Consider the following 115,343-nt stretch of genomic DNA (forward strand, 5'->3'; position numbering starts at 1 on the left):
TTCAGACCCGTTCCCTCGGAAACCGCTTTCTTCCAGACTTCGCTGCGTCCGACCCATTCCTCAGCAAAGATCTGGACGTCATTTTGCGAAACCGCTTGTTCAAGCGTCACCGAGTTGCCGGGAATGGTGTCAGTCTTGCATTCATAACCCTTGGAAAGGATCGTCTCGATCACGCGTGTGATGAAATCACCGCTCTCCCAGGCAAGGCCTGCGAAGGTGACGGTTTTCCCGTCGCCACAATAGGATGCATGTGCCGTGCCCATTGAGCCGCCCATAAGGAGCGCGGAGGTAATAAGCGCAAGTCGCAATTTAGTATTCAACATTGGTATTCCCCTATTTGTTTGATTACTGCACTCACATTGCGAAAACTTACATGAGCTTTCGCAAAACCTGTTGGAACGCGTGATTGATCTCCTCGTCGCGTTCATGCCTGCGATCGCGGATCACCCATTGACCGGCAACCATGACGTCGCGCACGGTTTCGGGTCCCAGGGCGAAAAGCCAGCGGTCAAGAATCTGGTCGCCAATAGCGGTCGAGATGAAGGGAGACGCCCCGTCGAGAACGATAAGATCAGCCTGTGCGCCCACACGAATGCCAACTGTCTCGACACCAGAGGCGCGAGCACCGCCAGAAAGGCTGGCGTCGAAAATCGTTCGACCGACGGATGCACCTGCGCCAGACACGAGCCTGTTTCTTTGGCGATCGCGCAGACGCTGGCTGTATTCGAGGAGCCGCAGCTCTTCTGAAACGCTGGTGGCGATGTGGCTATCGGTGCCGATACCGACCATGCCGCCGGCTGCCAGAAAATCGGTGCCGGGAAAAATGCCGTCGCCGAGATTGGCTTCGGTCGCAGGGCAAAGGCCTGCTACAGCTCCCGTGCGCGCCAGGCGCACTGTTTCCTCGTGCGTCATCTGTGTGGCGTGTATCGCGCACCATTGATTATTGACAGGCATCTCGTCCAGCAACCATTCGACAGGTCTGCGGCCACTCCAGGCGATGCAGTCATCGACTTCCTTTTGCTGTTCGGCGACATGGATGTGAAGCGGGCCTTGGCCCAGTCCGGCGTCCAGAAGGATGCGCATTTCTTCGGGGGTCGCGGCGCGCAGAGAATGTATGGCTGCCCCCAGAACGGCGCCGGCTTCATTAAACGGGCGCCTGAGCCGGTCGTGAAGGGCCAGGAACGCCTCTGTGGTGTGGATGAATGGACGCTGGCCCTCGGTGGGCTCGGCGCCGCCAAATCCGCTATGGGCGTAGAAGACCGGCAGATGCGTGAGGCCGATTCCCGTGGTTTTCGCGGCCTGAAGAATGCGAAGCGAATTCTCACCTGGATCCGAGTAGGGGGTCCCGTTTTCGCTATGGTGAAGATAATGAAACTCCACCACACGCCCGAAACCGCCCTTGAGAAGTTCACTATACAACTTAGTGGCAACAGTCTCGATATCTTCGGGCGATAGCTTGGAAACGACACGGTACATCAAAGTCCGCCACGTCCAGAAACTATCGTTTGACGATCCGGCGACCTCCGCGAGGCCGGCCATGGCGCGCTGGAACGCATGGGAGTGAAGATTGGAAAGGGCGGGTAAAACCGGGCCAAAAGCCCTCTCTTCATTCGCAATTGGCGATGAATTGCATTCAACGGCTGTTATCTTGCCGTCGCTGTCAGTGGTTATGCGGACATTGTCGCTCCAGCCGTGCGGTAGAAGCGCGCGCTCGCAGAATATTGATTTCCACATCGCCATCGTCTCTCAAGTTGTATATGTAAGTTTGCATAATTGTAGGAGACAAGCAAGAGGAAAGGTGATAATTTTGGCCTCGAGATGATGTCGTCTATTTTTTGAGCAGGAGAACGTTTTTTGGTCGTTTCAACGTTGTCTGAGATTGATAGCAGCCTAGCCCTGCCCACAGGGCGCCTGCCAGAGATGCCTCTCTATGAACGGGTGAAGGGGCAGATAAAGGCGAAGGTTGCCAATGGCGAATGGCCGCCTCACCACAGGATTCCTTCTGAAAACGAAATCGTTGATTTGCTGGGTGTAAGCAGGATGACTGCCAACCGGGCATTGCGCGAACTCGCCACCGAAGGCGTGATCGTGCGGGTTCAGGGACGCGGTTCTTTTGTCGCTCCGCATAAAAGAAGTGCCGGGACGATGGGTGTTCGCAACATCGCCGATGAAATCAGGGAGCGTGGCGCTAACCATCATGCTGTGCTCATTCTGGCTCAACAGGAAGTGTGCGGTCCCGATCTGGCCGGAGCTCTTGATATCGAGGTCGGTTCGCCGATATTTCACTCGATTATAGTGCATCATGAAGATGAGCTGCCAATTCAGTTGGAGGATCGTTTCGTCAATCCAAACGTGGCGCCGGATTATCTGGCGCTGGATTTCAATGTATTCACGCCGAACGCCTATCTGACCGCGCTGGCGCCGATTTCCAGGAGAGAGCAGTTTATTGAAGCTGTCTCTCCGCAGCCCTGGGAGTGCAAACTTCTTGCGGTCGGGCGCAGCGAACCGTGCCTTCTGGTGCGTCGGCGAACATGGTCGGCAACGCAGGCTGTAACAGCGGTGCGCCTGCTTTACCCTGGCACGCGCTACAGGCTGGAGACGCAAGAGTGATCCGGATGCCTGATTGCAGCGATGGTACTCCCGTGGCGGAAAGGCTGGATACAGTGCCCGGGAGGTTTGATCTGCTCCAGTGCAGGATCTCACGGTTACATTCGATCTTAGAGAAATAATGATAGTTACGCGGACAGATTGATGGCACGCCGACATTTGCCGCCTCTGATGACACTACGCGCATTCGAGGCTGCGGCACGACTGGAAAACTTCAAGCATGCGGCTGAAGAACTCAATGTGACCCAATCGGCCATCAGCCACCAGATCGCTTCGCTTGAACGCGATCTGGGCGGGCTGTTGTTTGACCGCATGCCTGGCAGGGTTGTCCTTAACGAAAAGGGGCGCCACTATTTCCTTGCGGTGAAGGACGCGATTGATCGAATTGCGAGCGCGACAGACGCGATTCGATGCGTCGAGCCGCGAATGGAACTGACGATTCAGGTCTATGTTACCGTCGCGGTGCGCTGGCTTATTCCCCGCCTTCAGGCATTCAAGGCGCAGGCGCCTGCCACGCATGTCAGTCTTAACGCCGGTCTTCTCGATTGGGATTTCAATCCTGATCATGCCGATGTCGGCCTCGTTTATGTGCCCAAGGCCAAAAAAATCAACGTCTTCTATCAACCTTGGCGTCAAGAAAGGCTCGTTTCCGTCTGCTGCCCGGCGATGGCAACGCGGATGAAAACGGCAGACGATATTCGCCACGCCACTTTTCTTTCGATCGACGGTACTCAGGACGATGTGTCTTCGTGGACGCACAATAATGGGTGGTTTGACGGGATGCAGGGCAAGATCTTGCATTTCGATAGTTACCTGTTGGCAATCGAGGCCGCGGTCAACGGCCAGGGAATTGCGATTGTCCCGGAATTTCTTGTTGAGAATGACATTCGGCAACAGCGTCTTGTCATGACGAACACCCATTCCAGCGTTCAGCCCGGGCAATGGTTCATAGCCTGTCTCAAGGCGCGTAAAGACGAGCCGGCAATCAAACAGTTCTCAACATGGCTTGTCGGTCTTGAGAAATGATGGGGTGGCCCCAGCAGCTGGCTGGGGCCATGGCCAGGCGCATCTCACCTTACCGAAATGCCTTCAGGAATTCGGTGCCGGCCGCAATGTCGGGCGTCATTGATCGATCAGCATTCAGGAATGGTATCGTTTCGCGAACTTTGTCGTGAAAACGTTTTGTCGTTTCGGAGAGCTTGCGTGTCGGTTGTTCCTGCAGCCGCAGGTCGGCTGCCTGTGCGGCGTGCAGCAGTTCCATCGCCAGGATCGAAAAATTGTCGTCAATTTGCTGGCGGACCCTTTCAACCACAAAGGGGGCATTTGTTCCAACATCCTCGACCCCACCCGCAATTGGGCGGGAATCAAAGGATGTAGGCTGTGCGAGAGCACGCGCCTCCGTGGCCAGCGCCATCAACGGTGCTTCAACAACCAGGAACGCGTGGTGCGTGTTCTCGGTCCCCAGATATCTCGGCAGTTTGGTATGAACCGGATTGTTAAGTTTCAACACCCGTTCGGACGAGGTAGTGGCGTTATGGGCCAGCACGACGGCCATTTCTTCGAAGGATATAACCCATGTGAGAGGCTCGAAATTCGCCGTGGGCAAAACAGCGCCCCCTTTCACATATCCCCGCGTCGCTTGGTACAAATCGGACTTCGGCGTCACGTTGACGGCCACTCCCGGGTTGTCATCGGAAGAATTGATTTGGATATGCAATAGAGCTTTGGTTCTCTGAATGCTGTCGGTAAAGCTGCCAAGAAGATAGGGTGCCGTCCGGTAGCTTAGTGGATCCTGAAGAATCCGCTTCTCATCTTTCTCCCACAGATAGCTCCCTTTGAGAATGGATCGAAGGTCGCTGGCTGAGCGTACATAACTTGGGAAAGGCCTCAGTGCCGTGACGTCCTCAAGAAGAGGAGAGACGTTGCCATTCAGGCCTTCGAGGCTTAGCGCGTAAACGAGTTGCGAGACTCGCAACAGCTGCTCTGCGTCGTGTACCGCAAAAGCGCCAAGCGCCGCCGCGTAAGCATTCGAGCTCAGAATGGCCAGGCCATCTTTTCCAAATGGCTTCAGAGGTTCGATGCCTGCTTTGGAAAAGGCTTCGGACGCTGGTTGCCGCTGCCCTTGATAAATTACGTCCCCTTCACCCAGCATCGCGAGTCCGATATGGCTAAGCAATGTCATATCCGCCTGGCCAACGGAGCCTCTTGACGGCATGATGGGAGTGATCCCGTTGTTCAGAAAAGACACCAACATTTCCGCAACATGGGGCTGTACACCCGGTCCGCCGGTCAGAATGTTATTCAGTCGCACAGCCATCGCTGCACGAACGATCCTGGGCTCGGCATCAGGTCCGACGCCAACGGAATGCGCGCGCAAAAGACCTTCATTGAACTCGCGCGATGCTTCCATTAATTCGGGTGTCAGCTCCCCTGAAGCATCGACCATTTTGCGGTCTTTATTCCAGCCAACCCCTACTGTCAGGCCGTATATTTCTTGTCCCTCTTTCGCCGCCTGCAGTAAAACCGCGTAGGACTGGGCAACGCGCTGGAGGTCATCTGGACATACCTTCACCTCTTCACCGTCGGCGATCCGCACAATCATTTCAGGCGTCGTATCGTGCCCGGTAAGATTGATCTCCGCATGCGCCACGTTTGCGAGCAGAAATGAGATGCTGGCTACTTTCAATAAAATAGTGGATTTGAACATGAGGCTCTCCGTCACATAATATGCGGCGAGTATCGATGAACGCGCAGATATCGCAAATGATCGCTGCTCATGCCAGATGAATACTACTCACGCTTTTCTTCTCAAGCATGCGTGAGAAAATCCCGGACTTTTCCCGCGCATCACCATCCGTGAAAAGAGCCGCGCCAACCACCGCCAGATCGACGCCCAGTTGGTCCAGCCTCTCGAAGTGTTCGGGCACGATCTTCCCGTCAACGATGGTGTAAAGCCCGGTCGGGCGCTGGGAGAGGCGCTCGAAGGCCCTGTCGTCGAAGGAGCCGCCGCCGGCCGGCGCCGTCAAAAGAAGGCAGCCATCCACGTGCTCTGCGACCTTTTCGAGCTCCGATATGGGTGTCGAATGCCTCAGCGCCGCGAATGCGCCGGAACCGTTTGCTCTTGCGATACGGGAGAGTTCCACGAAGTCTTCTTCGGCTTCGAGATGTATCGCAATCGACCTGACACCCAGCTCGGAAAAGCGGATGACGGCATCTCTCGGGCGTGCCACCATCAGGTGAACATCCAGCGGTTTGGATGCGCATTCGCTGAGATTGCGGATGACCCTTGCGGTCAGACCATATTCCGGGGCGAAGACGCCATCCATCACGTCGAGATGCAGGGATTCGACGTTCGGCAGCACCGCTTCGATGTCTTCCGCCAAGCGGAATGGATCGGCGGCGTAGACGGAGGCTGATAGCGCGGTCATGCCGCGGGCGCCCATGCGGCTTCGCGAAGCTTGCCCAGCGACCATTCTTCCACCGGCTTCGGCGCGGTTGTGCAGAAGCCGTGCTGGAAGATCGCGATGCGGTCACAGATTTCCACCAGCTCTTCCTCTTCCGAGGAGACGACGACGATGCAGCGGCCTTCATCGGCCAGACGCCGGATGATGTCGTATATGTCCGATTTCGCGCCTATGTCGACGCCCTTGGTCGGTTCGTCGAGAAGGATGAGATCGGCATCCTGTTCGATGATGCGGCCGAGCAGCACCTTTTGCTGGTTGCCGCCCGACAGCGATTTGGTCGGAGCGTCGAGCCGTCCGCGTGTGCCGATCGAGGCGAGTGTTTTCTGCGCCGAGGCCCTTGCCGCGTTGAGGTCAACGATCCCGTTGTTGCGGTAGCGCGTCAGCGTCGAGAGAACGACATTCTGGAACGAGGACATCAGGGGGATGAAGCCATCCTGCTTTCGTTCTTCGGTCAGGAAGGCGATACCGTTCTGGATGGCGAGCTTGGGGCTCGATGGGGTGTAGCGCTTTCCGGAGATTTCGACCGTACCGGAGGATATGGGTTCCATGCCATAGAGCGTGCGCAGGAACCGGGTGCGGCCGGAGCCGATAAGACCGTAAAGGCCGAGAACCTCGCCGCGCCGGGCAATGATATCGGCACCCTTCAGCCTCTTGCCGGCCAGGCCTTCAACCTTGAGGAATATTTCGCCGGCAGCCCGCGCCTCGCGCCGGCTGGCAACATGCTTGCCATGGGCGTCGCCGACGATGGCGTCGACAATCGCCTGCTTGCTGACGTCCTCACCGGCGGCATGGTAGACGACCCGCCCGCCAGAAAGCACGGTCGCTTCGTCGCAGACCGCCAGAACCTCATCGAGCTTGTGGGAGACCAGCACGACGCCGATATTGCGCTCAAGCGCGATGCGGCGGACGTGGGCCAGCAGTTCCGTGGACTGATTGCCGTCGAGTGCGGTGGTCGGTTCGTCGAGGAAGAGATAGCGGACCTTGCCTTCGAGGTTGGCGATCACTTCGAGGAGCTGTTTCTCCGGATGGGAAAGCCCTTTTACGGTCCGCGTCACGTCGACGTGCAGGCCATAGCTCGCGAGCAGGGTCTTGCAATAGGCGTTCATTTCGGCGGTTTTCTTCAGGCCATGCAGCGTCACTTCCCTGCCGAGAAAGAGATTTTCCGCAACCGTGAGGTTCGGGATGAGACGCAGTTCCTGATAAACGCAGCCAATGCCCTTGCCGAGCGCCTCTCTGGGCGAGGTCAGGGTGACGGTTTCGCCATCGACGCTGAGCGTGCCATTGTCCTGCGGCTGGGCGCCGGCGAGGATTTTCAGCAAGGTCGATTTGCCCGCGCCATTGTGGCCGAAGAGACCATGGATCGTTCCCGGCTTCACTTCGAAGCCGATGCCATGCAGGACCCCGACGCCCCCGAAGGACTTGGTGATGTCTGTCGCCTTATAGCTCGACATATCGCGTACCTCACATCTACTGACCGGAAGTCGGGCGCGCGAATTTCCGCGCGCCCGGAGAGTCATGGAGCCTTGTCGCATTTCCGGGTGGAAAACGGCGCTCCACGTTCCTGGCAATGCCCTTAGTAGGCCTTGTCGACGGTTTCGCCGGCATTGTCCTTGTTGACGAGCAACGGCGGGCTGTCGATCACAGGGTCGAGCTTCCCGCCGTCAAGGAATTTCTTGATGTTCTCGACCTGGATCTGGGCAAGCTTGGCGGGCTCCTGAATCGCCCCGGCCTTCAGGATCGTGTTGTCCTCGATGTGCTTCACGCCGAGCTTGTCGACAAAGGCGTAGAGCGTCACATCATTGCGGCCGAGCTGTTCGATTGCGGCGATTGCGCCGAGCGCGGACGGTTCGGTGTCGGAATAGACGACGGTGATTTCAGGGTTGCCCTGAAGCATTTCCGTCGTGACCTTCAGCGAGGTGGTTTCCTCGACCTTGCCGTTGACGAGCGCGACGAACTTGACGTTGGGGTTGGACGCCAGGGCTTCCTTGAAGCCTTCGTCACGGGCATTTGCCGCCACGGAGGTCGGCTCGCCGACGATGCCGATGACGGCCTTGCCGTCCGCGCCGATGTCCTTCAGCAGCTGCTTGCCGATATAGACGCCGCCGGCCTTCTGGTCGGTCTGCACGGCCTGTTCGACCTTCAGATTTTCAGCCTTCAGACCCGCCGGATCGGGCAGGAGGTTGATCGTGAAGACCGGGATCTTTGCCTGATTGAGTTCGGAAACGGAGGCGACGCAGGGGCCGGACGAGACGCAGTTCAATGCGACCGCACTGACGCTTTGCTGGGCAAGCGTCTGGACCTGCGAAAGCTGCTTGGCGTCGTCATTGTCGGCGATCAGCACGCGAACGTCGAAGCCCTGCTTGGCGCCGTTTTCCTCGAAGCTCTTCTTCATCGCCACGTAATAGGGGTTTGTCAGGTTCGGCAGGGCAACGCCCAGAACCTTCTTGTCCTGTGCATGGACAGCTGCAGCGGACAGCGCAAGCGACATGCCAAACGCCGCCAATACGGAATTCTTCACGAGTTTCTTCATCGTTCTCCTCCTATTGGATGATGAATTCGATTGCCGGATCGGCCGGCGCCGTCTCTGGTCCGCGCGCTCAGGCGCTGGCCGAAAACTTCTTCTTCAGCAGGGCGACCCAGGGCAGGGAGAGCCGGCTGGATGAACGCATCGTGTCAAAGGTCACGCCGACAAGGATGATCACGCCGATCACCAGGGGCTGCCAGTAGGCGCTGACGTTCAGGACGTTCATGAGATTGGAGATGGTAGCGATCAGGGTGGCGCCGATCATCGCGCCCCAGATCGATCCGATGCCGCCGAACAGGCTGACGCCGCCGACCACTGCACCTGCAATCGAAAAGAACAGCTCGTCGCCGCGACCGGCGGTCGGATAGCCCGTCATCAGGCGCGATCCGTAGATCAGGCCGCCGCAGGCGCCGCAGAAGCCGGAGATCGCATAGACGAGAATGGTGATGCGGGAGGTATTGACGCCTGCCAGACGGGCCGCCTCGACATTGCCGCCAACCGCGAAAATATGCGTGCCGGTCACGGTCCGCTTGATGAAGAGGGCAGCCAGCACGACGGCGACAGCAAGGGCGATGACCGGGAAGGGAATTCCGAACAGCTTATATTGCCCGATGAAACGGTAACCAAAATCCATGACACGGATCGATTCCGCACCCGTGATGATCTGCGGCACGGAGGCTGCGACGCCCATCATGGCGAAGGTCACGATGAAGGGCGGGACGCCGGTTTTATCGATGATAATGCCGTTCAATGCGCCGGCGAGAGCGCCTGACGCGAGCACAAGCACCGCTGCGACCGGCCAGGGCAGGCCGACATATTCGATGAAGACGGCGGCAAGAACGCAGGTCATCGCGACAATCGATCCGCAGGAAAGGTCGATACCGCCTGTGAACAGGACAAACGATTGCCCGAGGCAGAGGAAGCCGATGACCGCGCCGTTGAGAAGCAGCACGAAAATGTTCGACAGCGTGAGGAAATTCGGAGACGCGATGGCGCCGGCGATCATCACGACGAGAAGAACGAAGGCGATGCCTGCTTCGGCGGGGATGCGAATTCCCTTGCCGTCATAGGGTTGGGTCTGTGTCATGTCCGTCATTCCTTCCTCCACTTTGCGAGGGGCAGCGCGGCCCTGTAGGCTTCGCGCACATCCTCGCTCCGCGCGGCATCCTGCGCGCGCGGCTCCGCCACGATTTCGTATCGGGGCTCCCATTGTTCGGCGATTTTCGCTGTATGCTGTCCGGTGACCGCCGCGGCTGCCTGAACTGCCGCGCCCGCGGCTGCGGCTTCCGGAAGGTTGCAGGTCCAGACCTGCTGTCCGGTGAGGTCGGCAAGGATCTGTCGATAGGCTTTCGAGCGGGACGCGCCGCCCGTCACGATCAGCCGGCCGTTACGCTCCAGCCCGAGAGATGCGAGGTAATCGCCGCCCTCCAGCAGACCGCAGATGACGCCCTCCACGGCGGCGCGGGCGATCTGCCCCGGTTCGACGTCGCTGCGAATGCCTGTCAGCATGCCCGTGGCGTCAGGCAGATCGGGGGTCCGTTCGCCATCGAGATAGGGGACGAGGACAAGTCCGCGTGCGCCCGGTTCGGTCGCAAGGGCGAGCGTATCGAACTCCTCGGTGGTCGCCCGGAGGATACGACGGAATGCGTCCGTGACTTTCGCGGAATTCAGTGTGGTGATCATCGGCAGGAAGGCGTCGGCAGCATCCGCATAGCCGTTGATGGAGCCGGCCGCATCCTTGATGCCGATTGTCGTGCGTCCGTAAAGGGTTCCGCTGGTGCCGAAAGAAATGATCACGTCACCGGCACGGATGCCCATGCCGAGCGCCGCCGTCATGTTGTCACCGGAGCCGGCGCCGACGATTGCGCCCTGAAGCGCCTCAAGCCCATCGATCCGCTGAGCCACGCCTGCGGCCTCGCTGGAGCCGATGATGTCAGGCAGCACGCTTTCCCAGTCGATTCCGGGTGCGGCCAGTTCCGCAAGCGCGTGGTCCCATTGATTGGTGAAGGGGTTGAAATATCCCGTTCCCGAGGAGACGCCGCGCTCGGTGGCGGCCCGTCCGCTCAGCCGGTAGAGAAGATAATCGGACGGCAGCATGATCTTGCGCGCCCGGGCGATCGTGCCGGGATGCATGCGTTCGGTCCATGCGAGCTTGCTCACGGTCAAGGCTGCGGCCGGCACCGATCCGGTTCGCCCGGCCCAGTCCTTGAGCGGCAGTTTCTGCCGAAGAATGTCCGCGTCGCGCGCGGATTCGGTGTCGTTCCAGAGCTTGGCGTCCCGCAGCGGCAGGCCGTCGTCACCGAGCATGACAAGGCCATGGCCTTGGCCGCCCACGGAAATGCCGGCGATGCGCGGGAGATAGGTCGTCAGTTCACCGAAGGCGGAAACGAGCGCCTGCCACCACGCCTCGGGCGCCTGTTCGCTGCGCGGCGGCGTGGTTGGCGGGTGCGGCTTGCGGGCTTCGGCAATGACGGCGCCGTCTTCCAGACGCCGAAGCACGATCGTGCAGGATTGCGTAGAGGAATCGACGCCGGCGACGAGATCGCGTTGCATCTGATCAGCCCCCGGCGTTTTGCAGTCGCTTCAAGCTGTCTTCGGCATCACGGCCGACGGCGCCGGAAGGATGGGTGAAAAGGAGCCTGTCCCATCCGTAACCGCGCGCGACGCGGCAGACTTCGACGAGCGCGTCGGTAACGGCGGCGGTCGCAAGAGAGCTGCCGGTGGCAACGACGGCGCCGAGATCGCTGTTGGCGGGAAGCGTCAGCGTGATCACCTCATCCGACATCTGCGCCAGCGGCGACTTCGGATCGGCGGTGATCGAGATCAGGCCGGCGCAGAGCGTCCTGGCGCGTGCGCAAAAGTCGTTGAGCTCATCCGAGCTGCCACCCTTCGAAAGGGCAAGAACGAGGTCCTCCTTCTGAAGGACGCCGAGGCCGCCATGCAGGCCATCGGCCGGCGGCAGGTAGAAGGCGGGCGTGCCGCCGACGGAAAGAAGATGCGCCGCGCGGCTGGCGATTGCGCCGGAGGTGCCGCTGCCGGTGACCAGGATTTTGCCCTTGCACGCGATAAATTTCCCGGCAACGGCCAGAAAGGTCTCGTCGACCCCATCAAGCGTTCCAAGAATGGCCGCAGCATCCGCACGGATGACCTCTTTGGCGCGACCGACCCACTCATGTTCTGACTGCATAGAATGCCTCCCTGATGAGGCAGTCATATGACAGACACGCAAATTCGTCAAGTGAGTATATACGCGCTCATTTGAGCGTTATTAACTTTTAGGTCGCCATCAGCTTTCTTGCCACCCCAGCGTCGGTTATCAGCGTTGTCACCCAGTTCCCTTTCAGCGTGGCCCGTATGGCATCTGCCTTTTCGATGCCGCCGCCGATGCCGATGCGCTCGGGAATGCGCCGAAGCTGGTCTGTGCTCAGGCAGAGTCCGGTCTGGTCGAGCGGGCTCGCGACAGCCTCTCCATCCTCGTCGATCAGGGTGGCGCACACGTCAGCACATACGTTTTTCTTCAATGCATCACGCCGCCAGTCTTCCGGGAAGCCCGAGCACAGGCACGATTCCGCCGGCCGCCAGGAGCCTATGCCGACCGCAAGCACGTCGATCTTGTCGTAACGCGACATGGCGCTTGCGATGGATGTCTCGTTGCGAAGCCTTGCAATCAGGTCGGGATCATCCACCCACATGGGGCCGAACAGTGGATAGGCCGCACCGCCGCTGGCACGCGCGACGCGATGAACCAGTTCGGTCGGGTTCTGGGAAAGGTCGAGCCCCGCAGGGCTTCCGCCAGCCTGCACGACATCCACGCGCGGCAAACGGCCAAGCGCCTTGCCCGTGGCGGAAAGGGTGCGGCCCCAGGACAGGCCGAGCAATTGGCCATCAATCAGCGATTCCTCGAGATAGTCGGCTGCGAGCAGGCCAAGCGGCTCGAACAGCTCGTTCGAATGAAGGTCCGGGCCGTCCAGAACAAGGGCGGCCTTGAGGCCGTATTTCTGCCTGAGCTTCTCGGCCAGCTCCGTGTTCATGTCGCCCTGGTCGTTGATCTCGATCTTGACGATGCCATCGGCAAGGGCGGTGTCGAGAAGGCGGGCGACCTTGAATCTGGAAATGCCCAGTTCATCGGCGATCTGGGATTTGGTCTTCTGCTCGATGTAGAAACGGCGAGCGACGAGGGAAGCCTGAAGTTTTTGAAGTGGGCGTCGAGGCATTTGAGAAGATTTTCGCTCATTTGTTGCAATTGATCTAACCTTTTGACAGATTGCGCGCTGATGGGCAACGACGCCGAATTCGGCCGTGCCCTTTCGTCAGCCATTCAACAGCCAGAAGAACAAATCATGTTGCCGTCCAATCCGATCCAGTCCCAATTCTTTGATGCATTCCTGTTCGACATGGACGGGACGATTCTCGACTCCAGCGCTGCGTCGGAGCGCGTCTGGGGAGGATGGGCCAGGGAAAACGGAATTCCGACGCCACCCTATCATGGTCGCCGGGTGGAGGACACGATGGCAGACCTGAAAAGCGCAGGAATTGATCCCGCGAAGGCCGCGGCTGAAATCACCGAACGGGAGCTCTCGGATCTCGACGGCGTGGTTCCTATCCCGGGAGCGATCGAATTTCTGGGATCGCTTCCAAGCGAGAAATGGGCGGTGGTGACCTCTGCTCCGAAGGAACTCGCCCTGAGACGTATCGCGGCGGCCGGATTGCCCCGACCGATGGCAATCATTGCGGCAGAAGATGTAAAGCAGGGAAAACCGAAGCCCGATCCGTTTCTTGCGGGCGCGGGGCTTCTTTCCGTTGATCCCACGCGATGCCTCGTGTTCGAGGATGCGGATGCGGGAATTTATGCGGCAGAGGCTGCCGGCGCCTCCGTTGTTGTGATCACGCATACCAACAGTGCGACCATCAGGGATAGGCCGGCCGTGGCTGATTATCGGGATCTGCGTGCCCTGGTGGTTGGAGCGTCTCTTTCGGTTGAGCTGGTTCAACGCAGTTAGGAATTGCTGTGTGTGAAGGGTTTTCCTGGCAGGCGGCTGGAAAGGTCGCCGCCGGCATGTGAGTTGCCTTATCCGTGGATGTCATGCATGGAGGTGAGCGACCACGCCGCTTTTCGTCTGATTCATCCGAGATTGGGGAAAGCCCGCATGAAAGGTGGATGAGGACATGTCGCTAAGCCTTCTCCTGAGTAATGCTTCGCTCAGAGCTGCGAGCTTCATCGTCACGATTTACGGCGATGTCGTCGAGCCGAGGGGTGGCGCGATCTGGGTCGGCAACCTCATCGAAACCTGCGCGGAAGTTGGCATCAGCGAGACTTTGGTGCGCACCGCAGCATCCAGGCTGGTTTCCGCCGGCCAGTTGACCGGCGAGCGGCAGGGACGTCGCAGCTATTATAGTCTTACCGAGGCAGCCCAGACTGATTTCGCGGCGGCCGCGCGTCTGCTTTTCGGCACTGCCGATGAGCCGGTCTGGCGTTTTGTTTACCTCGGCGGACCTGCCTTCGAGGCCGATGCGCGAGCCCTGGAGTTGGCTGGATACACCCGGCTTGGTTCTCGCCTGTCAATTGGCGTGCGGCCACTTCCACCCCTGTCTGCCGCAGCCGTCACCTTTAATGCCGAGGTTGCCGGTGGCGGCGCCGGCCTCAAGGAACTGGCGGCGGAACAATGGGGTCTGCAGAGTTACGATGCGGCCTATCGGGAATTCCTTGAACGATACGGCAAATTCTCCGAGGCGCTGGAAGCGGGAGCACAGCTCAGCCCGATAGAACATCTGGCCGCCCGTCTTCTTCTTGTCCATCAATACCGGATGATCGTCCTGCATGACCCGCGGCTTCCCGCCGGTGCGCTGCCCGATGATTGGCCTCATGCCGAAGTACGGCGCCTTTTTGCCCGGCTCTATGTTCGTTTGTCAAAAAAGGCGGACGACTTCATTGCGCGGAAATTTCTGACGGAGGACGGGCCTCTGCCGGCCGAAACGGCTGCCACCAGGCATCGAATAGACGGGCTCCTCGCCATCTTGTGAATTCATGTTTCTGCGAACGCAAAAATGCGGATGAAAGCGCAGAATTTCAAATGTCACAAGAATCGTCAAAAATTGTGTTGAACTGTGACATAAGGAATGGTATTAACTAACCGATCGGTCGGCTAATTGCCGGCCGGGCTGAGGAGGACGAGGAGGAATTAGTGCCTGAAGCATTTATCTGCGACGCTGTTCGCACTCCGATTGGACGATATGCGGGTTTATTGGCATCTGTACGTGCCGATGATCTCGCCGCTGTTCCGCTCGCGGCACTGATGGCGCGTAATCCGCAGGTTGACTGGTCGAAGGTCGATGACCTGATTTATGGATGTGCCAATCAGGCCGGCGAAGACAATCGCAATGTTGCGCGCATGGCGGCCCTTCTATCGGGCATGCCGGTCTCCGTCCCCGGCACGACCGTAAACCGCCTCTGTGGTTCCGGCATGGATGCCGTTGGCATGGCCGCCCGGGCAATTCGCGCCGGTGACTGCGATTTCGTCATCGCCGGTGGCACCGAAAGCATGAGCCGCGCTCCATTTGTCATGCCCAAGGCGGAGAGCGCCTTTTCGCGTGCCAATGCCGTATATGACACGACAATCGGATGGCGCTTCATCAATCCGAAGATGAAAAAGGCTTTTGGCGTCGATTCCATGCCGGAAACGGCCGACAATGTCGCCGCCGATTATGGGGTTAGCCGTGAGGATCAGGATGCTTTTGCTGCGCGCAGCCAGGCACGGTGGGCCGCAGCATACGAGGCCGGTGTCTTTGCCGATGAGATAGCCCCCGTTTCCGTACCGCAGAAGAAGGGTGATCCGATTATCGTTGATCGGGACGAGCATCCGCGACCCGGAACGACGGCCGAGCAGCTGGCCAAACTCAAGGGTGTCAACGGACCGGACCTTTCCGTCACCGCCGGCAATGCTTCAGGTGTCAATGATGGCGCTGCCGCGCTGTTGGTCGCGAGCGAGATGACGGCCAGGGCGCAGGGGCTGACGCCGAAGGCCCGCATCGTGGCCATGGCCGCCGCCGGCGTCGAGCCCCGCATTATGGGCATTGGCCCTGCGCCTGCCGCGCGCCGCGTGCTGGAACGTGCTAAACTGTCCATCGGCCAGATGGATGTCATCGAACTGAACGAGGCCTTTGCCTCGCAGGCGCTCGCCACGTTGCGTGACCTCGGTCTGCCCGACGATGCTGCGCATGTGAACCCGAATGGTGGCGCGATCGCCATGGGCCATCCGCTCGGCATGAGCGGCGCTCGCCTTGTCACCACCGCCGCCTACCAGCTTCATCGTCAGGGCGGCCGCTATGCGCTGTGTACGATGTGCATCGGTGTCGGCCAGGGCATCGCACTCATTCTTGAACGTGTCTGACGCGATAAAACAGGAGGAATGGCCATGTATGCACAGATGGTGAAAACCGACGCCGCCCACGTCCGCAGCCTCGAGGAAATGGACCCGGTCGAGCGCGCCTTCCAGGAGCGCATCGACGCAGGCCAGAAGATCGAACCGAAGGAATGGATGCCGGAAGGTTACCGCAAGACGCTGGTGCGCCAGATAAGCCAGCATGCCCATTCCGAGATCGTCGGCCAGCTGCCGGAAGGCAACTGGATCACCCGCGCACCGACACTGGAGCGCAAGGCGATCCTGCTGGCCAAGGTGCAGGACGAAGCCGGTCACGGTCTCTATCTCTATTGCGCCGCCGAAACCCTCGGTATCAGCCGCGACGAAATGTACGAGCAGCTGCATTCCGGCAAGGCCAAATATTCCTCTATCTTCAACTATCCGACGCTGAGCTGGGCCGATATCGGCGCGGTCGGCTGGCTGGTTGATGGCGCGGCGATCATGAATCAGGTGCCGCTGCAACGCTGTTCCTACGGGCCTTATGCCCGCGCGATGGTTCGCATCTGCAAGGAAGAAAGCTTCCATCAGCGCCAGGGTTTTGACATCCTGATGAAAATGGTGAAGGGCACCCCGGCACAGAAGGCACTGGTTCAGGATGCGCTGAACCGCTGGTGGTGGCCGTCGCTGATGATGTTTGGTCCTTCCGACGACGCCTCCGTGCATTCGGCCCAGTCGATGGCGTGGAAGATCAAGCAGAATTCGAATGACGAGCTGCGCCAGAAATTTGTCGATCAGACCGTGCCGCAGGCAACCTATCTCGGCCTGACCGTTCCCGACCCGGATCTTAAGTGGAATGAGGAAAAGGGTGGTTACGATTTCGGTGAGCCGGACTGGAGTGAATTCTTCGCGGTGATCGCCGGCAATGGCCCCTGCAATGCCGAGCGTCTCAATGCCCGCAAAAAGGCCTGGGACGATGGCGAGTGGTTCCGTGACGGTCTCGTCGCCCATGCCGAAAAGGTGCAGTCGCGCCGGCAGGCCGCCCGCATCGCCGCCGAATAGGTGTGTTCAGGATCGCGCTTGCGGTCCCTTGGTCCCAATCGCAGTCAATACGCTCTCACCGCGGCCCGCCGCTGACGAGCGCGAATAAGGGAGAGAAATCATGTCCAGCGAATGGCCCCTCTGGGAGGTCTTCATCCGCGGCCAGCACGGCCTCAATCATCGCCATGTCGGCAGCCTGCATGCGCCGGATGCGGAAATGGCCGTCAACAATGCCCGCGACGTCTATACCCGCCGCAATGAGGGTGTCAGCATCTGGGTGGTCCGCTCCAGCGACATCACCGCCAGTGCGCCGTCGGAAAAGGGACCGCTGTTCGAGCCGTCCAATTCCAAGGTTTACCGTCATCCGACCTTCTTCGACGTGCCGGAAGAAGTGGGGCATATGTGATGGGCGCGGCTCAAGAGACTGCCACCGTCGACAATGCCGCCCTTTTCGAGTTCCTGCTGCGGATGGGCGACAATACCCTCATTCTCGGTCATCGCGTCTCGGAATGGTGTGGTCACTCGCCGGCGCTCGAAGAGGATATCGCGCTGTCCAACACCGCGCTCGACCTGATCGGCCAGACGCAGCTCTGGCTTGGCCTTGCCGGCGAAGTGGAGGGGAAGGGGCGTTCCGCCGACGATCTCGCCTATCTGCGTGACGGGCTGGATTTCCGTAACGTGCTGCTTGTCGAGCGCCCGAACGGCGATTTCGGCAAGACGCTGATGCGACAGTTCCTGTTCGATGCGTGGCACTACGTTCTGCTGAAGTGGCTCAAAAGCTCCAGCGACCAGCGCATCGCCGAAATTGCCGAAAAATCCCTGAAGGAAGTGTCCTATCATCTCGATCGCAGCCGCGATCTGGTGATCCGGCTTGGCGACGGCACGGTGGAGAGCCATCGCCGCATGCAGGCGGCACTCGACGATCTCTGGCCCTTTACCGGCGAGTTGTTCATCGGCGATGCCTCGGATACGGCCGTTGCCGCCGCCGGCGTGGCGCCGGAGCCCGCATCGCTGAAGGCATCCTGGGATGAACTCGTGGCCGAGACGCTGGAGGAGGCGACGCTGAACACGCCGGCCGATGGTTATATGCAGAAGGGTGGCAAGCGCGGCATCCACACCGAACATCTCGGCTTCATTCTCTCTGATCTGCAGTTTCTGCAACGCGCCTATCCCGGCGGAACCTGGTAGGAGGCGCAGATGATGGCGGCCGAGCATCACCCTTCTGCGCGGCAGGTCTGGACCTGGCTTGCAGACGTTCCGGACCCGGAAATACCTGTCATATCGCTGGTCGATCTCGGCATTATCCGCGATGTCGCCTGGGAAGAAGAGGGGCTGGTCGTGACCGTCACGCCGACCTATTCCGGCTGTCCGGCAACGACGATTATCAACCTCGATATCGAGCGTGCGCTGAACGAGCGGGGTATCGAAAAGGTCAGGCTGAAGCGCCAGCTTTCGCCCGCCTGGACGACCGACTGGATCAGCGCGGAAGGCCGCGAGAAGCTCAGGGCCTACGGTATCGCGCCGCCGATTGACGGAACCGCCGCCGACGGCGTGCTGATGAAGCGCATCGACCGGCTTTCGGGCCGCTCCAACCTGACGATCGCCTGTCCGCGCTGCGGGTCGGCCAATACTGAAAAGATCAGCCAGTTCGGCTCGACGCCATGCAAGGCCAGCTATCGCTGTACCGACTGCCTGGAACCCTTCGATTATTTCAAGTGCATCTGACCTGACGCAAAGGATGAGGGCCGCCCATGGCACGTTTCCATTCCCTGAATGTTACTGAAGTGCGCCGCGAAACCCGCGATGCTGTTGTCGTGACGCTGGTTCCCGCCGAGGAAGACCGCGCCGCCTTCGATTTCACCCAGGGCCAGTACCTGACCTTCCGCCGCAAGTTCGATGGTGAGGAACTGCGCCGCTCCTATTCGATCTGCGCGGGGCGCGATGAAGGTGTGTTGCGCGTCGGCATCAAGCGGGTGGATGGCGGCTGCTTCTCCAGCTGGGCCAATGAGGGGCTGAAAGCCGGCGATACGCTGGAGGCCATGCCGCCGATGGGGGCCTTCTTCACCGATATCGAACCCGAAGTGTCCAAGCATTACCTCGGCTTTGCCGGCGGCAGCGGCATTACGCCCGTCCTGTCGATCATCAAGACGACGCTCAAGCGCGAGCCGCGCTCCAGCTTCACGCTTGTCTATGCCAACCGCCAGATTTCCTCGATCATGTTTCGTGAGGAACTGGAGGACCTGAAGAACAGCTATCTCGGCCGTTTTTCCGTCCTGCATGTGCTCGAAAGCGAGGCGCAGGACATCGACCTCTTCACCGGCCGCGTCAATGCGGAAAAATGTGCGGCGCTGTTCAAGAGCTGGATCGACCTGACCTCGGTGACGACAGCCTTCATCTGCGGTCCCGAGCCGATGATGCTGGCGATTGCCGGCGCGCTGCGCGAGCACGGGCTGCGCGACGACCAGATCAAGTTCGAGCTTTTCGCCTCTTCGCAGCCAGGCCGCGCACGGGCGAGGGCACAGAATGCCCATGGCACGGATGCGAATGCCAGCTGTCAGGCAACGGTGACGCTCGATGGCGCCACCCGTATCTTCAACATGCCCAAACAGGGCCAGAGCCTGCTCGACGCCGCGCTCGAGAACAATATCGACGCGCCCTATGCCTGCAAGGCCGGCGTCTGCTCCACCTGTCGCGCCAAGGTCATCGAGGGCGAGACTGAGATGGAGGTCAATCACGCGCTTGAAGATTACGAGGTTCGGCAGGGTTACGTGTTGACCTGCCAGTGTTACCCGCTGAGCGACAAGGTCGTCGTCAGCTACGACCAGTAAGAGCGGAGGACGACCGCATGACCCACACCGAAACGATGCCGATCGAAGACTATCTCGCACAGGGCGGTGTCCTCACCTCCCCGGACAATGTGCCGGCGCGCTATCGCGGCGAATTGCTGCGCCTGATGGCAAGCTTCGTCGACAGCGAACTGGCGGGTTCCGCCGGTTTTGCCGATATCATCAACGACGCGCCGGGTATCCAGGAGCGTATCTGTGCCGCCCGCATCGTGCTCGAAAAGACCGATCATGCCGGCCAGATCCTGAAGGTGATGGAAAGCTTCGGTGCCGATGGCGGACGTTACGCCGTCCACCACCCATGGGCCGAGCGCCTTCCCCGCGACGCCGATATCGGGGCTGCCCGCCAGAAAGGCGATATGCGTCTTTCGGTCTTCCATTATCCGCTTGGCGGCTGGGTCGACGCCGTCGTCATGAATGTGCTGATGGGCAAGGCGGGGGTCATTCAGCTGCGCGAGCTTTCACATGTCTCCTACCAGCCGCTGGCCGAGGTTTTCCGCCGCATCCTGCCGCGTGAGGCGCGCCATCTCGAACTTGGCATCGCCGGTCTTGAGCGCATCGCGGCAAATCCGGCCGAACGTGATACGGCCATGGCCTCCATCACCTATTGGCGCCCGCGGGTTGCGGCGAGCTTCGGGCTTTCCGGCTCGGCGCGCTTTGGCACGCTGGCACGGTTCGGCCTTCGCCATACTCCCAATGAAACACTCCTTGCCGAATGGCAGGCGGACGTCGAAGCGCAATTGTCTGCGCTGAAACTGATCTGACAGGAAGGAAATGACTATGAACGTTCTGGCGTCCCGGCCTCGCCGGCTCGAAAGCTATGTCTGTGGCAGCTGGACCGCGGGGGCCAGGGAAGGGGTTCCGCTTCTTGACGCCTCGACCGGTGCGCCCGTCGCCTTCATCGATTCGAGTGGCATCGATTTTGCCAGTACCCTTGCCTATGGTCGGGAAAAGGCCGGTCCGGCGTTGCGTCGCATGTCCTTCCATGAACGGGCCGCGATGCTGAAGGCGCTTGGCCTGGCGCTGATGGACCGCAAGGAAGAATTTTATGCGCTTTCCGCCGCCACCGGCGCCACCCGTGCCGACAGCTGGGTCGACATTGACGGCGGCATCGGCACGTTGCTTTCCTACGCCTCCAAGGGCCGGCGCGAACTGCCCAATACGCGTGTGCTGCTCGATGGCGATGCCGAGGCTTTGTCGAAGGACGGCACCTTCTCCGCCCAGCATATTCTAAGCCCGCTTCAAGGCGTGGCAGTGCACATCAACGCCTTCAATTTTCCCTGCTGGGGCATGCTGGAAAAGCTTGCCCCGACGCTGCTTGCCGGCATGCCGGCAATCGTCAAACCCGCTAGCCAGACGGCCTATCTGACGGAACTGATGGTGCGCCGGATGATTGAGACAGGGCTTCTGCCGGAAGGTGCGGTGCAGCTTATTGCTGGCTCGGTCGGCGATCTACTGGATCATGTCGAGGGTCAGGACGTCGTCACCTTCACCGGATCGGCCTCCACCGGCCGTAAACTAAAGAGCCATCCTGCCGTCATCGGCAATTCCGTCCGCTTCACCATGGAAGCCGATAGCCTGAACGCTTCCGTGCTCGGCATCGATGCCGGTCCCGGAACCGAGGAATTCGATCTCTTCGTCAAGGAAGTTGCCCGTGAAATGACGTCGAAAGCCGGGCAGAAATGCACGGCTATCCGCCGTGTCATCGCGCCGCGCGCCCATTGTGATGCGCTGGTCGCGGCTTTGGGCGACCGGCTGAGCAAGACGGTGCTCGGCAATCCCACCGACGAAAACGTCCGCATGGGCCCGCTCGCCAGCCTCGACCAGCGCGACGAAGTGCGCGCCCGCATCCGCGATCTGCTCGGCGATGCGGAAATCGTTGCCGGTGATCCCGATATGCCGCGCATCGTTTCCGGTGACGCCGAGGCCGGCGCCTTTCTCAATCCGGTGCTGCTTTATTGCGACCGGCCATGGGAGGCGAAGGCCGTGCATGACGTGGAGGCTTTCGGCCCGGTCAGCACCGTCATGCCCTATGACAGTGCCGAGGAGGCCGTTGATCTCGCGCGTCGTGGCAAGGGCAGTCTCGTCGCCTCGGTCTTCACCAATGATCCGGCCTTTGCGGAAGAGGTCGTGCTTGGCATGGCGCCGTTCCATGGCCGGGTGATGATCGGCAACCGCGTCAGCGCCAAGTCTTCCACTGGCCACGGTTCGCCCTTGCCCGGCCTCGTCCATGGCGGTCCCGGCCGCGCCGGTGGCGGTGAGGAGCTTGGCGGCATGCGCGGCGTCAAACATTACATGCAGCGCACTGCCATACAGGGCTCGCCGACACTTCTTTCAGCGGTCACCGGCCGCTGGGTTGCCGGTGCGCAGACCCAAACGGACGGCGAGCATCCATTCCGAAAATCGCTGGCGGAGCTTCGCATCGGCGATCAGCTCGTCACCGCCACCCGTCGGGTGACGCTGGAGGATATCGAACATTTCGCCAATTTTACCGGCGACACATTCTACGCGCATATGGACGAGGAAGCGGCCAGGGCCAATCCGTTCTTCGAAGGACGCGTTGCCCACGGTTACCTGATCGTCTCCTTCGCGGCAGGCCTTTTCGTCGATCCGGCACCGGGTCCGGTGCTTGCCAATTACGGTGTCGACAATCTGCGCTTCCTCACGCTGGTCAATCCGGGGGACACGTTGCAGGTGCAGCTGACCTGCAAGGAAATCAATCCGCGCGTCGATGCCGAGCACGGGGAGGTGCGCTGGGACTGCAGGGTCACCAACCAGAATGATGTTGCCGTCGCCCAGTATGACGTTCTGACCATGGTGGCGAAAACGAGAAGCTGAACCTTCGGGCACGCCGAGGAGGCCTGATCTTGAGTGCGAGATCGGGCCTGTCGGATCACGGGAGATGTGGGGAAGGGCGTCTTGAGTCGTTCGTTCTCGAAAAGAGCGATGGTGCGCGTCAGCGCACGGCCTTGACGCCTTCGAGGATGAGCGTGGTTGCTATATCCGCATATTCGTCGCGCGTGACCGGGCCGTTCGGCCTGAACCACATATAGACCCAGTTCATCATGCCAAAGAGCGACATGGTCACTGGCATCAGCAATGGCCGGTCCCGGTTAAGGTCGGGGTTGACCTGCTGTATCACGCCGGAGAAGCGCTTAACGATCCGTCTTTCGATCGCCTGCAGCTCTGCAAGCTGTTCCTGCGACAGCGCGCTGGTGCCGTTGAGCTGCACCTTGTGTTCGTTATCGCGGCCTTCGTAGTTCTTCATGACGGCCTTCACGAGAAGGCGCAGGCGCTCCTGCGGCGCCACATCGCTACGATCCGCCGCTTCGATCGCGCCGTCGAGTTCCGTCAGGTGCGTGCGGACGATGTCGAAGATCAACGCGTCCTTGCCGGGATAATAGTGATAGAGCAGGGCCTTGGAGACATTGCTGTGCGAGGCGATCATCGACATGGAAGCCTTCTCCATGCCCACCTCGGCAAACACCGCCGCAGCACTCGTCAGAATGCCACGCTGTTTTTCCTCGAAATCAACTGCCCGCGTCCGTGCCATGGTCTTCCTGTTTCTGCTCATTCCCGGGCGATTGCCGTGGGAGGGTTGCCGCTCCTCCCTTTACACAGTCAACCCGGTGCCGGACTATTCCGGCTTTTCCTTCATTCATTCTTTCGGGCGGTTGTCCACCACCCGCTTCGCCTTGCCTTCCGAGCGCGCCACGCCTCCGGGCTCATGCACCGAAATCTTCGTGGAAACGCCAACCACGCTCTTGATGTGGTGGGCAAGCTCTTTCGCAGATCCGGTGCGTGCGCCCTCGTCGGTCGCGTCCAGCGTACATTCGACGTGAACCGTCATGTTGTCCATACGGCCCGAACGGCTGAGCTCGATCTGGAAATGAGGGGCAAGGCCGCGACATTTCAGGATCTGTTCCTCGATCTGCGTGGGGAAAACATTGACGCCGCGCAGGATCATCATGTCGTCGGAACGTCCGGTTATCTTCTCCATGCGGCGCATGGATCGCGCCGTGCCGGGGAGAAGCCGTGTCAGGTCCCGCGTGCGGTAGCGCACGATCGGTAGGCCTTCCTTGGTCAGTGTCGTGAAGACCAGTTCGCCAAGTTCGCCATCCGGCAGCACGTCACCGGTCACCGGATCGATGATTTCGGGGTAGAAATGATCCTCCCAGATGTGCAGGCCGTCCTTCGTCTCGACGCATTCGTTGGCGACGCCCGGCCCCATCACTTCCGAAAGACCGTAGATATCGACGGCGTGCATGTCGAAGGCCTGCTCGATCTCCTGCCGCATCGAATTGGTCCATGGTTCGGCGCCGAAAATACCGACGGCGAGGGAGCTTTCGCGCGGGTCGATCCCATGACGGCGGAACTCGTCGAGGATGGAGAGCATATAGGAAGGCGTGACCATGATGATGCGCGGCTTGAAATCCTGCATCAAGGTTACCTGGCGTTCTGTCATGCCGCCGGAGATCGGCACGACCGTGCAGCCGAGTTTCTCTGCGCCGTAATGCGCGCCGAGGCCACCGGTGAACAGGCCATAACCATAGGCGACATGGACGATATCGCCGGCACGGCCGCCCGAGGCGCGGATCGAGCGGGCGACGACGGTTGCCCAGGTGTCGATGTCCTTTGCGGTGTAGCCAACGACGGTCGGCTTGCCGGTGGTGCCGGAGGAGGCGTGGATGCGGGCGAGCTTTTCGCGCGGCACGGCGAACATCCCGAACGGATAGGTGTCGCGCAGGTCCTTCTTGGTGGTGAAGGGGAATTTTGCGAGATCCGACAATGTCTTCAGGTCTGAGGGGTGAACGCCGACCTCATCGAAGCGCTGGCGGTAAAAGGGGGAATTCTCGTAGGCGTGGGTCAGCGACCACTTCATGCGCTCAAGCTGCAGCGCGGAAATCTCGTCGCGCGACGCCGTCTCGATCGTGTCGAGGTCGCCGGGGCGGGGGGAAAGGTCTTCCATTAAAATCTCCTCCGAGAATGCGATGGTACCGGCGTCGGCTTTATTCCGGCAGATGGGTACCCTTGACTGTTCGCGAGTGGCCGCGGAATTCCGCGACGTGCTCGCCCTCCTGATTGGTGATGCGGATATCGTAGATCCCGGCCCGTCCGCGGCGTGACACCTCCCGTGCCGTCGCCGTCAGCCGGTCGCCCTTGAAGGCCGGCGCGATATAGGTCACCGAACAGTGCTGGGCGACGGTGCGCTGGTTATAGGTGTTGCAGGCAAAGGCGAAGGCCGAATCCGCCAGTGTGAAGATGTAACCGCCATGGCAGGTGCCATGGCCATTCGTCATGGTTTCGGCAATCGTCATCGTGATCGTCGCCTCGCCGGGCGCGATCGCAAGAAGCTCCATGCCAATATGGCGGGTGGCGTTGTCATCGTCCCACATGGCTTTGGCGCAGGCTTCGGCCATCGCCTGCGGGGAAAGGCTGGCGGCGCTCATTTGCCTTTGAACTCCGGTTTGCGCTTTTCGAGGAAGGCGGCAACGCCTTCGGCATAATCGGCGCTGCGCCCGGCCTCGCGCTGCAAGTCGCGTTCGAGGTCGAGCTGCTGATCCAGCGAGTTCGTCGCAGCCGCCTGTATGGCGCGCTTCGTCATGCCAAGCCCTTTCGTTGGGCCTGCGGCGAGGCGTTTGGCGAGCGCGGATGCCTCTTCCAGCAACTTGTCGTCATCGACGGAGCGCCAGATCAGCCCCCAGTCGGCGGCGGTTTCGGCTGCAAGCGGTTCTGCTGTAAGCGTGAGCGCCTTGGCACGGGCCTCGCCAATCAGACGCGGCAGGCTCCAGGTGCCGCCGGAATCCGGCACGAGGCCGATCTTGGCAAAGGCCTGGATGAAGCGGGCGGAGCGGGCGGCGAGGGTGATATCGCAGGCAAAGGCGATATTGGCGCCAGCGCCGGCGGCGACGCCGTTCACGGCACAGATGACCGGCTTTTCCAGGCTGCGGATCAGGCGCAGCAACGGATTATAGAAGGTCTCGATGGTGTGGCCGAGGTCCGGCACGCCCTTCTTAGGGTCACGATCGCCAAGGTCTTGCCCCGCGCAGAAACCGCGGCCGGCACCTGTCAACAGGACGGCGCGGACATCCGCATCCGCATGGGCGCGCTCGAAACCGGCGCGTAGTGCAAGATGCATTTCTTCATTGAAGGCATTGAGCCTGTCCGGGCGGTTCAGCGTCAGGCTGAGAACGCCATCGGCAAACGCAGACAGAATAGTGTCTGAATCCGACATGTTTCCTCCCTGTCGCCCTTCCCAGCGGCGACCGTAAAAAAGTTCTTGCATAAACCGGCCGGTCAGTCAATTATAAAACAACAGACTGGGAGGAGTGGGACATGACCGGACTATTCGAGCGCCATTATCCGACGCTGCAAGCGGCGACAGATGCTGCGGTCAAGCGCGATTACTGGTCTGCTTATCCGGAAGTTCCAAGCGGCAAGATCTATGGCGAAACCGCCAAGGATGATGGTCTAGCCTCTTACAAAGCACGCCTCGCGCAGCCCTTCGATCTGCCCGGACACCCGGCAGATAAAAGTCCTGTCGGTGTGGAAATCTCTCCTTTCGGCCCGGCGCTCGGCATTACCTATCCCGCCGCATCCCCCGATCTGCTGATTTCGGCGTCTCGCGCCGCCGCGGCGCAATGGGCATCCGCATCGCCGGAGGTGCGCACCGGCATCTGTCTCGAAATCCTGGCGCGACTGAATGCCAGAAGCTTCGAAATGGCGAATGCCGTCATGCACACGACGGGCCAGGCTTTTGCCATGGCCTTTCAGGCCGGTGGCCCGCATGCCCAGGATCGTGGTCTTGAGGCGGTCGCTTATGCCTATGCCGAGATGACCCGCACGCCTTTGCAGGCGATCTGGACGAAGCCGCAGGGCAGGGGCGAGCCGATTGTCATGGAAAAACACTGGCGCATTTTTCCGCGCGGTATTTCACTGGTCATCGGCTGCAACACGTTTCCCACCTGGAACAGCTATCCCGGCCTTTTCGCCAGCCTTGCCACCGGCAATACGGTCATCGTCAAGCCGCACCCGGCCGCGATCCTGCCGCTCGCCCTTACCGTCGAGATAGCCCGTCAGGTGCTGGTGGAAGAGGGGTTTGCGGCCGACATCGTGCTGCTCGCCGCCGACGCGCCTGGCGCCGAGACTACGAAGGATCTCGTGCGGCATCCCGCCATCGCTATCATCGACTATACCGGTTCGAACAGTTTCGGCAGCTGGGTGCGCGAAAACGCCGGCAGCGCCGATGTCTATACCGAAGAGGCGGGCGTCAATTCCATCGTCATCGGCGCCACCGACAATTTCGCCGGCATGTGCAGCAATATCGCCTTTTCGCTGTCGCTTTATTCCGGCCAGATGTGCACCGCGCCACAGGATATTTTCGTGCCGCGCGGCGGCATTGAAACGGATGAGGGTCACAAGAACTTCGATGAGGTCGCGTCCGGTATCACCGCTGCCGTCGATGCCCTGCTTGCTGACCCGGCGCGTGCTGCCGGTATCTGCGGAGCGATCGCCAATCCCGACACGCTTGCCCGCATTGCGGCAGCCCGGTCGACCGGCCGCGTATTGCGCGAGTCCATGCCGGTCGAGGGACTTGAGGAGGCGCGCACCGCGACACCTCTGATCCTTGCCGTCGATGCGGCCGATACGGATGCTTATGGTGAGGAGCGCTTCGGCCCGATTGCCTTTGTCGTTGCTGTCGATGACGTTACCGAGGGCGTCAACCGCGCTGCTGAACTTGCCGAGCGCAAGGGGGCGATTACGGCCGCACTCTACGAAACAGACGAGGCACGAATTCTCGGCGCAGCCGACGGTTTCGCTGCCGCGGGCGTCAATCTTTCGGTCAATCTGACCGGCGGCATCTATGTCAACCAGAGCGCCGCTTTCAGCGATTTCCACGTTACCGGTGCCAATCCTGCGGGCAATGCCAGCCTGACGGATGCGGCTTTTGTTGCAAACCGGTTCCGCGTGGTGATGTGGCGCCGCCCTGTGGCGGCGTGAGAGGAATTTCGACTTAAACTTTTTTCTTTGGGAGGAGAAATCAACATGAAATTTTTGACGACGACTGCGCTTGCAGCTTCGCTGGCCTTTGCCCTCGGCTTTGCCGCGCCCGCTTTGGCCGACATCAAGATCGGCGCCACCGTTTCCGAAACCGGCCCAGCATCGTTTCTGGGCGACCCGGAAGCCAAGACGCTGAAGATGCTCGTGGAAGAGATCAATGCGGCCGGTGGCGTCAATGGCGAGAAGCTGCAGCTTGTCATCTATGATGATGGCGGCGACCCGAACAAGGCCCGCACCTTTGCGACCCGCCTCGTCGAGGATGATGAAGTCGTTGCGGTCATCGGTGGCACCACGACCGGCACATCCATGGCCGTCATCCCGGTCCTTTCTGATGCCGAAGTGCCGTTCATCTCGCTTGCCGGCGCAATCGAGATCATCGATCCGGTCAAGCCCTTCGTCTTCAAGACGCCGCATACGGATCGCATGGCCTGCGCCAAGATTTTCGAGGACATGAAGAAGGCCGGCATCGCCAAGATCGGCCTGATCTCCGGCTCGGACGGTTTCGGCGCTTCCATGCGCAAGCAGTGCCTGGCGATCATCGGCGAATATGCCATCGAGGTTCTGGCCGACGAGACCTATGGCCCGACCGATGCCGACATGACGCCGCAGCTGACCAACATCAAGGGCAAGAATGGCATTCAGGCCGTGCTCAATCCGGGCTTCGGCCAGGGTCCGGCGATCGTCACGCGCAATTATGCGCAGCTTGCCGTCGGCCTGCCGCTCTACCAGTCGCACGGCGTCGCCTCGGACGGCTTTATCGAGCTTGCAGGTGCGCAGGCGGCGGAAGGTGTGCGCCTGCCAGGCACGGCGCTGCTTGTCGCCGGGCTGCTTCCGGAAAGCGACCCGCAGCGCGCCGTGGTCGTCGCCTACAAACAAGCCTATGAGAAAGCGACCGGAAAGCCGGTCTCGACCTTCGGTGGCTATGCTCATGACGCCCTGCGCATTCTCGTTGATGCGATCAAGCGGGCTGGTAGCGCCGAGCCGTCGGCAATCCGTGATGCCATTGAAGGCACATCGGGTCTTGTCGGAACGACCGGTACGGTGACGATGTCGGCAACGGATCACCTTGGCCTCGATCTCTCAGCCTTTCGCATGCTGAAGATCGAAAACGGCGGTTGGAAAATCGTCGAATAACCGGACCGTGCCGCCGGTCTGCGCCATCAAGGCGCTGACCGGCGGGAACCGTCGCGCCAAGCGGAGGCCCCCATGCCCGAACTGCTGCAATTCCTTTTGTCCGGGATAACGGTCGGCGCCGTCTATGCGCTGGTCGCTCTCGGTTTCACGATCATCTACAATGCCTCCGACGTCGTGAATTTCGCCCAGGGTGAGTTCGTCATGCTGGGCGGCATGATCACGTTCTTCGCGCATGCCGCAGGCGTGCCGCTGCCGCTGGCCGCGCTCATCGCCATCGTGACGACGGCGGCGATTGGCGTTGCGCTCAACAAGCTGGCGATAGAGCCGGCGCGCGGCGCGCCGGTCGTTTCGCTGATCATCATCACCATCGGCGCTTCGATCTTTATCAGAGGCGCCACGCAGCTCGTCTTCGACAAGCAGCTTCACCGTTTCCCGGCTTTTTCAGGCGACCAGCCGATTGCCATCGGCGGCGCGACCATCTTGCCGCAGAGCCTCTGGGTCATTGCCGGTGCCCTGGCCGTCTTCTTCTGTCTCTGGCTGTTCTTCACCCGCACGCTGATCGGCCGTGCGGTGCTGGCAAACGCCAATAACCGCGTCGCCGCGCAGCTTGTCGGCATCAACACCAATTACGTGATGACGCTCTCCTTCGCCATGTCCGCCGCCATCGGGGCGCTGGCCGGCGTGCTGGTGACGCCGATTACGCTGACGGGCTATGATGTCGGCCTTGCGCTGGCGCTGAAAGGTTTTGCCGCAGCCATGCTGGGCGGCATGGGCAACCCGAAGGGCGCGCTGGTCGGTGGCCTGCTGCTCGGTATTCTGGAAGCAATGACGGCTGGTTACATCAGCTCGCAATATAAGGATGCGGCTGCGTTCATCATCATCCTCGCTGTGCTTTTCGTCTTGCCACAGGGGCTGTTTGGCCACAAGTCGACGGATCGGGTGTGACAATGCGGTTATCGAACAAGGCAACCACACTTCTCATCCTCGCAGCAGTCATCGCGATTGCGCCGGTCTTCTTTCCGTCGTCCTATTATTTCCGTGTCGGCTCGCTGATTTTCGTCAACGGTCTTGCCGTGACGGGCCTCGTCATCCTCATCGGTTATGCCGGCCAGATCAGCCTCGGCCATGCGGGCTTTGCGGGTATCGGCGCCTATGCCTGCGCGCTTGCGCCTGTCCATCTCGGCCTGCACCCGGCGCTTGCCGCCGTTCTCGGCGCGCTTGTCTCTGCTGCGATCGCCTATCTTGTCGGTAGGCCGATCCTGCGACTCAAGGGGTATTATCTTGCCGTCGCCAGCCTCGGCTTTGGCATCCTTGTCTCGATGGTGCTTTCGAACGAGGCCAAATTGACCGGCGGGCCGGATGGCATGGCGGTGCCGGAACTGGGGCTGCGCGCCATGCTGAAGGCAATCGGCATTGACCTGTCCAACACCGAGTTCTGGTATGCTTTTTCCGGCGTCGTGCTGGTGATCGGCGCCTGGCTGGCGCTCAATCTTTACCACAGCCCGACCGGCCGGGCGCTGCGGGCATTGCATGGCTCGGAAGTCGCCGCCCGCACGGTTGGCGTCGATGTTGCGCACCATAAGCTGGTCGCGTTCGTCATCTCGGCTGTCTATGCCTCGGTTTCGGGCTCTCTGCTGGCGCTGCAGAACAAGTTCATCACGCCGGATGTCGCGGGTTTCATGCATTCCATCGAAATGGTGACCATGACGGTGCTCGGTGGGGCCGGTTCGGTGCCGGGCGCCATTCTGGGTGCTGCGATCCTTACCACGCTGCCGCAGGTGCTGACGATCTTTCAGGAATATGAACAGCTCATGCTCGGCCTCGTGATGATGCTGGTGATGATCTTCATGCGCGAGGGCCTGCTGCCGTCCATCGCGCGCCGTCTCAGAGGGAGGGGAGAATGAGCCTGCTTCAGATAGAGGGTCTCGGCATCGATTTCGGCGGATTGCGCGCCGTCCAGGATGTCGGGTTTTCCCTGAAACCCGGTGAGATCGTCTCCGTCATCGGCCCGAACGGTGCCGGCAAGACGACCCTCTTCAACATGATCTCCGGCGTCTATGCCCCGACGCGCGGCCGTGTCCTGCTGGACGGTGAGGACGTTACCCGCATGTCGCCGCACCTGCTCGCCCGCCGCGGCCTGTCGCGGACCTTTCAGAATTTGCAGATATTCCAGTCGATGAGCGTGCTCGAAAACGCCATTGTTGGCCATCATCTGCATGAGCGCGGTTCGGTCTTTGCCGATCTCTTCTCGCTGCCTGCAACGCGTCGCCGCAGTCGGGCGTCGGAGGAAAGTGCGCGGGCCCTGCTCGACCGGGTCGGTCTCGGCCGGGCCGCCGAACAGGAGGCGGGCTCGCTCTCCTATGGCGCGTTGAAGCGTTTGGAGATTGCCCGCGCGCTGGCGCTGAAACCCCGTGCGCTGCTGCTCGATGAACCGGCCGCCGGCTGCAACGCCGTCGAGACGGAGGAGATCGATCACCTTATCGCGCAGGTCGCGGCCGAGGGCGTGTCGATCCTGCTGGTGGAGCACGACATGAAGATGGTCATGCGCATTTCCAACCACATCGTCGTACTCGACCATGGCGAAAAGATCGCCGAAGGCGAACCGGCGGCGATTTCGCGCGATCCGCGTGTCATCGAAGCCTATCTCGGCACCCAGGCAGCGGAGGTCCAGAATGCTGACGGTTGAGGGGCTGCGCTCCCGTTATGGCCGCATCGAGGTGTTGCACGGTATCGATCTCGACGTGGCGTCCGGGGAAATCGTCACCGTGGTCGGCGCTAATGGCGCCGGCAAGACGACGCTTTTGAAGTGCCTTTCCGGCATCCAGCCGGTCTCGGCAGGCTCGATACTGTTTCGCGGTGAAGCGCTGACAACCGTTCCGGCGCATACCCGTGTGAAACGCGGTCTCGCCCAATCGCCGGAAGGCCGCCAGATTTTCACCAACCTCACGGTGGAGGAAAATCTTCGGCTTGGCGCCTATCTCTTCGCCGACGACAAGGTGGAGCGCGACATGCAGGATGCCTTCGTAATGTTTCCGATTCTCAAGGAGAAGCGGAACCTTGCGGCGGGCGGCCTTTCCGGCGGCCAGCAGCAGATGCTGGCGATTGCCCGGGCGCTGATGGCACGCCCCTCCTGTCTGCTTCTGGACGAACCGAGCATGGGCCTTGCGCCCATCCTCGTCGCGCAAATCTTCGACGTGGTGAAGAGCATGAAGGCGCTGGGCGTCACCGTGCTTCTTGTCGAGCAGAACGCCTTTGGCGCGCTCTCCGTCGCCGATCGCGGTTATGTCATGGAGACTGGGCGTATAACCATGTCCGGCCCTGCCGCAGACCTGATTGCGGACGAACGCATCCGCGCCGCTTACCTGGGAATATGAGACAATGACCGTTACCATCGCCCGCGAAGACGCCATTGCAATCGTCACAGTCGACAATCCGCCCGTCAATGCGCTGTCGCAGGCGCTTCGCCAGGCGCTTGTCGACACGGTGGCGGAGCTGGACGCGGATGCGAGGGTGAAGGCCGTCGTGTTGCTCTGCGCCGGCCGCACCTTCATCGCCGGCGCCGATGTCAGCGAGTTCGGAAAGCCGCCGTTGCCGCCGCATCTGCCGGATGTGGTGGCGAGTATCGAAAACGCGAAAAAGCCCTGGGTCGCGGCGATTCACGGTAGCGCGCTTGGCGGCGGTCTCGAAGTGGCTCTCGGCTGTGCCTATCGGGTGGCGCTTTCCAACGCCAGTCTCGGTCTGCCGGAGGTCAAGCTTGGCATCATTCCCGGCGCTGGTGGGACGGTGCGCCTGCCGCGCCTGATCGGTGCTGCTGCCGCTGTCGATATGGTGACGAGCGGCAGCCCGGTCGGGGCGAAGAAAGCAAAGGACCTGGGTCTCATCGATGCCGTGATCGACGGCGAGCTTCGTGCAGGTGCAATTGCGTTTGCGAAGCGTGTCGCTGGAGACCCCCTTCCGCAGCCTATCTCCAGCCGTGCCGTGCCGGCCGTCGAAACCGGCTTTTGGGAAAGCGCTGAAAAAGCCGTGGCCTCCAAAGCCAGACGCGAGGTTGCCCCACTGCGCGCACTCGCCTCCATCCGCAAGGCGAGCGAGGCCGAATTCGCCGACGCCATGGTCTTCGAGCGGGAGACTTTCCTGGAACTGCGCGGTTCTCCCCAGGCAGTCGCACTGCGCCACGTCTTCTTCGCCGAGCGGGCTGCGCCACGTCCGCCTGAACTATCCGGCATTACGCCGCATGATATTGGCTCCGCAGCCGTCATCGGCGGTGGCACCATGGGTGCTGGCATTGCCGCAGCGTTGCTTGATGCGGGCCTGCCCGTCACCCTCATCGAGCGCGATACGGCGGCGGTCGAGCGCGGGCTTGCGAATATCCGTGCTATTTTTGAGAGCTCGGTGAAACGCGGCCGTATCACACAGGACGTTGCGGACCAGCGCATGGCCGGTGTCACCGGCAGCGATGATTATTGCCTGCTTGCCGATACCGACCTCGTTGTCGAGGCCGTATTCGAGGACCTTGCCGTCAAGCGCGCTGTGTTTGAAAAACTTTCCGATGTCTGCCGGCCGGATGCGGTGCTGGCGACAAACACCTCCTATCTCGATCCCACCGTCATCAGCGAAGGCGTGAGGCACCCCGAACGTTTCCTCGGCCTGCATTTCTTCAGCCCCGCCCACATCATGAAGCTGCTGGAGATCGTGCCGACAGCGGCAACCGCGCCGGAGGTTCTGGCCACCGGCTTCGCGCTTGCCCGCCTGCTGGGTAAAATCCCGGTTCGCGCCGGCATTTGCGATGGTTTCATCGGCAACCGCATTCTGAAGGTGACGCGTGTGCAGGCCGAACGGTTGCTGCTTTCCGGTGCAACGCCTTCGGCGGTCGATGCCGCCATGCGCGCCTTCGGCCTGCCCATGGGGCCTTTCGAGGCGCAGGATCTCGGCGGTCTCGACATTGCCGCCTTCCAGCGCAAGGCAGCGCGGGAGCGGGGTGAAACGCCGTTTGCGCCGGTGGCGGACCGGCTTTGCGCCATTGAGCGCTTTGGCCAGAAATCCGGCGGTGGCTGGTACGATTACCAGCCGGGCGATCGCGCAGCAAAACCGTCGGAAACCGTGGCTGCGATAATCACCGAGGAGGCAGCCGGTCAGGTACAGCGGGTTTGGGACGACGCCTCGATTGCCGATGCGATCATTCTACCGATGGTCAACGAGGCGATGCGTATTCTGGAGGAGCATATCGCCCTGCGCTCCGCCGACATCGATCTCGTCAAGATCCATGGCTATGGCTTCCCGCGATGGCGCGGCGGGCCGATGCACTATGCCGTGGAGCGCGGTCTTGGCGAGGTCGTGGCGGTCCTCGACCGCCTGTCAGCCGAGGGCCTTGCGGAGCCCCCATGCGATGGCCTGCGCCGAGCAGGCATCCAGTCAGCGATCTAGAGCCTGAACGTCTGCCACGGCAGGCAATGATGGCCGGCCGGCAATGGGGCCGGACATTTGGACGCGCTTGCGTCTAGGACTGCTCGTTGTCCGCGCGGGTAAGCCCGTCTCTCAGCGATTGAACCTTCTCGTTCAGATCGATCATCTGGGGTATGGTAAACCCGGAGCGGCGCAGCAGCGCATCCGTGAGGCAGCCGGTTTTCGGATGCAGTTCCGTTCCCTTCGGGGTCAGGAATACCTCGACCAGACGCTCGTCGGTCGTGCTACGCCGGCGTAAGAGGAAGCCGGCGGTCTCCAGCCGTTTCACCGCCGGTGTGATCGTGCTCGGCTCCAGGCCGAGCCTATCGGCTATGGCGGATATCGTCAGGCCATCGCGTTCCCATAGGGCGCTGAGGGCAAGATATTGGGTATAGGTGACGCCGAGTGCATCGAGCATGGGTTTATAGGCCCGGTTGATCGCAATCGCGGCGGAATAGATCGAGAAGCACAATTGGCTGTCCAGCGGTAGGGTCGGGGCGTCGGTCACGTTTCATCTCCAAAATTTTCTGCGAGTGTTTTCATTACATTATCACAGAAATCGTTATCGCGATAATAAAAATATGGACAGATAAAATTTAATGGCATACAAGATAATTATCGCGATAATTATTATTGCGAAATAAACAAAACAGGAGTTACGCACATGCTCAAGAATGTCCTGCTTGCCGCCGCCTCCATCGTTGTGGCCGCCACCGGCGCCTCCATCGCATCGGCGCAGAATGACGCCGCCGTCAAAAACATCGTCCTTGTCCACGGTGGTTTCGCTGATGGTTCCGGCTGGAAGGGCGTCTATGATATCCTGAAGAAGGATGGTTACACCGTCAGTATCGTCCAGAACCCGACCACCTCCCTTGCCGATGACGTTGCCGTCACCAAGCGCGCCATCGACCAGCTGAATGGCCCTGTCGTGCTCGTCGGCCATTCCTATGGCGGTGTTGTCATCAGCGAAGCCGGCACCCATGAGAAGGTCCAGTCGGTCGTCTACATCGCCGCTTTTGCCCCGGATAAGGGGGAGTCGGTTTCATCGCTGATCGCCAATCCGCCGGAAGGTGCTCCCGTTCCGCCGATCCTGCCTCCGGTGGATGGCTTCCTGTTCCTCGACAAGGCAAAATTTGCGGCTTCCTTTGCCGCCGACGTTGACCCGCAAACCGCTGCTTTCATGGCGGATTCCCAGGTTCCGTGGGGTGTTGAAGCCCTGGCTGGCGCCGTGACCGAGCCGGCCTGGAAGGCAAAGCCGAGCTTCTATCTGGTCGCTTCCGACGACCGCATGATCCCGCCGCCAGCCCAGCGCCTGATGGCAAAGCGCGCCGGCGCCGACGTCACGGAAGTTCCCGGCAGCCATGCCGTCTATGTCTCCAACCCGCAAGCTGTTGCCGACATTATCGAAAAGGCGGCAAAAGCCAGGGACTGAGACGCGCAAAAGTGAAATTGAAACGATAACCGGGGAAATGATCCCCGGTTTTCAGGCTGACGCCCCAAAGGAACCAGTCGCCAGCGGTGGTTTCAGGGTTAAGCCCCAAACCTCCCCCCAGAGTACAAAGCGAAGGCTTCGTGCACCCACACATTCCCGGTCAGCTATTCGATTTACTGCCGAGAGGCAGACACAGTGGCGTGCCATCGGCGGGATGCGGAATGACCATCGCCTCGACCCCGAAAATGGCGTTGATGAGGTGTGGGGTCAGCAGGGCGGAGGGGCTGCCTGTGGCGAGTATGCCGCCATCTGCAAGGGCTACCAGGTGGTCGGCATATTGCGCAGCGTGGTTGAGGTCATGCACAACCATGACGATCGTTCGGCCTTCGTCTGTGTTCAGCTTTCTCAGGAGGTCGAGAATTTCCAGCTGATGGGCGATGTCGAGATAGGTCGTCGGCTCATCGAGCAGGAGGAGCGGAGTCTCCTGCGCCAGCGCCATGGCAATCCAGGCGCGCTGCCTTTGACCACCCGACAGCCGATCGAGCTCGCGCTCGGCAAGGTCAAGAAGGCCGGTGGAGGCCAGGGCCTGTTCGACAATCTCTTCGTCGTGCCGGCTCGGGCGAGACAGGATGCCTTTGTGCGGATGGCGACCGAAACGGCAGAGTTGTCTGACGGTCAGCCCATCCGGAGATACCGGGCTCTGCGGCAACAGGGCAAGCGATTGTGCAACCGTTCTTGCGGCCATCGTTCTGATTGGTTTGCCATCAAGATAGACCGTGCCGGAGGAGGGGTGAATGACACGCGCGAGCGTGCGCAGCAGTGTCGACTTGCCACTGCCGTTTGCGCCGATCAGGGCCGTGATTTTCCCATCCGGTATGGCGAGATCGACATCGTTCAATACAGGGGCGGCGGCATAGCCGACGGTGATTTTTTCGCAGTGAAGGCGTGTCGGGTGGGCATCAGCCATGGCGACCTGTCTCCTTGATCAATAGAAAGACAAGATAGGGACCGCCGATCACAGCGGCGACGATGCCGGCGGGAATTTCATTCGGCAGGGCGATTATCCGGCCGATCAGATCTGCCGAAGAAAGGGCAAGGGCGCCGATAAGGGCGCTTGCCGGCACAAGATGGCGTGCGCGGCTGCCGACGAGAATGCGTGCGGCATGCGGTGCGATGAGCCCCAGAAACCCCATGCTTCCCACAGCCGCGACGCCACCGGCGCACAGGAGAACGGATATGAGGATCAGGCCGCCACGCAGGGCAGGTGGTGAAATTCCGATGCTGATCAGCGTATCGTCACCGAAGCCGCCGGCATCCAGCCGTAGCGCAGAGTAGATAACGGCCGGAAGGCAGGCGAGGAGCCAGAGCGAAAGGAAGAGCCCATCGCGTGCCGTGCTGCCATAGACGCTTCCCGCAAGCCAGACCATGGACTGGTCGGCGCGGGAAGGGTGGAGCACCATGATGTATTGCATCAGCGCCTGGGCAAGCATTCCGAGAGCGACGCCCGTCAGCGCGAGCGAGGCAACGCCAGCGAAGCGCCGACCGATGAAAAGGAGCGCGGCCGCACCGAACAGGGCGCCAGCGATCACGCCGAGCGGCACCGACCAGCTCACCCAGGCCGGTGGTGTCGCGAGCCCGGCGAGAAAAGCCCCTAGCCCCGCCCATTTGGTGATGCCGACGACATCCGGAGAGGCGAGTGGATTACGCAGCGCACCCTGCAGGAAAACACCGGCGAGGCCGAAAGAGAGACCTGCAAGAAGGGAGACGGCGATCCGCGGCAGACGGTATTGCATCACGATGAAGGCGTTTTTACCGCCGCCGAGCGCGTCGAGAACCTCGCGAAAACCGAGCGTGACGGCACCCGCCATGATGCCCAGAAGAGCGATGGCCGCAAGCAGCAGAAAAAGGATGCCGCAGACGCCGATGGCACGCGCGTCTGCCTGTCGCTCCAGCGCGCGGCTCATGCACCCCTCCGGCGGTTGAGCAGCAGAAGAAAGGCTGGAGCGCCGATCAGGGCCGTCACGATGCCGACCGGCAGTTCAGACGGAAAAGCGGCGATGCGGCCGAGAAGATCGGCGGTGTTGAGCAGGAGTGGGCCACAGAGCAGGGAGAGGGCAAGGACGGTTGCCTGGTCGCTGCCGACGAGACGCCGGACGATATGCGGCACCAGAAGGCCGATGAAACCTATGGGGCCACTGACGGCAACAGCCGAGCCGGCCAGGACGACGATGAGAACCGCAGCCAGTCCGCCAACGCGCCGCGCATTCTGCCCGAGTGACACGCCGGTGCTTTCATCGAGCGACAGAACGCCGAAATGCCGCCCGGCGACAAGCGCCAATCCACCACCCACCAGCGAGAACGGCAGGATCGTCCAGACCTTGGGCCACTGCGCGCCGTTGACCGAGCCGGCGAGCCAGTAGACGATGTCCTGCGCCGCATTGTTGGCGATCAATATTGCCTGGACGAGGGCGGAGAGCACGAGCTGGATCGAGATGCCGGCAAGGGCGAGTTTCATATCGTTCATTGCCCCGGATACCGAGAGCGCCCACATCGCAAAGCCCACGATGGCAGCGCCCACGAAGGCCGGCCAGACTGTGCCTGCTCCCCGAAGCGCCGGAAAGGCGATCAGGCAGACGACGATGGCAAGCGACGCGCCGGCATTGATGCCGAAGGTCTGCGGCGATGCCAGCGGGTTGCGTGTCAGGGTCTGGATCAGGACACCGGCCACTGCCAGATTGGCGCCGACCAGAACGGCAAGAAGGACGCGCGGCAGGCGGATGTCCCAGACAAGCGCGTTTTCTGGCGATCCGTCGGGAGCCATCAGAAGCCGCAGGGCCGTCATTGGCGACAATTGCGATACACCGAAGGCAATCCCGGCGATCAGGCTTGCGGCCAGAAGCACGAAGAGAAAAGCTGCGACGAGAAGTGGCCGCCGTGTTTTGTTGTCCGGGCCTTTGGAGGCCATCGCCGTCACGATCCCTATCCTGCCCTGTAGACCTTGGCCAGCAGCTCCCGGGCGATCATTTCGGCAGTTCGCAATCCGCGGAACCGGGCGAACTGGTTGCGATCGACTTCGAAGACCATGTTGCTTCGGATCGCCGCGATGTTGGCCCAGGCGGCATTGCCCTTCCATTGGTCAAGCGCGGTGCCGCCCGGGTCGGTAGCGACAAGCAGGATGTCGGGATTGACCGCGATCAGCCGCTCAAGGCTGGCCCCGCTCTCCACCGGATCGGAGGAGCGGAGGGCGGGCACGAGGCCGAGAGCCTCAAAAACCGAGCCGGTGAAGGATGACGAAGTATGAAGGCTCATCGAATCCGGTGTCGCCACCGCAAGCAGAATGCGACGCTGTTCACCGGACGGGATGCGTGCGACCAGTGCGGCGATGGTCTCATCGTGCGCTGCAAGCACCTGCTGGCCCCTGTCGTGTTCGCCGAGGGCGTCGGCAATGGTGGCCACGCTCTCCTTGATGGTCCTGTAGTCACCTTCCCAGCTATTCAGAACGATGGTTGGCGCAATGGCACTCAGCTGGCCATATATGGCGGCGTGCCGCACCTCATCCGCGATGATCAGGTCCGGCGCAAGGGTGCTGACGAGTTCGAGATTGGGTTCAAGCCTTGTGCCGACCGAGGCGTAATCGATGCTCTTGCCCAGCAGCAGCTCGATGCGCTGGCGCTGGTTGTCGTCGGCTATGCCTGCGGGAACGACGCCAAGAGCATCGAGAGCCTGCACGAAGGAGAATTCCAGTGCCACGATGCGGCGTGGTCTGCCGACGATTTCCGTCGAGCCAAGCTGGTGGGCGATGCTTCTTGGCGCGTCCTCGGCGATGCCGGTTCGGGAAAACATGGCCGACGTGATCGTCGAAAGAAGCAGGATGCCTGTTGTTCTGCGAGTAAAGGTAATCATCGATGGTTCCGGAGAGTGCGGCAGGCCGGTACTATACCCGCCCGCAAATTTTACGCGATCAGAAAGCAACCGAGGCACTGACAAAGAAAGTGCGTGGCTGGCCGACGAACTTGCCGCCGTTGTTGTCAGTTGAGCGTGTGAAATATTCGTTGTCGAAGAGGTTTTTCACGCCGAGTGCGAATTTGGGTGCGTTCTTGTTGTTTTCCGGCTGATACGCCAAGCGCAGGTTGACGGTGCCATAGCCCGGTATGTCGCCAAGGCGTCCGGTAGAGTCTTCTTCCGTGACATAGGTCGTGCCGCTTCCGGGGGAGCGCTGCTTCGACTGCGCCGTGACATCCGCATTGATGACCCAGTCTTCATATCGGTAGCTTGCACCGACGGTGCCGAAGTGGCGAGAATAAAAGGGAAGATCTTTCCCCCTGAAATCTCCTGCCTCGTAAACGGCTTCCGTATAGGTGTAGTTCGCATAGACAGAGAGCCCGTCCAGCGATGGGGTGAGGCTGCCGAGATCGTAACGCCCTGCCGCCTCTATACCCTGGTGGGTGGTTGCGCCGAGATTTGTCCACACGCCTTCACCGACGATGTTGCGGCTGAGCAGCAGTTCCTTGTCGAAATCGATGTAGAAGGCCGTCAATTCCCCGCTCAAGGCATCGCCCTGATAATGCGTGCCGATTTCATATGTCTTTGCTTTTTCAGGATTAAGGCCATCCGTGGTCGAGGCAAGATGGCTATATTGCTGAGGCCCGAAGGAAACGCCGGCATTTCCAAAGACGCTCCAGGCATCGTTGATCTGGTAGGCGACAGAGAGCGTGGGCAGCAGTTCGTTCGCGTCGAATTGCGGCGAGCGCGATGCGGTCACGACACCACCGGTGACGTCATTGACGGTGTTATTGGTGCTGATCATCTCGTAGCGGACGCCCGGCGTGACGGTCCAGTTGCCGAACTGGATCTTGTCGTCGATATAGATGGCGTGTGCCTTGGTGCCGCCCTCGCTGGTCTGGTAGGTGACCATCGGACGCGTATGGGGATTATAGCCGGGAACGCGGTCGTAATATGCGGTGCGCGCTGCCACCTCGGAGCTTTCCTCCCAGAGATAACGATAGCCGACAGTCACCTCATGCGTGGTGTCGCCGATGTCGAATAGGCGCGAGTAGCGTGGTTCGATGCCGAAATATTCATAGTCGCGCGGTGCCGAAGTCAGGCGATAGCGGTTTGCGCTTGCCCCTGTTCCCTGCTGTTCGACGAAGCTGCCGCGGAACGAATTCACATAATAGCCGAGGATCTCGAAGTTGTTTTCGCCGTCATTGTGCTGATAGCGCAGCGAGATATCATTACGTCGTCCATTGAACTCATCGTATTGCCGTGTCGACTGGAATGGGTCTGCCGCATATTCACCCGTTGTCAGGCCCCCTGGCATTTGCCCTTCGCCGCTGTAGTGGTGATATTGCAGGCTCAGCGTATCCGTATCCGAAAATTCATATTTGCCCTTGAAGATCAGGTCGTCGATATCCGTGCGGTCGTTGCTGTCACGATAGCCGGTGCCATGAATGCCCGAATAGAGAAGTGCGGCCCCAAGCCCGTCATCATTGGTCCCGCCGATCAGGAAACTTGGTGTTGCCTTGGTGCCGCCGCCGAATTCAGCGGAGGAAGACATGCGAACGGTGACGTCATCCGGGATCGGGTGTGTCACGAAATTTATGATTCCGCCGACATTCTGCGGTCCATAGCGTACGGAGCCTGCCCCGCGCACCACATCCACGGTATCGACATTGCCCAGCACGAGAGGGAATAGCGACAATTGCGGCTGGCCATAGGGAGCGTAGGACAGCGGTATGCCGTCCATCAACACGGTGGAGCGTGGTGACAGGCGCGAGGTGAGGCCTCGAACACCGAGGTTTAGAGAGACATCGCTGCCGCCGGTGCCGGCACTTTCCTGCACCTGGACGCCGGGAATCTGGTTGAGGGCGTCACGAATGTCGACAGCGCCGCGCTCTTCCAGCTCCGTTTTGTCCATGATGGTGCGAGCGCCGGGGTGCTTCAGCACCTTTTCCTTGTTGGGCTGCTCCAGCCAGTTGCCGGTAATGGTGATGGCTTCAAGGACGGTTTCGCCGCCATTGGCGCTATCCTGCGCGAAAACGCTGGCGGGTGCGAAGGCGACCGAAGCGAGGAGAACGGAATTTGCTAATCTACGGTAGGAAATCATCAGGGCCCCAGACTGAAAACAGGACAATAAAATTCCTTCCGTGCCGGTACGGCGCGGTAAGGGGATCATCGGTTTGAAATGGCGTGTGGGAGCGGTTGCTTGCGCGCTTCCGCTAGAAAATGATTTTTCGACTATATTTCATGAGTGCCCCTCGACGGAAAATACGGGATCGGCCGCTGTCGCCCGCGGTTATGTCGTCGTCACTACATTATTGAAGTGCGGATATCAATAAAACATTACTGATATCCTCATCTTTTTGAATGGCGCCTTTCGGGATGCGCTATTGCGGTATCTGTTCGCGCAGCCGCGCGAGGCGCTTTCGGCTCTTGAGCGCTCGGTCCTGATTACGCGTGGCAATGCCGTAGGCAAGAATATCGGAGGTGACGACGGCGCCGAGCGTCCAGCTTGCAAGTCCCGCCGCGGATCCGACGCATGTCAGCACTGCGGAAACCCTGTCGCGATAAAGCTCCGTCAGCTGGACGCCGCATACCAGGATGACACGACAGCCGATGTCGCTGACCTGATTGACGATGAGCCGCAATTCGGCCGTGTCGCGGGCGACGTGGAACAGAATGACGACGTCCTCCTGCCGCAGATCAACCAACTCGTTGGCGAGCGAAAAGCCGGACGATCCGGAATGACGGGTTCTCAGCCCGACGCGGCTGAGTGCTGTCGCGCAATGCCTTGCTTCCACCTCGGATCGTCCCATGCCCAGGCACCACACGGTATCGGCGGCATCGAGCAACTGGATCGCATTCGCAAGCGAATCGATCTCCAGTTTTTCTTCACATGAGGTCATGATCTCATGGGCTGTGGAGAAGATGCGTTTTTTGATCCTGCCAAGATCGTCGCCGGTGGCGCGGAACCGCTGCGACAGCCGTTCCGTTGTTGGAACGCTTTTCGCCATGTTGCGGCTGGAGAGCCGCTTGAGTTCCGGCAGGCCGGTGAAGCCGAGCCGTCGCGCCGCACGAATGACCGTTGCGTCGCTCGTACCGCTCTTGGCGGCTATATCTTCCGCGCTTTCGAAGATCAGGATGTCGATCGGCGTTGCCAGTAAATATTCGGCAACAGCCAGTTCCGAACGGCTGAGTTTCGATTTGTGCTGCTGAAAGCGGTCCCGCAACAGCATATTATTGTCGTCGCTCATGCCATTCCCGTTTTGAAAATGAAGTACTCACGACAAACTAGATAGCTGACAAGCCTTTCCATCGAAACAGGAAATCCGCTCACCGATGAGAATGAGCAGCGAAGGGATGAGCGGGCGCCCGCTTCGATCGTGGCGCCCGGCGATTTTCACATCAGTAATCCGAGGCGAAGTTCAGGCGGAAACGCGCAGTCTGAACCGGGCGAGGATATTGCCTTCACACCACATCGGAAAATTGGTGCCCCACTTGTTATTGTGCAAATTGAAGCGGATGCCTTCGGCAAAGCTCGGTCGTTCCCGGCAGAATGTCATGAAATCCCAGCTTGCGGGCGCGACGAGTGGCGTGTCCAGGGGCTCGATCGTGTATTGCAGCCCGTCCGACAATGCTGCGCGAGCAGCGGTGACCGCCTGGAGCTGAGCGCCGCCACTCTCGGCGGTGTTCTCCGCCTTGTGCCAGAGGTCCATCTTCTTGAGATTCCAGGCGATATCACCCTTCGGGGTGAAGGACAGGAAACTTGCCTCGGGCATGCGGTTGGCAGGTTTTTCATGCAGGACGAATGTCAGCAGCAATGTATCCTGATCCTGTGCCAGCCGCAGCGAGACGGTCGGCGGCGCGCCATATTCGGCCGTTGCAAGCGTCGGCAGGGAAAGGAGCAGGCTGTCGCCTTCCGCGGCCAGCAGCTTTGGCAGGAAGGTCTTTGACAGGCCGGTGCCGGAGGCGGCAAGGCCGGGCTTGTCATGGTCGAGAACCGCCCATTCCTGCCGGTGCGTAAGATAGGTATCCATATGACGGGCCACGTCTTTGGCGTCGTAGCTTTCATAACGATAGCTGATAAGCGACCCGTCGCCGCCTTCAATGCGATGGCCTGATGGTGCGATGATGGTGACGATATCCCCTGTCGCAGGATCGATCTCGGCCGACCACGCGCCGGCCTTCAGATTGCCTTCGACGGCTTGTGGCGAGGGCATTGCAGGCGGCGTCACGGCAGCAATGGCTGCCTTCGCCTCGGCATGGTCTTTTTCATCCAGCGCCGACATTGCCTGATCGAGATAGTTTCGCTGCTCCTGCCATGAGGCTTCGGAATAGGTAAAGCGGTGGTCGCTGAGGCGCGCAGCATCGAAATCCTTGCGCGACCAGGCCTTGTCGTCACGCAGATAGGACTTGATGTCGACGCCGCAGGTATGCTCGGCCACCATGGCAAGACCGCGGCCGAAGGCGAGGCGCGAAGTGGTGAGGCCATCGGCGGCGAAACGATCATAGACGCCTTGCAGGGCGAGGAATCGGGATATTTTCTGCGGATCGGTGGCGCTGCCATGAATCCAGCTGTCCGCCAGTTCGAGATCGATGACAGGGAAGCGTTCGCGCTCCTGCCACATCAGCGCACCATAATCCTCAAGGGTGGCTGCCTGGATTGTCGCCTCGGGTTCGCGATGGCGCATTTCACGATAGGTTTCCGCCGTCTGCGGCACGCTCTGCGGGCCGATATTATCGCTGGTATGGGCAAAGCCGAGACCATCCATCATGCCCTCGGGGAAACAGGTTTCGCCATAGGAGCGCTGGTACATGACGACGATTTCCTCGCCGCCCGGCGCGCGCCAGCGGAAAATGTCGGGAACTTCCGGCGGGGGTGAGGCTGTGTTGACGCCAAGATGCAGGAAACGAATGCCGGCTTCGGCAAGCAGCGGCACCATGCCGAGCGTGTGGCCGGGAACGTCGGTCATCTTTGCTGCGATTGTTTTGGTTGCGAAGCGGCGGTCAAGTTCCTGCGAATAGGAGAGCCCGGCGCGGAAGAGATGGGGCGACATCAGTTCCGTATGGGTGGTGAAGGGCAGGCCGTGCCAGCGGATCAGGCCGCGCTCGATCGCTTCTTCAAGCTTTGCGACATCCGAGGCGGGGCGGGTATTGAGATAGTCCCAGATCAGCCACGCGCCAGTCGTCCAGATGAACTTTGGCGCCTCGGGATTTTCTGCATAAAAATGCGCCCCGGTCTCGATGGCCTGCGGGATGAAACGTTCGTGATATTGCTTGCGGACCTTTTCCGCGTGGTCGGTGAAACCAATGTCGAGATGGGTCTTGAAGACCAGATGCACGCGCTTTTTTGTCATATCTTTTCCGTTTAGCCCACGGTACCGCGCACGACGAGACGCGTGCCGAGCGTTTCGACCATGGGGTCTGCGTCGGGGGTTTTGAGCCGCCTCAGGATAAGGCGGACGAGGGCCCGGACGCGATCTTCGAGATCGATCCGGACTGTGGTGAGGTTGTAGCTCTTCCAGTGGGCTTGCGGGATGTCGTCGAAGCCGACCACCTTCACGTCGCCCGGAACGGAAAGGCCGAGATCATGGCGCAGCGCATCGATCGCGCCGAAGGCGCCAACGTCATTGGCAGCAAAGATGGCATCTGCGCCGTCACCGACGCGGAAGAGGTCAAGTGTCGCGCGGTAGGCGGTATCATAGGTATAGTCACCGGCAACGACGATCGGTGGCTCCATGCCCCGTTCGGCGAGAATTTCGGTGATCATGCGCTCGCGCTCGTTGTTTGCGAGCGATTGTTGCTTGCCACCCAGATAGGCAACACGGCGTGCGCCATAACCCTGCAACAATGCAACCGCCTGCTCGATGCCTTCTCTCTGGCGCACCAGAAGACGGTCGTAGATGCTGGAGGTAGGCTTGCCGGAAAACTCCGTGGCATCGTCATAGATAACGTAGATCGGCACCGCGCGGTCGAGAAAGCCGGTCAGCACGTCAGGCGCGATATTTTCCGTGAACGCGATTACCGAATCCGGGTTGAAACCGCGCATATAGGTCAGCAGGGTCTGATCCATGCTGAAATCGGCCTTGGCCTTGAAAAGCAATGTGGCAAAGCCCTCTGCCTGCAATGCCGTCGTCAGTGCGTCAATTTCCTGGCTTTCCCATGGGCTGCACACATCAGGCACAATCATGCCGACAAGGTGCGAGCGGCGCGTGACCAGCGACCGCGCGGCCATGTCGGGCGTGTAATTCAATTCGCGCGCCACCTGCAGGATGCGGTCGCGCTTCTCCGGCTTCAGCGAGGCATTCGGGTTGAATGCACGCGATACAGCGACCCGGGAAACATTGGCTTCGCGCGCCACGAGGTCGGCGGTCGCACGGGCTGCTTTTTTGCTGTTCAGTTCATCCATAGATCGCACTCGGCGCCAAAATGAAAACGTGTTCATTGATGAATTGCCTTTTTGGAGATGTCCGTCAAGCTTGATGTGGTGAAATTACGATAAATCTGGTCAAATTCTTCGTTTTTATGGTTCGTATTCAGGTTTGTAATTTTTTCTGATGAACGCCCTGTTGACAAAAATGAAAGCGTGTTCATTCTTGGTGGCGGGATGAGGCGGGGACCGGAGGAGTTCTAGTTTGCCGGATCCTCGAAAAGCGCGCGCCGTCGCGCCGAACTATTTTTTGGGAGGACTTTCAATGCGCAGGAGCATCAAAACTCTGTTGTTGGGTGCCACAGCAGCAATCGCGCTGTCGGGCCCGGTCTTGGCCGCGACGGAGCTCAACATTACCTGCCGCTGCGTGATCGGCGGTGTTAATTCCGGCATGGCGGAATGGATTCAGAAGGCCGTTATTCCCGCCTTCACGGAAAAAATGAAGGCCGATGGCAAGGATGTCACGGTCAAGCTGACCCAGTTTGGCGGCGAGGACGAGCAGCTGACGCAGCAGCTCGCGCTTGATTTCTCCACTGGTGCAGGCCCGGATATTTCCAATTTCGACGGCTTCATGATCCCGAGCTTTGTGCAGGGCGGCCTATTGAAGTCGCTCGAAGAGATTGCCGGCCCCGCGGCGGCATCCTGGGAGGGCTGGAAGCATATCTCGGAAGGTTCTCAGGCCCTGATGAGCTACCAGGGCAAGCCCTATGGCATCGCGCTTGGCACCGATGCGCGCATGATTTTCGTGCGCAAGGACGTATTCAAGAAGGCTGGCATCGATGCCGACGGCTGGCAGCCGAAGTCCTGGGACGAACTCCTCGAAGCCGCCCGCAAGATCAAGGCTGCCGATCCTGAAAGCTTCCCGCTGCAGCTGAATGCCGGCGTCTCAATGGGCGAAGCCACGACGATGCAGGGCTACTGGATGGCGCTGCTCGGCACCGGTGAGCAAGTTACCGATGAAAACGGCAAATACATCGTTTCCAGCCAGGGCATCCTCGATACGCTGAAGCTCTATAAGACAATCTATCTGGACGAGAAGCTTGGAGACCAGCGGGCTCAGCTGCTGGCCGATGGCCGTAACCGCAGCTTTGCCAATTTCCGCAATGGCAAAACCGCCATGCTGGTCGAAGGCGACTGGTTCTATCGCTCCGTCACCAAGCCGGGCGCCGAATTCGAAGTCGCTGACCGTGACAATGTCATGACCTGGAAAAAGATGCCTTCCGAAAAGCCCGGCCGTGGCCTGCGTGGTCAGGATTTTGTCACCATGTCTGGCGGCACCGGTTTTGTCATCAATCCCAATACGGATACGCCGCAGGAAGCCTGGGAACTGCTCTCTTTCATGAACAGCAAGGAACAGCTTGATGCCTTTCAGGCGATCCAGCCTGCGATCCGCATCCGAAATGACGTACCGATCCCGAATTCACCCTTCCTGACGGAAACCGCCAAGACATTGCTGCCGATCACCACCGCGCGCCCAAATGACGCGAACTACAACAAGGTTTCCGCTGAAATTCAGCGCATGACCGAACGCGTGGTTTCCGGCGAGCTCTCGCCGGAGGATGCAATGGCTCAGTTCAAGACCGCCGTGATCGGTATCGTCGGTGCAGAAAATACGGTTAGCCGCCTCTGAGGCATAACGGACTGCGTCTGACCGATTACCGGTCAGACGCAATTTGCGACGGATCGATGCGATCCGCCATGAGGTAAAAAAGCATGAAAAACTTCTCGCTGCTTTCCACGCGGGCAGGCGCTGTCTTTTTGGCTCCTGCCGCCGCGCTGGTCGGCATTTTTGTTATGGTCCCGTTTTTCTGGGTGATCTTCGTTTCTTTCACGAACCGAACGCTCATCGGGCGCACGGCAGTCGATCCGGATTTCGTCGGTCTGCAAAATTATTTCACGCTGTTTAATCCGGATACGTTCTTCACCCGCGGCCAGTTCGGTTTTTCCTTCATCCTGACGCTGCAATTCGTGCTGCTTTCCGCGCTTGCAGGCCAGGCGCTGATCGGCCTGTTGCTCGCCTGGCTCAGCCAGGCCGTATCGCCGGCATTGAAGTCCTTCCTGCAGACGGCGGTCATTGCCGCATGGATATTGCCGGAAGTGGTCATCGGTTTCGCGTGGTTCGCCTTTCTCGACTATGACAATGGCACGCTGAACATGATCATGCGCGGCCTCGGTCTGCCACCCGGCGACTGGCTTCTGCAGCAGCCTTTCTGGGTGATCGTGTTTTTCAACACCTGGCGCGGCGCAGCCTTCTCGATGATGCTGTTTAATTCCGCCTTTCAGTCCATCCCGCCGAGCTATTTCCAGGCAGCGGACGTGGCGGGTGCGACCTCATGGCAGAAGCTTCGCGACATTGCGTTGCCGCTCATCCGCGGCCATGTCGTCACCGACCTCATCCTCATCACAATGTGGACTTTCAACGTGTTTACGCCATTCCTGCTCACCAATGGCGGGCCGTCCTACCGAACGGAACTGCTGTCGATCTATACCTATCGTATCGCATTCAAGGATTTCGAGTTCGGCAAGGGTGCGGCGGTCGGCGTCATCATCATGCTCGTCAACCTCGCCTTTGCGCTTGTCTATTTGCGTATCGCGCGCAAGAAAACGGCGGAGGCTGAATGATGCAGATCTCCGGAAACGTCTTTAAACGCCGCATTCTCTTTTCCGTGGCAGCATCCCTGCTCGGCGTGGCCTTCGCCCTGCCGCTCGTCTGGTTCATCTTCGCACCGTTCAACGCCCGCGCCGAACTCGGACTCGCAATTCCCGAAGCGTTCACTCTCTCGAACTTCATGACGGTGTTCGAGAACACCTTTGCAATGCGGGCCCTTTTGAACAGCCTGATCCAGTCTTTCGGCGGGGTCATTCTGATCGGCGCGGCAGCGACGCTTGCTGCTTATGCGCTGTCTCGCTCGTCAATTCCCGGTAAAGGGGCCGTCACCTATACGCTTCTGCTGTTTTCTTCCGTTGTGTCGGGTTCCGCGGCGATGGTGCCGATCTTCCTGATCATTTCTGCGGCCGGTCTCATCAATACCCATATCGCCGTCATTCTCGTTTTTGCGGGCGGGCTGCTGCCGACGGCAATGTTCATTCTCCGCGATTTCATCGATGCCATCCCGCGTTCCTACGAGGAAAGCGCCATGGTGGCCGGTGCCTCACCGCTGCAGGCTTTCTTCGACGTGGCATTGCCGGTCATCCGGCCGGGCATCGTGGTCGTCGTGGTCTGGGCATTCGTCAATATCTGGGGTTCATTCCTCATCCCCTTCATCCTGCTGCGCAGCGATAGCCTGATGCCGGCCTCGGTCGCGATCTATTCCTTCTATTCGGAGGCGGGCACACCGATCGTTACGCTGCTCGCTGCCTATTCGCTCATCTATTCGCTCCCCGTCATTGTGCTTTACCTCTTCGTGAACTGGAAGTTTGGTTTCCGGTTCTTTGGTGGCATCAAGTCGTAATCGGAAATCAGTTTCATGGCCTCTGTCGAATTCCAGAATGTCTCCAAGAGCTTCGGTCACTTTCATGCGGTGCCCGACATCAGCTTTCAAATATCGGACGGCGAGTTCGTCTGCCTGCTCGGCCCCTCCGGCTGCGGCAAGACGACGAGCCTGCGCATGATCGCCGGCCTCGAAACGCCGACCTCGGGCAAGGTGCTGATCGGCGGCAAGGACGTCACCTATCTGCACCCCAAGGACCGGCAGATATCGATGGTCTTTCAGGACTATGCGCTTTATCCGCACATGAACCTTGCCGACAACATCGCCTATCCGCTCAAAGTGCGCGGCGAGAGCGAGGAAAAGCGCCACGCGCGCGCCAAGCAGGTGGCCGACGTGCTTAAGATCGGTGATCTGATGAAGCGCCTGCCGAGCCAGATTTCCGGCGGACAGCAGCAGCGTACATCGCTGGCACGTGCGCTTGTTTATCCCAGCCAGGTCTATCTGTTCGACGAGCCGCTTTCCAACCTCGATGCCAAGCTACGTCTTGAAGCGCGCGGCTTCCTCAACCACCTGCAGCGCGACATGGGCATGACGGCGGTCTATGTCACCCACGACCAGGCGGAGGCCATGGCGCTTGCGACCCGCATCGCAGTCATGGACAAGGGCCGCATCGTTCAGTTCGCACCGCCCATCGAGATTTACCGGCGTCCGGCCACCACCTTCGTTGCCAATTTCGTGGGCAACCCGCCAATGAACCTCGTGTCGGCCGATGCCATGGTTGCCTATGGCAAGCTGCAACTGCGCGCCGATGGCCTGACACTGCCGGGCCTGCCTGTCTCCGACGCCATTGCGGCGGCCGCGGGCCGCGGCCGGATGACGCTTGGCGTCCGGCCCGAACATTTGCGGATTGCCCAGGCCGGTGATGAAAACACCATCACGGGCAAGCTTTTCGCCAATGAGAACATGGGCCCGGAAAGCCTTGTCACGATGGAGCGCGAGGATGCCGGCCGGGTGACCGCCCGCATTTTCACGGATGATGAGATTCGGGTGAACGACGTCGTGACGCTCGCCTTCGATATCCGCCACGTCACATTGTTCGATGGCGCCGGCATACGCATTCCGGATGTCGGTGAGTAAGACGGGAAGTGTGATGACCGAAATCAGGGTTCACGTCAGTCGCGCCGACCAGTCGGCCGATCCTTACTTCTATGTTCCTTTCGATGTTCTGAAGGGTGTAACGCGCATCGACGTGACGATGGCCTATCGGAAGGACGAGGATTGCGTCATCGATCTCGGCGTGCTCGACGCTACGGCGACGGACTACCCTTCAGTCGCCGGTTTCCGTGGCTGGAGCGGTGGCGCACGCGATTGCTTCTTTGTTGCGACCGATGATGCAACGCCCGGCTATATCCACGGCGAGATGCCGGCCGGCACATGGAAAGTCATGCTCGGCCTGCATAAATTGCCGGAAAACGGAGCCGATGTCGTCGTGACTATCCGTTGCGACAGCGCGCCGCGCAAACTCGAGCCGCAGCCGGAACGCCGCTTTCCGCGGCGGGAAGGGGCGGGCTGGTATCGGGGCGACCTGCATTGCCACACTTTCCATTCCGATGCATTGGGCTCTCCGGAGCTGCTGCATCAGGCTGCCTCCCAGGCCGGTCTCGATTTTCTTGCCATTGCCGATCACAACACCATCACGCAGCGCCGCTATTTTCATCCGCAATCCTCGCCGGACCTTGTCTTCATCCGGGCGATGGAGATAACGACGGCGACTGGCCACGCCAATGTCTATGGTGTCGATGAGTGGATCGATTTCCGCATGACCAAGCCGGAACATGCCCATACGCTCTCCCGGCTGGTGCATGAGCGCGGCGGGCTTTTGTCCATCAATCACGACAAGCCCACCATTCAATGGGACTACGAACTGCCCGAGATCGACTGCATGGAGGTCTGGCAGTCACACTGGATGGCGTGGAACTGGGTGTCGCTCGGCCGCTATCAGCAGCGACTGGCTTCGGGTCTGAAGATCTCCGCCATCGGAGGCAGCGATTTTCATCAGCCTGCGCAACTCATGCCCGAGGGGCCGCTGGTGCTTGCCCGCCCGACGACGGTGTTCTGGCTGGAGGAGTTGTCGGAAGATGCTATCCTCGCTGCGATGAAGGCGGGTCGCGGTTATGTGACGGAAAGCCCGACGGGGCCGCATCTTGCGCTGACGGTGAACGGCCAGCCGATGGGTTCGACGGTTTCCGGACCGGTCATCGCAGAGGCCGATGTGAGGGGTGCGGATGGCGATCTGCTCGTCTGGATCGATGCAAGTGGCATTCTCACCACGCAGACCATTGAAACAGATGCTTGGACGGGCAGTTTCTCCGGCGAGGCAAAGACGTTTCTTCGTACCGAAATCATCGCTGCGAATAGCCGCGAAAGGCTGGTTGCCGATTTCATGGCGGCACAGGAGGGGCGCTCGCTTCCCTGGCAGCTTCAGGGCGCCCATATGCAGGATCAGCCGATCCGCCGGGCAGTGAGCAACCCGGTTTACATCCAGCCCTAGTTTCCCGGACAGATGACAGGTGGGGCGGGCGGACTTCTCCGCTCGCTCGTGCACTTGCGATATTACGGGCGCGGCAAAGCCCGCACGCCGTCGCGGCCGGTTCTGCCGCATCCTTGGTTAAAGACTATCAGGTGGTCCGGTCGTTTCTCCGCCATGGCACAGGTTTCGGCAACGATGTTATGATGCGTCCGAGAGTGACGTGTATATACAAATGGATGCCGCTGAGGTCATTCGGCCTCCCAGCGCGATCTCCAGATTTCAGGGCAGTTCCGGCGCGCAGATCGCCTGATTTACCGATGTGAGCGTCAGTCGATAAAAGTGCTTCAAGCGGTATTGCATTCGTATGCATTTATGCTACTTTGCATACGAATGCAAAAACTGACGCGACGTCGTTATGAGAAATTTGGGAGGAGCCAAATTATGATTTCGAGGCGTAACTTCACGCAACTGGGTTTGGCGGCGTCGATGGCGGCCACCTTCGGTGTTTCGCCGCGCCGGGCCTCGGCTGCTCTTCTTGAGGGCAAGCCTTTCGCCGGCCAGGCTATCAATATCATGCTGCCGCAATCGAGCCAGTTTCGCGCCCATGAAAAGCGGCTTGCGCAATTTGAAGAACTGACGGGCATCAAGGCTGTTTATACCTATGTTCCCTATGGTCAGGTGCGCGACAAGATCACGACCGAAGCGGTGGCGGGCAGCTCTGAATATGATGTCGTCTGTTATCAGGACAATTGGGGTCCGTCCCTGTCGATTTATCTGCACCCGCTCGACGAATTGCTCAAGCGCGATGGGCTCGACATCAACCGTTACCCGCAAGCCTACAAGCTCGGCGGCCAGATCGGCGGCGTGACCTACGGTCTTCCGGTGCGCGGCCATCCCCAGATGCTGTTTTATCGCAAGGACCTTTTCGATGCCGCGGGCCTCAAGCCGCCGACGACCTGGGACGAGGTTGCTGCTGCGGGTGCCGCCATACAGTCGGCCAATCCCGATGTGTCGGGCGTGGCGATGTATTACGGCAAGGGCAATGGCCAGCAGAACCTCTTCCTCTGGCTCAATCATTTGTGGGGCAAGGGCGGCGACATCTTTTCACCCGACTTCAAGGAAACCCGCTTCACCGATCCGGCTGCCATCGAAGCCACGCAGATGTATCTGGACCTTTTGCTGAAGCATAAGGTGGCTGCGCCCGGTTCCGTGCAGTTCGTCGAAGGGGACGCCGTCAATTCCGTGGCGCAGGGCAAGTCGGCCATGGTCATGGTCTGGTGGTGGGTCTATTCGGTTCTGACTGGCGAAAAATCCTCTCTGAAGCCGGAACAGGTCGGCTTTGCGCCCATGCCGCAGTTCGACAGCGGTGCCCCCGTATCCTATGCACTGTCTTTGCCCTTCGCGGTCAGCGCGCTTTCGAAAAAGAAGGATGCGGCATGGGAATTCATGAAATGGGTTTCGACGCCGGAACTCGAGATCGAATGTGCGATCGACAAATCCGACCCCAAGACGTCCGATATCGTGGTCACCAACACGAAGAGCTTCCTCGACGAAAAGGTGAATGCGGCAAATCACGGCCTTCATAAGGTCGCTGCGAAGAGCCTTGAGGGTTCGCGGATCATGCCGCAGCTCAAGGAATGGCCGCAGATTGCCGTCACACTCGAAAACACCATCTCGGAACTTGCCACCGGTTCAAGGCCGGTAAAGGATGGGCTGGATCAGGCGGCTCAGGACATCGATCGTATCCTGCGGCGTGCAGGTTATCGCAAGGGCTGAGTGAACCGCCTTCACCGTGAATGAAGGCATATGCCGGGTGGAGCAGGCGCTTCCCCTGGCAGGCCTTCCTTGTCGTCAAGGGATTTTCCGTGAAAGACAAACATCTGAAATACTGGCTGATTACACCAGCCTTCGTCGTCATCGCAGCGACGCTTCTCTACCCATTGGGCGCCGCTCTCTGGTACTCGGTGCATGAGTGGAACCTGGCGCAGCAGCCGACGCTCGGGCCTTTCGTCGGCATGGAGAACTATACCCGCGTCATCACGGACGATCCGGATTTCTGGCACAGCATCCGGGTGACGTCGGTCTTCACGGTCTTCTCCGTCTTCTTCACGATGATCCTCGCCATGGGGCTGGCTTTGCTTCTAGCCGGTGCCGATATGATGCGGGTAAGTGTGCGCACGCTGCTCGTGATACCTTTCGCCATGTCGCCTGCATTGCTCGGCATATCCTGGCGCTTCCTGTTCAATCCGGAGTTCGGCGCATTTGCCGCCGTGGTCGGCGCCGTCGTTCCGTCGTTGAAAGGCGTTCCGATCCTTGCTGATCCGACACTTGCGATGGCAACGTTGATAGCTTCGGACGTCTGGCACTGGTCGCCTTATTTCATGCTCCTCTTCATTGGCGCGCTTGCCGCTCTTCCGCAGGAAACGGTTGAGGCAGCCCAGGTCGATGGGGCTTCCAAGACGCGGGTGTTCTTTGAAATCGTGTTGCCGCAGCTGCGGCCGGTGCTTGCCATCGCCCTTCTGCTCAAGGCGATCTTCTCGCTCAAGGTCCTCGATCAGGTCGTCACGCTCACCAATGGCGGGCCGGGGACGGCGACGGAAACGCTGGCGCATTTCGTGTTCCAGACCGCCTTCCGCTGGTACGACCTCGGTTATGCGGCGGCAGTTGCCTATCTGCTCGCGGCTGTCATGGCGGTGCTTGCAGCAATTTATTCACGGTTCGTCATGGAGCGCCAGTGACATGCAGATGAAAACCAGAAACCGGATTTCAAGCCTCGCGCGCGGACTTGCCATCGCGCTCATTCTCCTCGTTTTCATCGGCCCGATCGTGTGGATCGTGGCGACGGCATTCAAGGACCCGCGTGACGTCTACGCGCTGAGGTTCTTCTTCACACCCACGCTTGAAAACATCCGCACTGCGTTCGAAGCGCCGTTTCTCGTCGGCGAGCGCACCTGGAACAGCATCGTCGTGACGATGGGAACGCTGCTGCTGTCGTTGCCGATCGCCACTGCCGCGGCCTATGCCTTTTCGCGCTTCCGGTTCCCCGGTGGCAGCATCTGGCCAATCGGCGTGCTGGCGACCCAGTTCATCCCGCCCGTCATCGTCATCATCCCGCTCTTCATTGCCTTTCGCCAGGGTGGTCTGCTCGACACGCGCATCGCGCTCATCATCGCCAACATGTCTTTCGTGGTTCCCTATGCGATCTGGATGATCAAGGGGTTCATCGACTCCATACCGGTGGACATGGAGGAAGCAGCACAGATCGACGGCGCCTCACGTCTGAGGGCAATCTGGGATGTCGTCGTGCCGATGGCGCTTCCGGGCATCGCCACCGCCGGCATCTTCTGTTTCGTCGTCGCATGGAACGAGTTCTTTTATGCGCTGGTGCTGACGCGGGAAAACGCAACGACCATCCAGGTAGCGCTGATGAGCGCCAGGACGGAACGCGGCGACGCGTGGGAAATCATGGCCGCCATCGGTCTCGTGATCATCCTGCCGATGCTTGTTCTGTCCCGATACGTCCAGAAATATTTCGTCAAAGGCCTTGTTTCGGGCTCGGTAAGATAGGGAGAAGACAATGAACGATGTATCAACCGCAAAGCGTGACTTGCGCGCAGGCGTGACAACGGTGCGGCAGCGCTCCGTGGAGGAACTGCTTGCACCCAAGGAACGCAATGGCTTTCCCCTGTCGGGCTTCGACGATGCATTCGGCGATATCGTCGACTATATCTTCAAGATAACGCACTGGATCTGGGCTGAAAAATCGGTCGGCAAGATCTACGATTATTACGATCATGCCTGCATGGTTTATACCGCCTTCGATATTACCCGCTCCGTCGAGGAGGTCGTCAACGGCACCGTTTCGATGATGCAGGCCTTTCCCGACCGGGAGAGCCGTTTCCTCAACGTGGCCTGGAGCGGCGATGACAAGGAGGGCTATTACACAAGCCATCTCGGCTTCAGCCAGATGACCAATATCGGTCCGAGCGCTTATGGCGAAGCGACCGGGCGGCGGGTGAACATCCATACCGTGGCCGACTGTGTCTCCAGGGATAACAAGATTTTCCGTGAATGGCTGGTGCGGGACAACGGCGCGATGGTGCGCCAGCTGGGTTTTGACATTCATGAGGTTGCGCGCAGCCTCGCGGATCGGGATGCCGCTGCCGGCCGTGAACCCTGGTTCATCGGCCAGCCCGAGCGCTCCGCAGGCCAGGCGCTGCCTTTGCCCCTCGACCGGCCGAAGAAGACGATCGAAGACAGGCTTGCCCATATGCTGCACGAGGCATGGAACCGCCGGCGGTTCGACGCGCTTCGGGAAGTTTACGATCCTGCCGTCAATGTCCATATGGCCGGCGGCCGCGAAATTACCGGTATCGAAGGCCTCGTCTATCATTTCATCCAGATTGTCGCGGCTTTCCCGAACGCGGTGTTTTCCTTCGATAATTATTGCCACGCGGACGAAGCGGACGGCACGATTGCGGCGGTACGCTGGTCCATCCGCGGACATCATCGCGGTAACGGTCTGTTCGGCGCGCCAAGCGGCAAACCGGTCTATATTCTCGGCATGTCGCATTTCCGCTTCAACGACGACAAGATCATCGAAGAGTGGACCCTGTATGACGAACTTGCCATCCTCCGGCAGATATATGCCCACGGGCCGGTTCGGCAGGAGGATTGAGACGTGGCGTCAGTAAACCTCACCGATATCGAAAAACGTTTCGGGTCCTTCGTTGCCCTGCCCAAGCTCAATTTGTCCATCGCCGACGGCGAGTTTCTGGTGCTGCTGGGACCATCTGGCTGCGGCAAGACGACGACGATGCGTATCGTGGCCGGACTGGAAGAGGCGAGCGCGGGCGAATTGCGGATCGGAGACAAGGTCGTCAACAACATGTTGCCCAAGGACCGCGACGTGGCGATGGTCTTTCAGAACTACGGTCTCTATCCGCATATGACGGTGGCAGGCAACATCACCTATCCGCTTAAGGTGCGTGGCGTTCCCAAGGCGGAGCGGGAACGTCAGGTTCAGGCCGCAGCCGAGAAAGTCGAGCTTGGGCCGCTTCTCGGGCGCAAGCCCCGCGAACTGTCGGGCGGCCAGCGTCAGCGCGTTGCGCTGGCACGCGCCATCGTGCGCACGCCCAAAGTGTTCCTGATGGACGAACCGCTCTCCAATCTAGATGCGAAACTGCGGGTCACCATGCGCGCGGAAATCAAGCATCTGCAGCATCAGCTCGGTGTGACAACCATCTACGTTACGCACGATCAGATCGAGGCAATGACATTGGCTGATCGGGTTGCCGTCATGAACAAGGGCGTCATTCAGCAACTTGCGCCACCGGAGGAAATATACGACCGGCCCGCAAACCTGTTCGTCGCCGGTTTTATCGGCTCGCCCCCGATGAATCTCATTTCCGGCGAGACTACCGATGGCGTCTTCTGTTCGGACGCCCTTTCGCTGGGCCGGCAGAAGCTGCCTGGAAAGGGCAAAATGGTTCTCGGTATCCGCCCCGAAGACATGTCGGTCGCCGAGGGCACGACGGGCGATTTCACCGGCAGCATCTATGCCATCGAGCTCACCGGCGAATCCAACTACATCACCGTCCAGCTGGGCAAGGATCGGATCATCGTAAGAGCGCCGCGGTCATGGCGCGGAAAACCGGGGGATACGGTTGCGATCGACTTGAACGCATCCCGTCTGCATCTCTTTGACGCTGCCACGGGAGAACGCATTGACTTGCCCTCCATGGAGCACTCGCTTGGGGCAAATATCAGCCGTCCGCAATTGCAGGGGTAACGACCTTTTCAAATTGCTCTGGATGATAGCAGAGCCTATTGAATACGTATGCATTTGCCGGTAACTACTAGTAGCAGTGCTACTGGAAGGGAAGGCGATTGAAGTTTCCGAGCGGCATTGCGTTTTCGCATGCTGAAACGCCAAGGGAAGAAACACATGACAGTCACCTATCTCAAGCGCGGAAAGCCAGAGGCGCAACGGTCTGAAGACGATGCGAAGGTTCGTACGATCGTGGAGTCGACGCTGAAGGACATCGAGACGCATGGCGACGCTGCCGTGCGCGCGCTCTCGGAGAAATTCGACAAATTTTCACCGCCATCCTTCAAGCTCAGCCCGTCCGAGATTGAGGCCGCGATGTCCAGGGTCTCGGCGCGCGATATGGCCGATATCGATTTTGCCCAGGCGCAGATCCGCCGGTTCGCACAGGCCCAACGCGCCTCGATGACCGATATCGAGGTGGAAACGCTGCCTGGTGTGATCCTTGGTCACCGCAACATTCCGGTTCAGTCGGTTGGCTGCTATGTGCCCGGCGGCAAGTTTCCGATGGTCGCCTCTGCCCATATGTCGGTGCTGACGGCGTCCGTAGCCGGCGTTCCGCGCATCGTCGCATCCGCTCCGCCGCAAAAGGGCGAGCCGCATCCTGCGATCGTTGCGGCTATGCACAAGGCCGGCGCCCACGAGATTTACGTGCTGGGCGGCATGCAGGCCGTTGGCGCAATGGCTCTGGGCACGGAGACGATCAAGCCTGTCGATATGCTGGTCGGTCCCGGCAACGCCTTCGTAGCCGAGGCCAAACGCCAGCTTTATGGCCGCGTCGGCATCGATCTCTTTGCGGGTCCAACCGAGACGATGGTGATTGCCGATGAGACGGTGGATGCCGAGATGTGCGCCACCGACCTGATCGGTCAGGCGGAACATGGCTATAATTCGCCATCCGTCCTCTTGACCAATTCCGAGAGGCTGGCAAGGCAGACGCTGGCCGAAGTCGAGCGCCTGCTGGCGATCATTCCGACCACGGAAACAGCAAGCGCCTCCTGGCGCGATTATGGCGAGGTCATCGTCTGCGACACCTATGAGGAGATGCTGGCAGTTGCCAACGATATCGCCTCCGAACACGTTCAGGTGATGACCGACCGTGACGATTGGTTCCTGGAGAACATGCACTCCTACGGCGCGTTGTTCCTCGGCCCGCGAACCAATGTTGCCAATGGCGACAAGGTGATCGGCACCAACCATACGCTGCCGACCAGGAAGGCCGGCCGGTATACCGGCGGTCTCTGGGTCGGCAAGTTTCTGAAGACGCACTCCTACCAGAGGGTGTTGACTGACGAGGCCGCGGCCGAAGTCGGTGCCTATTGCTCGCGTCTCTGCCTGCTGGAAGGCTTCGTCGGCCATGCCGAGCAGGCCAATGTCCGGGTTCGCCGTTACGGTGGCCGCAATATTCCTTACGGAGAGGCGGCCGCCTGATGAATATCCCCCGCACGCCCTCCTTCCGCCTTGCCGGCAAACGCGCTCTCGTCGCCGGTGCATCGTCCGGCATCGGCTTCGGCTGCGCGGTCGCGTTGGCGGAGGCGGGCGCGCATGTGGTGCTTGCCGCCAGATCGGCGGAAAAACTCGATGAGGCGGTGGAGGCTATCCGGTCCGAAGGTTTCTCGGCTGAAGCAATGGTGCTGGATATTGCCGATGTCGAGGCGACGCAGGCTCAGGTTGATGACCAAGGACCGTTCCAGGTGCTCGTCAACAGCGCGGGTAGCGCCCGGCATGGGCCGGCGCTTGAAACGACCCCTGTTGACTTCGATGCCGTCTTCTCTTTGAACGTGCGCGGTGCCTATTTCCTGACCCGCGCGGTGGCCAGAGGGCTGATTGACGCCGGCCAGCCGGGTTCCCTGATCAATATTTCGTCTCAGATGGCCCATGTCGGCGGCATCGACCGGGCGGTTTACAGCGCCACGAAACATGCCGTCGAGGGGTTTACGAAGTCGATGGCGATCGAATGGGGCTCGAAAGGTATCCGGGTCAATACGATCTGCCCGACTTTCATCGAGACGCCGCTGACCGAGCAAACCTTTTCTCAACCGGAACGGGTTCAGTGGATAAAGGAGAAAATCAAGCTTGGCCGCATCGGTCGTGTTGAAGACATTATGGCCGCGGTCACCTATCTTGCCGGCGACGCGGCGGCGATGGTGACAGGAACCGCGCTGATGGTCGATGGGGGTTGGACGGCAGACTGATGGCAAACGATAAGATCACTTCGAACGATGTTGCGCGCCTGGCGGGCGTAAGCCAATCGGCAGTCTCGCGGTACTTCACGCCGGGAACCTCGGTTTCCAAGAAGACATCCGAGAAGATCAGGGATGCAGCCGAACAGCTCGGTTACCGGCCGAACGTTCTCGCCCGCTCGCTGATTACCGGGCGCAGCCGCATCATCGGTCTCGTCGTCGCCTATCTGGAAAACTACTTCTACCCGGAGGTTGTCGAGCGGCTGTCGAAAGCGCTTCAGGATCAGGGCTACCATGTTCTGGTCTTCATCTCCTCGATCGCCTCCGAAAACGTCGACCAGATCACCCAGGAAATTCTGGACTATCAGGTGGATGGCATCGTTCTGGCATCGGCGAACATGTCGTCCGAACTTGCGGCGCGCTGCCATGCCTCTGGCGTGCCGATCGTACTGTTCAACCGGTCGCAGGATGATATGCGGCTCTCGGCCGTCACTTCGGACAACCGCGCCGGCGGGCGCCAACTGGCCGATCTGTTCGTGTCGCTTGGTCACACGCGTTGCGGCTATATCGCTGGCTTTGAAGGCGCCTCGACGCAGCGTGACCGCGAACAGGGTTTTCGGGAAGGGCTGGAAGCGGCGGGGCTCACGCTCTTTGCCCGTGAAGTCGGCAATTTCCGTTATGAAGAGGCGCAGGCGGCGGCGCGGCGGATGTTCGCCGGGCCGGATCGCCCCGATGCCGTCTTCGTCTGCAACGACCACATGGCATTTGCCGTCATGGACGTGCTGCGCTTTGAATTGAAGTTGAGCATTCCCGGCGACGTTTCGGTCGTCGGCTTCGACGATGTGCCGCCGGCGCGCTGGCCGGCATACAATCTCACGACCATCCGCCAGAATGTCGACGACATGGTCGGCGAGACGGTTGCGACGCTGATGCAGAGCATCAAGCAGGGCGATGGCGCCGCGCGCCGTGTCGTCCTTGATGGTGCCCTGGTCCTGCGTGGCTCGACCCTCCAAACAGCTCCTACAGAAGTGAGACGCTAAGCCTCCCCATCCCAGAAGGGATGGAGAAGCACTGACCGCAACCCATTTTGCATACGTATGAAAGGCTGAAAATGCAGATCTCCCAGGAAGAAATGGAAAGACGGATCGTTCGTTATGGCGAGTTGAAGCCATGCCGCACTGCCTTCATCGACGCCCATACGCCGGGCTCGAACAGCAAGGAGAACTTCACGATCATCGGTGGTGGCGTCTCGGAAAGTGCTGATCAGCACGTTCACATCAAGGACACGCCCGGCTTCAATATCGGGGCCGCAGGCCAGCCGCCCAAATGCCGCAACTCGCTGCATTCGCACCGCACGGCAGAGGTGTTCTTCGTCCTCAAGGGGCGTTGGCGCTTCTTTTGGGGCCGCTGGGGCAATGCCGGTGAAGTGGTGCTTGAGGAAGGAGATATCTTCAATATCCCGACCGGCATCTTCCGCGGTTTCGAAAATATCGGAACCGACTATGGGATGATCATGGCGATCCTCGGCGGCGACGATGCCGGCGGCGGCGTGATCTGGGCGCCGCAGGTGATCGAGGATGCCAGGGACCACGGGCTGGTTCTTGGGGAAAACGGTAAGCTCTATGACAGCAAAAAGGGCCACACGCTGCCCGATGGTATCAAGCCGATGCCGCTGCTGACGGACGAGGAACTGAAGGGCTTCCCCGAAACGCCAGTCACCGACGTGGTGCGTGACTATGTCGCCCGTTACTGGGACCTGATGGCGCTTGCCCAGAAGGCTCCGGCCAAGGTGATCGGTGAAAATGCATTGCTGCGGGACAAGCCGGGCTTTGAGGTCGAGCTTCTGACGCGCGGGTCCATTCCGGAAGCCGCCTATGTCAACGAGCGCCATGAGGTGCTGATGGTCATGCGCGGCCATTGGAAGCTTGACTGGGACGGTGGCACCGCCGTGCTGGCGCCGGGCGATACCTGCGCCGTTCCCCCGGGCCTGAAACACAGCCTCGTGCCTTCGATGACCGGCGAGGCCAGTCTTTATCGCGTCGTTGCCACTGGCGAAAAGGCAGGCCTTACCTGGCGCGGCTGAAATCGGATGCAACGCGGCGGCATACCTGCCGCCGCGGTTCCAGACAAAAGCAGGTATCGGACGAGACGTCTGATTTAACCTGACGCATCGGAGGATGACACTTGGACGACACTCTCCTGGCCCTGCTGCGCAAGGTCGATACACCAACCGTCTGCAATGCGATCGAGGTGGCGCAGGGCAAACGCGGGTTCAATGCATTCACCCGAGGTACGGTGATCTCTTCGGCCCCCGCGGCTGCACCCGCCGTCGGTTATGCCCGCACGGCGAAGATCGCTGCGGCTGTTCCTTCAAGCGAAGATCCCGCCACTATCAAGGCCCGGCGTCGGGACTATTACCGGCACATGGCAGGTGGCGATGCGCCGTCCATAGCCGTCGTCGAGGACCTGGACTTTCCCCATTGCGTCGGCGCCTTCTGGGGCGAGATCAATGCAACGGTACACCGGGGACTGGGTCTATCCGGGGTGCTGACCAATGGCGTCATGCGTGACCTCGGCGATGTTCCTGACGATTTTCCGATGATTGCCGGTTCGGTCGGGCCAAGTCATGCTTTCGTCCGTGTCGAGGCAATCGGCACGCCCGTCACGGTCTTCGGAATGACAGTTGCGCCGGGCGATCTCGTCCATACGGATCGTCATGGAGCCGTCGTCATCCCGCCCGACATCATCCCCGTCCTCGCTGCTGCGATTGATAAGCTGCAGGCGACGGAGCGGCTTATTCTGGAACCCGCTCGGCGGAAAGATTTCGATCTTGCGAAATTCGAAGAGGCCTGGGCCTCATTCGAGGCCGCGCGCACTTGACCGGACAAAACGGCGGGGGACTTGCGTTGGAGAAAGGTCCAAAACACGCAGCAGATGGGCGGCCTCCGCTCCTCCTTCTTCCCGGAACCGCCTGCGACCGGCGCATCTTCCAGCCCCTGATCGATCGGTTAGGAGATTATCCCGTTATTGTGGGCGACACGACGGGTAGCCGGACAATGCCGGATCTTGCCCGAAGCGTGCTTGCGGCCGCGCCACCCGTGTTCCTGCTCGCTGGATTTTCGCTCGGAGGCATCTGCGCGCTCGAGATGGTCGCGCAGATGCCTCATCGCGTGGCAAAACTGGCCCTGATCGATTCCACTGCGCGACCAGACCCGCCCGCAAACGCGGAAATTCGGCGTCGGGCAGTCGAGCGCGCGAGAACAATGGGCATGGACACGTTCATCCTCGATGGGTGGGAACGGCTCGTCGCTCCGGTTAACATCGGCAATGTCGGCCTGCGTGAAGAAATTGTGGCGATGGCGCGCGACTGTGGGCCGGACAATCTTGAAACGCAGGCGGAAGCCGCCATTCACCGGGCAGACAGCAGGCCGCGGCTGGCTGCAATCGGCACACCAACGCTGGTGCTGGCCGGCGAGCATGAGCAGATATGCCCGATCGAGGCGCAGTATGAAATAGCGAACGGTATTGCGGGCGCAAATCTGCAATTGATCGCCAATGCCGGTCATTTCGCTCCGCTTGAAAATGCCGAGGCGGTGGCGTTGCATATCGATCGCTGGCTGAAAGGCGCATAGGGGGCATACTTCGTCAGACGGGCCCCGGCACCGCGTTGATCGCTGGCGCAGGAGTGCCGATTGCTGTGAGATGCACGCCACCCAGAACGAAAGATCCGTTGCACTGTTCGCACTATCTCTGCGTCGCCATTTGCGTCTCCTTGGCTGTCGCACCAGCCGGCAGAATTCCTGGCGACGGATGCCATCCGGGACGGCTTGCTCAAGACCGTCCTGAACGAATACCTCGCCGCCCCGGGTCAGTTTTCGATCGTCTGGCCGTCGGCTCGGTTCATGCGCCGCGGCTGCGCGCCTTCATTGATTTTGCAGTCGAAAAGCTGTTTGTCGAAGCCTGGGCGAAAAAGGCCGCAGAGGCGAAGCCTGTTGGCCCATGTCGACACTTCATGCATTTTGCGATGCCGCAATTGTCGTCGGTTACGTCTCCCAGGTAACACTTCATTTAGTGCTTTTGTGAAATCTAAAATACGCAGGTTCCAAGGTTTCATCGGCGGAGCCGGTAGAGCAAGTGGACCCATCTCGGAAAGCCCTGCGGCGACCCGTACTGGACATCCGCTTGTCGCCCTATGAGGAGGGGCACAGCTACCCGCAATGTTTCTTTATATGTTTCTTTGGCTTCCCGCACCGGCCGGGCAGCTGGAGAGCGCTTGCCCCGAGGCCATTCATGTCTTTCCTGAAGAATACCAAAATTAAAACGAAGGTCGTTTTCGTCATTTCGCTAATGAGCTTGATGTCGATCTCAGGCATCAGCTACGTCAGCTTGCAATATAAAAAAACCGACGATGTCTACAGCGATTTCATTGCCAATGAGGCACTTGCCGCGGTGCTGAACGCCCGAACCAGCGGAAATCTCAATGCGCTCGGCATGCAGATGCTGCGCGCGTCTCTCAATGACCCTGCCAGCAGCGATTTCGAATCCGCAGTCAAGACCTTCAAAGCCGATCGCAAGCAGCTGGAAGAGCGGCAGAACAAGATCATCGAGCTGGTTCCAGCCCGCACGGAAGCCGCTCGCGATATCCTCAAGGGTGTTGTCGAAGTCGAGGAAATGGGTAACCAGGTCATTGCCCTGATGCAGGCAGGACAACGTGCGGAAGCACAGCAGATGGCGCTCAATCTGCTTCGGAAAATGACCGAGGTTTCGCCGAAGATCAGCGCGGGCAACGAGCAGCTGATCCAGGTGATGAACGATGGCAGAGAACGCCTCACGGCCAGCACCAACACGACGATCTGGACGGCTCTGGTCAGCATAGCGCTTGTGTCGCTGGCATTGATCGCCCTCGGCCTGTTCATCTCTTCCCGTGGCATAACAACCCCGATCGCACGGCTTCGCGAGCGAATGGGATCGCTGGCGGCAGGTGACACCGCCACGGAAATTGCCGGTATGGACCGCAAGGATGAAGTGGGCCAGATGGCCGCCGCGGTTCAGGCGTTTCGTGAGAACGCCATCGAGCGCGTTCGGCTTGAGAATGAGACGGAGGCCAACCGCTCATCTTCGGAGAAGGACCGGATCGAACGCGAAAAACAAAAGGCGAATGAGGCTGCCGACGTGCAGTTTGCCGTCGACAACCTTGCGACTGCCCTTTCGAAAATCTCCCAGGGTGACGTTACCTACAGGATCGTTCAACCCTTCGTATCCAGCCTTGATGGCATTCGCGGTGACTTCAACAGGGCGGCGGAGCAGCTGCAATCGACGCTGAGCCAGGTGGCGCAGAATGCGCGCGGCATTGATGCGGGTGCGAATGAGATCCGCTCGGCTGCCGACGATCTGGCAAAGCGTACCGAGCAGCAGGCTGCGGCTGTCGAGGAGACAGCGGCTGCCCTGGAAGAGATCACCACGACGGTGAAGGACTCGACGAAACGGGCGCAGGAAGCGGGTCATCTTGTCGGTCGCGCGAAAATTGGTGCCGAACAGTCGGGAGAAGTGGTCCAGAAAGCTGTCGCCGCGATGGAGCAGATTGCAGGATCAGCGAACGAGATTTCCAACATCATCGGCGTGATCGATGAGATCGCCTTCCAGACGAACCTTCTGGCGTTGAATGCGGGCGTGGAAGCAGCCCGTGCCGGCGAGGCGGGCAAGGGGTTTGCCGTCGTCGCTCAGGAAGTTCGTGAGCTGGCACAGCGTTCCGCCGGTGCCGCCAAGGAGATCAAGAACCTCATCACGACATCGAACAGCCAGGTTCAGCAGGGTGTGCAACTGGTCGGCCAGACCGGCAAGGCGCTCGAGTTGATCGTCACGGAAGTGCAGGAAATCAACCGGCACGTGGCGGCGATCGCAGAATCGGCGCAGGAGCAGTCCTCCGGTCTTCAGCAGATCAATACCGCCGTGAACCAGATGGATCAGGACACGCAGAAAAACGCTGCCATGGTGGAGGAAAGCACGGCGGCGAGCCACGGGCTGGCCCGCGAGGCAGCGTCGCTTAACCAGCTTCTCGCCCAGTTCAAATTGTCGGAAGGCGGTTACAGCGCGGCGTCTGCGCCGGTTCGTGCAGCCTCGCCCGTCGACAGGCCTGCGGCTTCACCCGCTCGCGCGCTTGGCGGAAAGATCAGGGCTGCATTCTCGGGCAATGCCGCACTGAGCACATCCGCTGATAACTGGGAGGAATTTTGATAGTCTCCGCTCTTTCACGCCCCGCGTGAGGATGAGAGTTCTTTCATAAGAACTGCACCGGAGGTCGGGGATTTTCGCCTCCGATCTCCGGTGCCGGTGAGCCGTTCTTTAGATTCTAGTCGCCAGGCTTGTTTGGTACGGCATAGGCCACCCAGCCTCTGAAACTGAATGCCGTATAGAAATTGGTGATCCCGTCGAAACCGCTATCGCGGAGAAGTGCCTCTTCCTTCTCAGGATGTAGAATGGACAGCCTCTCGCGCATCGCGGCCCGTCCGCCCTGAAGTTTCGCAGGATCGGTTCCTTCCATCGCACCATAGCTTATGTGCCGATCTATCCAGATCGAACGTTCCGGCTCGTTCTGGGGGAAACTGACATGGGCAAGCACGAAGGGTGCGCCGGGCCTGAGGCGTTGTCGCACGCCATTCAGCGTTTTGATGCGTTCCTCCAAAAGGAGATGATGAAACACGAGAAGGCACGCCGCGCCATCAAAGGGTTCGTCCGGTGCGGCTGATATATCCCCCTCGTGCAGGTTAATTCGCGTGGCGTAATCTGTGGTCGTTTCGCGAGCGAGGGTCAGCATGTCGGGCGAGGGGTCGACCCCGTCGAAAATCCACCCTTTATTGGCTTTGGCAAGAGCCTTGAGTTCGAGCCCGCCGCCAGCACCAACGACCAGAATCCGGCCTTTGTCGGGAGCTTTCTCGCCGAGCAGCATCGACGTCATTCGATGCAAGCTTTCAAGGCCGGGGACCTGGCGCGTTGCTCCTTCGATATAGCCAACCTGTCGTCCCTTGAAATCAGTCATGGGATTTCCTTCTTTCTAGATGGAGGCGACTTGATTGAGAAACGACAGGATGAGGCTTGTCACCTCACTCGGTCGCTCCTGCTGGAGCCAGTGTCCCGCGCCGGGAATGATGTGGGATCCGAGCAGATGCGGCACCAGGTCGGGCATGGAGGCGATGATCTGATCCATGCCGGGAATGGCCAGGCCGGTGTCACGTTCGCCGATGATAAACAGCGCCGGGACATTGACATGTTTACCGCTCACTGCCTGCTGCAGTTCCCAGTTGCGATCGAGGTTTCGATAATAATTCAGGCCGCCGGTAAACCCCGACGTCTTGAAATCATTGACGAGCCTGTCGAAGTCGCGGGGAGGCAGCCAGTCGGGCATGCGCGCGGGGAGGGGCAATTCTGCGAGAAGGCCCTTGTTGCGGCTGACCATGCCAAAAGGGTTTGGCGTGCCGTCGCCCGGCCGCCGTGCGCCCGCTTCTCCGCTTGCGGCGTAGATAATCTTGCTGAGCGTCTGGCTGACATCCCGGTTGAACTCCTCTTCCGCGACGCCCGCCTGCTGGAAATAGAGCGTGTAGAACAGCGATTGCCCGTCTTGCGGAAATATCCTTGAGGGCGGGAAGGGAGGCTGGTCCATCATGGGCACACTCAATGCGACGACGGCCCTGAACCTGTCGGGACGAAGGAGCGCGGCCTGCCAGGCGATGGTCGCGCCCCAGTCGTGGCCGACGATGACCGCTTCGCTTTCACCAAGGGCATCCATGAGGGCGACAAGATCGCCAACGCCGTGGAAGACCGTATATTGATCCACCTGTTCGGGAATATCTGTCCTGCCAAAGCCGCGCATGTCGGGCGCAACGGCGCGAAAACCCGCTGCAGCCAGCGACAGGATCTGGTGCCGCCAGGCATGTTTGGTTTCCGGAAATCCATGGCAGAGCAGAACCAGGGGGCCCGTTCCCTGATCAAGGATGCTCATGTCGATCGTGCGCGTCTTGATGATTGTTTCAATCATTTTCTCACCCCGGATTTTCTCAATCAGTTGCCACCGCAAGCCAGGGTTCGGAACATCCCGGGCCGAAGTGACCAGGAGAAGCCTGCGACGCAGCGCATTGCGCTTCCCTATTTGTGTAACTATAGATGTTGCGGAAAAGCGCTTGCGTCAAGATAGTGTAACAATTTTTGTTGCGGAAAGGGTCGTGATGAAAACCGACGGCAGGCTTGCCCGAATGCTGCATGTGCTTGTGCATATGGGGCTGCTTGGCGGCAGGGAAACATCAGAACGGATCGCACAGATGCTCAACACCAATCCGGTGGTCGTTCGCCGTACGCTTGGTGGGTTGCGCGACCACGGTATCGTCGCATCGGAAGGCGGCCGGGGTGGTGGCTGGAAACTGGTCAAGCCGCTGGAAGAGGTGACCGTTCTGGACGTTCAGCGCGCCTTGAATGCCGGTCTTATCCTACCTGCCCCCATATCGCATGACCATCCATCCTGCCCCGTGGAGAAAGCCTCCAACGCGATTATCGCAGCGGCCCATGCCGCGGCCGAAAATGAGCTCGTGGCGCGTTATGCCGCGACGACGCTGGCGCAGATAGCCGGGATGGCATTGCAGGAAAGCCGAAAATCGTCTCCGGCCGGGTGACTTCCGTTTAAGCCGGGCATGTCGCCGTTGTAACGACAGGTCACCACCGGCCGAAACTCAGGCCGGCGGCGGCGGGCCGGGTTTAGAATTCAATGACCTGCCGCACGGCGCTGCCATCGTGCAGCCGGTCGAAACCTTCATTAATGTCCTCGAGCCTGAGCCTTCCGCTGAGCAGGCGATTGACCGGCAATCTTCCGTCCCGGTAAAGGTCGATGAAACGCGGAATATCCCGGACGGGTACGCAAGTCCCGATGTAACTGCCCTTGAGCGTTCTTTCTTCGCCAACGAGCTGCACGACATTGACCGGCAGGGCAGCGCCGGGCGGTGGCAGGCCCGCGGTCACGGTTGTGCCGCCGCGCTTGGTCATTCTGAAAGCGTTTTCCAGCGCCCGAACCGACCCGGCCATCTCGAAGGCATAATCCGCACCGCCCGAGGTCGCGTCGCGAACCTGTTCGACAGCGTCTTCATCGCGCCCGTTCACGACGGTGGTTGCGCCAAGTTCGCTCGCAAGGGCCAGTTTTTCCGCAGAAAGGTCGACCGCGACGATCTTGCTGGCGCCCGCAGCCCGCGCACCAAGGACGGCGGCAAGGCCAACACCACCAAGCCCGATGACGACGGCAGTCGAGCCGGCCTTGACCTCAGCCGTATTCACAACGGCGCCCACGCCGGTCAGGACCGCACAGCCGAAAAGCGCAGCCTCCACGAAGGGGAGATCCCGGTCGATCTTGACCAGCGAATTGCGGGACACGACGGCATATTCGGCAAATGCCGACACGCCGAGATGATGATGGACGGCCTTGCCGCGATAGTTCAGCCTGGTTGCGCCGCCAAGCAGCGTTCCCGCTGCGTTTGCCGCCGCACCCGGCTCGCATAATGCGGGCCTGCCTTCCGCGCAGGGCAGGCAATGCCCGCAGCTCGGCATGAAGACCATCACGACATGGTCGCCGGGTTGAAGATCGCGAACACCGTCTCCCAACGCCTCGACAATGCCTGCCGCCTCATGGCCCAGCGCCATCGGCATCGGACGAGGCCTGTCGCCGTTGATGACCGAGAGGTCGGAATGACACAGACCGGCCGCACGAATGCGGACAAGGACTTCGCCGGCCCCGGGTGGCGCAAGCTCTATGTCCTCGATAACGAGCGGCTTGTTGACAGCATAAGGATGAGAGGCACCCGTTCCCTGCAATAGTGCGGCTTTGACCTGCATTATTCCCTCCTTCGTGGACTTGCTTCAGCTGCGCGGCAATGGGCCGATCCGGCATGGCAATGCTATATTTGCAGCACGGCGCCGCTCGATGATGGTTTTACGGGAGTGGCTCGGATTTTCCTCTTTCACTGAGGTGTTCCGCCAGGAAGTCGATAAACGCGCGAATGCGCGCCGCAAGATGCTCATGTCCAGCGAAGACGGCATGAATCTGTTCGAGGTCCTCGGGATTATATGCCTCGAGCAACGGAATGAGCCTGCCTGCGTCGATATCCGGCTGTACATGGAATTGCCCCACCCTGCCCAGTCCAATGCCGGCGAGGCAAAGCTGGCGCATGATCATGCCGCTATTGACCGCGGTGTTTCCCGTTACGGGAAGGCGATAAATGTCCGATGCTCCCGGGTTCCGGAACGGCCATTCGTTGAGAGTGCGGCGGAAGTTGAAGCTGAAACAATTGTGGTCGGCCAGATCCTGTGGCGTTTGCGGTGCGCCCTTTGCTTCGAGATAAACAGGGGACGCTACAATAACTCGCCGGCTTTCGAGAAGCTTGCGCGCCTTCAGGGACGAATCGTCCATGGTTCCAGATCGAATGGCTATGTCGGTTCGTTCCTCGATCAGGCCGATGATGCCGTCGGTTAGCGAGATGTCGAGCTGAACTTCGGGATAGAGTTCGAGGAAAGCCGGGATCAGTGGAAGCAGATGCCGTTCCCCAAAGCCCACGGACGCGTTGATGCGAAGCAGCCCGCGCGGGACCATTTTGCCTCCGCCAGCCACGATCTGCTCGGTCTCGGTAATATCGGCCAGGATACGCCGGGCGCGGGAGAGATACACCTCGCCTTCCGGTGTCAGTATCATCGACCGGGTCGAGCGTACCAGCAGGCGTGTTCCGAGACGATCCTCGATGCGCGTCACCAGCTTGCTGACGGCCGATGGAGACATTTTGAGCCGTCGTCCGGCGGCAGAAAAACTCTGCAATTCCGCCGCCAGGACGAAGACTTCCATTTCGCCCGTCCGGTTGTCCATCGTTTCCGCCTATGAATGAAATTCACAGGTATTTATCCAATACTCCCGATTATCATTCAAGCCCTCTCCGCTCATATTCCGTCACAGCAATCGTTCAACCAGCAACTCTGCTGTCTCAGCACCCCTCACGTGCATTGTGGGGCGGAAAGGAATTTATCATGCCCTTGGCTATATTTGCTTTGACGATCGCAGCTTACGCGATCGGAACCACGGAGTTCGTCATTGTCGGCCTGTTGCCGACCGTCGCAAACGATCTTCACATCACCCTGCCGCTTGCCGGTCTTATCGTCAGTGTCTATGCGCTTGGCGTTACGTTCGGCGCGCCGATCCTGACCGCGCTTACCGGCAAAATAGAACGGAAGCCGCTGCTGCTCGGCCTCATGGCCCTGTTCATCGTCGGTAACACTGCCGCGGCGCTGTCACCGAGCTACGAGATTCTGCTCATTGCCCGCGTGATTGCCGCTTTCGCTCATGGCGTGTTCTTCTCCGTTGGCGCGACGATCGCTGCCGATCTCGTGCCCGAAAACCGCCGTGGCTCGGCGATTGCCATGATGTTCATGGGATTGACCGTCGCCATCGTCTCCGGCGTTCCTATCGGTACCTATATCGGTCAGGTCTTTGGCTGGCGTGCAACCTTCTGGGCCGTTGGCGCTCTCGGTGTCGTTGCCTTTGTCGCCATTGCCGCCCTTCTGCCGAACACGCTCAAGAAGGCGCCGCCGGCAAGCATTCTTGATCAGGTCCGCGTGCTCGGTTCCGGTCGCCTGCTCATCGTCTTCGCCATGACCGCGCTCGGTTACGGCGGCACCTTCGTCGCCTTCACCTTCCTTGCGCCGATCCTGCAGGACGTCACCGGCTTCTCCGAATCCAGCGTCAGCCTGATCCTCGTGCTCTACGGCATCGCCATCGCTGCCGGTAACATCGGTGGCGGCAAGATTGCCAACAGCAATCCCGTCAAGGCATTGATCGGTCTCTTCCTGGCACAGGCCATCGTATTGCTGGTGTTTTCGTTCACCGCCGTCTCGCCGGTCCTGACCCTGATCACGCTGGTGGCGCTTGGCTTCCTGTCCTTCGCCAATGTCCCGGGCCTGCAGCTCTACGTCGTGCAGCTGGCCAAGGAACACCGCCCCGGCGCCGTTGATGTTGCATCCGCACTCAACATCGCCGCCTTCAACCTCGGCATCGCCATTGGCGCCTGGCTGGGTGGTGTGGTGGTGGAATCGCCGATGGGTCTTGCTGCAACCCCATGGGTCGGCGCCATCCTCGTTGCCGTCGCCCTGCTTCTCACGCTCTGGAGCAGCGCGCTCGACCGCCGCGCCGCCGTGTCCCTGAAGACTGCATAACCGCCGACAGGCCCGGTACATGAAGGGCCGGGCCTGTCTGCTCAAACTCATTCCGGAGAATTCTCATGTCCTCGGCATTGAAATCCACGACATCCAAAGTCCAATCGGGTGCGCTCGATCTTATCCGCAAGCCCCAGGGCGGCCTCACGCTTGGCATTGAGCTTCCGCTCGACAACGACTGGGCGCCAGCGCGCGAAGCTGAACGTGTCGCGCAAGGCCGTCCCTTCGGTGTACCGGATCTCACACACTATCCCGATCTCGTCCGCCAGGTCGATCGTTCCGGTTTCGCCGCCGTCTGGACGCGCGACGTTCCGGTCTTCGATCCCAATAATTTTGGCGATGCGGGCTCGGTCTACGATCCCTTCGTCAATCTCGGTTTCCTTGCCGGCATCACAAAGAATGTGGCGCTCGGCACCGCGGCGATCGTGCTGCCGCTGCGTCATCCAATGATGGTGGCGAAGGCTGCGGCTTCCGTCGATCAGCTGTCCGGCGGCCGTCTCATTCTCGGCGTCGCCTCCGGCGACCGTCCGGTCGAATATCCGCTGCTTGGCCTTGATTTCGAACAGCGCGGTGAAGCCTTCCGGGACGCGGTCGGTTATCTGCGCGATGCCTGGAAGACCGAAGGCCTGCCGCTTGGCGACGGGCGCATCGAAGCCAGCCTCGACCTGCTGCCAAAGCCAATGCGGGCGCAGGTGCCGATGGTTATTGCCGGGCAAGGCCGGCAGTCGCCAGACTGGATCGCCGCCAACATGGAAGGCCGCTTCGTTTATCCGAACGGGCTTGAGCGGCTCACCTCCCAGGCAAGAGGCTGGGCCGCCGCGCGCACCGCTCTCGGGCTGGATCGTGGTGTCTTCATAAGCGCTTTCCATCTCGATCTGGCCGACGATCCGGATGAACAGCCGACACCGCGCCGCTTTGGCGCGCGCGTCGGACGCAATGCCTTCATCGACCATCTGCATGCCCTCGAAAACGCCGGGGTCGATCATCTCGCGCTTCTGCTGCGGCCATCGCGACGGCCCCTCAGCGAAGTGATCGATGAATTGTCGCACGATGTTCTGCCTGTAATCGGCAATATCTCTCCCGCCGTCAGAAATGCCGCGGAATAACCAAGGAGAAAGACCAATGCATACTGTAACCGCCAACGGCTCCACCATTCCCGCTCTCGGCTTTGGCACCTTCCGTATCCCCGGCCCGGATGTTCTGCGGATCGTCCCGCACGCCCTGAAGCTCGGCTTTCGCCATGTGGATACCGCGCAGATCTATGGCAACGAGGCGGAAGTCGGCGAGGCGATCGCCGGTTCCGGCGTGGCCCGCGGTGACATATTCCTGACCACAAAAGTCTGGGTCGATAACTACAGGCATGATGCCTTCGTCGCTTCCGTTGAGGAAAGCCTGAAGAAGCTGAAGACCGACTATATCGATCTGCTGCTGCTACACTGGCCGAATGAAGCGGTTTCGCTCGCCGAGCAGATCGATGCGCTGAACGAGGTCAAGCAGGCCGGCAAGGTTCGCCATATCGGTGTTTCGAACTTCAATACGGCGCTGATGGCCGAAGCGGTCAGTCTTTCCAAGGCGCCGATTGTTACCAACCAGATCGAGTACCATCCCTATATCGATCAGACGGTGGTGATCGAGGCTGCCAGGAAGGCGGGCATGGCCGTGACCGGCTATTACGGCATGGCCGATGGCAAGGTATTTACCGATCCGGTCCTGAAGGAGATTGCCGCAAGCCACGGCAAGTCGGTGGCGCAGGTGGTTCTGCGCTGGCTGGTGCAGCAGGATGGTATCATCGCCCTGTCGAAGACCGTCGGTGAGGCACGTGCCGCCGAGAACCTGGCCATCTTCGACTTTGCCCTTTCAGCTGATGAAATGGCTGCCATGCATGGCCTTTCCAGCCCTGCTGGCCGGATCGTCTCGCCCGATGGCCTCGCTCCCCTGTGGGACAAGGCTGCCTGAGACGCAAAGGGGAGGGGTGCAAACCCCTCCCGAGGCTGCACGACAAAACCAGGAATGGATTTCTTACGCCCGCCGGCTGTTCATGTGCTCCACTATGCCGGCGGGCGCGTCTTGCGAAAACATATCTGCAAAGCCCGAGGCGGCATCTTCGGCAATGCTGGCCGCGCGGTTCTGCATCATCGTTTCAAATCGCTCGACGGCCAGAGGCCAATCGGATGCCGAAACCAGAGCCTCGGCCAGATCGGCCGCATCGAGCATGGCAAGATTTACGCCGACGCCGACGGGCGGCATAACGTGAGCGGCATCACCAACAAGCGTAAGACCTGGCCGGTGCGCCCAGCGCAAGCCAGCGGGAAGCGCGATGATCGGGCGGATCGCCGTTATGGCGTCGGCGTTTAAAATCATCTTCAGAAGCTTCTCAGACCAGCCGGAGAACCGCTTCAGGAGCTCGTTTCGGGTGATGCCGGCCAGCGCCATATCCGGTCGCTTGCCTTCTGCGGGGGCGACTGGGATAGCGGCATAGACCCGAACATGCCCATTGCCGTTTCGCTGGGCAATCAGGCCCATTTCTGCATGCAGGGCAAATATGCTGCCGCGGCCGATCATCCCTGCGATGGATGGATGACGTTCATCGATTGCATCAATCCGCAGTTCAACAAAAGTGGTGCCGGTGTAAACGGGCTGCACATCGGTCAGGGCCGGACGTACACGGGACCAGGCGCCATCTGCGCCGATAACGAGGTCGAAACATTCGGTTCTGCCGTTCTCAAAATGGAGAGAATGTTTGCCATCTGAATGGCTTGTTACCGTCTTCAGCCGGTGATCCCATTGCACGGTTTCATGTGCAATCGAGGAAAGGAGAAGTTCGCGCAGGGCGTGACGATCAATCTCCGGCCTTTGGCCTTCGCCCGGAGCTGGCAGATCTTCCGCAAGAATTGTCGCCGACCGATAATCGAGCACACGGGTCTCTTGATCTTCGTGGCGGGCGATGCGGTTAAAGCAGGGTAGGAGGCCCGTCTTTTCAAGCGCGAGCTGACCCGTATCGGCGTGCAAATCCAATGTGCCACCCTGATCACGTGCCTGTGCCGAGGTGTCCGCTTCAAAAACGACGGTTTTCCAATTGTGCCTTTGAAGGATCGATGCTGCCGTGAGCCCTGCCGGACCTGCGCCGACAATGGCGACGATAGGATGTTGTAACATGGGAGACTCTCGCATAATAAAGATAGGTTCCTATGTTATTTATATAGGTACCTATTTAAATGCAAGCCCCGGGGATGGCTCAAGCAATGAATGAAGAAGCCGAATGGCGACCACAGGAAATGCCGGCGCTGATTATCGGGCGGATTGCACGGATGCTGGCAAGACTTGACGACGAGGGACTTCGGGAAATCGGCATCAGTGTCGCCCAGCTTCCCGTTCTGGTCGCCCTGAAGAACGGCGAAATGCGAACCCAGAAGGAACTGGCCGTCATTGCGGGGGTGGAGCAACCCAGCATGGCGCAGCTTCTGGCCAGAATGGAGCGGGATGGGTTGATCCGGCGTAGCCAGGATCCCAACGACAAACGCAGCAGCCTGATATGCCTGGAGCCGGAGGCGTATCGCAGGCTGGAACCGGGACGCGATGTCCTGCGTGGCACCAATGAACGTGCACTCGCCGGACTTGCGCCCGACGAGGTCCGAACGCTGACGGAGATGCTCCATCGAATTCACGCGAACTTGGCAGGTTGCTGACGGTGGTTGTTCCGATCAAAGGACGCTGCGCAACCTCCGGCCGATGCCAATAAAACGCGACTAGCTGGCCGCCTTGGCGCCCCTTACTTTCGGGAGATTGCTCAAGAGGGACTCACAGGCTTTTGTGATGTGGGTGACAAGCAGATCGGTCGCGAGATTAACGTCTCGCTGCCGGCACGCGGCCAGGATCTGGCGATGTTCCCGGTCATCGACGCCGGTGCCGCCTGATAGTGTCAGCTGAATGCGAAGATACCGTTCGATCCGGTCGTTCACCGACCGTATTAGATTGAGCAGGAATGGTTTGTTGGCATCCTCGTAAAGGCAGGAGTGAAACTGCCAATTGAGTTCCGCCCATCGCGCCACGTCGGTCTCGCGTGCGAATTCATTGCAATAATCTTCCGCGCGCTGGAAGGTGTGCTCGGTCATTCTCGGGATCGAGAGTTTCAGGGCGTTGGCTTCCAGCATGGCCCTCACTTCAAAAATTTCAGCGATCTCTGGTTCGGTAATGCTTGTTACCACCGCGCCACGGTTGCGTTGGAATTCCACAAGGCCTTCTGCTTCCAGGCGCTTCAAAGCTTCGCGGACCGGGATTTTGCTGACGCCAAAAAGCTTTGCGATGTCATCCTGACGGATCGGTTCGTCTTCGTCGAGGACGCCCGTTATGATCGCCTCTCGTATGTGTTTTGCGATAATATCCGACGTCGGCGGGGTGTTGCCAAGAGAGGGTAGGTTTTGAGCTTTTAGCGGCATTTTTACTCCATGGTCAGAACCCGACGCGCAGCGGCAAGATCAAATAACGTAGCTTATATACGATCGGTACTTGCCTGTCCTGCCTCATTATCGTATACGATATCTTATGAGGAAGAGGCAAGACGGATTCCCGAGCCATGCGCGAGCAAAAAATCCCGAACTTGATCGGTTACGTTACGCCACTGAGCGCTGCGCCGGGCGGGGCTTTGGAATTCAAGATTTCTTCGCGTGGCAATCGAGACGTCAGCGCACGGGCAATTCGCATAATTTGCTGCGATCCCAATCCGCAAGGACCAGGCGTTAAAGTGGCTACGGCAAATTTCGGTCTCGCTGCAGAATATACCGCCGTTGAGCAGCCGGCCTATCTCGGTTCCTGTGCGTTCGGTCCCGTTCCCATTTTGGGTGACCGCTCCGCAATCAAGGTCGATCTGACGGTGATGCCCACCTTGTCATCCGAGGCTGCTCAGACGCTTTTCGCGCTGCAGAATATCGATGCGACCCTGGGATTGGCGATTGTCACCCGTGACGACAGATTGTTTCTCCAGCAACTTGATACGAATGCCTGCCATGACACAGGCATCGAGCTCTCGGGAAACTGCTGGTCGCGGATCGAGGTAATCCTTGGTTTGGAGGGTTTCTCGGTGACTGTCCGGCAGCATTTGCCGATGAAGCAGGAGAAGACAAAAAGCGCGAACTTCCCGCACCTGACGCGCCGCGTACTTGTGGAAATCGATCATATTTGTTTCGCCGCCGTCTGGCGGGGGCATCCTGAACAGACCTTCAACGGCTCCATCGAAAATCCATCCCTGAGTTCAACGCGTTCGGAACCAGTCCCGGTAGCGACGTGGGAGGTTATCGCCGAGTGGAATTTCGGCGGGGATGCGCGCGATATCTGGATAGAGGACGAAAAGGACCGTGCGAGACGGTTATACTTGATCAACATGCCGATGCGCGCGGTCAGATCGTCTGCCTGGTCCGGCCGACATCAGGATTGGAAGCAGGTGCCACCGGAATATGCGGCGATCAGATTTCATTCTGACGATCTTAGTGATTGCGGCTGGGAAACGACTATCCGGATCGATGTGCCAGAGGATATGCGCTCCGGCGTATATGGGCTTGAGGTCGACAATGGCGTCGGAAAGGACACGATCCCATTCTATGTCATTCCGGGAGAAAGAACGAAACGCCGGCGGATCGTGTTTCTGGCTCCGACATTCACCTATATGGCCTATGCCAATTTCGCCCGTGGCAACTTTGCGGGCGAACTTGCCGACAGGGTTGGCGCGTGGAACGCATATCCGCACAATCCAGACGAAGTCGGTGCTTACGGCTATTCCACCTACAGTCGCCATCCCGACGGCTCGGGCATAAACCTGTCGTCACGGCTGCGCCCGATCCTGACGATGCGCCCGGAATACCTTATCTATTTCGATCCGATGGGATCAGGAATGCGGCATTTCCCGGCGGATTCACATCTCACCGACTGGCTCGAGACTAAGGGATTCGAGTTTGACGTCATCACGGACGAGGATCTTGACCGGGATGGCGTTACCGCCCTGTCGCCTTATGACGTGGTTCTGACGGGAACGCATCCCGAATACCACACCCGACGCACGATGGAGGCGCTGATCGCCTACCGGGAAGCCGGCGGAAACCTGATGTATCTCGGCGGTAACGGTTTTTATTGGAAGATCGGCCGTAACGACGACATGCCCCATATGATCGAGGTGCGCCGCGCCGAAGGGGGCATGCGAGTATGGGCGAGCCAGCCCGGCGAATATTACCATCAGCTCGATGGAGAATATGGCGGCCTCTGGCGTCGCAACGGAATTCCGCCTCAGACCGTCGCCGGCGTCGGCTTTACGGCCGAAGGGGCATTCGAGGGCTCGTATTATGTCCGCACAGATGCCTCCTATGAAGAGGAATTGGCATTTCTCTTTGAAGGCATAGCCGCCAATGAACGCATCGGCGATTTCGGATTGTCCGGAGGAGGTGCTGCCGGTTTCGAGATTGATCAGGCGGCCATCGATCTCGGTACGCCGGAATATGCATCGGTCATTGCCTTCTCTGAAGGTCACGGTCCGTCTTTCCACACGACATTCGAAGAGCTTCTTCTGCCTGGCGTGTTTGATGGCAAGCCGCGTCCGCATGGCGGCATAAGCGCCAACATCGTCTATGGCAAATCCGAAACGGGCGGAGGTCTCTTTGCTGTCGGGTCAATCACCTTTTGCGGGAGCCTGTCGCACAATAATTACGACAACAATGTTTCGCGGCTCCTGGAAAATTGCCTGAGGAGGTTCCTGGGCGATGGTTGAAAAGAGCGATGCGCGGGACGAGCTTATCGGTTTTCGTGAACTGAAAACGCTTCTTGAGACGATTTTCGTCAACGCCGGCACCGCCGGGGACACAGCCGGGATTCTTGCGGAAAACTGTGCGGGATGCGAGAGGGACGGTGCCCTCAGTCACGGTATTTTCCGCATGCCCGGCTATGTCGGCTCCCTCAGGTCAGGTTGGGTGGATGGGCTGGCGGTGCCTGATGTCACGGATCTTGGGCCGTCCTTCATTCGGGTCGACGCGCGTAACGGTTTTGCACAGCGGGCGCTTTCTGCCGCGCATCCACTTATCAAAGCTGCTGTCGAGAAAACGGGCGTCGCCATTGTCGCGATCCGCAACTCCCATCATTTCAGCGCATTGTGGCCGGACATCGAACCTTTCGCGCTTTCCGGCCATATGGCGATAACCGCGGTAAACGGACTTGCGAACGTTGTTCCCCATGGCGGCCGACAGGCGGTTTACGGGACCAATCCTATCGCCTTCGCCGTGCCGGTGGAGAATGCCGCGCCATTGATCGTCGACCAGGCCACCAGCGTGATGGCGAATGGCGAGGTGCGCCTGCACGCACTCGCCGGCAAATCAGTTCCTGATGGAACCGGCGTCGACCGCGACGGCAATCCCACCATGGATCCGCACATGATCCTGTCCGGCGGAGCGTTGAACACCTTCGGCGGCTACAAAGGCTCCTCAATTGCCCTGTTCGTCGAAATTCTCGCTGGCGCCATTACCGGTGGGCAATTCTCCTTTGAAAACGACTTTGCCGGTTTCGCTGGCGCGGAAACCCCGAAGGCGGGGCAGTTCCTCATGGTGATCGATCCGAATTGGGGCGGGCCTACAGGCTTCGCGTCTCGTCTGCAGCATCTATGTGGTCGGTTGACCGCTGCCGGACAGGATCGACTGCCGGGCGCACGACGATTTGCAAACCGCGCGGCAGCGGAGAAATGGGGCATCCCCATATCGCCGGGCGCGCTGAGCCGGCTTCGAACGCTGGCGGGCGAAAAAACGTAAAACCCGACAAACAGACTTGAACAGGAGGCCTCGACATGGCGCCCGACAAAAACAGACTTGAGTTTCGACGAGACCTCACTCCCGAGCAGGTCGACCAGCTGGTGGAACTGTTTCAGCAGGAGTGGTGGACCAAGGGGCGCGAAAAAGCCGATGTCGAAAGGCTGATGGCGAATGCGGGTCCCATCTTCGCCTTCATCGATCCCCTGAACGGCGAACTGGTCGCCTTCGCACGCGCCATGACGGACGGCGTCTACAAGGCGATGATCTTTGACATCATCGTCAAGGAGACGTGGCGAAACACCGGGCTCGGTCGACTGCTGATGGATAAGGTCCTGACTGACCCCGTGCTCGTGCGGGTCAAACATCGCGAACTCTATTGCCTGGAGGAGATGCTGCCCTTCTACGAGAAATGGGGCTTCACCGCCAATTTGCCCGGACTTTTCTTCATGCGCCAATCGTCCTGAGCGCCCATGACCAGTTCTCAAACCATTCTCGATGTCGATTACGCCGTGATTGGTCTTGGCGTCATGGGTGCTTCAGCACTTTACTCCCTGTCTCAGACGGGTGGGAAAGTCGTTGGTATCGATGCCTATAGTCCCCCGCATCCCCATGGGGCCAGTCACGGCGGCTACAAGGTCACTAGAGAAGCTGTTGCCGAAGGCTCCGCCTATCTTCACTTCGTCCAGCGTTCGAATGCGCTCCTGCGCGCGTTCGAGCGTCGGTTTGACATTAGCCTTATGCAGAACACGGGGACGCTGATCATTGGATCTGGCGCGGCGGGCAGTTCCGGCAGTTTTCTGCAGGATACCGTTAAGATCGCCGAGGAGAATGGCATTGTCCATCAAGTCCTGTCTTCCGGGGACTTGATGTTGCGTTATCCTCAGCTCATCGGCCTGACGGACATGGACGTGGGTTATTTCGAACCCGCTGCCGGCTTCATTCGCCCAGAACCATTGTTGAACCTGCAGATCGCCCTTGCCAAACAGGCTGGCGCTGAGGTTTTGCCGAATACCGTCGTCAAACGGATCGTGCCAATCACGGGCGGTGTGGAAATAGAGGCCGAGGGCGTGGTGATCCGAGCCCGGCAGGCGGTTGTCGCCATGGGCCGCTGGATGGGCGGGGTTCTTGGCCGGCAGTTTGCCACTTTATTGTCCGTCAGCCAGCAAAGGACATTTACATTCAAAGCGCGTGATGCGGCTGCCTATCAGCCAGGCAGGTTCCCGACCCTGATGTGGTTTCGCGAAGGTGTTGATAACGCCTGTGCGACGGTCTTTCCGCTCGAAGGGGCGGCTGATGGGGTCAAGTTTTTTGTAGCAGATACCGAGACCGCTCCGCCTGCCGGCATGTCTGGCGATCAATTCTTCCGGCACCACGTCGAGCCGTTCTTCGGAGGTATTTCCTCGGAACTAAAGGCTTCGGAAACATGCTTCTACACATCAACGCCGGATCACGGGTTCTTGCTCGATTGGCATCCGGATATTCCGGGGCTATTCCTGGTGTCGGCATGTTCGGGGCATGGTTTCAAGCATGCTTTAGGAGTGGGCGAAGCTGTTGCCGCGCAGCTCATGGGGCATTCCTCACCCGATCTCTCTGCCTTCAGCCTCGCGCGATTTTCCGCTTAACCTGCCGAGGAATCTATCTTGACAGTTAAAGTAGATCGTATACGATATCGTAAATACTAAAAATCTGATGGCGAGATAGTCGTCAACGAAAGGGAGAAGCATGAAATACGATCGGTTCCTAACGACAGTCGAGCTGCATACTTGCGGCGAAACCTTTCGTCTGGTCACGCAGGGTCTGCCGAAGATTCCCGGAGAGACGATTGTCGAGCGCATCACCTGGCTCCAGGAAAATGCGGATCACTATCGCCGTGCCGTGCTGCTGGAACCCCGCGGTCATAAGGATCTCTACGGGGGATATCTGACGGAACCGGTAAGCCCGGAAGCGGACTTCGGCGTGATCTTCCTTAACAACATGGGTTATAGCCCCCATTGCGGCCACGGCGTTATTGCTCTTGCGACCGCAGCCGTGGAGCTTGGCTGGATCGAGCGACAGGTGCCGGAAACGAAGGTGGGCATCGATGCTCCCTGCGGGTTTATCGAGGCCTATGTTCAGTGGGACGGCGAGCATACGGGTGCGGTGCGTTTCGTGAATGTGCCGTCCTTCATTTTCAGCCGCGACGTCACCGTTCATACGCCGACTTTCGGCGAGGTGACCGGTGACGTGGCTTATGGCGGCGCAACCTATTTTTATGTTGATGGCCGTAAGCACGGCGTTGAAATCCGCGAATACGATGCGCAGCGCGTCATGCAGCTCGGCTACGAGATCAAGGCCGCCGTCAATGCCAAGATGCCGTTCGTGCATCCGGAGATTCCGGAGTTCAACAACGTCTATGGCGTTATGGTCTATGGCGATCCCCGCCACGAAGGCTCTAGCCAGGCCAATTGCTGCGTCTATGCCGATCGCGCCGTTGATCGTTCGCCGACTGGCTCGGGAACCGCCGGTCGCGTTGCGCAGCTCTATCTTCGGGGCGAAATGACCGCCGAGGATACGCTGATCAATGAATCGATCATCGGTACGATCTTCAAGGGGCGGGTACTCTCCAAGGCAAAGGTTGGAAGTTTCGATGCGGTCATCCCGGAAGTGGAAGGCACCGCATCCATTTGCGGCTTCGCCAATTGGGTGATCGATGAAGCCGATCCGCTCAAGTACGGTTTTCTGGTGGCATGACGATGGTTAAGCACTTCAACGCAACATCGACCGAGGCCCTGCTGCCTTTCGCTCTGCTGGTAGCGGAACTGGAAAAAACGGTTGCGGAATATGCGGACGGAAAGATCGTCAGCCCGGAACGGCTGGTGGTTCCCCTGGCGGCCGGCGGCGTCATGCTTTCCATGCCTGCGAGCGCTCAGGACATTGCAAGCCACAAACTGGTCAATGTCTGCCCGTCGAATGCTTCGCGTGATCTCGCGACGATCAACGGGGAAGTCGTCGCCTATGATGCTCTCACAGGGGTTTCCCTGTTTGCGCTCGATGGTCCGACCGTCACTGGGCGGCGAACAGCGGCGGTGACCCTTCTGGCGATCAGCCGGCTGCGGAAAGAACCCCCGAAGGTTGTTGCGATCATCGGCACTGGCAAACAGGCCTCCACGCATGCACAGGCGCTTTCGTCTTTCTTTCCCGGGGTAGATCTGGTCGTCGCCGGCATTTCCCGGGAGGAAGAAGAGCAGTTTTGTGCACGGCATGTCGACTGCGCCGTCAGGCCATTTGTGGATCGTGACTGGTCCCGCGTCGACGTGGTCGTGACATTAACCACCAGTAAGACGCCTGTTTACACGGAATCCGCGTCGCAGGAGCGACTTGTCATAGGGGTAGGGGCCTTCACGCCGGATGCCGCGGAAGTTGGGAGCGAGACCGTGTTGGCGAGCACCCTCATTGTCGATGATCCTGCCGGAGCGCGGCACGAGGCGGGCGATCTCATCCAGGCCAATGTCGACTGGTCCGCTGTGATTTCGCTCAGCAGCGTGCTGAAGGGAACGGCAGATGTCTCCTCAGGCCCGGTCTTCTTCAAAAGTGTGGGCTGCGCCGCCTGGGATCTGGCGGCTTGCCGCGTGGCCAGGGAGATGGTCGTACAAATGACCACAGACTGACGGCAATATTGACTAAAATTGACTATCGTATACGATATTTAGCGTAAGCTCACGGGTCACCTCGTCAGGTCAAATGAGCGCTTCAAATAGTATACGATAGTCGATATTCCAACGTTAACCTATAAAAAGAGAGGAACTGACATGAAAAAATTTATCCCCCTTATGGCGCTCGCTGCTGTCGCGATGTCTGGTGCGGCCGCGCAGGCTGACCAGCTCGATGATATCATCAGCGCCGGTAAACTTCGCTGCGCCGTGCAACTCGACTTCCCGCCGAACGGATCGCGTGATGCGAACAACAATCCGATCGGTTTCGACGTCGATTATTGCAAGGATCTTGGCGCGGCACTGGGTGTTGATGTTGAAATCGTTGATACGCCTGAAAACGACCGTATCCCGGCGATCCTGTCGGGTCGCGCGGATGTCGCCGTCGCCGTCGCTTCCGATACATTGGAACGCGCCAAGACTGTAGGCTTCTCAATCCCCTATTTTGTGTTCGAGACGATCGTGCTGGCGCGCGAGGATTCGGGCATCAAGGCGCCGGACGACATCAAGGGGCATACGGTCGGAGGGCCCGCAGGTGCTTATGAAACACTTGCTCTTGCCAAGGAGGTCGAGAAGAAGAGCGATACCGGCGCAAAGATGCTGACGTTCCAGACCCAGTCGGACACGTTCCTGGCACTCGGTCAGAAGCGCATCGATGCGACTTATACGACCTCGACGATTGCAGCGGCCATCATCGAATCCGGTAAATACCCTGGCCTCAAGGTCGTCGGTCCCGCACCCGTTGACGCCGACTATTGCGCGCTAATTGTCAAGCGCCAGGAACAGGGCTGGCTCAACTACGTGAACCTGTTCCTGAACCGTCAGGTGCGTTCCGGCCGCTACGCAGAGCTTTACAAGAAATGGATTGGTGAAGACGTCGGTGCGGCGCCTGACCTGACCGTGCCCGGCGTCTATCGCTAAGCGGCTCTCCTGTCATCAATGGCGCTTGATCGGGATTGACGAGCGCCATTCAAGAGCCCGGAGCCGCCTCGGCAGATGCTGCTATCGCCAACGAATGGACGCGGTAGCCGCTGCCCCCGAGACTTTCCGTGCTCGTAGATTCCTTCTTGTACGCATGGCTGCGCCGCGTGCGTTGACAGAGAATGAGGTCACAAATGGACTATCAATTTCAATGGAGACCTGTGCTGCGGGCTCTTCCGGAGATGCTGTGGGGCGCTTTGGAAACGATTGAGATCGCGGGCCTGGCCATGATGCTTGGAACGATCCTTGCTATTTTCCTGGCACTCGCCAAACGCTCCGGAAAAAAATACCTGTCCCTGCCTGCGGATATGTGGATCGAGACCGCCAGAAACACTCCAGCGCTCTTCCAGATCTACATGCTCTATTTTGGCCTGGGGTCGCTCGGTCTGCAGGTCGGTTCCTATGCCGCGCTGCTTTTCGGCATCACCTTCAACAATGCTGGCTATCTTGCCGAGACGTTTCGTGGCGGCTTTGCAGCCGTTCCGGAAACGCAGACGCGGGCGGCGCGCTCGCTTGGCCTGGGCGCGGTGCAGACGCAGTGGCATATCGTGATCCCGCAGATGCTGCGCGCCGTCTTCCACGCCATGACAAACCAGATGGTGTGGTCCGTTCTGATGAGTTCCCTTGGGGTTATCGTCGGCCTGACAACTGACCTCACCGGCGTCACCCAGGAACTCAACGTCGTGACCTATAGAACCTTTGAGTATTTCTTCGTCGCGGCATGCCTCTACTACGTCATTTCCAAGGCCTTCACGTTGTCATCGCGCATCGTGGCCTGGCGCCTGTTTCGATACTAGGAGGTCGCGATGTATTTCGGTGGATCATTTTCGTGGGGCGACCTTCAATTCCTGTTGTCGGGAGCCGTGACCACACTTTCAATCACCCTTGTTGCGGTTGTCATCGGCACCGTCCTCGGTGTCCTTTTTGGCCTTGTCCGGGCCGGGGCGCCATGGTGGATCGGCAACTCGCTAGGCGCCGTCCTCGACGTCTTCCGGTCGGTGCCGCTTCTTATCCAGCTCGTGTTGTTCAACTCGTTCAACAGCATGCTCAAGCTCAACTGGCCGACCTTTGTCGTCGGCTGCGTTTGCCTTGGGATTTACGCTTCCGCCTTCTGCACCGAGATCGTCAGAAGCGGTGTCGGTGCGGTTCCCCAGACGACGCGTCGCGCGGCGCGGTCCCTCGGCCTCAGCTGGCGGCAGGAATTGACGTCGATAACGCTGCCGATCGCCACCCGGATCGTCTTTCCGAGCTGGATCGGTCTCACGCTTGGCGTGATGAAGGATACCGCGCTCGTTCTCTGGATCGGCATAGTCGAACTTCTGCGAAGCTCGCAAATCGTAACATCGCGCGTTCAGGAGCCACTGCTGATCCTCGGCATCACCGGCCTGATCTACTTCGCGATGAGTTTTCCAATCGCCAGGCTCGGCAATCAACTTGAGAAGAAGTGGGGCACGCAATGATCGCCATCGAAAACGTACACAAACAATTCGGTACGCTGCATGTCCTGAAAGGCGTGGATCTGACGGTTCAGAAGGGCGAAGTCCTGTCGATGATCGGCGGTTCGGGGTCTGGAAAGTCGACGATGCTGATGTGCATCAACGGCCTTGAGGGGATTCAGCAGGGACGTATTACCGTCGATGGCGTGGAGGTTCACGCCAAGGCTACGGACCTCAACAAGCTGCGCAGGCGCATCGGTATCGTCTTCCAGCAATGGAACGCCTTTCCGCATCTTACCGTCCTCGAAAACGTTACGCTGGCTCCGCGGAAGGTTCTTGGGAAATCACGGGAAGAGGCGGAGGCCATCGCAATCGAGCAATTGTCGCATGTGGGACTGAAGGAAAAGCTCGGCGTATTTCCGTCGCGCCTTTCCGGCGGCCAGCAGCAACGCATGGCAATCGCGAGGGCGCTTGCGATGTCTCCTGACTACATGCTGTTCGATGAGGTTACATCGGCGCTCGATCCGCAGCTTGTTGGCGAAGTGCTCGATACGATGCGCATGTTGTCGAAGGAAGGCATGACGATGATCGTCGTCACCCACGAAATGCGTTTCGCCCGGGAAGTGTCCGATCGCGTTGCCTTCTTCCGGGAGGGGCGCATTCATGAGATCGGCTCGCCGGAGCAGATTTTCGAGAATCCCCAGAAGCCGGAAACCGCGGCTTTCCTGAAGTCCATCTGAACCGCTCTGGTTGTAATCGAGGAAACTGAACAGTGCGCTCATCCAAGATCGTTCACGTCGTCAGCTGCCATGCTGAAGGTGAAGTCGGCGACGTCATCGTCGGTGGCGTCGCTCCTCCTCCGGGATCCACGATCTGGGACCAGGCGCGCTGGATTGCGGAAGACGAGAGCCTCCGCAACTTCGTTCTCAACGAACCGCGCGGCGGCGTCTTTCGGCACGTCAACCTGCTGGTGCCGCCGAAGGACCCGAAGGCACAGATGGGCTGGATCATCATGGAACCGGCCGATACGCCGCCGATGTCGGGATCGAACTCGATGTGTGTCTCGACGGTTCTGTTAGACACGGGGATTATCCCGATGCAGGAACCGATCACACGTCTGGTCCTCGAGGCGCCAGGAGGCCTGATCGATATTGAGGCTGAGTGCCGAAACGGCAAGGCTGAGCGTATCCGCGTCCGCAATGTGGCCTCTTTCGCCGACAAGCTCGACGTCAAGCTGGAGGTGGAAGGGGTGGGTACGGTAACCGTTGATACCGCCTATGGCGGCGACAGCTTTGTCATCGTCGATGCGGGTTCGCTTGGTCTCAGTCTCAGTCCCGATCAGGCACGTGACATTGCTCTCATGGGCATGAGGATTACGGATGCAGCCAATGAACAACTCGGGTTCAAACATCCTGCGAATGACTGGAATCACATCTCATTCTGCCAGATGACCGACCCGGTGTTCATGAAAGACGGCGTTCTGCATGGCAAGAACGCCGTTGCAATCCGGCCGGGCAAGATTGACCGCTCGCCCTGTGGCACGGGTTGTTCCGCACGGATGGCGGTCCTCCATGCCAAGGGATTGATGAAAGTCGGTGACAGGTTCGTGGGCACCTCACTGCTCGACAGCGAGTTCCATTGCAGCATCGATGAGGAGAGTGAGATCAACGGCGTGCCGGCAATCAGACCGATCTTGTCTGGTCGCGCCTGGATCATCGGCACCAAGCAGCTGATGGTGGATCCGGCCGATCCGTTCCAGAGCGGTTATCGCGTCTCCGATACCTGGCCAATGGATCATTGAGGTTGTCAGGATGCCAATTGTAAAAGTCGAACTCTTTCCGGGCCGTAGCCCCGAGAAGAAGGCGGAACTCGCCAAGGCTATCACCGACACGCTTGAAAGGGTGGGTGGGATCAGGCCGGAAGCGACAGTCGTGTTGTTCGTTGATATTGCGCCCGACAACTGGTTCGTTGCTGGTGCGCCGCTGGCGAGCAGTGGATTTGTTTCAGATAGCTGATGCTGGCAAATCCTGTCGGTCGCGACAGGATTTGCCATTCTTTGGTTTGTAGATTCAGGTCCGGTTGAACAAGGCCATTGCCTGCCGCTACGCGCAACTGCGAACGGAAACAGGCTTCATTGCCTTGCGGAAAAGACCGTTTCAGCGAATGTCGCAATCCCCTACCTATTGTGGAACCATTCGCATCACCGCCGGATTTTATGCGAGTCACCCGCGTGGCGAATAACAATGGTACCAGATGTTGGCTTTTCCAAGCACGACCATGATCGTCTCTGCCCACGACAGGGCAGGCTCTTTCGTTCCACTGAGTATAGTTGTCGGCATTTTTAATCCTCCCAATTAAAGTGCTGTTTCGATAACTCATGATGACCTTAAGCCATTTTTTCGGAATTATTCCTCGGTAATTCCGAACACAGAATTCATAATATCTGTGAGCCTCCACGAGCTGCCATTCCTCCTGCTGCCGGCGATGAATGCCCGCAGCAGGAGTGTTTTCGAGTTCCGCTGCGACGCGTTTGATCAGCTCTTCGGATAATCTTCGATGAAGCTTCCGGCGACGGACTTGATGCCGGCGGCGTCGAGCTTGTAATGGGCATAAAGGTGTGTCGGTGGAGCGATCAGGCTGTATTCATCGTATATGCCGTGCCGCTTCAGATATACGGGCATTCCCTCATCCGAAAGAACCTCTGCGACCGCGCCACCAAGGCCGCCGAGAACATTGTGCTCCTCAACGGTCAGAATGCGTCTGCACTGGGCGGCGGCGTTCAGGATCGCTTCCCTGTCGATCGGCTTGACAGTTGCCATGTCGATGAAGCCAACGCTGTGCCCTTCCGCCCGGAGGGCCTTCGCGGCTTCCAGACCCGGATGGACGGTGGAGCCGGTCGCGATGATCGTGAGGTCCGTTCCCTTGAAGTGTTCGATGGCCTTGCCGAACGTAAAGGGCAGGCGCTGCGGATAGACCACGGGATCGCGCCCGCGCTGGATTCTGATATAGATCGGGTCAGGATAGTCGTTAGACGCCTTGATGACCTCCATCAGCTGGTTCCCATCGGCGGGCGCCACGACGGTCAGATTGGCTATGGACCGTGCAATGGCAAGGTCTTCCGTTGCGTGGTGCGATGTCCCATAGAAGCCAAGCGAAATGCCCGCATGATGGCCGATGAGACGGACGGGCAGCCGCGAATAGGCCACGTCCATGCGGATCTGCTCGCAGCACAGCAGGGCAAGGAATGAGGCGAATGTCGCGACATAAGGTTTCATCCCGACCGCTGCCATGCCGGCGGCGGCCGAAACCATGTTCTGCTCGGAAATCCCGAATTGTACGAAGCGCTCCGGATGCAGCCGGTGGAACTTCGAGAGGCCGTTGGAATATTGCAAATCGGCGGTGCCGGCGACGATCGGTTCTCCGAGTGCCACCAGTTCAAGCAGCGCATCGGAGAGGGCATCGAGGCCCGGGGTGACGGCGTTCAACTGGCGATACTGCCAGGACTTGTCGGAAAGCGGCTTGTTCATCTCAGATCTCCATGGCCTCAATTTCGGCAATCGCCTTTGCGGCGTCGGATGGGTCAAGGTATCCCAGATGCCAGCCCGGCTCTGTTTCCATGTAGGATACGCCCTTGCCCTTCACGGTCTGGGCAATAACCATAACCGGCTTCGTCCGATTGACGTCTTGCTTCAATGTCCGCAGCAGGGTCGTGACCGCGGCCACGTCATGGCCGTCGACGACGTGCGTTTCCCAGCCGAAGGCGCGCCATTTTTCCTCGATGGGCTCCACGCCGATGACGTCATCGACGGAGCCATCCAGCTGGTAGCCGTTGCGGTCGATGATGCCGACAAGGCGTCCAAGCTCATTGTGAGCACCAAACAGTGCGGCCTCCCACACCTGTCCTTCCTGAAGTTCGCCGTCGCCGATCATGACGAATGTGAAGAAGTCTTTGCCGAGCATTCGCGCCGCCAGCGCCATGCCGCAGCCAGCGGAAAGAGCGTGGCCGATCGAGCCGGAGCTGAAGTCGATTCCCGGCACCTTGGTCATGTCGGGATGATCTCCGAGGGGGCTGCCGAGCCGCGTGTAGTCGTCGAGAAGAGCCGGATCGATAAAGCCCAGATCTGCAAGGATCGGAAACAGGCCGACGGCCGCGTGCCCCTTGCCCATCATGAAGCGGTCCCGGTCTTCCCATTTCGGCTCGCCGTGCCGCAGATCCATCACACCGTAATACAGTGCAGAGAAGAGTTCGGCCGCTGAGAAGACCGATGTGTAATGGCCGACCTTGGCGATCTCGATCAGCCGAATGGTCTCGAGCCGGCAGAATTTCGCCCTGTCCTTGAGATAGGCGATTTCGTCTTCGGTGGGATGGAGCAGCGCATCGTTCGAACGCTCGCTGGCCTTGGCTAAGTCGGGTCTGGTCACGTCAAATCCTCGTCATTGCGCGCTGCTGGATAGAGACAAACGCGATTTCGAATACTTAAAGACTTAACAAGTCGGGCGTCCGCCCGCTGCCGCTTTTCTCTGAAAACAATCTTCGAATTTTCCAAAGAAAATAATGGGTTCGCGTGTGTTACTCACCGGATATCCATCGTGCAAAAATTCCAAACGAGGAGATATCGAATGAAAGACGGGATGTTCGTTTTCGATGCCGCAGTCCACACGCAGGACTTCGGCGACAATCAGATCAAGGACGGAAGCGACGGGAGGCGGGTGCGTCTGCTGCGATCGCAGATCGCGGGTTTCATCAACCTGACGGGCCGCAGGGGGCCGCCGCCGGAAACCTCGACCTTCTCCAATCCGGACCTGGAGTGGGGCAACAAGATGCTGTTTGAGAACTCCGATACCGACATGGCCTCTGCCTGCTCGGTGCCCCTCTTTTCACACTGGCGGGCCGGGCTCGGCCCGGTCGAACTGAGCGACGCTTTCGCCAAGTCTAACCCGAAGCGTGTCGTCCTCACCGGTGGCGTGGACCCTGCCTATCACGGGCTGGATTTCGCGCTTGCGGAAATGGAGCGGCAGGTCAAGGAACTCGGCGCCGTCAGCATGAAGTTCTATCAGTACCAGCGCCGTGGATGTTCCTGGCGTGCAGACGACCGCGACATTGCCTATCCCCTATGGGAAAAGGCGATTGATCTCGGCATCAAGATGGTCCAGTTCCACAAGGGCTTTCCGCTGGAGCTCGGCCCCGTGGAGGCGTTCAAGCCGAATGATATCCAATATGCCGCTGCCGATTTCCCGGAGTTGAATTTCGGCATCCATCATCTTGGCGACCCCTATGTCGATGAGACGATCTCCATCGCCAGCCGTTTCGACAATATCTTCCTGATCCTGCCGCTGTGGTTCAATCAGTACTATCTGCAGCCCTGGAAAATGCTCGAGCGGCTCGGCGAAGCCCTCCTCTATGTCGGTTCCGATCGGATCTGCTACGGATCGGAAGCTTTCATCTGGCCCCACGTGCAGACCTATATCGATACCCTGGCCAATCTCGAAATGCCCGAAGAGCTCCAGGAGCGTTACGGCTACCCCGAGATCACCCGCGAAATGAAGGAAAACATACTCGGCAAGGCGTTTGCGCGGGGCATGGGCATCGACATCGAAGCCAAGAAGATCGAACTGGGGCTGGTGGCATGATGCAGTCATCCCACATCTCGCCGGAAGCACTTGAGGCCGCATTCGCCCGGGTGCGTCCCCTTATTCTAGGCCATGGTGGAGATATCGAGGTTTCCGATATCTCCGCTGACGGTGTCGTCAGCATCAGGCTTCTGGGTGCCTGCAAGGCCTGCCCGAATATGGCGATGACCTATGTGGGTCCTATCCGGTCGTACCTGATGGATGTTGAGGGTGTGACGGATGTGCGTTGCGAGCAGGTCAATGTCGGGCCGAAAGCGCTTGACCGGCTTGCCCGCAGACTGGGAGCGCGCCCTGTCCTGGAGGCTGCTTCCTCGGCACGCTAGGTCCTGCATTTCTGGATACACGATCAACAAAAAATGCGGGAGCCTCGGCTCCCGCATCTTTTTGTGTGGGAGCCGCGACGCTGGCGTCGCGGCTCCGCATTTTCAGGGAATGATTTTCTCGGCTCGCAGACGGTCGAAGACGTCGATGAATGACTGTTCGGTGTCCTGCGTTTCGGTAAAGCCCAATGCCCGCGCCTTGGCCGTGGAATGCACGCACTCCATGGGGCGGCCGAGATCGAGATCGGTGTGCCAGGCGGAGGCAAGCTTGTCGAGCTTGTTGGGCTGGAGATTGTGCGTCTTGACGAGTTCGTCCCAGGCGTCGGACGAGTTCTTCATTTGCTCTACCAGCGAATTGAACTCACCCGGATATTCGGCAACGGGGATATCGAAATAATCGGCAATACGCTGCCACAGCTGTTCCCACCGGAAGACGTCGCCGTTCACGGCGTTGAATGCTTCGTTGCGGGCATTGGGTTCGGTACCCGCCCAGACGATCTGCTTGGCCAGAATCCGGGCGTCCGTGATGTCGTTCAGGCCGCGATAGGCCGTGGCGCTGCCGGGAAAGCGGAAGGGCTGCCCGGTCGCCTTGCAGATCGAGGCATGGGTTGCCAGCGTCGCGCCGATGTTCATCAGATTGCCGACTGCATAACCGATGATGGTGTGAGAGCGATGCACGGACCAGCCGAAACCATATTTCGCGCCATAGGCCATTACCACATCTTCAAGCTCGTAATAGAAGTTCTTCTTGGGAAGACGGGGTGCTGTTTCACGGAACGGCGTAACGGGGGTAACCTTGCCGTAATCCTCGAAGGGACCAAGATAGTGCTTGGTGCCGGTAACGACGCCCACATGCTCCACGCTGCCCTTCTCCGCGAAGGCATCGAGCACCGTGCGCAGCATGTCGCCGTTCAGCCGGATGTTTTCGTCTTCGTTGGAGCCGAGCGTCCAGGAGCAGTAAAAGATGTGGGTAGGGGCGAGATCGGCGAGTGCGGCGATGGCTGCGTCCCGATCAAGGAGATCGACGCTGCGGGACTGGATGTAGGAGGCGCCGACAGGCGGCCGCCGCGACAGGCCATGAATCTCCCAGCCACCTTCGCTGCGAAGATGCTCGGCCACATTCAGTCCCACGATCCCCGTTACGCCGACAATCAGCGCGCGCTTCTGGTACATTTTACACCTCTCATGTTTGGAAAGAGGGTGAAGATGGCTGCTGTGGCGCTTGTCGGAAATCCCATCCACGGAATAAGTAAAGTGAAAATTGTTCACAGATGGAGCCGTCATGCAAAACCGCGCCTTTGAGATGGAGGTATTCGTCTGTGTTGCCGAGTCCGGAAGCTTTTCGAATGCGGCAGATAAACTTGGCCTTTCCCCCTCCGCAATCAGCAAGCTCGTCGCGCGGCTTGAACAGCGGCTGGGCGTCCAGCTCGTCGTTCGTTCCACGCGTTCGCTGCGCCTGACATCGGAAGGGGAGGCGTTTCATTCCCTCTCCCGATCCATCCTGCAGGACATTGCCGAGGTGGAAACCCAGATCGCCCGGCAGTCAGAAAGCGCCGTTGGTGTTCTCAAGGTCAGTTGCAACGTTCCTTTCGGAATTCACGCCGTATGCCCTCTCATTCCGCGATTCCTGGCCGAGAATACGGGCATGAAAATCGACCTGGAACTGAGCGACGAACCGGTGGATCTCATCCTGGAACGGACCGATCTGGCGATCCGCACGGGAAGCCTTCAGGATTCTTCCATGAAGACCAGGCGTCTTTTGAATTCGCCCCGGCACGTGGTGGCCAGCCCGGAATATCTGCGCCTGCACGGCAGCCCTGTTCATCCAAATGACCTGAGAAAGCACAATTGCCTGACCATTGCCGGCAAACCGCAACATTCGGTCTGGAATTTCAGGGATGTCGACGACAGCGGCGTCGGGATCGTGGTTTCGGTTGCCGGCAATCTGGCGGTCAATAACGGCGAGACGCTCAGAGGTTTTGCGCTTGCCGGGCTAGGCATCGCCAGGCTCTCCGAATTTCACATCGGCACGGATCTGGAAGAGGGGAGGCTGGTGGCACTTCTGCCGACCTATGACGCCCAGGAAGTCGAACCCATCAGCGCCATCTATTCCGCCCAGTCGCACGTTCCCCAGCGAATCCGGCGTTTTCTTGATTTTCTCGTCACCAACCTCGGGGATGCCAGACGGCACAAATGATCATCTGATAATTTATCACTTGATCATTTGTGGGGCCGGTGTTATTTCTAATCCTGCTCAGGGAGTGGGCGCGGGTGGTTTTTCGATCCCGGATGAGATCCGGGTCAATATTGTTTCGATAGCGGGAAGGACGGTGGCGGTAACGCTGCCGAAACTGGCGAAACATGCAAAAAGTTGTCAAAAAATATCTCGATGCGGCTGATCGCGAACAGCAGATTCTCGATTTTGCGATCACCTACGTGGCGCAACGCGGCCTGAGCTTCACGACGCGGGAGCTCGCTGATGCGCTTGGTGTGTCCCAGCCGCTTCTCTATCGGTATTTCAAGAACCGCGACGAACTTCTGAAGAAAATCTACGATGAAGTATATTTGAAACGCTGGGACCAGAACTGGAATGCCCAGCTATCCGATCGTAGCATTCCGATACGCGATCGCCTGATCCGTTACCTCAAGGCCTATACCCTGGCTATTCTCGACGAGCGGTGGATCCGCATTTTCATCGCATCCGCGCTTGAAGATCCGCAGATCAGCAAGCGATATCTCGGGCTTCTTCATGAAACGACATTTCCCCTGATCTACAGGGAGATCGCTGCCGAAGCGGGAGTAACGCCTCCGACGGGCGCTGCCGCAGATGAGCTGGCGGTTGAGATTGTCTGGGGATTTCACTGCAGCTTCTTTTATTTCGGCGTGCGGAAATACATTTACCGCAACAGGATTCCTGAAAAACTCGATCCTGTCATCGAGGCGCGCGTTGATGTCTTTGTCACGGGGCTTTCCGAAAGCATGCGCCGCATGGGCACGTATGTTTCCAAGATGGAGGGTTCGAAATGAGCAGCATTCAAGACCTTCGCGTCTTTTCCGAGATCGTCAAATCCAACAGCTTCTCGATGGCGGCTACCAAGCTGGGTCTTTCGCCGGCGACTATGAGCGGACGCCTGAAGGCGCTCGAAGACCATTTCGGTGTCGCATTGTTGAAGCGGACGACCCGTTCGCTCAGCCTCACGGAAGAAGGCAGGTATCTGTTCGAAACGTCGAAGGCGATCATTGATGATTTCGAAAAACTCGACAAGACGATGCGGGCTCGCAAGGGATGTGCTTTCGGCACGGTGACGATCGCAGCACCGGCGGATTTCGGCCGCAAATACCTGGTTCCGCTGACGAATGAGTTTGGCAAGGATCATCCGGAGGTTGGCTTTCGGCTGATCTTTGGCGGAGAGGATATAAACCTCGTGGAGAACGAGTGCGATATGGCGATCCGTTTCGGCGCAATGCCTGACAGCGCTCTGACCACCCGAAAGCTTGGTGCCAACCCGATCGTCACCTGCGCGTCACAGGCCTATCTCGATCGGTTCGGGATACCGGAAACACCGCAGGATCTGGTGAACCATAACTGTCTTATCTACCTCGACGGCAAACTTCCGAACGACAAATGGACGTTCGCAGCCGACGGGGAGCAAAGCGCGGTGCGGGTCAGCGGCAACCGGCTGGTGTCGGACTGGACGGCGCTTATCGACCTTGCGCAGGCCGGGCAGGGCATCATCCATGCATCGTCCTGGGATGTCTGTCATGCGCTCGAGGCGGGTACGCTGGTGCCGGTGTTGCTGGAGTTCCAGGAGGAGCCCGCGATTATCCATCTCCTGTCCGAACAGCGGCACAGACTGCCGCTCAGAACGGTGGAGTTCATCGATTTTCTCGTTCACCGGGTCAAGCGGATGAGCCGTAGCGTGGAGCTTAGCCTCAAAGGGCCACTTCAGCTCTGCGGCGCAGCCTAACAGAAATCGCCCAACTCAAATGTTTTACCGGCAGCCTCGCGGTTTTGCCGAACGATCAACCGTGGAGTTTCGAATGGATTATGGCCTGAAAGACAAGCACGTCCTTGTCACGGGTGGTGCGACCGGCATCGGACTTGCCGTAGCAAAAGCTTTCGCGGCCGAGGACGCAATAGTCACGGTCAGCGGCCTGAATGATGCCGAAGTTGAAAGCGCCTGCACGACCATTGGCTCCCAATGCCGGGGCCGAGCCGGCGACCTGACGGCTGATGGTGAGGCGCAGGCTCTCTACACATTCGCCCTCAGCCGCAAGCCGGTGGACATTCTGGTCAACAGCATCGGGATTTTTGAAGTCCGGGATTTCTTCGAGACGACCGACGAACACTGGTTTCGCTATTTCGACGTCAATGTCATGACCGGCGTGCGGATGTCCCGCCTTGTACTCAAGGACATGCTGGCGCGCGGCGAGGGCAGCGTCGTCTTCATCGGCAGCGAAAGCGGTGTGAAGCCGCAGGCCTGGATGCCGCATTATGGCGCGATGAAGACCTGCATCCTCGGTGTCTCGAGGGCGCTCGCCGAACTGACCAAGGGAACACGCGTGCGCGTGAATACCATCCTTCCCGGTCCGACCGACACGGATGCCGTCAAGCGGTATCATGAAGAGATTGCGCGGGATCGCGGGATAACACGCGCGGATGTGGTCGCACAGTATTTCGATGACACGGAACCGACCTCGCTGATCCGCAGGATGATCGAGCCGGTGGAGGTGGCCCGAAGCGTCGTCCATCTGGCGGCTTCGGCACATCTCAACGGCATGGCGATGCGGGCCGAAGGCGGCACGATCCGGTCGATTCTGTAACGTCGGATAGAGATCCGAACTCTTCTTCAGCATTGCTGAACAGTGAATTCAAAGGCAGGCCATCAATGTAAATAAGCATTTGCGCTATCAAGGGCTTACGCAGATTTCGGGAGGAGCTTCGTGAACCAGTTTGACCTTACTGATAAAAAGGCCTTCGTCACCGGTGCGGGCAGCGGCCTTGGTCAGGCGATTGCCATAGCCTATGCCGAGGCCGGCGCAGATGTCGCCTGCCTGGATCTCGGGTCCAGCGCGGGCCTTGATGAGACAGTCCGGTTGATTGGCGCTCTGGGGCGCACGGCAATCGCCCTTGAAGGTGATGTAACCGATCCGGACTCCATCGATCGCGCCTTTGACAAGGCCGAAGAGGTTCTTGGACCTATCGTTATCGCTGCCAATAGTGCCGGGGTTGTCGACGTCTCTCCGGCCGAGCATTTGCCCAGGGCGCAATATCTGCGGCTGATGGAAATCAACCTCAACGGATTGTTCTGGTCCTGTCAGGCGGAGGGCCGGCGAATGCTGCAGCGGGGCTGCGGCTCCATCCTCAACATGGCGTCGATCTGTGGCTCGACGGCCATCAATGGTCTTGAACAGGTTCACTATGATGCCAGCAAGGCAGGCGTTATCCGCCTCACCAAAAGCCTTGCAGCCGAATGGGCGCCGCGGGGCGTAAGGGTCAATTGCCTGAGCCCGGGCTTCATGGCGACGCCGATGAACAGTCGCTCGGAGGTTGCGGAGCACGTCAGCCGGTTCGCATCGATGACGCCGATGCGACGTCTGGGCCAGCCCCGGGAGGTCGGCGGTCCGGCGGTCTTTCTGGCAAGTGATGCTGCAAGTTACTGCACCGGCGTCGATCTCAACGTCGATGGCGGCTTTCTGTCGACCTGATCAACAAACAACAAAGGAGGAGAAAAACATGCATAGGCTTTCCAAACTGACGGGCACGCTGTTCGTATCGATGCTCATTTCCGGCACGGCGTTCGCGCAGCCCCTCAAGATCGGCTGGATCCAAGGTAATGCTGCATTCCAGGCCGAACAGCGCACAGAGGACGGGTTCAAGAAGTACCTGACCGACAACAAGATTTCCGACTGGGAAATCACCTATCTCGATTCCGCCGGCGCGGCCGAGAAGGTTGCAAACAACATCGACGATGCGGTCAATCGCGGTGTTGACGTGATTTACATTACCTATGCCGACCTGCGCGCCTCCAGCAATGCGCTGAAGAGCGCCGAGGCCGCCAAGATCCCGGTCTATACCGTCGATTCAGGCTGGATCCCCGGATCTACGGCTGACATTACGACCAACAACTGGCAGATGTCGGCCGAGGTCTCTCTCAGCCTTATCAGCCAGATAAAGGGCAAGGGTAACCTGATCATCATCACCACCGACAAGATCAAGCCCGTGCGGGAACGCACGGACACGCTGAAGGCGATCCTGAAGGAGTATCCCGAGGTCAAGATCATCGGCGAATATAATTTCGACGTCGCCAATTTCTATCAGGAGACGCTCAACGCCGTGCAGGATTTCGCAACGCGTTACGGCAACGACATTACCGCGGTGTGGACACCGTGGGACGAGCCGGCGCAGGCGGCCATCACCGCTCTGCAGGGAGCTGGCCTCACCGTGCCGGTCTCCGGGATGGACGGACATCCTGAAGCGATCAAGGCCGTATGCGCCAAGGATTCCATGTTTGTCGCGACGGGCCGTCAGCAATTCGAGGAATGGGGTGCGAAGCTGGCCGAATATGCCAAACGCGCAAAGATCGATGGTGAAGACCCCAAGTCGGTCACGAACGGCAAGGATATCGTCTATTACGGCGCCACGCTGTTTACCAAGGATAATTGCCAGTAACTCCTCCCAGGCGGGCGGCGAAAGCCGCCTGCCGAACTCTATAGGTGAATGATGGCGATCGCGCTCGAAAACATCTCTAAGCAATGGCCGGGTACGCTCGCGCTCGACAACGTTTCGATCGAGATCCGGGAAGGCCGGGTGCACGGCGTTGTCGGCGAAAACGGCGCCGGAAAATCGACCCTCATGGGTGTCTTGAGCGGTGCCGTAATGCCGACAACAGGGACATTGCGCATGGCAGGGCAGGCGATCACTTTCGAGAACCCCGCCGTTGCGGTGGCCACCGGTGTCTCGCTCGTGTCGCAGGAGGGGAACCTGGTGCCCCACCTGACCGCCGCGGAAAATATATGCCTTGGATTTGAACCTGCCAAAGGCGGTTTCTTCATCAACAGGGGTCAGGTCGTGCGCCAGGCCGAAGAGCTGGCGCGGCAATGGTTTCCCGATACGCCCATCCAGCTGAACCGCCGGGTGGACGAACTGCCTTACGCTGACCAGAAGGTGGTGGAGATCCTGCGGGCGCTGCATTCGCGTCCCAAGGTGCTTATTCTCGATGAGCCGACAGCGACCCTGCCGGCCAAGCAGAAACAGAGCCTCTGGAATCTGATCCACACGCTCTCCCAGGCCGGAATGTCCGTTGTTCTGATCAGCCACTTCCTGCAGGAAGTCATCGATCTGTCAGACGAAATCACCGTGCTTCAGGACGGGCGCAAAGTCAGCCACCTCGTCAAGAGCGACGGCGAGATCACGGAACGGCAGCTGATTGATCTCATGCTCAACCGGGCCAAGAGAGGCGAGACCGATTATCATTTCGATACGTCGGCGATGACCAACCGGGAAAACAATCTCGGAGAAACCGTCGTGAACGTCTCGGGCTGGGCGGGAGACAATTTTTCCGTTTCGCAGATTGCGGTCCGCCGTGGCGAAATCCTCGGCCTGATCGGCCTGACGGGTTCTGGCCACTTCGAGTTCGCCCAGTCGCTGTTCGAGCCCTCTAGGGCTGCTTCCGGTCAATACGAGTTCATCGGGCGGGATGTCGGACGGGCATCCGTGCGCGACATGAAACGCGCCGGGGCGGCACTCGTGCCGGATCACCGGATGATAAATGCCATGGTGGCGGATTGGACGGTGCGGGAAAACATGTCCATGGCGGGCGTGCGCGAAACGAGCATCAAGCCATTCGGGCTTATCCAGCGGCGTCGGGAAAATGACGAGGCGCTGCGTCTGGTCAAGCGCCTCAACATCAAGACCTCCTCTGCAGAAGCAAAGATCGTCGAACTCAGCGGTGGCAACAAGCAGAAGGTCTCGGTCGCAAAATGGCTGTTCGCCGCCGAGGGACGCTATTCGCTCTTCATTTTCCTCGAACCCACGGAGGGTGTGGATGTCGGTGCTAAACGCGAGATCCACGAACTGATCAAGAAACTGGCCGATCAGGGTGCCGCTGTCGTGGTCGCATCCAGCGACCTTCTCGAAGTCGCCTATGTGGCCGATCGCATCGTGCCGTTCCGCCAGGGCCGCAATAGCGATGAGATCGAACGCAAGGATTTCAATGAGGCGGCCTTCATCAATGCAATTGCGGGAGTGACACAATGACCATTACAGCAACCTCCGAACGGGACATCACCGTGAGAAAAATCAGCTTCGGCATGCTGGCGCAGAAATACAGCACGCTGGTCGTGCTTGTCCTGCTGTTCATCGGATTTTCGGTGGCGACGGACAGGTTTTTCACGAGCACGAACCTCGTCAACATCCTCCAGCAGATATCAATGCTGACCATTGTTGCCATCGGCCTGACATTCGGCTTTGCGGCGAAGGAAATGGACCTTTCCGTTGGCTACGTGGTTGGCCTTGCAGGTCTGCTTTGTCCGCTTCTCCTGGTCGCGGGAACGCCGATACCCCTTGCGATCCTTGCGGCGCTGGGTGCCGGTCTTGCCGTTGGACTGATCAACGCCTCGCTCGTTGTCGGCATTGGCGTCCCTTCGTTGATCGCGACACTTGCCGCGGGATCGATCCTCTGGGGCATCAACTTCATCATCTCCGGTGGACGGGCGATCTATGGCGGAATTCCCGGCGGATATCTCGTCCTGGGTCAAGGGAAAATCGGCGCATTCTTTCCCTATCCGGCGCTGATCATGCTCCTTCTCGTCGCTTTCTCCTGGTTCGTCATGGAGCGCACGACCTTTGGGCGTTACCTCTATGCGGTCGGCGGCAACGCCCGCGCAGCCGAACTGTCCGGCATCAACGTCAGATCCTATCGGGTCTATGGCCTTGCCCTGAGTTCGTTCTTTGCGGCGATCTCCGGAATCATCCTGTCGGCACGACTCGGATCGGGCCAGCCCAATGGCGGTGAGACCTATCTTCTCGACGGCCTTGCGGCAGTCTTCATCGGCATGACGATGCTGCGTCCCGGTACGGCTACGGTCATGGGAACGTTCTTCGGCGCGCTGCTCATCGGCATCATGAATAACGGCCTCAACCTGATGGGCATGGACACATATATCCAGAGCATCGTCAAAGGCGTGATCATTGTCATTGCCGTTTCCATCGTGTCCCGTTCGACCAAGTTGAGGCTTCTCTGATTGGTCGCCGGCCGATGCGAATGCTGTCCGCCATCCTGCAATGGTCCTGCTTGACTGCTCTTCATGCCTTTGTTGCATTGTGCCTGTCACAGCGCCGCAGAGTGCAACGGAGGAGACTGCAATGGATCTGAAACTGACGGACAAGGTTGTTATCGTGACCGGTGCGAGTTCGGGCATAGGGTTTGAGACGGCCAAGAGCTTCTTGTCAGAGGGAGCATTCGTCGTCGGCGTCAGTCGGGACATGCAGCCGCTTGCCGCGGTGGCTGATCCCGACCGCTGCGCCACGATCGAACTGGATCTTGCCGTGCGGGGTTCGGAGGCCGTGGTTGCTGCCCATGCTTTGGAACGTTTCGGCCGGATCGACATCCTGTTCAACAATGCCGGGATATGCCCGACGCGAACAGGATTCCTCGATGTAAGCGATGATGACTGGGACGAGACGCTCAACCTCAATCTGGGTGGCTATATTCGCATGTCGCGTGCAGTTTTGCCCACCATGTTGCAACAGGGAAAGGGTGTCATCGTTCATTGCGGGTCGGAGGCCGGGCGCATGCCGCATCCGCTCCTTCCGGATTATAGTACCTCGAAGGCCGCCATAACCCTGCTTTCGAAAGCACTGGCCCGTGAGTTTACATCCCAGGGTGTTCGTTCCAACGTGGTTGCGCCTGCGCATATTCGCACTGAACTCTGGGACCGGCCCGGCGGTTTTCTGCATGCGCTTGCGGAGCGCTACGGGACATCGCCCGACGCCGCGGTCAAGGCATTTTTGCAGGAGGCCCGGCTGCCGGCGGGGCGACTTGGTACAGTGGCGGATGTTGCCTCCGCGGTTCTGTATCTCGCATCAGAACTCTCCGATTTCATCAGTGGCGACGTCATCAACGTCGATGGTGGTGTGCTGCCCACCACATGAGATCAAACCCAAGAGGAAACGCCATGACGAACTTGGCTACCGATAAGCACATCAGCGATCTGCAAAGGGAGTTCGCTGAAGCTCAAACCAACGGAAATGTTGGGCAGGTTCTTGAGACCGAGACAAATGACGTCCGGATATGGAAAATACGTCTCAAGCCAGGCGAGCGCGTCGGCTATCACCGGCACGTATTGAATTATTTCTGGGTCGCGGTGACGTCAGGAAAATCGCGTTCCCGGCTGTCCACGGGGGAAATAGTGGAGACAGAATATAGTCCGGGCGATTGCAGGTATTTCAGTTTCGGGGCCGGCCAGCATATGATCCATGACCTCACGAATATCGGTGACACCGATCTCATCTTTACGACCGTGGAGTTGAAAGGGTCAGCCAACCCGCCATTGGCGTTGAAATGAGCTGGGTTTGGGACCATCCTCCATCTTCGGTCGGGCGTCGTTGTTGGTGCTTTTGTCCGGCCAGATCGCACTAGCCAAAGATAAAAATATAATGCATCATATATCATGCATTATTAAATGCTCGATATTTGGCGGATGTAAAGCCGCGAAGCTACCACAGGAATACTGGAGATCAGTCCAATGCAACTAAAAGACCTGACATTGTTCCGGCAGGCGGCATATGTCGCCGGCGAATGGATCGAGGCGAATGCTACGGCCATCGCCGTGACGAACCCCGCGACGGGTGAGGTGATCGGCCACGTGCCGAAGCTCGGCGCGGCCGAGACGAAGACGGCGATTGCTGCGGCGGAGAAAGCCCAGAGGGAATGGGCTGCCCGCACCGCAAAGGAACGCGCCGGCATTCTGCGGAAATGGTTTGAACTGATGATGGCGAACCAGGACGATCTGGGCCGTATACTCACTGCGGAGCAGGGCAAGCCGCTTGCGGAAGCCAAAGGCGAAATCGCATATGGCGCGAGTTTCATCGAATGGTTTGCCGAAGAAGCGCGCCGCATCTATGGCGACATCGTTCCGGGGCACCAGAAGGACAAGCGCATCCTGGTCCTGAAGCAGCCGATTGGAGTCGTTGCGGCGGTCACGCCGTGGAACTTCCCGAATGCGATGATTACCCGCAAGGCAGGCCCAGCCTTTGCGGCCGGCTGCGCCATGGTGCTGAAGCCGGCAAGCCAGACCCCCTTCTCGGCGATTGCGCTGGCGGTTCTCGGCGAACGCGCTGGTCTGCCCCCGGGTCTCTTTTCGGTTGTGACCGGCTCGGCACGCGAGATCGGGGCGGAGATGACAGCTAATCCAATCGTGCGGAAGCTGACTTTCACCGGTTCGACCGAGGTGGGTGCGGAGCTTTACCGGCAGTCGGCCCCGACCATCAAGAAGCTCGGTCTGGAACTCGGCGGCAATGCGCCCTTCATCGTCTTTGATGATGCCGATCTTGATGAGGCGGTGGAAGGCGCGTTGATTGCCAAATTCCGGAACAATGGCCAGACCTGCGTCTGCGCAAACCGGCTTTACGTCCAGGACGGCGTCTACGATGCCTTTGCGGAAAAGCTCGCAAAAGCGGTTGGCGGCCTCAAGACCGGTAATGGTTTCGACGAGGGCGTTGTGCTCGGGCCGCTCATCGACGACGCGGCGTTGAAGAAGGTAGAGGAGCATGTCAACGATGCGCTCTCCAAGGGGGCCAGAGTTCTTCAGGGCGGCAGGCAGCATCGTCTGGGCGGAACGTTCTATGAAGCCACCGTGCTTGCCGACGTCACGAAGGACATGGCGGTGGCCACCGAGGAGACTTTCGGCCCGGTTGCGCCGCTCTTCCGTTTCGCGCACGAAGCCGATGTGATCGCCCAGGCGAATGACACGGAGTTCGGCCTCGCATCCTATTTCTATGCGAAGAATCTCGCCCGTGTTTTCCGGGTAGCAGAGGCGCTGGAATATGGGATGGTGGGTGTCAATACGGGGCTCATTTCGACGGCGGAAGCACCCTTCGGAGGCGTAAAATCGTCGGGTCTGGGCCGTGAAGGTTCGAAATACGGTATCGATGACTTCGTCGAGATCAAATACGTCTGCCTCGGTGGCGTCGCCTGAGCGACGCCAGACTGGGATTTCCCTGATGGCAGGAGTTTGCTCTTCCGGTTCTGAATGGCTGCCTGACCTAACGGTCGGGTGGCCATTTTCCTATCGGGGCAACGTTGGCGGCCTATTGCCGTGAGATTGGGAGTGAAACGCTCGAAGCGGCGATTGTCGTGCGCCGCTTCGATAATGTCGTGGGTATGGTGCAGGCGCCGTCCGCTAGAGGACGACCACCCGATTGCCCGGGTTCGGCCCCGCTTTCAGGCGTGAAAGTGCAGCGGGCAAATCCTCAAAATTCGCTGTTTCGATAAGCTGAGGATCGAAGGTTCCTTCGCAGATTTGGCGTGCCATTGCGGCGCCGGCTGCGACCAGCCGTCCCCATTGATGATCGCATGCATGGGCGTGCATCGCGTTGAGGCCGACTTCATGCAGTGAGATCGTTGTGGAGAAAGCGGGAAGCGGCGCTGCTTCCTGCCGGTCCTGAATGCAGACAAGATGACCATTCGCCGTCAAAAGCGGCGCAAGGCTGGTGGCGTGAGCGCCGCTCACCATATCGAACACCGCATGGATTGGCTGATGCAGCACCCGCTCCCTGAAGTCACTCTTCCAATGTTCGTTGTGATAATTTGTGACGGTCGCTGCGCCGAGTTTCAGCAGGCGGTTTGCCTGTGCGGCAGAGGCGACCGCATGGACGACCCAGCCTTTGTCGCGCGCGAGCTGGAGCAAAGCGCCGCCGACGGCTCCGGAGGCGCCGGTGACGAGCACATGGGCTCCGGGCCAGAGCGGCACCTTGTCGATGGCCTGCTGTGCGGTGAGACCAGGGCAGGGAATTGCGGCGGCTGCGGCGAAGGGCAGGCTTGCCGGCAGGGGAATGGCCGCGCGCGCGGGGATAACCGTGTATTCAGCAAACGAACCGGGACGTGTGAGGTCGTTGTGATAGGCGACGCGTGCGCCGACCGCGATGTGACTGACATCTTTCCCGACTTCTTCTACTTCGCCGGCCCCGTCGACGCCGGGAATATGCGGCCACGTCCAGGCGTCATGGCCCCAGAGTATGAATTTCCAGTCGACGGGGTTGAGACCGATCGCCCGGTTGCGGACGAGCAGTTCACCGCGCCCGGGACGCGGCTTTGGCATTTCGCGTAATTGCAGGACGTTCAGGTCGCCGGTTATGTCGTGAACCCAAGCTTTCATTTTTTACCCCTCAGCAGATTGAATAGCCGCCGTCGATCGGAATCATCGCGCCGGTCACATAACCCGCGTCGGGCGACAGAAGGAAACGGACGACAGATGCGACTTCGGCGGGTTTGGCCCAGCGTCCCATCGGAATGCGGGCACCGATACGTTCGGCGCGTGCCGCGTCGGTCCGCGCATTTTCCGAGATACGGGTCTCCACCCATCCCGGCGCGATTGAATTCACCCGAATGCCGCGTCCGGCCCAGGCGACCGCCTGTGACCGGGTCATCGCGGCGACGGCGCCCTTGCTCGCCGTGTAGGCCGGGGCGCCCGGGGAGCCGAAGATCGCCCACATCGAGGCAACATTGACGACGGCGCCACCGGCGGCCTGCAGCCGGTCGAGCAGGGCGGCGGAGAATGCAAAGCCGGCGGTGACATTGACGCGCATGACCTGTTCGAAGGCGTCGGTCTCCCATTCCTGCTGGTGGCGCAGCATGCCGGCGCAGTTTACGAGGCCAGCGACGGGCTGTCCCTGCGGCAGTGCCGCGATACTTGCCTTGGTGTCGGTCAGGTCCACCTTGTGAAAGGCGATTGCAGCGCTCAGATCCGCATCGCGATCCAGCCCCAGCGCGATGACCTGATAGCCGCTCTCGGCGAGAAGTTCCGCCACGGCCCGGCCAATGCCGGTTCCGCCGCCGGTCACCACCGCAAGGGGTTTTGTCTGGTCTTCATTGGGCATCATGTGCTCCTGCCTTTTCTGTTTGATCTAGCGTCATGCGTTCTCGACCGATTGCATTGCCTCCACGAGGTCCTCGACCGTGAGCGGACGCGGGAAATTCAGCATGTGAGGTACGGTGATGGATGCCTGAGCGACGGCGAGAAACTGGTCCCGGGTGATGGGTTGTCCGGCAAGCGCACGCAGGCTGAGAGGCAGTCCCGTATGCCGGTAAAGGGCGGCAATAGCCGGTGGCAATGCCTCACCCAGAAGCTGATGGTGAACCAGAAGCCCATAGGCGACCTGAAATCCATGCGGTTTCGCATTGACGCCCGGTACATGCGGCAGGCCGCGGGTGAGCGCGTGGGGAACGGAGAGACCGCCGCTTTCAAAACCGAGCCCCGCCATCAGTATCATCGCCTCAACGGCCGCGTCGAAAGCCTCTGTCGGCACACCCGAACCCGCCGCATCGAAAGCGGCAATGCCGTGCGTTACGAGTGTGTCGTAACAATGGGTGGCGATCACGCCTGAAAGGCGGGTCGGCCGGGCGCGGAACATGGTGGTGCCGCAACCGCCCGCGCAGGCGAGCGCCTCGGCCTTCTTCGACAGGGCGTCGCCCAATCCGGCTGCGAACATGGACTTCGGCGCTCCTGCCAGCAACGCGGTATCGACGATGACAAAATCCGGATTACGTTTCAGGTGCCTCACTTCAAGGAGGAGGTCGTTGGTGTCATAAAGCACGTAGTTCTTGCTTGTCGGTGCATCATTGGAGGCGACGGTCGGTACGGTGATCAGCTTGATGTCGCGCTCGCCCGCCAGTGCCTTGCCGGCATCGATGGCGCGACCGCCACCCGCAGCGATGACGATTTCAGGTGTGTTTTCGCCGAGCGCGGCAGAAAGCCGCTGCGCGGTCTCTATACCGATCTGGCCTTCGAACGACAGGATCACCATGGAAACGCCGGCCTTTTCCAGGGATTGGCGAAAGATGTCTTCAACGAGAGGGAGGACGTGAACGTCTGCAACGAGGACGGCGCTTTTTCCGATCTGCGCGGCGAAGCCGCCGATCCGGTCGAGGATCTTTCGGCCCTGGACATAACGCGACGGCGCGCCGAAGACTTTGAGTTGGTTGTCGAAAATAGTTAAGGGATCAGACATTTTTGCTCTCAGACAATTTTCATATATGATATATGATTGTTTGGAAGGCGCAAGCGTCTTGTCGCCGTTTTAAGGAAGAACCGCATGATTTCCGGAAAAACCCGTTTCGTCCCGTTGCTCGCCCACCCCGCTCAACATGTCCGCACGCCGTCACGTTTTAATGCTGAGTGCGAACGGCAGGGGCTGGATATGATCATGGTGCCGCTTGATGTGCGGCCCGACATGCTGGACCAGACGGTCGCCAGCTTCCGGGCAATTGCGAATATTGCCGGCATGGTGATCACCATTCCACACAAGGCTTCCGCCGCGAGGCTCTGCGACCGGAGAGTTGGGGCTGCCACTCTTGTCGATGCCTGCAACATCATTCGCCGGGAAGCGGACGGCAGCCTCACTGGCGGTATGTTCGATGGTGAGGGTTTCGTCGCCGGGCTTCGCCATCAGGGGCATGATCCGGCGGGTTTTCGCACGCTGCTCATCGGTGCCGGCGGAGCGGCGAGCGGTGTGGGACATGCTCTTCTCGGGGCTGGCGTCATGGACCTTACAATCGCAAACCGCTCGCTTCACAAGGCCGAACATCTGGCAAGACAGCTTGCAAGCGCCTTCCCGGATGCCAGCGTGGTGGCGGCTGCGGCGGATCCGGCGGGCTATGACCTTGTTGTCAACGGCACGGCGCTGGGCATGCATGAGAACGACGCCCTGCCCATCGATGTCGACAGGCTCGATAAAGGCACTGTCGTCGCTGAAGTGGTGATGCAACCTGACATGACGCCTCTGTTGATCGCGGCTGAAAAGCGGGGATGCCACATACATAAGGGTATCCACATGATCGAGCAGCAGGTGCGCCTGCTTGTTGATTTCCTCAAGTGACGCAAAAAAGGTCCGCATCGACTTGCGATGCGGACCAGGTGCGGCGCCTGGGAGGTCAAACACGTCTTTTTGCGTGGGCGCCGATGCCTTGCATAAGAACTGCCAGAATGATGATGACACCCTTGATGATCTGCTGCGGATAGGCTGGAACGCTCATCAGGTTCATGATGTTGCCGATCAGTCCCAGAATGAGGACGCCGATCATCGTGTTGATCACCGTACCCCTGCCGCCGGACAGAAGGGCTCCACCAATAACGCAGGCGGCGATGGCGTCGAGTTCGAGGCCGATGCCGGTCACCGGTGTTCCAACGGCGGTGCGGGCCGTCACGAATATGCCGGCGAGGGCCGAAAGCGCGCCGCAAAGCATGAAAGCGAGGAACTTGTAGCGCCAGACGGGAAGGCCAGCGAGGCGCACCGCACTCTCATTGCTGCCGGTTGCGACGGTGAGGCGTCCCCAGTTGGTCCGGCGCAACAGGAAAATGAACAGGGCAATGAAGAGGAAGACGGCCAGGACCGGCCAGGGAAGGCCGAGACCGGGCACGCCCTTGCTGCCGAATGCCGTCAGAATCTGAGCTGTCGACAGGTCGCGGGGAAAGCGTACGGGCTGGCCATTGGAGAGCATATAGGCAAGGCCGCGAGCCATGGTCATCATGGCGAGCGTCGCGACGAAGGAGGCCATGCCGAAGCCGGCGACAAGAACGCCATTAATCGCGCCGAGCAAAGCGCCGAACAGCACGCCACCCAAAATGCACAGGACAAGCGCGGTGCCGCCGTCAAAGGGCAGCGCCGGCATGACCATCGCCACGCTCATGCCGCCGATCGCCGCGACCGAGCCGACCGAAAGATCGATTCCTCCCGTCAGGATCACCAGCAGCATGCCGATGGCGACCAGGGCAAGCGGTGCAAGTTGCCGCAGGAGATTATATATGTTTTGGAGTGTCAGGAAATGTTCTGACAACAGCGTGGAAACGACGATGAGCGTCACCAGCATGATATAGATGTTATAGGTGACCAGGTTGGAAACAAGGCCGGAAGCCTTTGAATTAGTGGACATTCTCGCGCCCCATTGCCAGTTCGATAATACCTTCCTCGGAAATGTCTGTGCCGGTCAGTTCACCGGCGATCCGGCCGGCGCGCATGACAAGCACGCGATCGCACATGCCGATCAGTTCCAGCATTTCGGAGGAGACCATGATTATGGCGGCGCCATTGGCCGCCAGTTCGTTGATGACGCGGTAAATCTCGACCTTCGCCCCGACGTCGACGCCGCGGGTGGGTTCGTCGAGCAGCAACACCTCGCAACCGGAAACAAGCCATTTCATCAGCGCGACTTTCTGCTGGTTGCCGCCAGAAAGCGTTCCAGCTTCAGCGTCGATGCTTTCGGCCTTGAGGTTGAGCTGTCTGCGCAGGCTTTCGGTTGCGCCGCGTTCCCGGCGATCGCGCAGCAGGCCCAAAGGCCCCAGATGCGGATTGACCGGAGTCATCATTGCATTGGTAAGAATGGGCATGTCGAGAAGACATCCCTGATGTTTGCGATCTTCGGGCACCAGGCCGATGCCGGCGCGCACGGCTTCCCCGGGTCTGCTGATGCTCAGCACTTTGCCATCGAGACGCACTTCACCCTGTGTGAGGGGATCGGCACCGAAAATTGCGCGCAGTACCTCGGTTCGTCCCGCACCGATGAGGCCACCGATGCCGAGCACTTCGCCCCTTCTAACTTCGAAGGTGACGCCGGAGACGAGCGGTCCCGTTGCCAGGTTTTCGACGGCAAGAGCAACCGGGCCGGGCTTAACGTCCCGGTCGGGAAAGAAGTCCTTCAGTTCACGACCGATCATCAGGTTGACGAGGCGCTTGTGGTCGAGTGTGGCGATCTCCCACGTGCCCACGATTGCACCGTCCTTTAGTACGGTGGCGCGGTCACACAGGCTGAATATCTCGTCCAGCCGATGGGAGATGTAGATGATGCAGACACCGTTCTCCCGCAGCTGCCGTATGAGCTTGAACAGCTTTTCCGTCTCGTGGTTGGTGAGGACGGCGGTGGGTTCGTCAAGGACGAGGATCGAACATTCCCGGGACAGCGCCTTGCATATTTCGATGACCTGCTGGTGCGCGACCGTAAGGTTGCCGGTAAGCTCATCCGGATCGATATCGTCAAAACCCATGCCGGCCAGCAGTTCGGCGGCGCGCGCCCGCATTGCTCGTTTGTCCAGAAGGAAGCCGTGGCCGAGCTTTTCGATGAGAATGTTTTCGGCCACCGTGAGGTGGCGGGCGAGCGAGAATTCCTGGTAAATGATCGAGATTCCCCTGCGCATCGCGTCCTGCGGACTGGTGATGGTCACGGGCGTACCGTCGATGTGGATCTCGCCTTTGTCATGGGTGTAGGCGCCCGCGAGGATTTTCATCAGCGTCGATTTGCCAGCACCGTTCTCGCCCATGAGAGCGTGAACTTCTCCGGCACGCGCGGAAAACCGTGCGCCGCTGAGCGCTGTGACACCTCCGAACTCCTTGGAGATGTTAAGCATTTCTAGACGGTCCATCTTATCTTCCTCTCAAATGGGCGGGCCCCGGAAAGGCCCGCCGTGCTTGCTGGCCGTCGGTCAGCCCTTGAGTTCGCTGATCGTCTTGAAAGGCGGAACGGTGTAGCGGAAGAAGGGGTTTGCTGTGTCCGGATCGATGAACTCATCGACGTTCTTTTCCGTCACGATCTGTGAGGGGTAATATGAGCCGAGCGGCAGATTGCTGGCATCGAGGCCCTTGTCGAATATCTGGTTGATAAGTGCCAGGACGCCTTCGCCGGTATGCGAGCCGGAGCAAAGGCCGGTGACCAGCATGTCGCCGGATTTCACGAGATCGAGGGCGGTACGGAAGCCATCTGCCGCATTGGCAACGGCTATCTTGCCCTTAAGGCCCTGGTTTTCGAGAGCGCGCAGGGCGCCCATGCCCATGAAGTCGTTTTCGGCAAGGATGATGTCGAGCCTGGAGGAGTGAGCGGTGAGGATGTCTTCAGCGGCATCGAGGCCGCCTTCTTCTGTCCAGAGACCGACGCCCATCGAAACCACACCGAATTTGGCTTCCGGATAATCGAATGAACCGCTCGTCTTCAATTGCTGGAACTTCTTGAAGCCGGCAAGCATGGCATCTTCCCTGGAGAGATTGAGGCCAAGCTGTTGCGAACGCTCATAGATGATGCCGGTGATCATGCCGTTGACGCGGCTTTCAGACGTGGAATTCCCGACGGTGCCGAGGATAGCCGCTGCGGTGATCTGTTTGTCGGCACCATAATGCTGCGCGACGTAACGGCCGGCTTCAAAACCGTTACCGTAAGGGTTGAACAGAACGGTGGTGACGATCGGGCTTTCATCCGGCACGGTGCCAAGGGCAATGACGGGAATGCCGGCATCGACGGCACGCTGCGCGTCGGCAGCCGCTGCGGCGAGATCGGTCGGGTCCATGACGATGACGTCGACCTTCTTGGCGATGAAGGCGTCGATATGGGCCGAGGTCTTGGCCGGATCGCCGTCCGCGACCTGGACGTCCAGTTCGTAGCCATAGTCCTTCGCCTTGGCCTTCGCGGTGTCGATGACGCTGACGAACCAGGGATTGCCGAGCGTGATTTCCGTCCAGCCGATCACCAGTTTTTTGCCGGGCTCGCGGGTGGTTTTAGGCAGCGCCTTCTCCACATCGGTACGATCCGCCATGTTGGGGTCGATGACGCCTGAAAGCGCCGAGTTCGGCAGGAGCGTGTAGATCTCGTGTTTTTCGGCAGCGTTTGTCGTTGTGGCGGCAAGGGCCAGCGCTGCGGTGCATAGCATGGGCAATGCGGATTTCAGGAACCTCATGGTCTCACTCCCTCTGTTGAAGTTCTATGTATTTGTCGCTCCTGCGAGCGGAAGTCGTGCGCCTCCCTGCGCACGACGGGGCCTGTCAGCGAATGATTTCGCGGACAACCGTTTCGATACCGGCCTGGTCGAGCCGGTAGTGGGCGTAGAGATGTGTCGGCGGTGCAATCAGCGCGTATTCATCGCGGATACCGTGGCGCACAAGCCTTGCGGGGCTGCCTTCTTCGGCAAGAACCTCGGCAACGGCGGCACCGAGGCCACCGAGGATATTGTGCTCCTCGATCGTCAGGATGACCTTCGAACGGGCGGCTGCTGCAAGGATGGCATCGCGATCGATCGGCTTGACGGTCACCATGTCGATGACGCCGATACTACGGCCTTCCGTCTTGAGTTTCCGGGCGACCTGCACCGATGGATGGACGGGAAGGCCGCAGGCAATGATCGTCAGTTCTTCGCCGACAGCATGTTCGATCGCCTTGCCGAAAATGAAATCGCTCTTGGGATCGTAGAGATCGGGCTCGCGTCCGCGTCCCGTGCGGAAGTAGATCGGGCGATCATGGTCGGCCGAAGCGCGAATTGCCGCTTCAAATTGCGGGCCATCGGCCGGTGAAACGATCGTCAGGTCGGCGATCGAACGCATGGTGCCGATATCCTCCGTCGCGTGATGTGACGTGCCGTAGAAACCCATGGAGATGCCGGTATGGTGTCCGATCAGCCGAACGGGCAGGGCGCAATAGGCGACATCCATGCGAATCTGCTCGCAGGTGAGCAGGCCGAGGAAGGAAGCAAAGGTTGCGACATAGGGCATCGTGCCCGTTGTCGCGATGCCGGCGGCGGCCGATACCATGTTTTGTTCGGAAATACCGAAGCTGAAGTAACGGTCCGGGAAACGGGCGGCGAAGCGGTTGAGCCCGTTGGAGTATTGAAGGTCCGCGGAGCCGGCGACGATGTCGCGGCCCGCCTCGACAAGCGAGATCAGCCCGTTGGACAGGTGGTCCAGGCCGGGGTTCTTCATGTTCAGCTCGCGGTAGTGCCACGAATTCGGCGAATTTGGCCGCAGATTGACAGTGCTCATCTCAAATTACCTTGGAAAGAATTTCTTGACGTGCGGCTTCCGCATCGGATGGATCGAGGTAGCCGAGGTGCCAGCCGGGTTCGGTCTCCATGTAGGAGACGCCCTTGCCCTTGAGCGTGCGCGCGATGATGCAGCATGGCTTTTCGCGGGTGTTGTCGGCTTTGACGCGACGCAGGAGCGCGGTCAGCTCGGCAATGTCATGGCCGTCGACGATATGCACTTCCCAGCCGAAGGCGCGCCATTTCTCATCCAGCGGCTCGATGCCCATGACGTCATCGACGGCGCCGTCGAGCTGGTAGCCGTTGCGGTCAACAATCGCGACCAGCCGCGACAGCTTGTGATGGGCCGCGCCGATGGCTGCTTCCCAAACCTGGCCTTCCTGCATCTCACCATCGCCGAGCATGACGAATGTGGTGAAGTCACGGCCCTGGCGGCGTCCGTTCAACGCCATGCCGAGACCGTTGGACAGGGCGTGTCCGATGGATCCGGAGGAAAAATCGACGCCCGGCACCTTGCGCATGTCGGGATGGTCACCGAGCGGATTGCCGAGGCGGGTGTAGCCGTTCAGCACCTCCGTCGGAATGTAGCCAAGCTCGGCAAGAATGGGGAACAGCCCCACCGCCGCATGACCCTTGCCCATCAGGAAGCGGTCGCGATCCGGCCATTTGGGATCGGGCGAAAGCCGCATCACATCATAGTAGAGCGCTGCGAAAATCTCGGCTGCGGAAAATACCGAGGTGTAGTGGCCCACCTTGGCAATTTCGATAAGCCGGATGGTCTCCAGCCGCACGAACTGCGCGCGGTCTCTCAGGCGCGCTATCTCGGTTTCGGTGGGACGAAAATCGTTTCTGATGGGCTGCGCCACGCGCTCCTCCTCCAATTTGCCAAAGGGTCGGCAACAACTGCTTGCGATGATGCGAGATAACATGATATATGATATATGTCACGAACAAAAATGGAGGATAACGTGAATCTTGCACTGACGCAGTCGGATGTGACTGCCATCCGCAACCGGATCACCATCAGGGGGCAGGCCTTCATAGACGGTCGCTTTACCGACGCCGCTTCGGGAGAGACGTTTGACGATATCTCGCCTCGCGACGGCACGGTCATCGCGCGCGTTGCAGCCTGCGACAGGGAAGATGTGGACCGCGCCGTTGCGGCTGCGCGCCGGGCTTTCGAGGCAGGCGTCTGGCGCGACCGGTCACCAAAGGAGCGCAAGAAAGTGCTTCAGCGCTTTGCGGCGCTGTTGGAAAAGCACATGGATGAGCTTGCGGTGCTTGAAACGCTCGACATGGGAAAGCCGATTTCCGAGAGCCGCAATATCGATGTCAACGTCGTGCTGGATACGTTGCAATGGTATGCCGAGTGCCCGGACAAGCTCTATGACGAGATCGCGCCCACCGGTCCCGGCCAGCTTGCCATGATCACACGCGAACCGATCGGCGTCGTCGGTGCGGTCGTGCCCTGGAACTTCCCCATGCTGATGGCGACGTGGAAATTCGCGCCGGCGCTTGCCATGGGCAACTCCGTCGTCCTGAAGCCTGCGGAACAATCGCCGTTGACAGCGCTGCGGCTGGCGGAGCTTGCGGCGGAAGCCGGTATTCCTGACGGCGTCTTTAATGTTGTGCCGGGTTTCGGCCCGACAGCCGGCAAGGCGCTCGGCCTGCATATGGATGTTGACTGCCTTGCCTTCACCGGCTCCGGCGAAGTGGGAAAACTGTTCCTGCACTATGCCGGTCAGTCCAACATGAAGCGTGTTTTCCTCGAATGCGGCGGAAAGTCGCCCAACATCATTCTCGACGATGTGCCCGAATTGCGTGTCGCGGCCGAGCGGGCGGCGACAGCGATCTGCTTCAACCAGGGCGAAGTCTGCGTTGCGCCGTCACGGCTGATCCTTTCCAGACGTATCCAGGAGCAATTTCTCGACATCGTCATCAATACCGCCCGGTCGATCCGGCCGG

The 115,343-nt window shown here is 59.7% G+C and carries 109 protein-coding genes and 1 pseudogene (2 of these 110 only partly in view); 70 read left to right on the forward strand and 40 right to left on the reverse strand.

All coding sequences use genetic code 11. The features are described from left to right. Together FY152_21280 and hutF are read right to left on the reverse strand one after the other, a co-directional pair. Positions 1–323, reverse strand: the beginning of a protein-coding gene (locus tag FY152_21280) for an ABC transporter substrate-binding protein (GenBank protein ID UXS35141.1). It extends 712 nt beyond the left edge of the window; 323 of the gene's 1,035 nt are visible here — the first part of the coding sequence; its start codon is at positions 321–323; its stop codon lies beyond the left edge, outside the window. 46 nt (positions 324–369) lie between these two features. Further along, entirely contained in the window at positions 370–1,740 is a 1,371-nt protein-coding gene (hutF, locus tag FY152_21285) for a formimidoylglutamate deiminase (protein ID UXS34642.1), read from the reverse strand. 180 nt (positions 1,741–1,920) lie between these two features. On the opposite strand from hutF, the gene hutC reads away from it, so the two are divergent. Both hutC and FY152_21295 read left to right on the forward strand, forming a co-directional pair. Continuing rightward, a complete protein-coding gene (gene hutC / locus FY152_21290) occupies positions 1,921–2,610 on the forward strand; it encodes a histidine utilization repressor (GenBank protein UXS35142.1) in 690 nt (229 codons plus the stop codon). A 141-nt stretch (positions 2,611–2,751) separates the two neighbouring features. Beyond that, positions 2,752–3,633, forward strand: coding sequence for a LysR family transcriptional regulator (locus FY152_21295; protein ID UXS34643.1), 882 nt, complete (start codon positions 2,752–2,754; stop codon positions 3,631–3,633). Between the two features lie 49 nt (positions 3,634–3,682). On the opposite strand, the gene FY152_21300 is transcribed toward FY152_21295, so the two are convergent. The 8 genes from FY152_21300 to FY152_21335 form a co-directional block, all read right to left on the reverse strand. Next, positions 3,683–5,314, reverse strand: a complete 1,632-nt coding sequence (locus tag FY152_21300) for a histidine ammonia-lyase (GenBank protein ID UXS34644.1) — start codon at positions 5,312–5,314, stop codon at positions 3,683–3,685. A 67-nt stretch (positions 5,315–5,381) separates the two neighbouring features. Beyond that, positions 5,382–6,035 (reverse strand): hypothetical protein, encoded by a 654-nt coding sequence (locus tag FY152_21305; GenBank protein ID UXS34645.1) that lies wholly within the window; start codon positions 6,033–6,035, stop codon positions 5,382–5,384. Further along, the gene (locus tag FY152_21310) at positions 6,032–7,522 is read right to left on the reverse strand and encodes a sugar ABC transporter ATP-binding protein (GenBank protein UXS34646.1); all 1,491 of its coding nucleotides are present in this window, start codon (positions 7,520–7,522) and stop codon (positions 6,032–6,034) included. Before FY152_21310 ends, FY152_21305 begins: the two co-directional genes overlap by 4 nt. A gap of 122 nt (positions 7,523–7,644) precedes the next feature. After that, positions 7,645–8,601, reverse strand: coding sequence for a sugar ABC transporter substrate-binding protein (locus tag FY152_21315; GenBank protein UXS34647.1), 957 nt, complete (start codon positions 8,599–8,601; stop codon positions 7,645–7,647). Positions 8,602–8,668: 67 nt separating this feature from the next. Beyond that, positions 8,669–9,691 carry an ABC transporter permease gene (locus tag FY152_21320; GenBank protein UXS34648.1) on the reverse strand — a complete coding sequence of 341 codons (1,023 nt, stop codon included), beginning with the start codon at positions 9,689–9,691 and terminating at the stop codon, positions 8,669–8,671. Continuing rightward, complete coding sequence (xylB, locus tag FY152_21325) at positions 9,688–11,148, reverse strand: xylulokinase (GenBank protein ID UXS34649.1); 1,461 nt, start codon at positions 11,146–11,148, stop codon at positions 9,688–9,690. The genes FY152_21320 and xylB overlap by 4 nt, the downstream gene beginning before the upstream one ends. Positions 11,149–11,152: 4 nt before the next feature. Next, entirely contained in the window at positions 11,153–11,782 is a 630-nt protein-coding gene (locus FY152_21330) for an SIS domain-containing protein (GenBank protein UXS34650.1), read from the reverse strand. 88 nt (positions 11,783–11,870) lie between these two features. Further along, positions 11,871–12,809, reverse strand: coding sequence for a DNA-binding transcriptional regulator (locus FY152_21335; protein ID UXS34651.1), 939 nt, complete (start codon positions 12,807–12,809; stop codon positions 11,871–11,873). 126 nt (positions 12,810–12,935) lie between these two features. Here FY152_21335 and FY152_21340 point away from each other — a divergent pair, with 126 nt between their 5' ends. From FY152_21340 to paaZ, 10 genes are all read left to right on the forward strand, one after another. After that, the gene (locus FY152_21340) at positions 12,936–13,595 is read left to right on the forward strand and encodes an HAD-IA family hydrolase (GenBank protein UXS35143.1); all 660 of its coding nucleotides are present in this window, start codon (positions 12,936–12,938) and stop codon (positions 13,593–13,595) included. Between the two features lie 154 nt (positions 13,596–13,749). Beyond that, positions 13,750–14,616: a PaaX family transcriptional regulator gene (locus FY152_21345; protein ID UXS34652.1), complete on the forward strand. Its 867-nt coding sequence runs from the start codon at positions 13,750–13,752 to the stop codon at positions 14,614–14,616. Between the two features lie 161 nt (positions 14,617–14,777). Further along, on the forward strand, positions 14,778–15,983 hold the full coding sequence (pcaF, locus tag FY152_21350) for a 3-oxoadipyl-CoA thiolase (protein ID UXS34653.1): 1,206 nt from the start codon (positions 14,778–14,780) through the stop codon (positions 15,981–15,983). 24 nt (positions 15,984–16,007) lie between these two features. Further along, positions 16,008–17,012 (forward strand): 1,2-phenylacetyl-CoA epoxidase subunit A, encoded by a 1,005-nt coding sequence (gene paaA / locus FY152_21355; GenBank protein ID UXS34654.1) that lies wholly within the window; start codon positions 16,008–16,010, stop codon positions 17,010–17,012. Between the two features lie 100 nt (positions 17,013–17,112). Continuing rightward, positions 17,113–17,397, forward strand: coding sequence for a 1,2-phenylacetyl-CoA epoxidase subunit B (gene paaB / locus FY152_21360; GenBank protein ID UXS34655.1), 285 nt, complete (start codon positions 17,113–17,115; stop codon positions 17,395–17,397). After that, positions 17,397–18,179 carry a phenylacetate-CoA oxygenase subunit PaaC gene (gene paaC, locus FY152_21365; GenBank protein UXS34656.1) on the forward strand — a complete coding sequence of 261 codons (783 nt, stop codon included), beginning with the start codon at positions 17,397–17,399 and terminating at the stop codon, positions 18,177–18,179. The genes paaB (FY152_21360) and paaC overlap by 1 nt, the downstream gene beginning before the upstream one ends. A gap of 12 nt (positions 18,180–18,191) precedes the next feature. Next, positions 18,192–18,716 (forward strand): phenylacetate-CoA oxygenase subunit PaaJ, encoded by a 525-nt coding sequence (gene paaJ, locus FY152_21370; protein UXS35144.1) that lies wholly within the window; start codon positions 18,192–18,194, stop codon positions 18,714–18,716. A gap of 26 nt (positions 18,717–18,742) precedes the next feature. Next, complete coding sequence (gene paaK, locus FY152_21375) at positions 18,743–19,819, forward strand: phenylacetate-CoA oxygenase/reductase subunit PaaK (protein ID UXS34657.1); 1,077 nt, start codon at positions 18,743–18,745, stop codon at positions 19,817–19,819. 17 nt (positions 19,820–19,836) lie between these two features. Further along, a complete protein-coding gene (locus FY152_21380) occupies positions 19,837–20,598 on the forward strand; it encodes a phenylacetic acid catabolic (protein ID UXS34658.1) in 762 nt (253 codons plus the stop codon). 16 nt (positions 20,599–20,614) lie between these two features. Continuing rightward, positions 20,615–22,672, forward strand: coding sequence for a phenylacetic acid degradation bifunctional protein PaaZ (gene paaZ, locus FY152_21385; GenBank protein UXS34659.1), 2,058 nt, complete (start codon positions 20,615–20,617; stop codon positions 22,670–22,672). Positions 22,673–22,790: 118 nt separating this feature from the next. Here paaZ and FY152_21390 read toward each other — a convergent pair whose 3' ends face one another. From FY152_21390 to paaB (FY152_21405), 4 genes are all read right to left on the reverse strand, one after another. Beyond that, positions 22,791–23,387 carry a TetR/AcrR family transcriptional regulator gene (locus FY152_21390; GenBank protein ID UXS34660.1) on the reverse strand — a complete coding sequence of 199 codons (597 nt, stop codon included), beginning with the start codon at positions 23,385–23,387 and terminating at the stop codon, positions 22,791–22,793. Between the two features lie 105 nt (positions 23,388–23,492). After that, on the reverse strand, positions 23,493–24,803 hold the full coding sequence (gene paaF, locus FY152_21395; GenBank protein UXS34661.1) for a phenylacetate--CoA ligase: 1,311 nt from the start codon (positions 24,801–24,803) through the stop codon (positions 23,493–23,495). Between the two features lie 40 nt (positions 24,804–24,843). Beyond that, positions 24,844–25,284: a hydroxyphenylacetyl-CoA thioesterase PaaI gene (gene paaI, locus FY152_21400; protein UXS34662.1), complete on the reverse strand. Its 441-nt coding sequence runs from the start codon at positions 25,282–25,284 to the stop codon at positions 24,844–24,846. Then, a complete protein-coding gene (gene paaB, locus FY152_21405) occupies positions 25,281–26,069 on the reverse strand; it encodes a 2-(1,2-epoxy-1,2-dihydrophenyl)acetyl-CoA isomerase (GenBank protein UXS34663.1) in 789 nt (262 codons plus the stop codon). The genes paaI and paaB (FY152_21405) overlap by 4 nt, the downstream gene beginning before the upstream one ends. Before the next feature lie 101 nt (positions 26,070–26,170). On the opposite strand from paaB (FY152_21405), the gene paaN reads away from it, so the two are divergent. From paaN to FY152_21440, 7 genes are all read left to right on the forward strand, one after another. Beyond that, complete coding sequence (gene paaN / locus FY152_21410) at positions 26,171–27,835, forward strand: phenylacetic acid degradation protein PaaN (protein UXS34664.1); 1,665 nt, start codon at positions 26,171–26,173, stop codon at positions 27,833–27,835. Between the two features lie 45 nt (positions 27,836–27,880). Next, positions 27,881–29,029, forward strand: a complete 1,149-nt coding sequence (locus FY152_21415) for an ABC transporter substrate-binding protein (protein UXS34665.1) — start codon at positions 27,881–27,883, stop codon at positions 29,027–29,029. Positions 29,030–29,101: 72 nt separating this feature from the next. Next, positions 29,102–29,974, forward strand: a complete 873-nt coding sequence (locus tag FY152_21420) for a branched-chain amino acid ABC transporter permease (protein ID UXS34666.1) — start codon at positions 29,102–29,104, stop codon at positions 29,972–29,974. After that, a complete protein-coding gene (locus FY152_21425) occupies positions 29,971–30,933 on the forward strand; it encodes a branched-chain amino acid ABC transporter permease (protein UXS34667.1) in 963 nt (320 codons plus the stop codon). Before FY152_21420 ends, FY152_21425 begins: the two co-directional genes overlap by 4 nt. Then, positions 30,930–31,715 carry an ABC transporter ATP-binding protein gene (locus FY152_21430; protein UXS34668.1) on the forward strand — a complete coding sequence of 262 codons (786 nt, stop codon included), beginning with the start codon at positions 30,930–30,932 and terminating at the stop codon, positions 31,713–31,715. Before FY152_21425 ends, FY152_21430 begins: the two co-directional genes overlap by 4 nt. Next, the gene (locus FY152_21435) at positions 31,702–32,403 is read left to right on the forward strand and encodes an ABC transporter ATP-binding protein (protein ID UXS34669.1); all 702 of its coding nucleotides are present in this window, start codon (positions 31,702–31,704) and stop codon (positions 32,401–32,403) included. The genes FY152_21430 and FY152_21435 overlap by 14 nt, the downstream gene beginning before the upstream one ends. Before the next feature lie 4 nt (positions 32,404–32,407). Continuing rightward, the gene (locus FY152_21440) at positions 32,408–34,453 is read left to right on the forward strand and encodes a 3-hydroxyacyl-CoA dehydrogenase (protein UXS34670.1); all 2,046 of its coding nucleotides are present in this window, start codon (positions 32,408–32,410) and stop codon (positions 34,451–34,453) included. A gap of 73 nt (positions 34,454–34,526) precedes the next feature. On the opposite strand, the gene FY152_21445 is transcribed toward FY152_21440, so the two are convergent. Next, complete coding sequence (locus tag FY152_21445; protein ID UXS34671.1) at positions 34,527–34,979, reverse strand: MarR family transcriptional regulator; 453 nt, start codon at positions 34,977–34,979, stop codon at positions 34,527–34,529. Between the two features lie 195 nt (positions 34,980–35,174). On the opposite strand from FY152_21445, the gene FY152_21450 reads away from it, so the two are divergent. After that, on the forward strand, positions 35,175–35,903 hold the full coding sequence (locus FY152_21450) for an alpha/beta hydrolase (GenBank protein ID UXS35145.1): 729 nt from the start codon (positions 35,175–35,177) through the stop codon (positions 35,901–35,903). A gap of 160 nt (positions 35,904–36,063) precedes the next feature. On the opposite strand, the gene FY152_21455 is transcribed toward FY152_21450, so the two are convergent. The 8 genes from FY152_21455 to FY152_21490 all read right to left on the reverse strand — a co-directional run bounded on the left by FY152_21455 (position 36,064) and on the right by FY152_21490 (position 46,311). Then, positions 36,064–36,870, reverse strand: coding sequence for an ABC transporter ATP-binding protein (locus tag FY152_21455; protein UXS34672.1), 807 nt, complete (start codon positions 36,868–36,870; stop codon positions 36,064–36,066). Continuing rightward, entirely contained in the window at positions 36,863–37,867 is a 1,005-nt protein-coding gene (locus FY152_21460; protein ID UXS34673.1) for an iron ABC transporter permease, read from the reverse strand. Before FY152_21460 ends, FY152_21455 begins: the two co-directional genes overlap by 8 nt. After that, entirely contained in the window at positions 37,864–38,868 is a 1,005-nt protein-coding gene (locus FY152_21465; protein UXS35146.1) for an iron ABC transporter permease, read from the reverse strand. The genes FY152_21460 and FY152_21465 overlap by 4 nt, the downstream gene beginning before the upstream one ends. Positions 38,869–38,882: 14 nt before the next feature. After that, positions 38,883–39,806 (reverse strand): ABC transporter substrate-binding protein, encoded by a 924-nt coding sequence (locus FY152_21470; protein UXS34674.1) that lies wholly within the window; start codon positions 39,804–39,806, stop codon positions 38,883–38,885. Between the two features lie 58 nt (positions 39,807–39,864). Further along, a complete protein-coding gene (locus FY152_21475; GenBank protein UXS34675.1) occupies positions 39,865–42,009 on the reverse strand; it encodes a TonB-dependent siderophore receptor in 2,145 nt (714 codons plus the stop codon). Positions 42,010–42,289: 280 nt separating this feature from the next. Next, positions 42,290–43,156, reverse strand: coding sequence for a MurR/RpiR family transcriptional regulator (locus tag FY152_21480; GenBank protein UXS34676.1), 867 nt, complete (start codon positions 43,154–43,156; stop codon positions 42,290–42,292). Between the two features lie 171 nt (positions 43,157–43,327). Continuing rightward, positions 43,328–45,259, reverse strand: a complete 1,932-nt coding sequence (locus FY152_21485) for a DUF5054 domain-containing protein (protein ID UXS34677.1) — start codon at positions 45,257–45,259, stop codon at positions 43,328–43,330. Positions 45,260–45,270: 11 nt separating this feature from the next. Continuing rightward, on the reverse strand, positions 45,271–46,311 hold the full coding sequence (locus FY152_21490) for a LacI family transcriptional regulator (protein UXS34678.1): 1,041 nt from the start codon (positions 46,309–46,311) through the stop codon (positions 45,271–45,273). A 286-nt stretch (positions 46,312–46,597) separates the two neighbouring features. Between FY152_21490 and FY152_21495 the strand changes: the two genes are divergently transcribed. From FY152_21495 to FY152_21580, 18 genes and pseudogenes are all read left to right on the forward strand, one after another. Continuing rightward, positions 46,598–47,962, forward strand: coding sequence for an extracellular solute-binding protein (locus tag FY152_21495; protein ID UXS34679.1), 1,365 nt, complete (start codon positions 46,598–46,600; stop codon positions 47,960–47,962). Between the two features lie 83 nt (positions 47,963–48,045). Then, entirely contained in the window at positions 48,046–48,954 is a 909-nt protein-coding gene (locus FY152_21500) for a sugar ABC transporter permease (GenBank protein UXS34680.1), read from the forward strand. Next, entirely contained in the window at positions 48,954–49,784 is an 831-nt protein-coding gene (locus FY152_21505) for a carbohydrate ABC transporter permease (GenBank protein ID UXS35147.1), read from the forward strand. Before FY152_21500 ends, FY152_21505 begins: the two co-directional genes overlap by 1 nt. 15 nt (positions 49,785–49,799) lie before the next feature. Then, on the forward strand, positions 49,800–50,900 hold the full coding sequence (locus FY152_21510) for an ABC transporter ATP-binding protein (protein UXS34681.1): 1,101 nt from the start codon (positions 49,800–49,802) through the stop codon (positions 50,898–50,900). 13 nt (positions 50,901–50,913) lie between these two features. Then, positions 50,914–52,314: a CehA/McbA family metallohydrolase gene (locus FY152_21515; GenBank protein UXS34682.1), complete on the forward strand. Its 1,401-nt coding sequence runs from the start codon at positions 50,914–50,916 to the stop codon at positions 52,312–52,314. Between the two features lie 552 nt (positions 52,315–52,866). After that, positions 52,867–54,069 (forward strand): sugar ABC transporter substrate-binding protein, encoded by a 1,203-nt coding sequence (locus tag FY152_21520; protein ID UXS35148.1) that lies wholly within the window; start codon positions 52,867–52,869, stop codon positions 54,067–54,069. Between the two features lie 89 nt (positions 54,070–54,158). Further along, on the forward strand, positions 54,159–55,031 hold the full coding sequence (locus tag FY152_21525; GenBank protein UXS34683.1) for a sugar ABC transporter permease: 873 nt from the start codon (positions 54,159–54,161) through the stop codon (positions 55,029–55,031). A gap of 1 nt (position 55,032) precedes the next feature. Beyond that, positions 55,033–55,860 (forward strand): carbohydrate ABC transporter permease, encoded by an 828-nt coding sequence (locus tag FY152_21530; GenBank protein UXS34684.1) that lies wholly within the window; start codon positions 55,033–55,035, stop codon positions 55,858–55,860. A gap of 10 nt (positions 55,861–55,870) precedes the next feature. Next, entirely contained in the window at positions 55,871–56,971 is a 1,101-nt protein-coding gene (locus tag FY152_21535; protein UXS34685.1) for an ester cyclase, read from the forward strand. Between the two features lie 3 nt (positions 56,972–56,974). After that, positions 56,975–58,084: a sn-glycerol-3-phosphate ABC transporter ATP-binding protein UgpC gene (gene ugpC, locus FY152_21540; protein ID UXS34686.1), complete on the forward strand. Its 1,110-nt coding sequence runs from the start codon at positions 56,975–56,977 to the stop codon at positions 58,082–58,084. 156 nt (positions 58,085–58,240) lie between these two features. Continuing rightward, entirely contained in the window at positions 58,241–59,551 is a 1,311-nt protein-coding gene (gene hisD / locus FY152_21545) for a histidinol dehydrogenase (protein ID UXS34687.1), read from the forward strand. After that, positions 59,551–60,315 (forward strand): SDR family oxidoreductase, encoded by a 765-nt coding sequence (locus FY152_21550; protein ID UXS34688.1) that lies wholly within the window; start codon positions 59,551–59,553, stop codon positions 60,313–60,315. The genes hisD and FY152_21550 overlap by 1 nt, the downstream gene beginning before the upstream one ends. Beyond that, positions 60,315–61,343: a substrate-binding domain-containing protein gene (locus FY152_21555; GenBank protein ID UXS34689.1), complete on the forward strand. Its 1,029-nt coding sequence runs from the start codon at positions 60,315–60,317 to the stop codon at positions 61,341–61,343. The genes FY152_21550 and FY152_21555 overlap by 1 nt, the downstream gene beginning before the upstream one ends. 71 nt (positions 61,344–61,414) lie before the next feature. Further along, entirely contained in the window at positions 61,415–62,386 is a 972-nt protein-coding gene (locus FY152_21560; protein UXS34690.1) for a cupin domain-containing protein, read from the forward strand. 101 nt (positions 62,387–62,487) lie between these two features. Beyond that, a complete protein-coding gene (locus tag FY152_21565; protein UXS34691.1) occupies positions 62,488–63,183 on the forward strand; it encodes an RraA family protein in 696 nt (231 codons plus the stop codon). 26 nt (positions 63,184–63,209) lie between these two features. Then, positions 63,210–63,935: an alpha/beta fold hydrolase gene (locus FY152_21570; GenBank protein UXS34692.1), complete on the forward strand. Its 726-nt coding sequence runs from the start codon at positions 63,210–63,212 to the stop codon at positions 63,933–63,935. Between the two features lie 144 nt (positions 63,936–64,079). Next, positions 64,080–64,261 (forward strand): annotated as a pseudogene (locus FY152_21575) (LysR family transcriptional regulator). 332 nt (positions 64,262–64,593) lie between these two features. Then, on the forward strand, positions 64,594–66,537 hold the full coding sequence (locus tag FY152_21580) for a HAMP domain-containing protein (GenBank protein UXS34693.1): 1,944 nt from the start codon (positions 64,594–64,596) through the stop codon (positions 66,535–66,537). 115 nt (positions 66,538–66,652) lie between these two features. On the opposite strand, the gene FY152_21585 is transcribed toward FY152_21580, so the two are convergent. Continuing rightward, positions 66,653–67,258 (reverse strand): class I SAM-dependent methyltransferase, encoded by a 606-nt coding sequence (locus FY152_21585; protein UXS35149.1) that lies wholly within the window; start codon positions 67,256–67,258, stop codon positions 66,653–66,655. A gap of 96 nt (positions 67,259–67,354) precedes the next feature. Continuing rightward, a complete protein-coding gene (locus tag FY152_21590; protein ID UXS34694.1) occupies positions 67,355–68,335 on the reverse strand; it encodes an alpha/beta hydrolase in 981 nt (326 codons plus the stop codon). A gap of 184 nt (positions 68,336–68,519) precedes the next feature. On the opposite strand from FY152_21590, the gene FY152_21595 reads away from it, so the two are divergent. After that, positions 68,520–68,963, forward strand: a complete 444-nt coding sequence (locus tag FY152_21595) for an Rrf2 family transcriptional regulator (protein ID UXS34695.1) — start codon at positions 68,520–68,522, stop codon at positions 68,961–68,963. A gap of 82 nt (positions 68,964–69,045) precedes the next feature. On the opposite strand, the gene FY152_21600 is transcribed toward FY152_21595, so the two are convergent. Together FY152_21600 and FY152_21605 are read right to left on the reverse strand one after the other, a co-directional pair. Then, positions 69,046–70,170: a zinc-binding dehydrogenase gene (locus FY152_21600; protein UXS34696.1), complete on the reverse strand. Its 1,125-nt coding sequence runs from the start codon at positions 70,168–70,170 to the stop codon at positions 69,046–69,048. 97 nt (positions 70,171–70,267) lie between these two features. Continuing rightward, complete coding sequence (locus FY152_21605; protein UXS34697.1) at positions 70,268–71,191, reverse strand: LysR family transcriptional regulator; 924 nt, start codon at positions 71,189–71,191, stop codon at positions 70,268–70,270. Positions 71,192–71,349: 158 nt separating this feature from the next. Between FY152_21605 and FY152_21610 the strand changes: the two genes are divergently transcribed. The 3 genes from FY152_21610 to FY152_21620 all read left to right on the forward strand — a co-directional run bounded on the left by FY152_21610 (position 71,350) and on the right by FY152_21620 (position 74,487). After that, positions 71,350–72,531, forward strand: a complete 1,182-nt coding sequence (locus tag FY152_21610; GenBank protein ID UXS34698.1) for an MFS transporter — start codon at positions 71,350–71,352, stop codon at positions 72,529–72,531. A gap of 65 nt (positions 72,532–72,596) precedes the next feature. Continuing rightward, a complete protein-coding gene (locus FY152_21615) occupies positions 72,597–73,637 on the forward strand; it encodes an LLM class oxidoreductase (protein ID UXS34699.1) in 1,041 nt (346 codons plus the stop codon). Between the two features lie 16 nt (positions 73,638–73,653). Further along, positions 73,654–74,487 (forward strand): aldo/keto reductase, encoded by an 834-nt coding sequence (locus FY152_21620; GenBank protein ID UXS34700.1) that lies wholly within the window; start codon positions 73,654–73,656, stop codon positions 74,485–74,487. Between the two features lie 63 nt (positions 74,488–74,550). Here FY152_21620 and FY152_21625 read toward each other — a convergent pair whose 3' ends face one another. Beyond that, positions 74,551–75,702 carry an FAD-dependent monooxygenase gene (locus FY152_21625; GenBank protein UXS34701.1) on the reverse strand — a complete coding sequence of 384 codons (1,152 nt, stop codon included), beginning with the start codon at positions 75,700–75,702 and terminating at the stop codon, positions 74,551–74,553. A 71-nt stretch (positions 75,703–75,773) separates the two neighbouring features. On the opposite strand from FY152_21625, the gene FY152_21630 reads away from it, so the two are divergent. After that, on the forward strand, positions 75,774–76,217 hold the full coding sequence (locus FY152_21630) for a MarR family transcriptional regulator (protein UXS34702.1): 444 nt from the start codon (positions 75,774–75,776) through the stop codon (positions 76,215–76,217). 60 nt (positions 76,218–76,277) lie between these two features. Here FY152_21630 and FY152_21635 read toward each other — a convergent pair whose 3' ends face one another. Further along, a complete protein-coding gene (locus FY152_21635) occupies positions 76,278–76,967 on the reverse strand; it encodes a GntR family transcriptional regulator (protein ID UXS34703.1) in 690 nt (229 codons plus the stop codon). A 137-nt stretch (positions 76,968–77,104) separates the two neighbouring features. Between FY152_21635 and FY152_21640 the strand changes: the two genes are divergently transcribed. The 12 genes from FY152_21640 to FY152_21695 all read left to right on the forward strand — a co-directional run bounded on the left by FY152_21640 (position 77,105) and on the right by FY152_21695 (position 88,430). Next, positions 77,105–79,282, forward strand: coding sequence for a N,N-dimethylformamidase large subunit (locus tag FY152_21640; protein UXS34704.1), 2,178 nt, complete (start codon positions 77,105–77,107; stop codon positions 79,280–79,282). Beyond that, complete coding sequence (locus FY152_21645) at positions 79,275–80,309, forward strand: Ldh family oxidoreductase (protein ID UXS34705.1); 1,035 nt, start codon at positions 79,275–79,277, stop codon at positions 80,307–80,309. The genes FY152_21640 and FY152_21645 overlap by 8 nt, the downstream gene beginning before the upstream one ends. Before the next feature lie 35 nt (positions 80,310–80,344). After that, complete coding sequence (locus FY152_21650) at positions 80,345–80,773, forward strand: GNAT family N-acetyltransferase (GenBank protein UXS34706.1); 429 nt, start codon at positions 80,345–80,347, stop codon at positions 80,771–80,773. Between the two features lie 6 nt (positions 80,774–80,779). Next, positions 80,780–81,931, forward strand: coding sequence for an N-methyl-L-tryptophan oxidase (gene solA, locus FY152_21655; protein ID UXS34707.1), 1,152 nt, complete (start codon positions 80,780–80,782; stop codon positions 81,929–81,931). A 100-nt stretch (positions 81,932–82,031) separates the two neighbouring features. Then, complete coding sequence (locus tag FY152_21660) at positions 82,032–83,039, forward strand: proline racemase family protein (GenBank protein ID UXS34708.1); 1,008 nt, start codon at positions 82,032–82,034, stop codon at positions 83,037–83,039. After that, entirely contained in the window at positions 83,036–83,956 is a 921-nt protein-coding gene (locus tag FY152_21665) for a delta(1)-pyrroline-2-carboxylate reductase family protein (protein UXS34709.1), read from the forward strand. Before FY152_21660 ends, FY152_21665 begins: the two co-directional genes overlap by 4 nt. A gap of 141 nt (positions 83,957–84,097) precedes the next feature. Beyond that, positions 84,098–84,919 (forward strand): transporter substrate-binding domain-containing protein, encoded by an 822-nt coding sequence (locus FY152_21670; GenBank protein UXS34710.1) that lies wholly within the window; start codon positions 84,098–84,100, stop codon positions 84,917–84,919. A gap of 194 nt (positions 84,920–85,113) precedes the next feature. Next, positions 85,114–85,776: an amino acid ABC transporter permease gene (locus tag FY152_21675; GenBank protein ID UXS34711.1), complete on the forward strand. Its 663-nt coding sequence runs from the start codon at positions 85,114–85,116 to the stop codon at positions 85,774–85,776. A 9-nt stretch (positions 85,777–85,785) separates the two neighbouring features. Next, entirely contained in the window at positions 85,786–86,439 is a 654-nt protein-coding gene (locus FY152_21680; protein ID UXS34712.1) for an amino acid ABC transporter permease, read from the forward strand. Then, positions 86,436–87,155, forward strand: coding sequence for an amino acid ABC transporter ATP-binding protein (locus FY152_21685; protein ID UXS34713.1), 720 nt, complete (start codon positions 86,436–86,438; stop codon positions 87,153–87,155). The genes FY152_21680 and FY152_21685 overlap by 4 nt, the downstream gene beginning before the upstream one ends. Before the next feature lie 32 nt (positions 87,156–87,187). Beyond that, entirely contained in the window at positions 87,188–88,216 is a 1,029-nt protein-coding gene (locus FY152_21690) for a proline racemase family protein (protein ID UXS34714.1), read from the forward strand. 10 nt (positions 88,217–88,226) lie between these two features. Beyond that, positions 88,227–88,430: a 4-oxalocrotonate tautomerase family protein gene (locus tag FY152_21695; GenBank protein UXS34715.1), complete on the forward strand. Its 204-nt coding sequence runs from the start codon at positions 88,227–88,229 to the stop codon at positions 88,428–88,430. 519 nt (positions 88,431–88,949) lie between these two features. Here the strand turns inward: FY152_21695 and FY152_21700 are convergent. Together FY152_21700 and FY152_21705 are read right to left on the reverse strand one after the other, a co-directional pair. Further along, positions 88,950–89,942, reverse strand: coding sequence for a transketolase (locus tag FY152_21700; GenBank protein ID UXS34716.1), 993 nt, complete (start codon positions 89,940–89,942; stop codon positions 88,950–88,952). A 1-nt stretch (position 89,943) separates the two neighbouring features. Beyond that, positions 89,944–90,837, reverse strand: a complete 894-nt coding sequence (locus FY152_21705) for a transketolase (protein ID UXS34717.1) — start codon at positions 90,835–90,837, stop codon at positions 89,944–89,946. A 198-nt stretch (positions 90,838–91,035) separates the two neighbouring features. On the opposite strand from FY152_21705, the gene FY152_21710 reads away from it, so the two are divergent. Together FY152_21710 and FY152_21715 are read left to right on the forward strand one after the other, a co-directional pair. After that, positions 91,036–92,046 carry an amidohydrolase family protein gene (locus tag FY152_21710; GenBank protein ID UXS34718.1) on the forward strand — a complete coding sequence of 337 codons (1,011 nt, stop codon included), beginning with the start codon at positions 91,036–91,038 and terminating at the stop codon, positions 92,044–92,046. After that, positions 92,046–92,369 carry a NifU family protein gene (locus FY152_21715; protein ID UXS35150.1) on the forward strand — a complete coding sequence of 108 codons (324 nt, stop codon included), beginning with the start codon at positions 92,046–92,048 and terminating at the stop codon, positions 92,367–92,369. Before FY152_21710 ends, FY152_21715 begins: the two co-directional genes overlap by 1 nt. 102 nt (positions 92,370–92,471) lie before the next feature. Here FY152_21715 and FY152_21720 read toward each other — a convergent pair whose 3' ends face one another. Next, the gene (locus FY152_21720; GenBank protein UXS34719.1) at positions 92,472–93,539 is read right to left on the reverse strand and encodes an SDR family oxidoreductase; all 1,068 of its coding nucleotides are present in this window, start codon (positions 93,537–93,539) and stop codon (positions 92,472–92,474) included. A gap of 109 nt (positions 93,540–93,648) precedes the next feature. Here FY152_21720 and FY152_21725 point away from each other — a divergent pair, with 109 nt between their 5' ends. From FY152_21725 to gabD, 11 genes are all read left to right on the forward strand, one after another. Next, positions 93,649–94,563: a LysR family transcriptional regulator gene (locus tag FY152_21725; protein ID UXS34720.1), complete on the forward strand. Its 915-nt coding sequence runs from the start codon at positions 93,649–93,651 to the stop codon at positions 94,561–94,563. 164 nt (positions 94,564–94,727) lie between these two features. Continuing rightward, complete coding sequence (locus tag FY152_21730; protein ID UXS34721.1) at positions 94,728–95,393, forward strand: TetR/AcrR family transcriptional regulator; 666 nt, start codon at positions 94,728–94,730, stop codon at positions 95,391–95,393. Next, complete coding sequence (locus FY152_21735) at positions 95,390–96,334, forward strand: LysR family transcriptional regulator (GenBank protein UXS34722.1); 945 nt, start codon at positions 95,390–95,392, stop codon at positions 96,332–96,334. The genes FY152_21730 and FY152_21735 overlap by 4 nt, the downstream gene beginning before the upstream one ends. Positions 96,335–96,407: 73 nt before the next feature. Continuing rightward, complete coding sequence (locus FY152_21740; GenBank protein ID UXS34723.1) at positions 96,408–97,190, forward strand: SDR family oxidoreductase; 783 nt, start codon at positions 96,408–96,410, stop codon at positions 97,188–97,190. Positions 97,191–97,310: 120 nt separating this feature from the next. Beyond that, complete coding sequence (locus FY152_21745) at positions 97,311–98,075, forward strand: SDR family oxidoreductase (protein UXS34724.1); 765 nt, start codon at positions 97,311–97,313, stop codon at positions 98,073–98,075. Between the two features lie 28 nt (positions 98,076–98,103). After that, the gene (locus FY152_21750) at positions 98,104–99,039 is read left to right on the forward strand and encodes a sugar ABC transporter substrate-binding protein (GenBank protein UXS34725.1); all 936 of its coding nucleotides are present in this window, start codon (positions 98,104–98,106) and stop codon (positions 99,037–99,039) included. Between the two features lie 51 nt (positions 99,040–99,090). After that, positions 99,091–100,626 (forward strand): sugar ABC transporter ATP-binding protein, encoded by a 1,536-nt coding sequence (locus FY152_21755; protein UXS35151.1) that lies wholly within the window; start codon positions 99,091–99,093, stop codon positions 100,624–100,626. Next, on the forward strand, positions 100,623–101,612 hold the full coding sequence (locus FY152_21760; GenBank protein UXS34726.1) for an ABC transporter permease: 990 nt from the start codon (positions 100,623–100,625) through the stop codon (positions 101,610–101,612). Before FY152_21755 ends, FY152_21760 begins: the two co-directional genes overlap by 4 nt. Before the next feature lie 121 nt (positions 101,613–101,733). Then, on the forward strand, positions 101,734–102,522 hold the full coding sequence (locus tag FY152_21765) for an SDR family oxidoreductase (protein UXS34727.1): 789 nt from the start codon (positions 101,734–101,736) through the stop codon (positions 102,520–102,522). Positions 102,523–102,545: 23 nt separating this feature from the next. Then, positions 102,546–102,935, forward strand: coding sequence for a cupin domain-containing protein (locus tag FY152_21770; GenBank protein UXS34728.1), 390 nt, complete (start codon positions 102,546–102,548; stop codon positions 102,933–102,935). Positions 102,936–103,115: 180 nt separating this feature from the next. Further along, on the forward strand, positions 103,116–104,567 hold the full coding sequence (gabD, locus tag FY152_21775; protein ID UXS34729.1) for an NADP-dependent succinate-semialdehyde dehydrogenase: 1,452 nt from the start codon (positions 103,116–103,118) through the stop codon (positions 104,565–104,567). A 204-nt stretch (positions 104,568–104,771) separates the two neighbouring features. Here gabD and FY152_21780 read toward each other — a convergent pair whose 3' ends face one another. Genes FY152_21780 through FY152_21790 form a run of 3 tightly spaced genes read right to left on the reverse strand, consistent with a single transcriptional unit; the run spans position 104,772 to position 107,598 of the window. Beyond that, positions 104,772–105,746, reverse strand: coding sequence for a zinc-binding dehydrogenase (locus FY152_21780; protein ID UXS34730.1), 975 nt, complete (start codon positions 105,744–105,746; stop codon positions 104,772–104,774). Positions 105,747–105,756: 10 nt separating this feature from the next. Continuing rightward, on the reverse strand, positions 105,757–106,467 hold the full coding sequence (locus FY152_21785) for an SDR family oxidoreductase (GenBank protein UXS34731.1): 711 nt from the start codon (positions 106,465–106,467) through the stop codon (positions 105,757–105,759). A 33-nt stretch (positions 106,468–106,500) separates the two neighbouring features. After that, complete coding sequence (locus FY152_21790) at positions 106,501–107,598, reverse strand: glycerol dehydrogenase (protein ID UXS34732.1); 1,098 nt, start codon at positions 107,596–107,598, stop codon at positions 106,501–106,503. A gap of 84 nt (positions 107,599–107,682) precedes the next feature. Here FY152_21790 and FY152_21795 point away from each other — a divergent pair, with 84 nt between their 5' ends. Continuing rightward, the gene (locus FY152_21795) at positions 107,683–108,465 is read left to right on the forward strand and encodes a shikimate dehydrogenase (GenBank protein UXS34733.1); all 783 of its coding nucleotides are present in this window, start codon (positions 107,683–107,685) and stop codon (positions 108,463–108,465) included. 55 nt (positions 108,466–108,520) lie between these two features. On the opposite strand, the gene FY152_21800 is transcribed toward FY152_21795, so the two are convergent. The 5 genes from FY152_21800 to FY152_21820 all read right to left on the reverse strand — a co-directional run bounded on the left by FY152_21800 (position 108,521) and on the right by FY152_21820 (position 114,232). Beyond that, the gene (locus FY152_21800; GenBank protein ID UXS34734.1) at positions 108,521–109,519 is read right to left on the reverse strand and encodes an ABC transporter permease; all 999 of its coding nucleotides are present in this window, start codon (positions 109,517–109,519) and stop codon (positions 108,521–108,523) included. Next, complete coding sequence (locus FY152_21805) at positions 109,509–111,002, reverse strand: sugar ABC transporter ATP-binding protein (GenBank protein ID UXS34735.1); 1,494 nt, start codon at positions 111,000–111,002, stop codon at positions 109,509–109,511. The genes FY152_21800 and FY152_21805 overlap by 11 nt, the downstream gene beginning before the upstream one ends. Positions 111,003–111,062: 60 nt before the next feature. After that, positions 111,063–112,304, reverse strand: coding sequence for a sugar ABC transporter substrate-binding protein (locus FY152_21810; protein ID UXS34736.1), 1,242 nt, complete (start codon positions 112,302–112,304; stop codon positions 111,063–111,065). Between the two features lie 85 nt (positions 112,305–112,389). Next, positions 112,390–113,379: a transketolase gene (locus tag FY152_21815; GenBank protein UXS34737.1), complete on the reverse strand. Its 990-nt coding sequence runs from the start codon at positions 113,377–113,379 to the stop codon at positions 112,390–112,392. A 1-nt stretch (position 113,380) separates the two neighbouring features. Beyond that, entirely contained in the window at positions 113,381–114,232 is an 852-nt protein-coding gene (locus tag FY152_21820; protein ID UXS35152.1) for a transketolase, read from the reverse strand. Between the two features lie 102 nt (positions 114,233–114,334). Here FY152_21820 and FY152_21825 point away from each other — a divergent pair, with 102 nt between their 5' ends. Continuing rightward, positions 114,335–115,343 carry the 5' portion of an aldehyde dehydrogenase gene (locus tag FY152_21825; GenBank protein UXS34738.1) on the forward strand. 500 nt of this gene lie beyond the right edge of the window, so only the first 1,009 of its 1,509 coding nucleotides appear in the window; its start codon is at positions 114,335–114,337; its stop codon lies off the right edge, out of view.

Origin of the sequence: Agrobacterium tumefaciens, assembly GCA_025560025.1 — a bacterium.
Taxonomy (GTDB): domain Bacteria; phylum Pseudomonadota; class Alphaproteobacteria; order Rhizobiales; family Rhizobiaceae; genus Agrobacterium.

What these genes read in the sequence shown, in the direction of transcription:
- paaF (UXS34661.1), bottom strand. Translation starts at nt 24,803, where the DNA reads ATGGAAGACCTTTCCCCCCGCCCCGGCGACCTCGACACGATCGAGACG.
- FY152_21805 (UXS34735.1), bottom strand. Translation starts at nt 111,002, where the DNA reads ATGGACCGTCTAGAAATGCTTAACATCTCCAAGGAGTTCGGAGGTGTC.
- FY152_21725 (UXS34720.1), top strand. Translation starts at nt 93,649, where the DNA reads ATGCAAAACCGCGCCTTTGAGATGGAGGTATTCGTCTGTGTTGCCGAG.
- FY152_21340 (UXS35143.1), top strand. Translation starts at nt 12,936, where the DNA reads ATGTTGCCGTCCAATCCGATCCAGTCCCAATTCTTTGATGCATTCCTG.
- solA (UXS34707.1), top strand. Translation starts at nt 80,780, where the DNA reads ATGACCAGTTCTCAAACCATTCTCGATGTCGATTACGCCGTGATTGGT.
- FY152_21650 (UXS34706.1), top strand. Translation starts at nt 80,345, where the DNA reads ATGGCGCCCGACAAAAACAGACTTGAGTTTCGACGAGACCTCACTCCC.
- FY152_21640 (UXS34704.1), top strand. Translation starts at nt 77,105, where the DNA reads ATGCGCGAGCAAAAAATCCCGAACTTGATCGGTTACGTTACGCCACTG.
- FY152_21520 (UXS35148.1), top strand. Translation starts at nt 52,867, where the DNA reads ATGCTGCCGCAATCGAGCCAGTTTCGCGCCCATGAAAAGCGGCTTGCG.
- FY152_21715 (UXS35150.1), top strand. Translation starts at nt 92,046, where the DNA reads ATGCAGTCATCCCACATCTCGCCGGAAGCACTTGAGGCCGCATTCGCC.
- hutC (UXS35142.1), top strand. Translation starts at nt 1,921, where the DNA reads ATGCCTCTCTATGAACGGGTGAAGGGGCAGATAAAGGCGAAGGTTGCC.
- paaI (UXS34662.1), bottom strand. Translation starts at nt 25,284, where the DNA reads ATGAGCGCCGCCAGCCTTTCCCCGCAGGCGATGGCCGAAGCCTGCGCC.
- FY152_21605 (UXS34697.1), bottom strand. Translation starts at nt 71,191, where the DNA reads ATGGACAACCGGACGGGCGAAATGGAAGTCTTCGTCCTGGCGGCGGAA.
- FY152_21735 (UXS34722.1), top strand. Translation starts at nt 95,390, where the DNA reads ATGAGCAGCATTCAAGACCTTCGCGTCTTTTCCGAGATCGTCAAATCC.
- FY152_21675 (UXS34711.1), top strand. Translation starts at nt 85,114, where the DNA reads ATGGACTATCAATTTCAATGGAGACCTGTGCTGCGGGCTCTTCCGGAG.
- FY152_21785 (UXS34731.1), bottom strand. Translation starts at nt 106,467, where the DNA reads ATGCCCAATGAAGACCAGACAAAACCCCTTGCGGTGGTGACCGGCGGC.
- paaB (UXS34663.1), bottom strand. Translation starts at nt 26,069, where the DNA reads ATGTCGGATTCAGACACTATTCTGTCTGCGTTTGCCGATGGCGTTCTC.
- FY152_21760 (UXS34726.1), top strand. Translation starts at nt 100,623, where the DNA reads ATGACCATTACAGCAACCTCCGAACGGGACATCACCGTGAGAAAAATC.
- FY152_21490 (UXS34678.1), bottom strand. Translation starts at nt 46,311, where the DNA reads ATGGATGAACTGAACAGCAAAAAAGCAGCCCGTGCGACCGCCGACCTC.
- FY152_21480 (UXS34676.1), bottom strand. Translation starts at nt 43,156, where the DNA reads ATGAGCGACGACAATAATATGCTGTTGCGGGACCGCTTTCAGCAGCAC.
- FY152_21295 (UXS34643.1), top strand. Translation starts at nt 2,752, where the DNA reads ATGGCACGCCGACATTTGCCGCCTCTGATGACACTACGCGCATTCGAG.
- FY152_21485 (UXS34677.1), bottom strand. Translation starts at nt 45,259, where the DNA reads ATGACAAAAAAGCGCGTGCATCTGGTCTTCAAGACCCATCTCGACATT.
- FY152_21670 (UXS34710.1), top strand. Translation starts at nt 84,098, where the DNA reads ATGAAAAAATTTATCCCCCTTATGGCGCTCGCTGCTGTCGCGATGTCT.
- FY152_21465 (UXS35146.1), bottom strand. Translation starts at nt 38,868, where the DNA reads ATGGCCTCCAAAGGCCCGGACAACAAAACACGGCGGCCACTTCTCGTC.
- FY152_21800 (UXS34734.1), bottom strand. Translation starts at nt 109,519, where the DNA reads ATGTCCACTAATTCAAAGGCTTCCGGCCTTGTTTCCAACCTGGTCACC.
- FY152_21740 (UXS34723.1), top strand. Translation starts at nt 96,408, where the DNA reads ATGGATTATGGCCTGAAAGACAAGCACGTCCTTGTCACGGGTGGTGCG.
- paaN (UXS34664.1), top strand. Translation starts at nt 26,171, where the DNA reads ATGACCGGACTATTCGAGCGCCATTATCCGACGCTGCAAGCGGCGACA.
- FY152_21770 (UXS34728.1), top strand. Translation starts at nt 102,546, where the DNA reads ATGACGAACTTGGCTACCGATAAGCACATCAGCGATCTGCAAAGGGAG.
- FY152_21635 (UXS34703.1), bottom strand. Translation starts at nt 76,967, where the DNA reads ATGCCGCTAAAAGCTCAAAACCTACCCTCTCTTGGCAACACCCCGCCG.
- FY152_21455 (UXS34672.1), bottom strand. Translation starts at nt 36,870, where the DNA reads ATGGCTGATGCCCACCCGACACGCCTTCACTGCGAAAAAATCACCGTC.
- FY152_21700 (UXS34716.1), bottom strand. Translation starts at nt 89,942, where the DNA reads ATGAACAAGCCGCTTTCCGACAAGTCCTGGCAGTATCGCCAGTTGAAC.
- FY152_21585 (UXS35149.1), bottom strand. Translation starts at nt 67,258, where the DNA reads ATGACGTCGATGCTGCTCGGCGAGAAAGCTCCCGACAAAGGCCGGATT.
- FY152_21305 (UXS34645.1), bottom strand. Translation starts at nt 6,035, where the DNA reads ATGACCGCGCTATCAGCCTCCGTCTACGCCGCCGATCCATTCCGCTTG.
- FY152_21580 (UXS34693.1), top strand. Translation starts at nt 64,594, where the DNA reads ATGTCTTTCCTGAAGAATACCAAAATTAAAACGAAGGTCGTTTTCGTC.
- FY152_21555 (UXS34689.1), top strand. Translation starts at nt 60,315, where the DNA reads ATGGCAAACGATAAGATCACTTCGAACGATGTTGCGCGCCTGGCGGGC.
- FY152_21665 (UXS34709.1), top strand. Translation starts at nt 83,036, where the DNA reads ATGACGATGGTTAAGCACTTCAACGCAACATCGACCGAGGCCCTGCTG.
- FY152_21470 (UXS34674.1), bottom strand. Translation starts at nt 39,806, where the DNA reads ATGATTACCTTTACTCGCAGAACAACAGGCATCCTGCTTCTTTCGACG.
- FY152_21660 (UXS34708.1), top strand. Translation starts at nt 82,032, where the DNA reads ATGAAATACGATCGGTTCCTAACGACAGTCGAGCTGCATACTTGCGGC.
- FY152_21730 (UXS34721.1), top strand. Translation starts at nt 94,728, where the DNA reads ATGCAAAAAGTTGTCAAAAAATATCTCGATGCGGCTGATCGCGAACAG.
- FY152_21390 (UXS34660.1), bottom strand. Translation starts at nt 23,387, where the DNA reads ATGGCACGGACGCGGGCAGTTGATTTCGAGGAAAAACAGCGTGGCATT.
- FY152_21750 (UXS34725.1), top strand. Translation starts at nt 98,104, where the DNA reads ATGCATAGGCTTTCCAAACTGACGGGCACGCTGTTCGTATCGATGCTC.
- FY152_21330 (UXS34650.1), bottom strand. Translation starts at nt 11,782, where the DNA reads ATGCAGTCAGAACATGAGTGGGTCGGTCGCGCCAAAGAGGTCATCCGT.
- paaA (UXS34654.1), top strand. Translation starts at nt 16,008, where the DNA reads ATGTATGCACAGATGGTGAAAACCGACGCCGCCCACGTCCGCAGCCTC.
- FY152_21535 (UXS34685.1), top strand. Translation starts at nt 55,871, where the DNA reads ATGAACGATGTATCAACCGCAAAGCGTGACTTGCGCGCAGGCGTGACA.
- FY152_21560 (UXS34690.1), top strand. Translation starts at nt 61,415, where the DNA reads ATGCAGATCTCCCAGGAAGAAATGGAAAGACGGATCGTTCGTTATGGC.
- FY152_21420 (UXS34666.1), top strand. Translation starts at nt 29,102, where the DNA reads ATGCCCGAACTGCTGCAATTCCTTTTGTCCGGGATAACGGTCGGCGCC.
- FY152_21515 (UXS34682.1), top strand. Translation starts at nt 50,914, where the DNA reads ATGACCGAAATCAGGGTTCACGTCAGTCGCGCCGACCAGTCGGCCGAT.
- FY152_21300 (UXS34644.1), bottom strand. Translation starts at nt 5,314, where the DNA reads ATGTTCAAATCCACTATTTTATTGAAAGTAGCCAGCATCTCATTTCTG.
- FY152_21590 (UXS34694.1), bottom strand. Translation starts at nt 68,335, where the DNA reads ATGATTGAAACAATCATCAAGACGCGCACGATCGACATGAGCATCCTT.
- FY152_21720 (UXS34719.1), bottom strand. Translation starts at nt 93,539, where the DNA reads ATGTACCAGAAGCGCGCGCTGATTGTCGGCGTAACGGGGATCGTGGGA.
- FY152_21765 (UXS34727.1), top strand. Translation starts at nt 101,734, where the DNA reads ATGGATCTGAAACTGACGGACAAGGTTGTTATCGTGACCGGTGCGAGT.
- FY152_21680 (UXS34712.1), top strand. Translation starts at nt 85,786, where the DNA reads ATGTATTTCGGTGGATCATTTTCGTGGGGCGACCTTCAATTCCTGTTG.
- paaK (UXS34657.1), top strand. Translation starts at nt 18,743, where the DNA reads ATGGCACGTTTCCATTCCCTGAATGTTACTGAAGTGCGCCGCGAAACC.
- paaJ (UXS35144.1), top strand. Translation starts at nt 18,192, where the DNA reads ATGGCGGCCGAGCATCACCCTTCTGCGCGGCAGGTCTGGACCTGGCTT.
- FY152_21505 (UXS35147.1), top strand. Translation starts at nt 48,954, where the DNA reads ATGCAGATCTCCGGAAACGTCTTTAAACGCCGCATTCTCTTTTCCGTG.
- FY152_21440 (UXS34670.1), top strand. Translation starts at nt 32,408, where the DNA reads ATGACCGTTACCATCGCCCGCGAAGACGCCATTGCAATCGTCACAGTC.
- FY152_21320 (UXS34648.1), bottom strand. Translation starts at nt 9,691, where the DNA reads ATGACGGACATGACACAGACCCAACCCTATGACGGCAAGGGAATTCGC.
- FY152_21510 (UXS34681.1), top strand. Translation starts at nt 49,800, where the DNA reads ATGGCCTCTGTCGAATTCCAGAATGTCTCCAAGAGCTTCGGTCACTTT.
- FY152_21810 (UXS34736.1), bottom strand. Translation starts at nt 112,304, where the DNA reads ATGAGGTTCCTGAAATCCGCATTGCCCATGCTATGCACCGCAGCGCTG.
- FY152_21315 (UXS34647.1), bottom strand. Translation starts at nt 8,601, where the DNA reads ATGAAGAAACTCGTGAAGAATTCCGTATTGGCGGCGTTTGGCATGTCG.
- FY152_21610 (UXS34698.1), top strand. Translation starts at nt 71,350, where the DNA reads ATGCCCTTGGCTATATTTGCTTTGACGATCGCAGCTTACGCGATCGGA.
- paaZ (UXS34659.1), top strand. Translation starts at nt 20,615, where the DNA reads ATGAACGTTCTGGCGTCCCGGCCTCGCCGGCTCGAAAGCTATGTCTGT.
- FY152_21475 (UXS34675.1), bottom strand. Translation starts at nt 42,009, where the DNA reads ATGATTTCCTACCGTAGATTAGCAAATTCCGTTCTCCTCGCTTCGGTC.
- FY152_21335 (UXS34651.1), bottom strand. Translation starts at nt 12,809, where the DNA reads ATGCCTCGACGCCCACTTCAAAAACTTCAGGCTTCCCTCGTCGCTCGC.
- FY152_21815 (UXS34737.1), bottom strand. Translation starts at nt 113,379, where the DNA reads ATGAGCACTGTCAATCTGCGGCCAAATTCGCCGAATTCGTGGCACTAC.
- FY152_21600 (UXS34696.1), bottom strand. Translation starts at nt 70,170, where the DNA reads ATGCAGGTCAAAGCCGCACTATTGCAGGGAACGGGTGCCTCTCATCCT.
- FY152_21795 (UXS34733.1), top strand. Translation starts at nt 107,683, where the DNA reads ATGATTTCCGGAAAAACCCGTTTCGTCCCGTTGCTCGCCCACCCCGCT.
- FY152_21620 (UXS34700.1), top strand. Translation starts at nt 73,654, where the DNA reads ATGCATACTGTAACCGCCAACGGCTCCACCATTCCCGCTCTCGGCTTT.
- FY152_21615 (UXS34699.1), top strand. Translation starts at nt 72,597, where the DNA reads ATGTCCTCGGCATTGAAATCCACGACATCCAAAGTCCAATCGGGTGCG.
- hisD (UXS34687.1), top strand. Translation starts at nt 58,241, where the DNA reads ATGACAGTCACCTATCTCAAGCGCGGAAAGCCAGAGGCGCAACGGTCT.
- FY152_21430 (UXS34668.1), top strand. Translation starts at nt 30,930, where the DNA reads ATGAGCCTGCTTCAGATAGAGGGTCTCGGCATCGATTTCGGCGGATTG.
- paaC (UXS34656.1), top strand. Translation starts at nt 17,397, where the DNA reads ATGGGCGCGGCTCAAGAGACTGCCACCGTCGACAATGCCGCCCTTTTC.
- FY152_21755 (UXS35151.1), top strand. Translation starts at nt 99,091, where the DNA reads ATGGCGATCGCGCTCGAAAACATCTCTAAGCAATGGCCGGGTACGCTC.
- FY152_21695 (UXS34715.1), top strand. Translation starts at nt 88,227, where the DNA reads ATGCCAATTGTAAAAGTCGAACTCTTTCCGGGCCGTAGCCCCGAGAAG.
- FY152_21435 (UXS34669.1), top strand. Translation starts at nt 31,702, where the DNA reads ATGCTGACGGTTGAGGGGCTGCGCTCCCGTTATGGCCGCATCGAGGTG.
- FY152_21495 (UXS34679.1), top strand. Translation starts at nt 46,598, where the DNA reads ATGCGCAGGAGCATCAAAACTCTGTTGTTGGGTGCCACAGCAGCAATC.
- gabD (UXS34729.1), top strand. Translation starts at nt 103,116, where the DNA reads ATGCAACTAAAAGACCTGACATTGTTCCGGCAGGCGGCATATGTCGCC.
- FY152_21530 (UXS34684.1), top strand. Translation starts at nt 55,033, where the DNA reads ATGCAGATGAAAACCAGAAACCGGATTTCAAGCCTCGCGCGCGGACTT.
- paaB (UXS34655.1), top strand. Translation starts at nt 17,113, where the DNA reads ATGTCCAGCGAATGGCCCCTCTGGGAGGTCTTCATCCGCGGCCAGCAC.
- FY152_21630 (UXS34702.1), top strand. Translation starts at nt 75,774, where the DNA reads ATGAATGAAGAAGCCGAATGGCGACCACAGGAAATGCCGGCGCTGATT.
- FY152_21780 (UXS34730.1), bottom strand. Translation starts at nt 105,746, where the DNA reads ATGAAAGCTTGGGTTCACGACATAACCGGCGACCTGAACGTCCTGCAA.
- FY152_21415 (UXS34665.1), top strand. Translation starts at nt 27,881, where the DNA reads ATGAAATTTTTGACGACGACTGCGCTTGCAGCTTCGCTGGCCTTTGCC.
- xylB (UXS34649.1), bottom strand. Translation starts at nt 11,148, where the DNA reads ATGCAACGCGATCTCGTCGCCGGCGTCGATTCCTCTACGCAATCCTGC.
- FY152_21380 (UXS34658.1), top strand. Translation starts at nt 19,837, where the DNA reads ATGACCCACACCGAAACGATGCCGATCGAAGACTATCTCGCACAGGGC.
- hutF (UXS34642.1), bottom strand. Translation starts at nt 1,740, where the DNA reads ATGGCGATGTGGAAATCAATATTCTGCGAGCGCGCGCTTCTACCGCAC.
- FY152_21645 (UXS34705.1), top strand. Translation starts at nt 79,275, where the DNA reads ATGGTTGAAAAGAGCGATGCGCGGGACGAGCTTATCGGTTTTCGTGAA.
- FY152_21710 (UXS34718.1), top strand. Translation starts at nt 91,036, where the DNA reads ATGAAAGACGGGATGTTCGTTTTCGATGCCGCAGTCCACACGCAGGAC.
- FY152_21685 (UXS34713.1), top strand. Translation starts at nt 86,436, where the DNA reads ATGATCGCCATCGAAAACGTACACAAACAATTCGGTACGCTGCATGTC.
- FY152_21460 (UXS34673.1), bottom strand. Translation starts at nt 37,867, where the DNA reads ATGAGCCGCGCGCTGGAGCGACAGGCAGACGCGCGTGCCATCGGCGTC.
- FY152_21310 (UXS34646.1), bottom strand. Translation starts at nt 7,522, where the DNA reads ATGTCGAGCTATAAGGCGACAGACATCACCAAGTCCTTCGGGGGCGTC.
- FY152_21625 (UXS34701.1), bottom strand. Translation starts at nt 75,702, where the DNA reads ATGCGAGAGTCTCCCATGTTACAACATCCTATCGTCGCCATTGTCGGC.
- FY152_21500 (UXS34680.1), top strand. Translation starts at nt 48,046, where the DNA reads ATGAAAAACTTCTCGCTGCTTTCCACGCGGGCAGGCGCTGTCTTTTTG.
- FY152_21790 (UXS34732.1), bottom strand. Translation starts at nt 107,598, where the DNA reads ATGTCTGATCCCTTAACTATTTTCGACAACCAACTCAAAGTCTTCGGC.
- FY152_21550 (UXS34688.1), top strand. Translation starts at nt 59,551, where the DNA reads ATGAATATCCCCCGCACGCCCTCCTTCCGCCTTGCCGGCAAACGCGCT.